Source organism: Candidatus Bathyarchaeia archaeon, assembly GCA_038882715.1.
Lineage (GTDB): Archaea > Thermoproteota > Bathyarchaeia > Bathyarchaeales > DTEX01 > DTEX01.
Window position 1 is genome coordinate 1 of record JAVZNR010000005.1, and the last position, 115,343, is coordinate 115,343.

The following is a 115,343-nucleotide window of genomic DNA, read 5'->3' on the forward strand; positions in this document are numbered from 1 at the left end:
TTTCCTTACGCCTACGGGCTTTAAACCCTTAAGCTTGCCACGGCTGTGAACTCCCCGGCCCGTGTTTCTAGACGGAATGCGCGACCCTGGTCCCCCTCCCTCGTCTTCCGCGTCGCCGCGGTTGACTTTGGGAGGGATCTACCCTTTCAGGCCGCGCACGTTCCTGTAGCCGTCTGGTTTCAGGCTCTTTTCACCCCCCTTCCGGGGTGCTTTTCAGCTTTCCGTCACCGTACTTGTTCGCTATCGGTCTTGGGACGTGTTTAGCCTTGGAAGTTGATGACTCCCTGATTCCCGCACCCAAACCGGGGTACGGTACTCTGGGTCACCGGCCCCATAGCTCCTCTCGGCTTACGCCTACGGGGCTATCACCCTCTGCGGCGGGCCGTTCCAGGCCACTTCGGCTTCGCCGAGGAGAAGCGTTGGCCGGGCCCACAACACCACATCCCCCACGGGTTTCCCCGCAGGGTTTGGTTTGGGCTCTCCCCCTTTCGGTCGCCCCTACTTAGGGGATCCCTGTTGGTTTCTCTTCCTCCCCCTACTAAGATGTTTCCGTTCGGGGGGTTCCCGCTTCCCCTCCCCGAAGGGAGGTGGAAGCACCGTAAGAGCCGAAAGACCCTTACGGTGGGAGGTCCCATTCAGGAATCCCCGGATCGAAGGCTGCATGCGCCTCCCCGGGGCTTATCGCAGCTTGCCGCGCCCTTCTTCGGCGCCCAAGCCGAGCCATCCACCAGACGGCGTCGGCGTGTCGGGCCTACTCGGATTCAGCGTCTGTTTGACGTTGGGCCTATGCGTGGTGCTCATTGTGAGAGTGAATGGGGTTTCACTCCCACTTTCACCCTTCCCCCCTCAACTCGATATTGAGGGGGTGCACGTTTTCTGTTTTCAGCAAAAACTTTTGATAGTATTTTCCCGATATAAACTTTGCTGTTACCCCTATATAAAGCTAGTTGCCTTGTTCATGCCATATTTCGTTTTGAATAAACCTTAATATTTTCCTTGTCACTTTAAATTTTGCGGAGACTTTTATATGGGTCATGCGCTTTTATCTGCGCGGGCAATCGTCCTGCTCTTCCTGTTAAATCCCTATATCGCTCCATATGCTTCGCTCCTTCATGTAGGCTTGAAGTACTCCCAAGGCACTGAATACCTTAGATATAGTTTCATTATTGATGAGGAAGGAGGGGCGCTTGTCAGAATAATGTTTCACAGTAGTAGGGCGAGCGGATCCTTCTGGATCTTTGTACCAAGGTTCTCTGAATGGTTGAATTATACGACTAAAGGGAGAGTTTTCAGGTGGACGCTTGAAGACCCAGAGAAGTATACTGGTTCCCAATACTACTTTTACAAAGTATTAGAGTTCCAGTTTATATCTGACGGTAGCGAGTTTGAGATTGTGGTTGAATACAATTTTTCTCTGGCCGCCATGGTGGTTGAAACCGAATCAACACATGGTATCTTCTATTCGCCGCAGATAGGTTTTAAAGGCGGAGGCGAATTCGAGGCCGCAGTTATTTTTCCACCGAAATTTAGGGCTGACTTAAATGAGGCTTTGGCGGTAGGGGGAAGCCTTTATAGGCCGGATAAAGCGCTGTCCAATTCAAGCTTTGTCCTCTTTAGAGGGATACCGGCGACCGAAAATCTCCTACGTATACAGATAGGCTTCAGGGCCATTGATAAGGAGCCTAGCTCAATTATCCTTGAGAGCGGGGTCTTTAGGTTTAACACTGTTAAGCGCTATGAGCCTTACGCTTGGAAGATTTTAAACCTATATAATTTGACGTATAATATGCTTATCAACTTATTTAACACGACGCTTGGTCAGTATTCGCCTTCAGGGGAGAATAAGGGTGTAACCATAAGATTCTTTGTTCCCGACTTCGACTCCCTTATGTCGATTGGAGGTTATGTGCCGTTTTCAGGCAAGGATTTAGGCGACATATATGTGAACCTTATGTTTACAAGGTATATTGAGGGTTACTTGGAGGTTATAGCGCTCCACGAGCTCATCCACCACTTTCTCTGGAAGGCAGGAATATCGCCTCAGAACCTACTATGGTTCCATGAGGGGATGGCGCAATACGTTAGCTTAGAAGTAGCTGGAAAACTAGGTTATGAGGGCGCGAAAATGATTAAGGATGAGATCGAAGACAACATTAAGAATATTGTGTTAACATACAATGATTTAAGTTTCCTCCTCGATTGGACGCCTACACATGCGCCAAGAGATTTAAATACACTTTATACGGCGGCATACTACGTTGTTAACAGATTAGCTGCAGAATATGGTGGCCTAGATTACTACGCTAGGTTCTTTAAGATTTTAAGCGGTAAAACCCTTAGGGATAATGTGGCGCTCTGCTACTACTTAAGCGTAGCTGCAAACGAAAGCGTAGCTGATAAGCTTAACTCATTTGGCTTTAACATACCGGATCTTTACGCATATTGGCCGCTCATAAGTGAGGTAGAAGAAGCCATAAAGAAGATTGATTCAAGCAACGTTTTTCTGAAGCCGTTTAGGGATCTCGCCAACCTGATCTATAGGGTTGGGGTTAGCGGCGAAAGAATATTTGTCGAGTGGAGACACTTTATTCTGCTTGCAGCTCTACTGACAGCCTACTTTGCTCCATTGCTGGCGTTACTTGCATACTCCAGCCTGATATTTACGGCATTAATTATTCTTCTTAAGGTGAAGGGAGTTTTAAGCGACAGAGCCTCTAAGGCCTCCTAGCACCCCATCCATTCTTCTCCCAGCTTCCTCAGCAACCCTTTCAAACAGGTTGGCTCCATGAGAGTCCATAGCTATTATTAGCGGGCCAAAGTTTTCAACCTCAAGAAACCAGACGGCTTCGGGCATGCCTAAATCCATCCATAAAACATCTCTAACCCTCTTAACGTATTTCGCCGCTAAAACGGCTACTCCACCGGTAAACATCGCGTAGGCTGCGCCGTGCTCCATCATGGCTCTTTTAGTCTTCTCCCCCATCCCACCTTTACCAATTATCAGCCTAACTTTAAGTTTTTCAATGACCTCGTGTTCAAATGCCTCCATACGCACACTGGTTGTCGGCCCAGCCGCCAATATAACCCACTCGCCATCAACTTTCTTAGCTAAGGGGCCGCAGTGAAAGAGCGCTAAACCTTCAAGGTTGAAAGGAAGCTCTTTAGACTCCATCAAATACTGATGAATTCTTTTATGCGCTGCGTCACGCGCCGTAACCAGAGTCCCAGTAATGTAGACTATATCACCAACATGTAGCCTACGAATATCGCTCTCTGAAAGCGGGGTCATCAAATTGAAGGTCATGCGCGCACGCTCCTACACGTTATTGTTGATGAGAATAGTCGTTAGTTATTGAATGTTTATCTCTATAGCGGCACCCTGCTTTATTAATGCCCTAGCATTTTCCTCTGGAAGCGTAGCTATGTCTTCGGGTTTAAACGGACCATATATCTTCATGTCGACCCCAACTATTTGAGGGATTTCCTTAACTATGCGGACAGTGAGGAAGCCTTTAGTCTCCCTACGATTAATTTTTCTCGGCTTCCGCCCCTGCATTATGTCGTCCAGCAGGCTCCTATACGCCTCCGAATGCGCAGATAGATTACTGTAGAAGCTTTCTTCCTCCTCAGTTAACGCCGTTAGCGGCACTATCTCGCCGCTGATGACCAACTGTAGAATCTTGTCATGTCTCATGCGGATTAACTCGCCAATCATCTTCCTGACGTTTTCTTCCTCCTTCTGCAGGAGTTTACCCCTCAAGCTCTCTTCATCCATCATACGTCTTTCTTCACGGATTCTTCTCATGTAGTCGGCTAGACGCGCATAGAAGTCTTTCGGCAAGCTTTGCAGACCGATATTCTCCCTTTCCCTTCTCCAAAACTCGAGGAGCTCGTCATACATGTTAATCAATCACTCTAGCGGCATTCTTACATAAAAGGAAGATGGCTGCTGAGAGAGGCAGCTTAACCTTTTGCTTTTCAAAGGGGCCGAAGACCTCATCTCCCAGCCTAAAGGCGGGGGCCTCATCAACATATATTTCAACCTTATCCTCGCTCCTGAACGCTAAAGCCTCTTTAAGCGGATCAAAATCCTCAATCCTACTTACCGGGAATGAGATTTTAAGTAGGCCGGTCTTTCCATGCAATGTTCCGGGTAGGCGTATAAGTCTATGGACGTCAACCGTGACGACAGTATCAACCTTAGCGGACTGGAATGCGATGCTGTGATGAATGATTTTACGCCAACCCTCCAAACCCAAACCCTCAACTATATTCCATGGGCCATTCACCTTCCAGCTCTCTAGAATCTCATCCCTGTTAGCTAAAATTCTCTCAATGGTTCTTTTCTTCAACCTGAGCCTCTTTAAATCCACGTCTACGGCTGTTAAAAGAAACTCATATAGGCCTCTTGCCATGCGCCCGCGCCAGCCGATGTCGTCTAGGCTCGGGCCGATTATGAAGCTTGTCTTCCCATCTCTGACCTCCTCAAGCCCGTGAAAAGCCGCGTCTATGCCGGTTCCGGTCACATAGTCAACTATCTCTTTTCTGGCATTTGAATCAAGGTTTAGGATATCTTCGCTATCAACCTGAACATGGTAGCCCCTATGTCCACTAAAAGAACACTTTACCTCCTTATCTGAGAAGCCTAAATCATCCATCAATATATCTATCAGCTTTATTGTTTCGCTCCTCGCGGTCTCTAAACACGCTTCACAAGGCCAAGTTTTCTCATCGAAGCTTTCATTGCCGCAGTTGGGGCATTTTTCCGGTGTTTTTCCCTTGCCCTTTAAACCGCATCCCTTACATGTCCAAGTATCATGTTTTTTGTCACATTTAGTTGGTATGTGGTCAGCGTCTATATCGAAGAACAAGTCCGAGCCAAGCCACCCCTTCTCATCCATTTTAGCCTCCGGAACACTATAGTAGGCTGCTGAATAATAAACGTTTGAGGGAACATTTCTTTTAATGAAGTCTTTCAGGTCTTCAGGGTTCATAAACCCTTTATGTCTAACCATAACCCCCTCTTTAAATAACGTGAAACCAAACTCTCGACTCTCGATGGATTTCGGTATCTCAACTCTATCAACATTATTACTGTAAAATGTGGAGAACGCTTCGCGGATAAAAGTTAGGTTATCCATTTTCATCCTTCTTTAACTCATCCATTTTTTCTTTTTCCCTAATTCTGAGAGCCCTTGTTTTCCTAAGATAATAGGTTAACGGATGCTTAACTCTTCTACATAAGTCATCCGCGCCTAAACATAGCCCATGGGTGCGTAGCGTATCACATTTAGGTGGAGTGTACTTCGTTCTTGAGCCCCTTTCACCAGCAATATGCTCGATTTGATATCGAGCTATCCTCTCATTGAAATCAGATAATTTCCGAAATAGATCGATTATAGCGTCAGGGCCCATCCCTATATTTAAGAGAAAGGATGTTAAAGCAAACCGCCCAACATGGGATACATGCCGCCCAGCTTTAACCGCCCCATAAAGCTCCCTCATACATGGTGGGAAAGCATCATCTACAACATCCGATGGAACTGGTTCGAGAGGAGCCTCCTTCATCCTTTCGGAGCAAAGCTGCCTAAGTCTTTCTACACGCTCTAAGATCTCCTCGGGAACCTTTAAGCCTACGCTGAGATTTATCTTGGACTCAATATAGCGTCTAATCTCCTCTTGAAGTAGGCGCGCAACATCCTGCTTAGACAAATATACCTCTCCGTTATAAACCAGCCTATTCACTAGTTTCCATTCCTTCTCGTGGAAGGATGCCGCGTTCTTTAGATATTCTATGAAGTGTATGGCGAAGTCGAATTTTGTGAAGTTTACTTGTCTACTTAATGCCCTTATCCTCCAACCAAATTTACTGGCTATTTCAATAATCTTCTCTTCTTTTTCAGTCCTAAGGATCTCGTAGGCTCTTCTAGCTTCGGCTAAAGCATACCGCCTCTTAACGTAGTCGTTGGCTAAAGCCGCCACCAAAACTATTGCGACTGGAAAAGAGAGCACCTCTACATCTTCGCTATATGCATGCGGGTCATAGCCTACTTCAGGCGGGTTAGTCGTTAAGGCTTCAATTATTCTCTTCTCAGCCCTCTCAAGCACAGGCCTATAATCAGGGTTCATGAGATGCTCTATCCTAAAATCCAGCTTTTTTACCTCATTAGCAGCCTCGGGTGTAAATGGGTACTTAGCTAAATCGTTTAGCGTAAGTATTATTTCTCCCTCCATGCTCTCCCGGAGCCGCTAAGCCGCTATTTTCTAGGGGCGCTATGCCTGCGAACGCTGCTTCACGTTATTCAACTTCCACCCTTGGCGCCAGCAGATATACCAGTTTACCATCATAACGTTGCCTAAAATCTAAACGTAACGGCATATCTGTTGAAAACTCAAGTGTAACGATGTCAGATGTGTCTGAAGCTGCTTTAACGATATCTGTCAGGTAGCTTAGGCTGAATGTTGCCCTCGAAGGCTCTTTAGCCTCTATAGATATCAGCGTATCATCGCCCTTCTTTATCTCTATTTCGGCTCCAGCGACGTCGCCTTTAGCATTCATTATGAACCTTTCGCCATCAGTCTCTATTCTAACGCTGTCGCTGACCAGTTCAACATCCTTCAGAGTATCATAGAAGTCGCTGGCTGTAAGGGTTACCTTTGCATTAAACGTCAATCTTGGTTCTGGAACTTCTTCCTCGCTTGTCTCCAACACCGGCAGTGAAAACGTGCGGGTGTATCTCCCCCTTACTCTAACGAGAAACTGTCCAGCCTCTTCATTCAAAGAGAGTTCAATAATATCGTCTTTGCCAGCTCTCCTAAGCAGCTTCTTAAGCTCATTGAGGTTAACACATACCTTAGAGTCTTCTGTAGCCTCATACTCGTCGAAGCTAGTTCTCTTCATCTCAAAGTCAACCATTGCTACACGGGAGGGATCCATAGCCCTAAGCCTTATGCCATCCGGGCTTATCGTAAAAGTTGCCTCATCTATGATCGTAGATAACGCGTCTAAAACGCTTCGGAATGTTTTCGTATCTGAAATCCTAATCCTGAACAATAGGGCAACCTCCGCGCGGCACCAGCGATCGCCTTATCACCTTAAATTATTTCGCACCCGCTTATAACCTTATTATCCGGCTAAACCCAAATGAAAATAGGGGAAAACTATGTTCAAGATTCTTCAAGTAAACAAAACTGCTTAAAATGTCCAAAAATGAATCGTGGGAAATTTATTCATAGCATGTAAACTTTACGTTATATTCGACTTTTTCACTCCTTGAGATTACACCGCCAATAGGATTACATGTTTTAATAAACGTGCCTCATACATAAAATTTCACACATCTATCTTAACTTAAAGATCAAATTATGCCAATTTAGAGAATAATTTTTGGACTAGGAATACTCTCTAAACGTGTAGCCGCATCTAGTGCATCTAAAGAACTGAGTTGATGACTCATCAGCGCCTCTAGTTTGAACTTGCCAAACATATGCTAGATTATTTCCGCATTTGGGGCATTCAACAGTGATTACTGGAAGAGTTTTCAGTTTTTGCTCCTTCTCCCCGATCACAACAATATTGTCTTCTGGCTTAATTTCAGTGATCCTTCTAGATAGAGAAAAGATCGGAGCCTCTACTTGCCGTTCATAGCCGCACTTCTGACATGAGAGGAAAGTTTCCTTTGAATCCTTCTTTCGCTTAATAATTAGCCTAGTTCCGCAGTTTGGGCAGAATTCTATCAAGGTTTCCCTCCACGCTGCCTTTTATCCTCAGTTCTCTTTTAAGAAAGAGAAAAGATGCTTTTAAACTTTCCCCTTATAAGTATTTTAAGCCTAACAGAATTAAAACATAGGCAAGGTGTGAATATTTGCCAACAATATCTTTAACGGTGGGCCCTCTATACACGAATTGCTACATAGTTTTTTGTGAGAAAACGCATGAAGCACTCATAATAGATCCAGGCTTCACCGAGGAAGAGTGGCATAAGGTTCTCAGCAAGATTAGGGAGAACGGTCTGCGCATTAAATATATAGTTAACACTCACGGGCACGTAGACCACATCAGCGGAAACTCCAAGATCAAGGAGGCTACAGGAGCCATCCTAGCGACGCATTTCAGAGATATCGACATGTTAATTGACCCAGCGAAAAACCTGTCACTGATGCTAGGATTACACGTGGTTTCTCCCCTACCAGACATAATTCTTCGGGGCGGAGAGGAGATCAAGGTCGGGCATATAAAATTTAGAGTTCTTCATACTCCGGGACATACGCCCGGAAGCATATCGCTTCACTGTAAAGATTTGGAGGCCATATTTACAGGGGATGCTTTATTCGCCGGATCTATAGGTAGGACTGATTTTCCGGGCTCTTCACATAGAGATCTCATGTACTCGATAAAGAAGAAGATTTTGGTTCTGCCGGACGAAACAGTGGTGTATCCCGGCCACGGTGGGAGCACAAGCGTCGGCATAGAGCGAAGATTCAATCTCTTTCTATTATAGGAGGCCGCGCGGATTAAGGATGTTGTTTGGATCAAACACCCTTTTTATGCTTCTTAGGATCTCAAGATGCTTCTCACTTAGAACCATGCGCAGGTTTTCAAGCCTTATTTTTCCGAGACCATGCTCACCAGTTATCGTACCGCCCAAGCGCACAGCTTTCTCGTAAATTTCATTCTTTATCTTCTTCACCATATCCTCGCTTTCTATCCCCTCTTTCATTATGTGCACGTGAAGGTTCCCGTCACCAGCATGACCGTAGGCTGGTAAATACACACCGTACTTCGAGCTTATCGCATCGACCTCGTTCATTAGCTCCTCTAGGCAGCTCGGCGGAACAGTTACGTCCAGAATATCTATCATGTTCGGCTTAAGAGCCGTATAGATATTGCTTCTCACCTTTAGAATCCTATTCTGCTCTTCAGGAGTCTCGGCAAGCAATATATCTAGGGCATTGTTAGCCTCGCATATCAGCGATATTTCCTCGCAAGCCCTTAAAACCTCCTCTTGACTCATCCCATCCAGAATAATTATTAGTTGAGCAAAGCCTTTTTGAACAGGCCAGCTCTCATTCAAATGCTTAGCGGCCTCCAGTATCTCGTTTATTTGGATGTACTCTATTGCTAAAGGCATAACGCCCGACCTCAATATCGCCGGAACAGTTTTTAATGCGTCTGAACGCTTATCGAAGGGGATAACCAACGTGACCATGGATCTGCTTTTCGGAAAAAGCCTTATCACAGCCTTCGTTATAACGCAGAGCGTTCCCTCGCTTCCAATAATCAGCTGCATTAAGTCATAGCCAACATTATTCTTCAGAATCTTACCACCCAATGATAAGATCTCGCCTGTTGGAAGAACGACCCCCAAGCCCCTAATATAATTTCTCATGACGCCATACTTTATGGCTCTAGCCCCGCCAGCATTAGTCGCTATCAGCCCACCGATCTGGGCGCCTTCGTCACCCGGATGAGGAGGGAAAAATAGGCCGGCTTCTTCCGCAGCCTTAATTAAATCGCCTAGCGTTGCTCCGGCTTCGGCGACAGCCATAAGGTTATCTCTATCTACTTCAATTCTACTCATGCGCTCAAGCGAAAGTATTATGCCCGGCTCGGTTGGAACAGATCCTCCGACCAGCCCAGTTCTTCCACCAACAGGGAAGACCGGGATTTTTCTATCGTTGGCAATTTTAAGGATTAACGAAACCTCTTTTGTTGAGGAAGGTTTAACGAGGATCAGGTTTTCAGCCGGTTTAGGTCTAATTGGTTCAGGGGTTTCATCCCTCAAGTAGCTCTCCATGAGATCTCTTTGGGTTATAACCCATCTCTCGCCAACTATCCCCTTTAAATCCTCAACAACAGCGTTTAAAAAATTGGAGGACATCATTTAATCAACCCTTTCACCCTTTTAATCTCATTAATTAATGGGTAAATTATCTCATATAAATCTCCTATCACATAGTAGTCTGAGACGCTTATTATCGGCGCGGACGGATCCTTGTTAACTGCGATGATCAGGTCTGAATCCCTCATGCCGAACAAATGTTGAGGAGCGCCTGATATCCCGAGGGCTATGTAAACTTTAGGCTTGACAACGTTTCCGCTAAATCCAACCTGATGCTCCCTACCTATCCACCCATCGTCGACGAGAGGTCTACTTGAACCTAAGGCACCGCCCAGAAGCGTAGCTAACTCCTGTAGGATCTTAAAGTCTTCCGGGCTTCTTAACCCCCTGCCGGCGGCTACAATAACATCTGCTTCAGGAATGTTTACGCCCCTAATCTCGACTTTATCTAAAATCTCTATTCCCGTTTTCTCCGGAACATCGGCTTCCCTAACTATTATTTCACCCCTCCTACTTGGATCCCTATTTAAGGGCTTCATAACCCTGTATCTGACGGTTGCCATCTGAGGTTTAGTTCTAGTTTTTATCTGCGCCATAATATTGCCGCTGAAAGCAGGTCTAATCTGCAGAAGGTTCCCATCCTCATCAAGATCCAGATCAACGCAGTCAGCGGTTAAACCGGTTCTTAAAGCCGCTGCAACTCTAGGCGCAAGGCTCCTACCAATCCTAGTAGCGCCTATCAGGAATATGTCGGGTTTCACCTCACTAACAATCTTAACGATATTATGCTTGTATTTAACAACATCGAATTCTCTGAGGGAGGGATGGTCAATAAGGTAAACCTTATCTGCACCATAATAAATCAACTCTTTCGCCTCGTTTACAAGGCCGTATCCTAGGAGAACCGCGCAGAGAGAATTTTTGAGCCTATCCGCGAGCTCCCTACCTTTACCGAGCAGCTCATATGTTACGTTATGTATCCTGCCATCTTCCTGCTCGGCAAAAACTAGGACGCTGCATTCATCAGACATATTTAACCCCACTACAGAATCTTGTTTTCCATGAGAATCTGAACGACCTTTTTGGCCACTTCATTAGGCGGCCCGGATATCATTTGGCCGCGCCTCTTTTCGGCTGTTGGAGTAAAGACTCTGATTACGCGTGTGGGCGAACCGTCAAACCCGAAATACTGTGGATCAGCGACTTCAGTTAAATCCTCGTATCTCCAAATTGTTACTGGCACCCGCATCGCCTTTAACTTATCCCTTAAACTCGGCAAGCGTGGAGCGTTCACATCCTTTGTCACCGTTATTAGAGCCGGCAAACTAAGCCTAATGATATAGTGGCTTCGCTCCATCCTAGCCTTAACAACAATGTTATGCTCATCCACATGCTGAATCTCCTCAACAAACGCAGCGTGAGGAACATTAAGAAACTCGGCGACCTCAGGTCCAACCTGAGCTGTATCCCCGTCAACCGTTTTCTCACCGCAAATAACTAGGTGAAAGGAGCCGATCTTCCTTATCGCCGCCGCGAGGGTGTAGGCGGTTGCCAGAGTATCGGCGCCAGCAAACCTCTCGTCCGACAACAGTATCGCCCTATCAGCCCCTCTCGCAAGCGCATCCCTAAGCATCTCCTCAGCCTTCATTGGGCCCATGCTTATCGCGGTCACTAAGCCCCCAAGCTTCTCTTTTATCTGTACTGCGGCCTCAAGAGCGTTTAAATCGAAGGGGTTTGTTGTGGCTCCGGCTGAACTCCTATCGAGGCGTCCCTTCTCAGGGTCGAATCGAACCTTCTCGATTTCAGGAACCTGCTTCATGAGAACTATTATATTCAAATAAACACGTCTCCTAGGGCAGGTTTCCTCCTAATATGCTCTCGCCACATATACGATTCTCTTCGCATCGCGCCCACATATTACGCATGGCTTATCAGGCTTCTCTTCGACATCGATTCTATGGCCCCTTATCTCTCCGCCAGAAACCTCCCTTATTTTCTCGGCGCACTCTACGCTCTCACACCAGCAGACCCTCGCAATCTTCCTGCCCAATTTGACTATCTCGCTGAGCAAGGATTGATCATCGGCATCGATAATGAACTCTTTAAGAGTTGAACTGCTCCTTTCTTCCAGCTCCCTCGTTATCTCGGTAAAGAGGCTTCTTATAGCTGAGACAGCGTCCTCAAGGGCGACAACAGATCTCTTTAAGTCAACCCTTTTAACGAGTGTAACTTTCCTCTCTTTCTGATCTCTAGGCCCAACCTCAACTCTAACTGGTACGCCGAACTTCTCCCAATAATAGTATTTCTCTCCGGGGGTCTTATCTTCAGATACATCTAAGTGAACCCTTATGCCGCCTGACTTAATCACCTCGTAGACTTCTTTCGCATAGGCGTCTACTTCACGCGCAGTCCCTTTATACAGGATTGGAACTACAACTACCTGTATCGGCGCAATATCTGGCGGAAGAATGAGACCGTGATCATCGCTGTGCTGAGCTATTATGGCGGCTACAACGCGGCTTAAACCGAAGCCGTAGCATGTCTGAAAAACATTTTTATGTACGCCATCGACATCCTCATACGTTATCTCGAATGCTTTAGCAAAGTTCTCGCCGAGATTATGTACAGTACCTATCTGGTTTACTCTACCATCAGGGTTCCAAGCATCAAACGCTATAGAGTAAACTGCGCCGGCAAACTTGTCGAAGTCCGGCCTCTTTAAGACAAGATAGCTTAAACCTAAGCGCTTAAAGACATAGTTGTAGATCTCTATCGCCTCCATAACCTGCTTCTCAGCCTCCTCCCATGATTTATGCGCTGTGTGAGCCTCGTTCCAGAGGAACTCCCTCATTCTCAGTAGGGGCCTAGTGGCCTTGGTTTCATATCTGTAGACTGCGACGCTCTGGTAAACCTTGAGGGGCAGATCGGCGTGAGATCTGATCCATAAAGCGAACATAGGATACATGGCTGTCTCAGAAGTTGGTCTTAAAAGAAGCCTTTTATCGAGCTCCCTATCACCCGCATGTGTAACCCAGAAAACCTCTGAACTAAAGCCTTTAATATGCTCAGACTCCTTAGCAAAGGCGTCTTCAGGAATGACGATTGGGAAAAGCATTGGAACATGTCCTGTCTCATCGAGCTTCCTTTCAAGAATCTCAATTATATTTTTAATTATTTTGAAGCCCCACGCTTTGTACACGGCGAAGCCTTTGACCGGATACCTATTGTCAAGTATGTCGGCGTTGAAAAGTATTTCATCAAACCATTCGCTGAAGTTTTCAAACTTCTTCATAGACTCATTCCATCTTAAGATAGCACTCGCGATTATAAATTTTATTGTGTCTCTAGGTAGATTTTTAGGCTTCCTCATAAAAATAGATTAATTGAGGAGGAAGGAGCTGAGAAAAATGAGCCACGAGTATGAAGAGATGCTGAATGAAGCGTATAAGCAGCTTCCATCGGAGGTCTTCAAGCGTGAAAGGCTTGAGGTGCCGAGAGCCTCCTCCGCAACGTTTGGTTCAAGGACTTTTCTAAACAACTTCAGGGAAATATGCGATACTTTAAATAGGGATCCGGTACACGTCTTAAGATACTTGTCGAAGGAGATGGCGACCTCAGGCGCGATCGAGGGCTCAAGAGCCGTCTTCCAAGGAAGATTTGAAAACGAGGACTTTGATAGGCTTATTAGGCGCTACATGGAGGAGTTCGTCATATGCCCGATTTGCAAGAGGCCTGATACAAAAATTATTAAGGAAAAGAGGTTTAATTTTTTGGTGTGCGAAGCTTGCGGGGCCAAGTCGCCGGTTAGACGCATATAAGCGCATATAACTTGAAGAGAAGGAAGGGATATTGGAAGTATATGTCAAAATTACTAAGTGGGGGAGGCACACTCTCCTAGCGGTATGCGACACGGATATACTTGGGAAGACGTTCAGGAAGGGCGGCATAGTCTTCGAGGTTAAAGAGGAGTTTTACAACGGCTATAAGACGACCGTGGAGAATGCTCTAGAATTAATTGAGAAGTCAACGATAGTTAACCTATGCGGACGAAACATAGTTGAAAAAGCGATTGAGAGGGGTTTCGTCCACCCAGAGGCAGTATTTGAGATATGCGGTGTCCTACATGCACAAATAATGAAGATGATATAGAGGGAAGAGAAAATGAGGGTTGAGGAGAAGCGAATAATCGCATTACTAATCATACTCTTAGGGTTAACAATGCTCGCGGCGGGAATAATAACGAACCAGATAGAATACCTCCTAGACTTTATCAGAAAAATTTTTGAGCCATCAATTGCTGGCGCACCATAAAATATGATCAGAAAAATTATTATCCTAGAGAAATCAGAAAATAATTTTTGTGTGAAACTCAGGCTACATGAGCCGGGGTGGCCGAGCGGCTAGGCGGCGGGCTGCAGACCCGCTGACATGGGTTCGAATCCCGTCCCCGGCTCCAATAACATTATAAATAGTGATACTTGCCCAAGAAAGCAGCCCTAAGGTTTTTCTTAAGAATATTTCGTATGATTGTTGGCTTTTTGTCCCATTGCGAGTTACGAATAGACTTTGACGCTGAGGATAGAATGCTTGGAGGGAAACTGTAGAGAACTGACCCCGATAAAGCCGTAATCGAGAATAAAAATCCTTTAATTATGCCTTCTACGCAATATGTTGGGTTCGCCTATTCTGTATGCTTTTGGGTGGTTAAGTATCAGTTTTGAGATGTAGGAAGTCTGATTTAAAGACAGAAACAAGAATAGAGACAAAAATAGCGGCTGTAAGAAAATAGAATGGGAAAACAGGGCTGGAAATGTTCTCCTTAGTGAATAGCGTGGTGTTTACTGCGTTTGTGGATGCGTGGTATAGTGATACGGTAAACAAGCTACCATGCGTGGAGTTGTAAATCCAAGTGTAGGAGATCGAGTATAGGGACGTGAAGATGGCGAACCAGAGGAAATTAGGGTAGTTGACAGCCATCATGCTGTCTTTAACCGCGAAGTGTGGCCAGTGCCACGCCGCCCAAAATACTCCGATAATTAGGCTTGAAATAACAGCGTTATGTTTCTTCTGCAGTGCTGGTAAAGCGTAGCCTCTCCACCCTATTTCCTCCCACATATTCATCAGGAAGCTCGTAATTAGAATCAGCGGAAACTCGGCCAGCTTCGTAAAGTCTAGAATACATGTTTCTCCAGCTATGGACCATAACAGGATTGAAGAGGCTGCGAGAACCAGGGGAATGAAAACCGCCGCCGAAAACCATATCTTTGAAAAGCCCCTACGACCGAACTGGCCGAACAAATATTTTGTTCCTCTTCTCCCAGATTCAAGTTCTGCCACTATTAACGCGGCGATCGTTGGGGAGAAACCGCCGAAGATCACGAAAACAAAAACTAAATCAGATGGAAACATACCATATGAGGCTAAAATCCATGGGGCATAGGTTAAGCTGCCGATTAATAGAACTAAGCTGAAATAATAAACGATAAGCTTATCCAAAATGGCCGGCACCACTGGTTTTTAGTTTTAGGAAATCCTTTTTCTCTCGAACCATTCTTTTTGTCCCGAAGACCGCTAGGATAATCATGGCGACGGCTACTATTAGAACTAGGTAATATAATGGCCCAGTTCGCGTTTCAAAAACCGGGAACACAACGTATGTTGATAGGTTCACCATCGTATGGAATAGTAGGGTGGCGAAAACGCTGCCGCCAGTATTGTTGTAGATCCAAGTGAATAATACCGACATGAAAGCCATGGTGATAATTGAGCCTAGAAGCATTCCGATAGCAGCCTCATACTGAGGGCCCGGAGGCTGAGCCATGAAGTTTAAGGGTAGATGCCAGAAAGCCCAGATTACTCCAAGCATTACGCTTGAGACGAGAGCCGAGCGATGTCTTTGAAGACGGGGGAGCGCATAACCTCTCCAGCCGAACTCTTCCTGAAGAGGCCCTCCGAGAAAAAATATGTAAACAAGGTTCCATGGAACCAGCCAAGGCTGAGATAGCGCCGTCAATTCAGGTATGGCTCCTTCGCTTAACCATGCTAGAAAGAGGGAGAAGCCCGCGATAGCGGGCATTAACAGGAAAATCGGAGCGTACCATATTTTGTCAATTCTAGGATCAAAACCCTTCTTAAATAATTCTTTAACGCCCACCTTTCCCTCATTCATGAAAGTAAGTAAAAACGCGGCTACAAATGGACCAAACGGCGCTACATAAAGGTTTAAACCCCAAATTTGCAATAACCAGAAGAACCAAGACCAGGCAAAGGCTATCAGAAAAAACAGCAGCAAACTATTACTTTCATAGCTACGCTGATTCAACTAAATAACCTCCACGATATTTTTCAGTCTTTTCTCCAACAGCGCTTCATGTAAATCGCTAAGCCTATATATTGCATAAGAATCGTGGTTTTCTCAGCAGTATATCCCATATATGTTTTCCAGTCTCCTTAGCGTTAAATTTAAGCCCACCAACAAGCAAAGAAAGCGGTCTTAATGCTCACTTTACAAGCTAGTGAAGCTCATCTTGAATGTTACTGATTAGATTAATAAGGATTTTGCTCCCTGCAAACGTAAGATGCAACCAAGCTTCCAGGCTTATGCAGATAGCCTCTATTTTCAGCTTTAAGCTGAGAGATTATTTTACCCACTTGCCTGCAAGGGTTACCCTTCAACAAAGGAGAAAAACTCCGGGAAAAATCACAAACAACAAATGATGCTTTGAGCATCTAGAGAGGGGGAAAGGGTGGGCTCGTAATCACAAATTTTAATTTAATACTCCAATTTATCTCCAGCCTTTAGTTGGAGGAAATCTCTTAACTTGTTAGCCTACGTATCATTTTTCCCTCTGAATCAAATACCTCGATTGCTAGGGCTATAGGTCTCCACGCGTGCGTAGCGCAGCTTAGACACGGGTCGAAAGCGCGGATCACCGCCTCAACTCTATTCAGTAGGCCTTCGCTTAATCTACCTCCGCTTACATATTTCTTTGCCACCTGCGTTATAGCCATGTTGTATGCGAGGTTATTATGCTCAGTCGCGATTACGAGATTAGCCCACTCTATTAAGCCGTGCCTGTTAACCTTATAGTGATGTATAAGCGTGCCCCTAGGGGCCTCAGCGACCCCAACACCCTCGTACCTATTGACGGAGGCCCTAGCCCAAATATTATCGGAATATGCTTCTGGATCCTCTAAGATTTCCCTAACCTTCTCTATGCAGAACAGTATCTCAATTAACCGCGCGTAATGATATAGCATGGTGTTTTGGACAACGCCGTTTTTACCCCACTTCTTAAATTCTTTCAGTTCCTCGTCTGCTAGTGGTGTGCCACATCGTGAAACAATATTAAGTCTCGCCAGCGGCCCAACCCTATAGACTCCCTTCGGGTAGCCCAGCGGCTTATAGTATGGGAACTTCATATACGACCAGGGTTCAACAGCCTCCCCAATATACTCACAATATCTTTTTGGGTCAAGATGATCGCTAATTATTTGCCCTTTATCATCAACGATTCTTATTAGTCCATCGTAATGTTCCAATTCGCCTTTCCGCGTCACTAACCCCATATAATATGTTGGGAAGTCTCCAAAGCCCTTGATCTCGTCGCTCATCTTTTCTAAAATCTCTCTAAATCTGGATAGATTTTCGAGAGTTATTTTTAGGGCGTCATCATATTCGCTCATGATTCTCTCCGACTTATCCTTTGAGAGCGGCGCCGCAACGCCTCCCGGAACAATCCAGTCGCTTGAATGTATCCTTTTGCCAGCCAAATACTCAATTATCTTTTGCCCAAAGGCTCTGAGCTTTATTCCCTGCTTAGCTATCTCCGGATACCTTTCCATCAATCCGAAAATATTTCTTTTTGATGGCTCAGAATCCATGCCTAAAAGGAAATCCGGCGAAGAGAGGAAAAAGAAGCTCAGCGCATGCGACTGGATTATCTGCCCCATATGCATTAAGCGCCTTAGAAGCTCAGCGGCTCTAGGTATGCTTACAGCCAATATATCGTCGCATGCCTTCACGGACGCTAGAAGATGGCTTACAGGGCATATCCCGCATGTCCTAGACATTATGCTCGGCATCTCATAGAAGGGACGCCCCTCGCAGAATTTTTCGAAGCCGCGGAAATCCGTTACGTGCAGTCTAGCCTCTCTAACGCTTCCATCGTCGGATAGGTGGATTGTCACCTTAGCGTGTCCTTCGATCCTAGTGACTGGCTTTATCTCAATCAGATTGCTTCTTTCCTCAACCATATTTTGCTTTACCCTCCATATTCGGCGCTCTACCCGCCAATATTTCGGTTAGAACATAGTTTATGAGGTCTGCTGATGGCGGGCATCCCGGAATAAAATAATCGACCTTAACAACTTCATTCAATGGGCATGCGCGCTTTAGCAATTTTGGGACATCGTTTGGGGTCAGCGGGTTAACATCAGTTAATTCTATGTAAGCTCTGCGGATAATCTCTTCGGAGCCATTATCCAAGGTATTTCTTAATGCGGTCACGTTTCCGGTTACCGCGCAGTCACCTATGGCGATAAGTATTTTTGTGTGTTCCCTAACAGTCTTGAGTAAGTGTAGCTGCTCCTCGTTTCCAACAGCTCCCTCAACAATAGTCACATCAACGTTCTCTGGGAAATCCTTAACATCCATAAGCGGGCTGTAAACAAGATTTATCTTTTCAGCAAGATCTATTAGGCGCTCATCTTGATCTAGAAATGACATATGGCACCCTGAGCAGCCGCTAAGCCAGACCGTTGCGAAATTAACTTTATTGATTCGGCTCATCTATCTCCGCCTCCTTGAGATTATGAATTGGGCTATATCCTTGTCCTTCGTTTCCGAGATGGGTTTGTCCCTCACGTATATTGCTCCAACAGGGCATACTCTAGCACACTTACGACACGATGTGCATGATCTAGACGAGCCCCAATCCTCATCCATATCCACAATTATCTGCGAGTCTTTACCCCTAGCTTTTATGTCTAAGACATGGACGCCCTCAATCTCATCGCATACTCTAACGCAGCGGGTGCATAAAATGCACCTATTATTGTCTATAACTAGAAAGTCATGCGTCAAATCTATTTTTTGCCTAGTCCACTCGCGATCGAACCTCAAGTGATCGACGCCAAACTCTTTCGCCAAATCCTGCAATTCACAATTACCATTAGCGACGCAGACGGCGCATACATGAGGCTTCTCTGAAAGCAGAAGCTCTACCGTCATCTTCCTATATTTCCTCAGCCTCTCAGAGTCTGTAATGACCTCCATACCGTTGCTGACAGGGGTTGTGCAGGATGGGAAGAGTTTAGGCGAACCCTTAATTTCAACTATGCATAGGCGGCAACTACCATAATTACTTAACCCATCTAGATAGCATAACGTTGGAATTCTTATCCCAGCCCTCTTAGCAGCTTCAAGAATTGTTTCTCCCTCGTAGGCAGTAACCTCAACACCATTGATCTTCAATTTAACTGTTCCAGCACCACTCATCTCATGGAGCCTCCTTCATAGATACTTGGGACCTAAAACATTTTCCAGCCGGACACCTCTTATCAAATATATGGGTAATGTATTCATCCCTAAAATAGCGTAAGGTTGTTAAGACCGGGTTCGGGGCTGTTTGTCCTAAACCGCATAGGCTCACATCCCTCACATACTCGCCCAGCTCGCTCAATATATCTAGGTCCTCTAGGCGCCCCTCGCCCTTCATAATCCTCTCCAGAATATTCCTCATTTTCAGCAATCCAACCCTACAGGGAACACATTTACCACACGATTCATCAACGCAGAAGTCCGTGAAGAACCATGCTGTATCAACCATACATGACTCATCATCGATCACGACTATGCCGCCAGAACCCATTATAGCCCCAGCTTTAGTCAAAGACTCATAATCAATCGAAAGATCAAGCAAGCTTTCAGGCAAGCATCCGCCTGACGGCCCACCGACCAGAACAGCCTTAAATCTCCGCCCAGACGGAACCCCACCACCTATCTCGAAAACAACCTCTCTAAGGGTTATTCCCATCGGGACCTCAATAAGCCCCGGGTTGTTCACTTTACCGGTAAGCGAGAAGCATTTTGTGCCAGTACATTTTGGTGTTCCAATCTTAGCAAACCAGCTTCCACCGTTAAGTATTATGAGCGGAACGTTCGCCAGGGTCTCAACATTCTGTATGAGTGTTGGCTTACCCCACAATCCCGATGTCGCTGGGTACGGTGGACGCGGTCTAGGCATTGCTCTGCGCCCTTCAATAGACGCAAGTATACCGGTCTCCTCACCGGCAACGAATGCGCCTGCACCCAACCTTAACTCAATATCGAAGCTGAACTGCGTTTCAAGAATATTCTTTCCCATAAGATTCATTGACCTGGCTTGTTTTAAGGCTTCCCTTAAAGTCTGAACCGCTAGCGGATATTCGGCTCTAACATAAATGTAGCCTTTTTCGGCGCCTACAGCATAGGCGGCTATGGCCATACCCTCAATTATAGCATGGGGATCCGCCTCAGCCAATGTTCTGTTAGCGAATACTCCCGGGTCGCCCTCATCCAGGTTCGCTACAACATATTTCGGAGTATTTTTCTCTCTAGCCACGAAATTCCATTTCTGCCCGGTTGGAAAACCCGCGCCTCCGCGCCCCCTTAATCCGCTTGCAATAACCTCATCTATCACTTCCTTTGGTGTCATCTTTGTCAGGCACTTTATAAGCGCGGAGTATCCGCCAGCCGCTATATAATCCTCTATTTTAAGCGGGTCTATTTTACCAGCGTTCCTTAGAACAAGCCTAAGCTGCTTCTTAAAGAAGGCCTCATTCGCATAAAGCAGCTCTTTAACAGGTTTCCCGGAAACTATGTGGCTTTTCACTATTTCCCTAGCATTCTCCGGCGTAACATTCTGATATAGGTAGCCGCCGGGCTCAATTAAAACTACTGGGCCGACTGAGCATGTTCCCACGCATCCGGTTCTTGAAACCCTGCATTCGCCCTGAAGCCCAAACTCTTTAATAGCTTCCTCAAACGCTTTAAGAACTTGTAGGGCGCCGAATGGTAGGCATCCGCTGGAGCAGCAGACGTTTATCCTATACCTATAAGACCTCTGTCTCTCGGCTTCCTCTCTAGCGATTCTCAAAATATCCTCTGGCTTCAAAACCACTTATCCCCCAAGAACTTTTCTTATTTTATCCAAAACAACCTCTTTAGTTGCTCTTCCAACAACTTCGTTATCAATAGTTATATTTGGGGCCATGGCGCATGCGCCAATGCAACGCGTAACAAAAAGTGAGAGCCGTCCATCCGGACTTGAACCGCCGCGCTTAATATTAAATTCTCTCTCAATTGCCGTTATTATCTCTTCAACACCCTTCACGTAGCATGCTGTCCCCATGCACGCTGAGATAACATGCTCACCGGGCTTCCTAAACTTGAATAAGTGATAAAATGATGCTACGCCATAAACATGGCTCGGCGGCAGGTTCAGGCGCTCAGCTATATATGTTAGAAGAGGTTTATCGAAGTATCCATAAAGCTCATGTGCCGCATGCAGAACTTCAAGAAGGGCGCTTTTCTGATAGTTATGCTCTTTTATAATTCTTTCAAGCATTTGTAAGCGCCTATCTTCCTTTAACAAAGGGTTTACCGCCCCGAATAATTGTTTTCTAAACGCTTTCTCTTTCTTAAATGAGGTATGACGGGGAGTATTTAAGGGTTTACTCATTAAGATTACTTTAAAATTGATTTAAGTGCTAGGATTCAGTAGATCATGGAACGTGAGGTTTAACGGCAACCTTAACTTGACCATCCGGGCTTATGGCGATTAAACCTATAGGTAAATTTATAACGCTCAAAATTTTCTCCAGTTTCCTTAAATATGGATAATCTTCTGGAACCGCGATATACGTCGGTACAAACCCGTTTTCAACGCAATGAACTATACATTGACCCAGATTTCTATAACAATCAGATAACTCAAAACCACATCTGGTCATTACACAGTACGCCATCCTATACCCTATGCTATATCCGTCCTCAATCTCGTAGACTTCAATTCTATCCTCCTCAGAGCGAACAATGCTTGTTGGGAACAATGAGGACAACCATTTAGATAAAACCTCAGAGACATTTTCACTAACCATGCCGTTTCTCCCTCAAATACGATTTCTAGGAACTTTAACATTTAATTTATTTTCACGCGCTTATATAATACTTACTTCAAGATTTTGGAGCCCCGCGTACAGAAAGCAAAATTATGGAAGAAGCTATGATGAAAACCGCTAAAAATATAGTTATCTGTGATAAGATAGCGAGGATAAATACTCCATATAAACTGGAAACCAGTTTCATTATGACGCTTAAAGAAATGAAGCCTAAACATAAGCCAAATGTTAATTTAAAGCTAGCCTCCTTTACTCGTCTGGTCGCTGAAGAGCCGATCTGCACACCGATCGAGGAACCGACAAAGATTAGAATTGCCAATATAAAATCAACGTTCCCCTTGAGCGTATGAGTTAAAGACGCGTACGCGCAGCTCACCAGTACTCCGAAAATGCATGTTCCAGCGGCAACCGACGGCTTACAGCCAACTATATAGATTAGCAGCGGAACCAGTATAAAACCTCCACCAGCGCCTAGAAAACCAGCTGATAAACCGCCAATAAAGCCGATCGCTGCCACCATCCATACTGATATTGGCTTTGCATCAGGCTGCGACGTCGTGATCAGCGGCGGGATTTTAAGCTTATGAATCCTAAACCATAAAGGCTTCTTTTCGGGACTCTTTTCCCGACCAGGGTTTAAGCCCTCATAAACCATGTATGTGGAGATTAGAATTAAAATTAGGATATAAGCCAGACTCACCGCGAAATTCATGAACTGCGTGTTGATCCTCTTAAGTTGCTCAATTGATTGCGCCCCAATTTCTGTTCCGAGAACTGAGGAAAGAGCAATAATTAAGCCTATTTTCACCTCCACGTTGCCTAAGCGCTTATGCCTTAACGATGCAACAATAGATGACATAAATATCTCGGTAACGCTTGTCCCGACAGCCGTGCTGGCTGGAAAACCTAGGCTAATTAGAAACGGTGTGAGAATGAAGCCGCCGCCGAAACCGAAGAAACCGGATAGAATCCCTACGAGAAAGCCCATAGCGATTAAGCAGAGACTTACACCTACATTTAAATCCAGTACCAACATTTTCTCCTGCTATAAAGAGCTTCAAAATAATAAAAATAAAGATTAGGGGAAATAGCCGGATAATGTAAAGTTTCTCCGGCTTTTCTTTTACTCGCGCAGCCTACCCTCTAGCTTATTTACCCACTTATTATATTCTCTGGCGCCCAATAAATCGTTCAATTCCTCCTCAAGAATCACGGAGTTCTTGGGTTTGATTTCAAGAATCCAGCCCTTGCCATACGGGTCTTCGTTTATTAGATGTGGTTCGTTCTTTAAGTCCTCGTTAACCTTAACTATTTTGCCGCTAACTGGCGCATAGATATCGAACATGAACATCCATGTTTCAACGACACCTATCGGCTCCATTTTATTAACCTCTTTTCCAGCCGGCTCAGTCATAACGTGGGCTATGCCTTTCAAGTGCCTAGCAGCGTAATCAGATAGCCCGACGCGTATATTTCCTTCAGGAGTTATTTGAGCCCATGTATGCTTCGGAGTGTATAGCAACTGTTCTTTAATGGTCGCTAGGACCTCCTTTCTTTTCTCCGCTGGGACCCCTCTGGTGCGCATTATTTCTTCAAGGCGTAATCTTATAGCCTCTGAAACGAACTCCGATATACTTCTATACTTTCCAGTTTTAACGGCCTTTTCAACCTCATCTATTAATTCTTGCCTTATACTCACGGTCTTCCATTTTGGCATATACTACGCCTCCACTACACTTGAGTGATATATAATGCAAGCGAAAGATATATATTTAATGCAAATAAAATAATGATTGGTAAATATCGTATATTCCGGGTGAGCTGGGTTGGAGAGTAGAAAGCTACAGAAGGTTGGCCGCTCAACAATAACAGTTTCGCTTCCAAATAAATGGATAAAGGAGAATAACATTAAACCCGGCGATTTAGTCTTCATTTTGCCGGAGAAAGATGGAGCATTGAGGATAGTTCCAAGCCAGTCCATGCGCCAAGAAGAAGTTGAGGAAGAATACGTGATTAACGCTGATGCCTGCGATGAGCATGGTATGCTTGAGAGGATAATCGTTGGCGGCTATATTCTTGGGCGAAACGTCATCAGAATCGTATCACCAAACCGTATAGAGAAAGAACACATAGATGAAGTCCGGAGGATCGTACGTAAGCTTATTGGCTTAGGCATACTTGAGGAAACATCGAACAGCGTATTGCTGCAGTGCTCATTAGACCCAACGAGATTTAAGATAGACATGTTGGCTAGAAGATTAACCCTTGTTGTTTCGACAATACTTTCTGAGGCTATGCAAGCGCTCTTAGAGAATAATGAGGCTTTAGCTAAGGAGGCTATTGAGCGTGAAGAAGAAGCTGACACAATTTACTACTTGGCTACTCGTTTACTTCTCTATGTGCAGAGAAAACCTGCTTTAGCCGAGCAAATGGGTATAACGGATATAATTCTTATACCGGCTTTACGCTTAATATTCCAGTCTTTAGAGTTAATAGGCGATTACTCTGAGGATATAGCGAAAAAGGTGCTGGCCCTCAAAACATATAGAAATAGGATAAGCGAAGACATGATAAAGAAGATTTATGAGTTGGGTGAGGCGGTTCAGACTGTTTTCCAGAGGGCTATTGACTGCATCTTTACGGGCGATATTAAGCTCGCTAACAGCGTGCTTGAGATGAAAAGATCTCTTAAAGATGGAGCTGAGAGACTGATGCATGAGCTGCCAGAGATACCATACTTGAGGGCCATAGTTTCAGGTTTAGCCAATATAGCGAACGTCGGAGGGATAAGCGCCGATATAGCGATAAATAAGGCGTTGCTGGAGCACAGTAAGCATATTGAGGGCATAGTTGAGATAGTCAAGCATGTTTTAGTGCAACCTAAACCATCAAGATTTGAGTTAAGATAGACGCTGGCACATGCCCTCTTATGCATGGTTACTCATCCAAGCAATTAAGACATGCGTAGATAACCTTAAACTCACAGCTGAAGGCTCTTAAAACATGCATGTTCTTCTTATGCGTTAAACTTAACTTAGAAAAGGAAAAATATATGCAGTAAATAAAGTATTAATTGAGGGAAACAATTTATGGGCAATAGTTTTGAGGAGGCGTTATCGAATATAAACGTTTTCTGCTCAGTTTTGGTTAAAAAGATAATTGAGGATGAAGAACCGCAAATAAAGCCCGAACCTATCGAAAGTATGTTAAAGAAAAAGTATACAGTTGAGGTTTACGGAGACTGTGATAAATGGGAGGAACCCCTAGTAGATGTTTTTGAAGATGAAAAACAAGTGAAGATCCTCATGCGCTTCTCATTCGGAGGACAGGAAATCGAGTTTCATCCCTGTGAAGATTACGTGGAGATATGGGTTAATAAGGGCCAAAGGTTTAAGCTTCCAATAGATCCTCCAAACATGAATAAAACAACTGTAAAACGTAATAACCAAGTATTAGAAATAACAGTACAAAAGTGATTTTGGCACCTCATAATCCTTTAGATTAATCAGCGTCTTGTTCTCGCCATACAGAGCTGAGTTCGTATATCTCTAGAAGCTTAACCTTGGTTTTTCCGCCTCTACTGTAAGCTTCCAGCAACCTATCAGAACTATCGAAGATGGCTCCAACCGAAAGTATTATTGCCCCATCATTGCCGAATACCTCTATGGATGTTTTGTCCACAAGAACCTGTAGTCGAATCTTCCCGTCATTAGGCTTGAGGGGTGCGCTCCTATTTAGACAAGTAATTCTTTCTGACATAACATTATACGTAACCGGTATCCCTCGTATAATAAGACCGAACTCCGATCCGGCCTCAATTTGGAATTCTACTCGTACGTCAAGAAGGTCGCTGCTCAATCCTTTTGTCAAATCCATTCTACCTGAAAGATAAAAGTTCTCTTTAACTAGTCTTCTACCATGTAGTTTCTGAATCTCTTTAACTGGTTCTCCAAATAAGCGTAGCCCACCCCTTGTTTTATGGAGCGTAAGCGCGCACGGAAAGGTCATTTGTTGACTGAAAGGCATGTTTGGCGCCCCATTTTTAATCTTTAACCATGCTATTTGGAGCCTCCGCCCATCTTCAGGCGGTATATCGTTCCAAGTTTGGGCGGCGTAGCTGTCTCCCCAAGATAGTCTCTGCGGCTCTGTCTCTCGCTCAAATTTCTCTCCATTAAATGAGCCTAAAACATATCGTCCATCAGCAACCCAGAAGACCCATTTACTGCTCCATCGATCTCCATTGATTGGCAGTTCAAACATGTCGGGGCATTCGCTGGCTTCAGGGATAGTTATTCTGCATAGTTCCTCCCATTCCTTAAGGTTCGGTGAAGAAAATAGTCCATAATCGTTTTTGTCTAGGTAAAGCACCATTACCCATTGTTGAGATGGTTCATGCCAAAACACTTTCGGATCACGATTCTGCCCAACAATATTAGGCAACACAGGGTTCTTCTCATATTTTGTCCATGTTCTGCCCGAATCATTGCTATATGCTATAGATATCGTAAAGGGCTTCCCTCTAGACAGAGGCGAGGTATCTCCGGCTGACGTGTAGATAAGCACTAGGGGAGGCTTGTCGCATGTTTGGAAGCCTGCCGTATTCTTCCAGTCTACTACAGCTGAGCCAGACCATATTGTTCCCATCTCATCGGGTTCGAGAGCTTCGCCCAGCTCTTTCCAGTGAAGTAGATCTGTGGCAACGGCATGTCCCCAATGCATATCACCCCATTTACATCCATACGGGTTATGCTGATAGAAAAGATGGTACTCCCCTCCATAATACACGAGCCCATTAGGATCGTTAATCCATCCGCGACGGGACGTGAAGTGAAATTGGGGGCGATATGGCTCCCTATATAGGTTTGGGTATAATCTGTTATCTAAATGGTCACTTTGAATTATATGATCCGCGGTATTATATGGAAAGTTTGAATCCTCGATCTCAACCACAATTCTTCTACCTCTATAAATGCTGACATCCGAGAACACCCAGAACACCCAGAAATCAGGCTCTTTATAAGCGAACTTCATCTCAAACTCTCGCACCACTTTATTCATATAGAGCAATCTCAGCCTTAGCGGCTGGGCGCCCACCTTAACTGGTAAATGCAGGTATCTGCCCGAAATAGTGATTTCGAATTGTGCCTTCAACTTAATCCCCAGAACTTTATGTTTTTCAATGCATTAATACAGACATAGTTTTAGAGACAGTTAAGGCTTTCTTCATTACCCAAGACTCAAGAAGTTTTCATAATCTGTCATCTTTACCTCAGCAAAGGATTAATCTTCGTCTTAACGATTATCTTCTGTTTGGTGCTGTGCATGGATGTTTTTGAGGCTATTCAGAAGAGGCGTTCGGTTAGAGCCTATGAACCGATGCCTATCCCTAGGGAAATGTTGAAGAAGATTTTAGAGGCAGCTAGGCTTGCGCCCTCCGCAGGGAATATTCAGCCTTGGCACTTTATAGTTGTGACCGATGCCGAGAAAAGAAGACGGCTTGCCGAAGCGCCTTTCGCGGGCTTTCTAAAGGAGGCGCCTGTCGTCATCGTTGGCTGTGGAAACCAGAGGGCTTCTCCAAAATGGTTTATGGTTGACGTCGCTATAGCTATGCAAAACATGGTTTTGGCTGCGACAGCCGAGGGGCTTGGAACATGCTGGGTTGGCAGCTTTAATGAGGATAAGGTTAGAGATCTGCTCAAAATACCAAGCGATTACCGGGTGGTTGCATTACTTGCCCTAGGATACCCGCGTAACAAACTTGACATTCAGGGTGGGATGATCCACTTAATTAGAAGACGTAAAAGCTTAGAAGATATAGTTGGCTTTGAGGAGTTTGGCGGAAAATTTTTAAGTAAATGAAACTATCAAATCTCCATATGGAATTTTAAATATAAGATTATAAATATGGACTATTAATTCATAAAATTTACTTAAAGCAGCCTAAATTATGAGTATTTTGAGGAGCATTATGAGAGAGTATGATATTTTAGAGGTGGAAAAACTTTTGGGCGTCAGTGCTGCGTGTTCTACTGTTGAGGTCTTTCGTGACGTTTCTAAGAGAATTCTCTGCTTTAGTCTCGGAGAATCCGCTAGTGAAGCAGTGTTATTCTTTCTACATAAAGGTTTAGGTCGCGACCCATTCAATGCTTTCTGGGAAGATCCCAAAGCCGTCTATTGCGAGATGGAGCGGATCTTCGGCGTAGGCGCTAGGGTTCTAATCAATATTCTGGTGGCGGGGATCAATAGGGAATATGGTTTAAACATGAGCCCAGAACACTTCCTAGAGATTATACGTGATGGCGACCAGATGGCGATAGAAGAAGTGCGCTCTTTTATGAGAAAAATAGCTGAAGCGCATAAATATAGAAGTGCGTAAAGTGAATGTTGAAGGCGCCGGTTGCGCCGGTAAAGCTCAAAGCGGCATAAGCGGCTTAGATGATCTTATAAATGGAGGTTTCCCCAAAGGCAGCCTAATAGTTTTAGCTGGGAACCCCGGCACAGGCAAAACAATATTCTCAGCTAGATTCCTTTACCATGGCGCAGTTAATTGTGAAGAGAAGGGCATATACGTTAGCTTTGCGGAGAACCGAGAAAATTTCCTTAAGAACATGCTCAGTTTAGGCCTAGATTTTGAGAAGCTGGAAAAAGAAGGCAAATTCCGCTTCCTAGACATGCTGACCGTTAGAGGAGAAGCTGTCCAAACAGTTCTAGAGACTATGTTTAAAGAGGCGAGTAACATCGGAGCTAAGCGCCTAGTATTAGACTCCTTTTCAGCGTTGGCTCAAGCATTTAAGGAGACCCATGAAGCCAGAATTATTCTACATACGATTTTAAGTAAGATTACTAGGCTCATGGGTTGCACAACAATACTGATAGTGGAGACCCCGCATGGGGAAGAGAGGATTGGTTTAGGCATAGAGGAGTTTGTCGCCGACGGCATAATCCTGCTCAGGAGAACTAGGCTAGATGGAAGGCTCCTAAGGGATCTAGAATTACTTAAGATGAGGGGAACACCAATAGCTGAAACTCAGGCAGTCTTCACGCTTAAAGACGGCTTCAAAGTTTTCCCACCATTCAAACCCAAGCCAATTAAGAAATCATCCAGATTTCAGCCTCAGCCAGATACAGAAGAATACTTCTCAACAGGCTCACCAGACCTAGACGAGATGCTTGGAGGGGGCTACCTAAAGGGCTCGACGGTCTTGATCGATATAGGTGAGCAGATCTCAACGCTGCAATACCACTTAATTGCTGCCGTAACAGCCTGCAACTTCATTACTCAGGGTAGAGGCGTAATCATTGTTCCATCTAGGGGTGTAGACACCAGCCTCATATTTGAAAGGGTTGAGGAGTATGGCTTAACAATAGATGAGGTGAACAGGCTCCTAAGAATATGCGTCAAAGAATACCCCGGATTTAAGTCCAAACCATATCTTATAGCATTTGGAGGCAAGAGCATTGATGAGGATTATGCAAAATATATGAAGGGTGAACAGGAGCTAATAGAGAGCACCAGCCAGCCAATACTGCATGTTATTGGCGTGGACACTCTAATAGATGATTATGGGGTTAGAGAGACTATTTCAGCCATTAGAACCTACGCTACGCGAGTAAGGGAGACTGATGGTCTAGGCATAGTGCTGCTTAAGCCCGGCTACCCGAGGCTGGCTAAGATACTCTCAGCGACAGCGGACATACACTTAAAGATCACACGGGAGCATGGAGCCGTCCTAGTCCACGGCGTAAAGCCCAGAACAAACATACACGTGCTAGAAATGGACACTTCAATGGGCTATGCTATGCCAAGACTCACACAAATAACTTAGTAAGAGGGGATAAAGATAATTTAGACAATAGCCCGATTCGCTTTTCGCGGGATCTTCCGCCTCTAGATGATAGGTAGATGAAACTCTCAAAAAGGAACATTAAACGCGAATACTTAAACTCAAAAATTATAGGGAAAATAGATAGAAGGAAGATGTAGAGGTCTACTTAAGTTTATATTTTCCGTCAGGCGTCTTCTCAACCTTCCCCTCCTTAATTAACCTTGTTAACTGCCCCTTAACTATACCAGGCTTCGACCTGGTGGCTTTAACAAGATCCTCAACGGTCTTTACGCCGGACTTTAGTTCCTCAACTATTTTGTTTTTAACGCTCAACCAATCACCACCCCCTTCTCATAATGTTTTTATGAATCAAATAAATAAATGTTTTACGCTGAAAATGTGAAACCGCCGTTTTACTGTTCTTTCCAATTCACTGTAAAGCTTATATATTTCATTTTATTAGGGCTTAAATTTGCCTTTAAACCTTGTGAGTTAAATAATCTACTCCACCGTCCGAAAGAATTCGGGCGGCGGCTTTTCTCGCAGCCCAGCACTGGAAAGCGACCGCTACTGGATATGATGCTGGGTGCCGATGGGCGCATTCGATCTTCACCGCTAGAGCCGTTATGCTTCCGCCAAGACCCATTGGCCCTATGCCAGTCATATTTACGGTTTCAAGAAGCTCTTTCTCAAGACTCGCTATCCTCTCGTCTTCGGGCTTTTCATCCAATGGTTTAAGTAGAGCCTTTTTAGCAAGGCTCATGGCTATATCCGCCCCACCGCCTAAACCAACACCTATAATTGTCGGCGGGCACGGAAGCCCACCGGCTTTTATGACGCTCTTCACAATAAACTTTTTTAATCCATCTAAACCTTCGCTTGGATTCATCATCTTTAATGCGCAAGCATTCTCTGACCCCCCTCCCTTAAGTAACACCGTGATTTCAAGGCAGTCTCCCTCGAAAATCTCCCAGCATAAATATGGAAGATACCTTCCAGTATTATCCCCCGAATTCACATTTGAAAGAAAATCCACAGCGTTTGGTCTAAGCGGTATGCTTAAAGTTGCTTTTCTCACAGCGCTGCGCAAAGCCTTTTCAACCTTACCTAAACCCCTAAATCTCGAACCCGCCTTCAAGTAAAACGAGATCGTTCCAGTATCCTGGCAGACAGGTATATTTTCTCTCTCAGCCAAACGTATATTCTCAAGAATATTTTGAAGGTGTAGTCTTCCAAGAGGGCTCTTCTCCTCGTGATAAGCTTTCTGGAGAGCCTCCTTAACGTCATCCGGCAATCTTATGGCCGCGAGCTCCAAAAGCTTTAGAGCCACCTCCTCAATTAATGAGCAGCTAACCATAGCTGTTCACCATAAACCCTTAATCTCCTAATTTAAATACCTCTTTCCCACAAAATATAATTGAAGAAGAATGTATGAGAGCGAATTAGAGAGAAAACGGTATCTAACTATTGAGGAGATTCCAGGCGTAACTCCATCGTTGGCTGAGAAACTGCGTGAGTTAGGCTTCAACACAGTTGAGTCTCTAGCCATGGCAACAATACGCGAACTTGAGCAAGCTGGCATAAGCGATAAAAAGGCTTTTGAAATAATTAATGCGGCGCGCTCCTCCATAACGCTGTCATTTATACGCGCAGACGAGATCCTTAAAAGACGGCAAAATGTGCTCCGATTAACGACAGGGAGCAAAAAGCTAGACGAGCTGTTAGGAGGGGGACTTGAAACCCAAACAATAACAGAGTTTTACGGCGAATATGGATCTGGAAAAAGTCAGATTGCTCATCAGGCTTGCGTTAATGTTCAACTGCCTCCGGAGAAAGGAGGGTTAGATGGAGGAGCCCTATACATAGATACTGAGAATACTTTTAGGCCTGAGCGAATAGTTCAGATGGCTAAGTTTAGAGGATTAGATCCCCAGAAGGTTGTTAAGAACATTATTTGGGCTGAAGCGTATACGTCTGACCACCAGATGTTTCTGCTCGAGAACGCCGATAAAATAATAAAAGAGAACAATATACGCTTGATAGTCGTTGATTCTTTAACAGCGCATTTTAGAAGCGAATATATTGGCCGGGAAAACTTGGCTTTGAGACAGCAGAAGCTGAATCAGCATATGCATAAGCTTATTAGGCTGGCGAGAGCTTTTAACGCAGTTGCTTTAGTAACCAACCAAGTTATGTCAAGTCCTGAAGCCTTCTTCTCCGAAGGGATAAGACCTATAGGTGGGCACATAGTTGCTCACACAAGCCACACAAGAGTTTTCTTAAGGAAGAGCTCCAAAGGCCCTGTAAGAATAGCGCGCCTAGTCTCAAGCCCGCATCTTCCAGAAGGCGAATGCCTATTTAAAATAACTGAGAATGGTATAGAAGATGTCGCTGAAGAAGACAGGTTTAGCTGGGAATAAAACACCTATTCCATATCAGTCTCTAAATATCATATTTGACCTTATAGTTAATAGGAAGATAACCGAGGCTGAAAAAACTCTACAGGAGATAGAGGTGAATTTTAGGGATAATATTAAAGGCGAATTTGACGCCGGCTTTATTCAGGCGCTTAAAGGCATTATATTAATGTATAAGTCGAATGATCAAAACACATTTTTAAATAACCTTAATCTGAGCGATGCGGATGCTCTGAAAAGGTATCATAGTGAGTTTTTGGAGAACTCCATGGATTATCTTCACTCTGATTATGATAGGGGATATTTCTCAGCATTATCAGAGTTTATGCTTTTTGCGCTTAGAAAACTGAGGTTGAAAGAAAAATAATCGTGTCTAGTGAGAATACATTATGGTGTATAGAAGAACCCAAAAGAAGATCCACGAGGCAATATATATGCCTATACCAGTTTTAGTGATATCTGATAGTTTATTGACTTTCGCGATAAATATCTGCCTTAATATTTTATCGCTCACAAGATAAGTTGCTACGCATAGCATTATTCCACTAAATATGTTGTTTACTCTTAGAAGCACACATAAAGCTCCCACTAAAGCTCCAAGGGCAACCTTAATCCAATAGATAACGTTTAAAGGCTCCATTCAACATCTACCTTCTGGTGATTATTTGAAGGAGCAGATGAATAGCTTCGATATAGCAGCCGTAGCTGCGGAGCTCAACAAGATCATCAAGGGCTCCCGAATCGCTAAGATTTACCAGATAAATAATAAAATCTTACTATTAAATCTTCGTAACCCGAAAGGCGAGCTTCTTCAGCTTTTGGTTGAAGCTGGTAGAAGAATTCATTTAACTTCATATGATTTAGAGAAGCCTAAGAAGCCGCCGGGCTTCTGCATGGCTTTAAGAAAATATTTAGAGAACGGCATAATTAAGGAGGTTGCGCAATATGATTTCGAAAGGATAATTGAGGTTTTCATTGAGTGCGGTGGCCAGAACTATCGTCTTATAGTCGAACTATTTGATAAAGGAAACATCATACTTGTCGACCCAGAAAACAAAGTTTTGCACGCCTTGACTTATCGGAGGATGAAGGATAGAAGTATTCTGAGGGGTGAAACATTCAAGTATCCTCCCAGAAGAGGTATAAGCCCTAAAGATCTAAACCTAAAGGATCTTAACAAAATTAAGGAGCTTGGTCAGCTAGAGGTTGTTAAAGGGTTAACAAGAATTCTGGATATAGGTGGATTTTATGCCGAAGAGGTTCTCCTCATGGCGGGAGTCGATAAAAACAAGACATGCTCCCTGCTTGACGAGACCGACTTAAACGCTATTTTCCACAGCGTGAAAGGTCTGATGACTCGTATTGAGCGGGGAGACTATGAGCCATGCATATTTATCGGCAGAGAGGGTGATCTGATTGATGTTGCGCCATTCCCACTAAAAAAGTATTCTGATCTACATGTTCAGAAGGTTGAAACCTTCAATAAAGCCCTTGATGAATATTACGCGGAGTTTTCAGTTAAGTTAAAAGCTAAGCAGGCGGAGGATGCTGCTAGGCAGGAAATAGTTAAATTGGAGAAAATACTTGAGGGCCAAAAAAGGAATTTACAGGAGTTAAAGGATAAAGCCGAAACCTATCGCCGAATCGGAGACACGATATACAGCCATCTCTACGAGGTTGACGCCTTGTTAAACAGGGTTATGGCTGAAAAAAGGATGGGCAGGAGATGGGAAGAAATAGAGAGGATCCTACTAGAAGAAAAACAGAACTTTATTTCGCCTTCAATTTACTTTGTTTCTCTGAAGCCTGAAACTTTAACTCTTCAAATGTTGGTAGACGGGCAGATGTTCGATTTAAATCTTAAAATGTCGGCGCAGCAGAACGCTGCAAGATATTATGATATGGCGAAGGAGGCTGAAAGCAAGATTATTGGCTTAGAGGAAGCTATTAAACAGACCGTGGCAAAGATTGAGGAAGCTAAAGTTAAAGCCGTTAAGAGAATTGAAGAAGCCTTAAAGCCTCCACCGCTTAAGAGGAAGAGAGAATGGTTCGAGAAGTTCCGCTGGTTCTTTTCTTCTGAAGGCTTCCTCGTTATAGGTGGGAGGGACGCGGCGACAAACGAGGTTTTGATCCGAAAATATATGGAGGATTACGACGTAGTTTTTCACGCGGATATAGCTGGCTCACCATTCACTCTCATTAAAACCCAAGGCAAAACGCCCACAGAAATAACGATCAATGAGGCGGCTCAATTCACAGCTTCCTATTCGCGGGCGTGGAGGGAGCAGATCAGCGCCATAGACGTTTATTGGGTTAAGCCTGAACAGGTTAGTAAAAGTCCGCCTTCGGGAGAATATCTTCCAAGAGGCTCCTTCATGATTTATGGATCTAGAAACTACGTTAGGAATGTTCCGCTTGAGGTGTCTATAGGTGTTAAAGATGACGATGGATTAAAGGTTATTGGCGGGCCGACCAGCGCCATAGCTAAGCAGACAAACCTTTATGTGAAAATTCTCCCCGGCAGTGTGCCAAGCGGGAAACTTGCTAATGAGGTTAGGCGGATGCTGGCGGATATGGCTCCTCATGAAAAGCGTGAAGAGATACTGAAGATTCCATTGGAGGAGATCCAAGCCTTCATACCGTCAGGTATGGGAAGGATAGTTAGTAATAGATGAGTAAAGGATTTATCTTTTGTGAAAGTTAAGTATCCTAGTTGGAGGGACCATAAAGTGGATTTCTATGATGTGATTAGGACTCGTAGAAGCATAAGATCCTATAAACCCGATCCAATACCAGATGATGTTTTAATGAAGGTTTTAGATTCCGCTAGAATAGCTCCTTCCGGCTCAAACCGTCAGCCATGGAAGTTTATAGTTGTAAAAGATGAAGAGATTAAGAAGAAGGTGGCGGCCGCCTGTAGCGGACAGATGTTTATAGCTGAAGCCCCGGTCGTCATCGTGGCTTGTGGACGCAACATCCATTACAATAGAGGTGGATATATGGGCGACCTCAGCATGCTCGTCGATGTCTCCATAGCCTTCACCCATCTAATTTTAGCGGCGAGAGCAGAGGGTTTGGGAACATGCTGGATTGGAGCGTTCAATAACGATGAGTTGAAAAGAATCTTAAATGTGCCTGAAGAATGGAACATTGTAGCGGTAACTCCAATAGGCTATCCGAAAGACGAGAGCTTTAGAGAGCCGGATTCGAGAAAACCGCTCCCGGAAATAGTTTCCGTAGATAGGTTTCAAGAGTAAAAAGGGCCTATCTAAGGCCTCTTTAGTAGTTTTAGAAACTTTTATTTTCCAATAACAATATAGAATTCCTCTATGAAAGCAGATAGAGAAGTTTTTATTGTTCCTGAGCCAAAGCGCTTGAAGTTCACTGGAAAATGGTTCGCCTTCAACGGGTTCTCAAGTTTCCCAAGCTTCCTTAAAGCCGAGTTCGCTGTCCCTGAGGGCGATTGGGTCATCTCTACAGTTGAGGGAGTAGATGAGGAGAGCAAACTAAAGATTGAGGAGGGAAAGGTCACCATATGTGGTGCCCAAAACATATGCTACGCAACGCTCATACAATTAATCATTCAGGGAAAGGGCTATTTACCTGAAATTGAGGCAGAAGAGTCTTTCAAGTTTAAGTTTAGGGGTTATCATCTGGACATAGCTAGGGGAGGGGTTCCAAAAGTTGAAACATTTAAGAGGATACTGCGCCTTCTATTCTTGCTCAAATACAACTACTTCGCCATATATTTTGAAGATTTATTTCCATGGAGAAGCTACCCGCAAATAGGCGCACATAGAGGTAGGCTAACTGAAGAGGAATTGAAGGAGATCATAGATTACGGCGACAAACTGGGCATAGAGGTTTTCCCATCGCTTGAACTTTCCGGCCATATGGAAAACATTCTTTCGTTACCTGAATTCCGAAAATTTAGTGAATGGCATAATCCTGGAGAAGGCTGCTTAGACCTAAGCAATGATGAGGCCAGGGAATTCGCCTATAGGCTTCTCGAGGAAGCTATCGATTATTTCCCATCAGCCAGATACATCCATGTGGGCGGAGACGAAACATGGGCTCTTGGAAGAGGAAGAAGCCTTAATAGAACATGGGTCTTCGAGGGGCCGCGGCTATATGAAGTACACCATAAAGAAATGATTAGTAGGGTTTTGAGGAGAGGTAAAGAGCCGGTTTTATGGGGCGACATGATCTCAGGCATGTATCTCAGAGAAGAAGCGGAGAAGTGGAGTGAAATCCTGAAGAGCGACATATGGGGGAAATCACTTATAGCCAACTGGGATTATAGTCCAAGTTCAATAGAATATTTTAAAAACAAGATAAAGATCTTTAAGGACCGAAATCTGAGGCAGATAGTTTGCCCCGGTCTCTCTAATTGGAACAGATACTATCCGAACTTTGATTCAGCCATAGAAAACTTAAGAAACTTTCTCTTGGCGGCGGCGGAAGAGAATATAGAAGGCTTCCTAGTGACAGCTTGGGGCGATGATAGAGAGGAATGTTTATTCTCGCTTCTAGATCCGCTAATCTTAGCTGCGATGGAGCTCGCCGAGGGGCATGGAAACTGGGAGAGAAAATGGCTTGCAATCAGTGGCGAGAACGATGAAATCCTTAGATCCAGAATCCTTTTTGGAAAAAGAGAATTTTCAGACGTCATAAAACACGTCATATTTAGAGACTATTGGTATAGGAGGCTTCCAGAAGATGAGCAAAAGAGGATCCTTGCGGAATGGAAGAAGATGCTTGAGGAGATTAAGGGCATTCGGCTGCCTAAAGACTTAGGTTTCATAAGAGAACTGCTGGCTCTCGGGATAAAAATTCTTGAAGGAGAAGCAAAGGTCTCAGACTTCATCACTTTATCAAATATTTACGTGAGCCTGTGGCTAGAGGAGAGGAAGCCTGAAGGATTAGAGAGGATTGTTGAAAGGTTTTGGGGTATGGCTGGCAAACTGGATGCTGGTCTTCCATAGCATGGTCATCTGGGCAGCATAGTCCGGGCATGCGTCAGCGGGCTTGGAAGGGATAAACCCTTGGTTGACGTTTGGCTCCCTTACGGCGCAACAGAAGTATGCGTTAGGGTTCCCGCCGAGAATCTACGCAGCATCGTTAGGGCGCAGGAGAAAGATGGCTTAGAAAAATTGGAGGAAGAGGTGGAGAGAGCCCTCAGAAACCCTATTGGATCCAAGAGATTATCAGGCATTGTTAAGCCTGGCGACAAGGTGGCGCTGGTCTTAAATATGCCGGATTTATCGTTGTCTAAGTTAACGGTCTCTTCAATAATGGGTGAACTCTCCCAATCTGGGCTGAAAAGCGACGATTTAACAGTTATTCTCGCCTACAATCCTTTTACCCCGAAAGAACCCAGCGTGCTCGGTCAGATCAGGGATGAGTTCTCCGCCCTCGGGGTAGAGGTTAAGGTGCATGATCATTACGCGAGCGATAGCGTTTACGTTGGGGAGGCAGAAGGTGAAATAAAAGCTTACTTGAACAGGGACTTCGCTGAATCATCCATTAAAATAATTGGGAGCGTTTTCGAACCCAACCCCTACACACTTTATAATTATGGTGGATGCGGGGTCGCCTTGGGGTTATCTAACATGGAAACTGTTGAGGATATTTTGGCGCCAGCCCTCATCGCTGAGGATGCTGGGGAAACAATATTTAGAAGGATTGCTGGTTTTTCACGGGCAATAAGTGTTGACTTCAGTATAGAGGTTGTTAGAAATGTGAGGGGGGACGCTGTTGGCTTCTTTGCAGGGAATTTTGAGGAAACAACACTTGAATGCATTAAGCTCGTTGACTCGCTCTTTAAGGTTCAAGTAGAAGAGCTAGCCGATATAACTGTTGTTAGCCCGGGGGGTTTACGGTTTGACAGAAGCATTTTTAGCGCTTGTGGTTGCCTAGAAAATGCTCTTAAAGTCACCAAGAGAAATGGTGTTATCATACTTGTTGCTGAATGCTCCGAGGGATATGGAGATGCTGAAATACAGAAGATAATAGAGAAGTTGAGAGATGACGTGGAATCCTTGGAGAAGGATTTGAGAAAAAAGTTTAGTGTGAGCGGTTTTATAGCTTATCGGTTTATGAGGGCTTTAAGGAAGGCTAATGTACTAATGGTTTCAGCTATACCGGATCACTATGCTAATAAAGTGCCGAGGCTAAAAATATTTAGAGTGGCGAATGAAGCCCTAAAGCATGCTTCAAATAAGTTTGAGAGAAAACTCAATGTTTCAGTTATCTTACATGGAAACCTGGTTATTCCTGTTGTGAAAGAAATGGAACCTAAACCGGCTTAGAAGGAGAAACAATTTTTAGATGGTAATTTAACTAATTGATTTTGCTAATTGAGGTGAAGAACACGTACACGATAAGGAAATTTAGGCTAGAAGACTTAGATCAAGTGATGTATATAAATCGGACTTGCCTTCCGGAAAATTATTCAACTCACTTCTTTATCGACTTATATAAGAGTTTTCCAGAAACCTTCATAGTTGCGGAGAAAGACGATCAGGTTGTCGGCTACATAATGTGCCGCATCGAAAGCGGTTTTTCCGGTTTCGGCTTAGCTAAGAAAGGACACATTATATCGATAGCTGTTTTACCGGAACATAGGCGGAAAGGGATTGGCGAAACCCTACTCAAAGAAGCCCTTCAATCAATGATGAACTATTATGGCATAAAGGAATGCTATTTGGAGGTTCGGGTCAGCAATACGCCGGCAATAAACCTATATAAGAAGGTTGGCTTTAAGATTGAGAAAGTTATTAGAGGATACTATGCCGATGGGGAAAACGCCTATTTAATGCGTATAAAAATGCCTTGAAGTAAAGTTAGAGGTCTTGACGATGAGGGGAGCGCGCATATCTAAAGACCAGGTTGAACATATAGCTGAGCTCGCGCATATAGAGTTAACCGAGGAAGAAAAGAATCTTTTCACCGAGCAATTTAACAGGATTCTTGAGTTTTTTGAAAAAATTGATAGTGTTGATACTAAGGGTATACCGCCCACCTACCACGTTTTTGACTTAGTAAACGTTTTTCGCAAGGATGAGGCTGAGGAACCATTACCTAAAGAAAGCGTTTTAAAGAATGCTCCGAGAAGGGAAGAAAACTTCTTTAAATCGCCTAGAATCATTTAGGCTCTTTAAGCGGAGAGTGGCTTCCTACGAGACTGCGTGAGCTATTAGCAATAGATGTTGTTGAGCGAATAAAAAGGCAGGAGACCACGGCAGAAGAATACGTCAACTCAATAGCTGAGAGGATCTCAGAAGTCGACAGCAAAATAAATGCCTTCATATCGGTCACAATCAATGAGGCATTAGAGAAAGCCAAAGATATTGATAAAAGGATAAGTAGAGGAGAGAAGATTGGCAAGCTAGCTGGCGTAACCATAGCGGTAAAGGACAACATATGCACGCTCGGGGTCCGAACAACATGCGCCTCACGAATGCTTGAGAATTTTGTGCCGCCTTACGATGCCACCGTTGTTGAGAGGCTTAAACGTGAAGACGCCATAATAATCGGCAAGACGAACATGGATGAGTTCGCGATGGGCTCAACCACAGAAACCAGCTACTTTGGGCCCACTAGAAACCCTTGGGATTTAACTAAGGTTCCGGGCGGTTCTTCCGGTGGGAGCGCGGCAGCCCTAATATCCGATGAGGCCACATTGGCCTTAGGTTCTGATACCGGTGGCTCAATAAGATGCCCCGCCAGCTACTGCTCAGTTATAGGGCTAAAACCCACGTACGGTTTAGTAAGCCGCTATGGGCTGATAGCCTACGCCAATAGTTTAGAGCAGATAGGCCCGCTGGCGAAAAACACCCTTGACTGCGCGCTGCTTCTATCAGTGATAGGCGGATACGATCCGAGAGACAGCACGTCGCTGAACGTTCCCTTAGAGCAGTATCTCAGCAATATTACGGATGATGTAAGGGGCTTAAAACTTGGATTAATCAAAGAGTTTTTCGGCGAAGGGGTTGAAGACTCCGTGAAAAAACATGTGTGGAGATCCATCCATCTGCTTGAGGATTTAGGCACCGTATATGAGGAGCTCTCTTTGCCAAGCTTAGAGTACGCGTTGGCCTCCTACTATATTATCGCTATGTCTGAGGCGAGCTCTAACCTAGCTAGATTTGATGGATTAAGATATGGATTTAGGGTTGAACATGACGATGCTGACTGGTCTAAGATTTATGCTAAGAATAGAAGTATGGGGTTCGGGGCTGAAGTTAAGAGGCGAATAATGCTTGGAACCTACGCTTTATCGGCGGGCTATTACGAGCAATACTATCTTAAGGCGCTTAAAATTAGAACCATAATCCGAAGGGAGTTTGAAGCAGCCCTCAAAAAATTTGATGCGTTAATCGGGCCAACGATGCCGCTGCCACCGTTCAACATAGGTGAGAAAATACAGGATCCATTAACTTTATACATGTGTGATGTGCTAACTGTTCCAGCTAACTTAACGGGTTATCCAGCCATATCTATACCATGTGGGTTTGAAGGTAATTTGCCTATAGGTTTACAGGTTATTAGCAGGCCGCTCCGCGAAGAGACGCTCCTAAAAATTTCTTTTGCTCTTGAAAGAAACGCTGGCGTCGTTGGGAAAAGACCTATATTATAAAAGGTTTTATTACTTCCTTAACCATAACCGAATTTGGAGGGTTAATCCTTGAATCATAGAGAGAGGTTTCTCCGAACATTTGAGTTTAAGGATGTTGATAGAGCTCCGGATTACGAGTTTGGTTACTGGACTGAAACAATCGACAGATGGCATAAGGAGGGACTGCCCGTAGAAAAGAAGACCAACAGGGATATAGAGCTTTACTTAGGGCTTGAGGGATGGGACTGCATTGAGATGCTACCCGTTAGAACCGGCCTATGGCCAACGCTTCCGGAAAGGATAATAAAAGAAGAGAAGGATAGGGCCATAGTTGACGATGGTATGGGTGGCATATATATTAAGACCACCGCCTCTTCCTCTGTCCCACATTACATTCGCCATCCACTGAAAAATAGAGATGACTGGGAAAAGCTGAGACCTTTCTTTGACCCTGATACACCCGGCCGCTTCCCATTAAATTGGGATGAGGTTGTTGAGAGCTATAGGGAGCGGGATTACCCGTTAGGTATTAATGTTGGGAGCCTCTACGGTTGGCTGAGGAACTGGATGGGCGTTGAGAGAATATCAATAGCATTTTATAGAGACCCAGATTGGGTCGCTGAGATGATGGATACCCTCGTTAATCTATGGATCAAGATAATCCGCAGGGCCCTTAGGGATGTTAAAGTCGACTTCGCAACATGGTGGGAGGACATGTGCTATAGCCGCGGACCCCTACTCTCAGTTAAGCATTTTGAGGAGTTTATGGTTCCAAGGTATAGAAAGGTTACTGAGGTTCTAAAAGAGTATGGTGTTCACGTAAATATTCTTGATTCCGATGGCGACATAAGTCTGCTTGTGCCAGGATGGCTTAAAGCGGGTATAAATTGCATGTTTCCGCTTGAAGCCCGTTACACCGATGTTTATAGGCTTAGAGAGGAACATGGTGATAAGCTCCTCCTCATGGGTGGCGTAAATAAGTTCGCTTTAATGAGCGGCGAAAAAGGAATAGAGAAAGAGCTTGAGAGGCTCACGCCCCTACTTAAGGAGGGCGGATATATACCAACAGTCGACCACAGAGTTCCGCCAGAAGTCTCCTACCAAACCTACTTGGTCTATCTTAAGAAGAAGCGCGATTGGATTGGCAGAAGGGACATTTAGCTAATCATTCATTTTCCCCTAGAGGTTGACAGCGTGAATAGGTCGGCGAGACCAATCATCGGAGTAACCATTGGAGACCCAGCGGGCATAGGTCCTGAAATCTCTGTAAAGGCTTCGCTTGAACCCAGTGTGCTCAAAGTATGTAAACCCGTTCTTATAGGCGACATGTCTATACTAAAAGGGGTTAGTGAACGTTTAGGGCTAAATATTGATTTTAGAATTATAGATTCCCCGAGAGAGGCTAGAGGCGAAAGAGGCTTAATCGATCTTGTTAATCTTAGTAACGTAGATCTGAGGAATCTGCCTATTGGAGAAGCCTCCGCGGTATCGGGGCGAGCTTCAATACAGTATATCGAGAAAGCGGTGGAATACGCTTTAAGGCGAGAAGTTTCCGCGATATCTACTGCGCCAATAAATAAAAAGGCTATAAATATGGCGGGCAGCAAGCATGTCGGGCACACAGAGATCCTAGCGGCTTTATGCGGAGTTGAAGAACCCTTGACAATGTTTTGGGTTAAGGGTATGCGTATCTTTTTTCTAACTAGGCATGTGCCGTTAATTGAGGCTGTGAAGGCGGTTAAAAAGGAGAAGATAATCGGCATGACTTTGAAAATTAAGGAGGCACTTCATCAGCTTGGAGTAGACAACCCGAAGATAGCTGTGGCCGCGTTAAATCCTCATGCTGGCGACGAGGGCTTAATCGGCAGCGAGGAAATCAGGGAGATAGCTCCGGCGGTAAAGGATCTTCAAAGCATGGGTTTAAATGTTGTCGGCCCGGTTCCAGCCGACAGCGTCTTTCATCAGGCGCTAGAACGAAAATATGACGCTGTATTATCGCTTTACCATGATCAGGGGCATATTGCTGCAAAGACCCTAGATTTTTATGGCACAGTTGCTGTAACTCTTGGTCTCCCGTTTATAAGAACGTCGGTAGATCACGGGACAGCGTATGATATTGCTTGGAAAGGGTTAGCGAGCCACAAGAGCTTAGTTGAAGCCATAAAATTGGCTGCAAAACTCTCAAAAATCTATTCTCCAGATGTAAGGTAAGATAAATGCGAAAAGTTATATTCGACACGAATTTCCTTTTTCTCCCAATCCAATTTAAGATAGATATTTTCAGCGAAGTCGAAGGTTTAATTGGACGATTTGAACCAATAGTTCTCTCAGTAACAATAGAGGAGCTTAAAAAGTTGTCAGCTAAGGGCTCTGAAAAAATTCAGAGACAAGCCTTACTCGCCATGGAAATAGCTAAGAAATGCAAAATTATACAGGTTGATGTTAAACCCGAAGAGAAATATGATGATGTATTGCTGCGAATCGCAAAAGAGAAAAATTGTATGGTTGCGACGAACGATAGGATCCTTAGAAGAAAACTGAGGGAAAATAATATAGCAACTATTTTTCTTAGGCAAGGCTCTTTTTTACAAATTAATGGATATGTTTGAACTTCATTTAATCCTACTTAAATAAATTATGGTGACATTTTAAAGTTCTTCTCAGAGCAAAGTTTTAATATCGCTTCTAAATTTCCTTCTTTTGTCCCTGGAGGGATGGTTTGAAACTTGAAATTATTAATGCTAAAATAAGCCCTCTAAGGGACGAGGAGATCAAAGAAATCGTTAATATCGAACGCCACCCGCTGGTTAAAAAGTGGCTTGTTGAGTATGCCGATGAGGAGCTTGAAAAGGAGATTGAAGAGTATAAGAGATTCTTTAGCGATCTTCAGGGCAATAACAGAGTTGACGTTTTAGTCGCAAAGATTAACGGGTGTGTAGCTGGCTTCTTAGCTTTATGGCGTATGGATGATGATGGACAGATTGCAAGTATAGGCATAAGTGTTCACCCGGATTACTGGGGTAAGGGGATAGCGACAAACCTAGTGAGGGAATCTATAAGACTTGCTAAAGAAAGAGGTATTAGAAGACTTATCATAGAGACGCTTGAGGAGAACAGTGCTATGAGACATGTGGCTGAAAAACTAGGGTTTAAGCTTGAGGAAGTGAGGAAAAGAAAGATCTTCAAGGATGGCGATTATCACAATGAAGTCGTTTATTCGCTGCATCTCTAATAATGTCAAAAAATGTCGATAGAAAACTTTAAATAACTGTCCTATAATGCATACATTACTCTTTGTAGCACCAAAGCGTGCTACAGCGAGCGCGCGAAATAGAAAATGGGAGAGAACTGGAAAAATATTCTTAAAAAGAGTATAACTAGACCAGAGCAGATTCTAGAGAAATTTAACGTTGACATTAGGCCAATTAAGGCAGTCGCTGAGCGGTACCCAATGTTTGTGTCAAAATACTATTTTGATCTTATAGAATATGTTGACGACCCAATATGGAGGCAGTGCATACCAAGCCCGCTTGAACTTCAGGATCCCTATGGACAAGAGGATCCATTAAATGAGGAGGGAGATAGCCCCGTACCGGGTCTAGTGCACAGATATCCGGATAGGGTACTGATGTGCGTATCCAACAGCTGCGCAACATACTGTAGGTTCTGCACTAGGAAAAGGAAGGTTGGTAAACCCTCCATAAGTTTCTCGGATGAAATCTACCTGGCGCAGATCAAATATATCCGTGAAAATCCAAGCATTAGAGATGTGCTTCTCTCTGGCGGAGACCCGTTCATGTTGCCTGACGAAAAAATAGACTTCTTATTGAAGAAGCTTAGGGCAATACCTCACATCGAGATACTGAGAATAGGTACAAGGGTTCCATGCACATTACCCCAAAGGATAACCCCAAGACTATGCAGGATCCTCAAAAGATACCATCCATTATATGTGAACGTTCACTTTGAGCATCCAAATGAGATAACTGAAGAGAGCGAGCGCGCATGCGGAATGTTAGCTGACGCCGGAATACCCCTCGGGAATCAATCTGTCCTTTTAAAGGGTGTTAATGATGACCCTGAAGTCATGAAGAGCCTAGTCCAAAAGCTGCTTAAGATCCGCGTTAGACCATACTACCTATTCCAAATGGATCTTGTTAAGGGAACATATCATTTTAGAACGAGGGTTGAAGTTGGCCTTAAAATACTTGAAAGCCTGGTTGGATGGACGTCTGGACTAGCCATACCGCGCTTCGTTATAGATGCGCCTGGCGGAGGAGGAAAAATCCCACTTCAGCCAAACTATATTCTCTCAATGGATGATGAGAAAGTAGTTTTGAGAAATTATGAAGGAAAAATATTTGTTTACCCGCAAGTGCCGGTGGAAAGCGAGAATAATGGGGTTCTGTTTAGATCAAAGTCTACAAGCGCCAGTGCTGTAATACCATGAAATATCATGGAGCGGCTGGCTGATTCATATGGTTCTAAGGGTTGGCTTAACATATAACCTCAGGAAGAAAGTTGCCGAACACGAGGGTTTACCGGAAGACTATTATGTGGAGTTCGATGATGAGAGCACTGTTAACGCTATAGCGTCGGCTTTAGCCTCAGGCGGATGCAAGGTTATAAAGATTGAAGCCGACGAGAACGCCTACGCAAAGCTGCGCAGATGTAAGCCGGACATAGTTTTTAATATTGCTGAGGGTCTGCGCGGCGAAAGCCGCGAGTCCCATATACCGGTCATACTGGAGATGCTTGGCATACCCTACACCGGCTCTGGGCCGGCGACTTTAGCCATATGCTTAGATAAAGCCATGACGCATAGAGTTTTAAGCGCATATGGAGTACCATCACCGAGGTTCCAAGTTTTTAAGCAGACTGATGAGGAACTTGAAGGTAGCCTAAACTTTCCATTAGTTGTTAAACCTCTGCTTGAAGGCTCAAGTAAGGGAATTAGAAACAGTTCTCTTGTTAAAGATGAGGAAAGCCTTAGGAGACAGGTTTCATGGGTTATAGAAACCTATCATCAGCCAGCTATTGTTGAAGAGTATATGCCGGGCAGAGAGTTTACCGTCGGATTAATAGGAAACGAGGAGCCCTTCGTTTTACCAATAGTTGAAATACAGCTCGGTAAGCTGCCAAAGGAGGCGAGCCCAATATATTCTTATGAGGCTAAATGGGTTTGGGATACGCCCGAGAACCCTCTAGATATATTTAGGTGCCCAGCCGAGGTTCCTCCGGAACTTAACGAAGAAATAAGAGAGATAGCCATTAAGACTTTTAAGATATTAAACTGTAGGGATATATGCCGTATAGACATGAGGTTAGATGCGGAAGGGACGCCGAGAGTTTTAGAGGTTAATCCGCTGCCCGGTTTGATACCGGATCCGGACGCCCATTCATGCCTGCCTGAGGCGGCTAGAGCAGCCGGCTTCACGTATGAACAATTAATCTGCACGATTCTCTGGCAAGCCTTAAAGAGATATGGGCTTCAAGATCTCTTCAAAAATAAGCATTTAGTGAAGATCCCATGATATACCTTCATATTGGCGGGAGACTTTTACCAGCCCTCTCGAGGGCGAAGCCAAGTATCTTTTTAATGAAAACCTCAAAAGGTATTCCGGCAGCCCTTAAGGATCTGGTGAAACCAGCTTCAGGAGAAATGTCGGGATTTGGGTTAACCTCAAGAACATATGGGGTCTCCGTTTTACTTTCGAGGCGTATATCGACCCGTGCATAATCCCTGCATCCCAACGCTTTGTATGCTTTTAATGCAGCGTTCTCCACCCTACTTTTAGCCTCACCCTTTAATTCTGCCGGGCAAACAGGCCTAGTTTTAGTGTACTCTTCGCTTTCCTTGAGCCATTTAGCCGCGTAGTCAACTATTTTCGGCTCATCCCTGAAATCAAAGATTATTTCCGATATCGGCAGAACAATAGGGTTCTCATTGCCTAATATTGATACGTTAAACTCTCTCCCGCTAACGTATTCTTCGACAAGCGCTGGCTGCCTATATAAATTAACGATGTATTCTATCTGCCTCCTAAGCTCCGCATGATCTCTAACGAAGCTACGCCGTGATATCCCTATGCTAGCGTCTTCTCTCAGCGGCTTAACTATCAGCGGAAAACTTAAACCCTCTAAATCTTCGAGGGCGGCCTCATATCCGGCTGCTATACAATAGTTTGGAGTCGATACGCCACATGCCTTTAAGATAGCTTTGGCCAGACCCTTATTTTGGCATAATCCAAGCGTTAGTGGCGATGATCCAGTATATGGTATCCTTAAGATTTCAAGTATTGACGGAATATGCATTTCAAAGCTGCTATCCCCCATAAAACCCTCGCAAAGATTTATGACCACATCCGGCTTGTAAGACTTAAGAGCCTTAACAACGTCCTCCACATCGTCTTTAATGGGAAAGAGATGATAGTGAACATCAAGTTTCTTAAGGGCTTCCTGAACAGCATTTACTTGATCTAAGACTTCTTCTTCAGCCAAATAATCTATTTCTTCGCCTCTCAGCGGCTTCACAGGCGAGTTAAACATTATACCGACTTTAAGAGCCAAACTCTGCACTCCCATACGCTTGCCGATTTTTCCTATCCCTTGGAATAACATACGCACTTATATTTTCTTACGATCCTAGGGGAGAAGTTTATTAAGGCGTCGTTTTTCAATGTTTGCTTACAGGGTATGATGGAAGAGAAACTAAAATCCGCATTTAAAGGGAACATTAGAGTGCTGATGGTTAGGGATCTCGCTCTCACAGTTATAGCTGGATTAAGCGGTGGACTTGACATACTATTTGTCAAAGAGGTTCTCGGAGCCGATGCAATAGTTTTAAGTACACTAGCATCAATTTGGTCAATAGTCTTTCTAGCCTTCATACTGTTTGGCGGCTGGATATCTGACCAATACAGCCGCAAGAAAATGTTAATCGCCGGCATGGCTCTAACCCTGCCGAACCCGTTAATCTACGCTTTTGCACCAGACTGGCAGATAACTGTTATAGCGAACTTTCTCGGGGCTGTTGGCACAGCGCTCGTTGCGCCAGCCTATGTAGCGCTTTTATTCTCTTCTTCCGAGCAGAAGAGCAGAAGCCGAACGATAGCCGTGATGAACACGGTTAACAATATTGCCAACGTATTTATTCCACCAATAGGCGCATCATTAATCCAGACGTTAGGTGGCGGAAAACTGGATTGGCTCAGAAACATCTTCCTCGCCCAATTCTTCCTCACATTAATCGTCCTATTTTACACAGCCCGCAACCTCGAAGACAAACCACCATCTATTAGGAAAACATCAAAAAGGCTTACTGAAGCCGTCAAAGATATTTTTGGGCAAATAAGTAGAGTATATAGGGTTTCAAAGGAGAGAAAAGCCACGGTGTGGCTTTTCTTAGCTTTAACCGGGCCTTGGGCTTGGGAGGCTGTCGCTCCCTTCTGGATAATATACGCTGCTGAGGTATGCGGGTCGCCGATAATAGTTTTAGGTCTCTTACCATCGGTTTATAGCCTAACAGCGGCCATACTGATGATTCCGCTGGCTGAAATTTCGGATAAAAAGGGGAGAAAAACGGTAATATTGTTCACGCGCCCATTTTTATACATATGCTTAGCTCTACTGCTCGCCGGCGGAACATTTAAAGGGCTGGGTATAATACCATTTGTTCCGCTCGCTGCATGGATATTTAGAGCGATAGGTGATGCCTCCGGCCCCTCCTGGACAGCTGTCTCAACGGAAGTTATACCAGAGGAGCTTCAGAGCGAATGGGAGGCTACAAGAGACTTCTTATGGAGGAGTATGGCTATACCAGCCGTTTTGGTCGGAGGACTGCTATGGAACATTGATCCTCGACTGCCGTTCCTAATGGCCCTCATCGTTGATGGCCTAATAAGATTCCCAACACTAATATATGAAATCCCAGAGACCCTAATAGTTCACGGCCATCACCATCCAATAGGTCCACACATAATCCTTTACGGATTGCCCGGCGCCGGAAAAACATCTATTGCCCGATTGGTGCAGAGAGAGCTGTCTTTAGAAATAATTGACGAAAGAATCCTTGAGGAAGAGATGAAGGAGCCGGATAATCACTTAATTCCACTGCCCTTCATGGACAAGGGTTCTGACGAGAAAGAAATCGAAGAGAAATTAAACTTTGTGCTCTCTAGAGTCAATAGAGCCGCAATTATAGAAGGGGAGCCAGCGCTATTTGCTGCGAAAAGCGAGGATAGGGGTCTGATAGTTTTGCTGGTTGCGCCTAAGGATGAGAGGGTTAAAAGGGAGATGAGGAAGCATGGTGGACCAGACTTTGTAGTGCTCAAAAAGATCGAGGATGAGGATCGAAGATTCCTAAAGTTAACGCGCCATCTTTTTGGCGCAGATATATCGAAACTTCCTCCGTTTGATATAGCGATAAACACTGAGAGGATTCCCCCAGAAAAAATTTTGAAGATTATTAAGGTTCTCTACGGCAACAATGATGGTGAGAACATGACTACTGGAGGCCAAAAAGCAAATTGAGATTTCTCAAATGATGAAATTGAGGTGATTTTTGAGTAAACATTTTTAACCTACTATTATCTCCTCATAAATGCTGAGAAGGTGTCTGAATGGTTTTTTACGTGGTTTACAGCGTTCTAAAGGAAAACAGAAGTAGGAGCTTAATACCTAGGCGTCTTAAGGCTTTAGGCTGCAAGCACATATGCGGGTCTTTCTGGGAGGTGAATGAACGAAAAATAGATGAGGTCTTAAAAGTTGTGGGTGAGAACCAACCAATACTTTTGAGGCGAACTAGGGATATCAGGAAGCCATCGTATGATGATGAAGGAAACCTTATTGACTTTGGGAGCCTCATAGTCTTAGTCTACAACCCCGACTGTAATGGAAATTCTAAGATCAAATGGTTGTTAGCTAAGACGCCATATATCAGATTGTGCCGATCGGTTTACGCTTTCCCTCAAAATAGCGGCCGGTATGAAAAGAAAGGGGGAATGCCTGGAATAAGCGATCTTTTAATGCTGGTTAAGGAACATAGTGGGGATACTGCAATATTTTCTAGAATCATAATTGTGAATAGTAGTGAGGTAATGAACACTTTGATTGAAAGAGTTAGGTTAAGAGTTTTGAAGAAAACAGAAAAGATACTTAATGGTTATAGGGATCTTATAGACGCATTTTACACGGGGCAGCTGGAGAAAAAACATTTCATCGAAAAGGAAAAAAAGCTTTATAATGAGTTTAAGCATTTAAGGAGATTGATCCTTTTTTACGAAAAATGGCTTAAAATAGATTTCGCAAGGGAAACGATGAAAATTTATTCTGTGATGAGGAAAACGAGGCTATTAAGGGAAAATTAAAAAAAGGATGTTTGGTTTTATACAATATTTCTCTCGGAGAAAAAATAAAGGTGTTTTTGAGGGAAAATTAAGTTTTTAGAAACTGTTGTTTGTTGCTGACGGGTGGCTGGGGATTTACCACTCCTCTTCCTCTTCTTCCTCCCATTCTTCCTCTTCTTCCCACTCTTCTTCTCCCCAGTCCTCCCATTCCTCTTCCTCTTCTTCCTCCTCTTCCTCTTCTCTTGGCGGACTCTTTCTTCTCGACATTCTTGGTCACCACTCTTTGAAAGCTATTAAATTAGAGGGAATCAAATAAACCTTTACCAAAAACTGGAGAAAAAATAGTTAAAAGAAAACAATGAAAATAACCCAATAATGCGCCCCTTAACGAAAAATTTTAGATTTTTATTTTCCTTTGTTTGAAAAAGTGTTTAAAATTCATTTTATATGGAAACAAGGTGCAAATATTTGGCATTCTCTATTATTCTGGGATTCTTCATAGACAAAGATGAGCATAATTAAGAGCTTATCGGTTACCCTCCTACTTTAGAACCTTTCCAGTCTCAATGAACCATAAATATAGGTCTAGCTCTCCTAGGCTTAATCCAACAATCTTAGCCAACTCAGCCAATTTTTTCTCAATCTCAATGTATCTGCGTCTCGTCATAGTTTTCGTCTCTTCTATAAGCCCATATCTAGACAGAAGGTTAATTATATGGAAGTCTATTATCGCAACGTTCATGAAGCCGATATTTCTGAGGAAATGGCTCGCCTCTTTGTAGCCAAGTCCCTTGATATTTTTGACAAGCCACTCTCTCAGCGCTTTCTCATCCCTTGAAGAGCTTAAAACTCTCTCTATTTCCGGGATCATTTTTCTTGCTTCAACAATGTATCTGGCTCTTGAATCGGGGTAACGGTGACCTAGGGCCTTGAGTTTTTCCGCTAAATCTGCTTCAGATAAGCTCAAAAAACCATCATTGATCTCCGCCTGAATCTTCATGGTTTTCTCCGCATTAAAGTGCGCTGTCAATATGCAGAAGCAGAGTTCCTTAAAGATCTCGGCGGAAGTTTTCACCCTGTTCTTCTTAAACTCCTCCACTCTAGACTTAATTAATTCTCTAACCCCGCTGTTCTTAAGGGCGCTAATAAGGTTCACTAAGCTGCTTAAGCCATTTGCGGGGCTTACGCGACTAATCTCACGAGTTTTCAATAATTTCTTCCTCACCCGCTAAAACTTGTAGAGTTTCAGAAAATGAGAGCGGTCTATAATCTAACTATAAACATTAACTGTTCTATCAGCTCCTTATATCTGTTCCTTATAGTTACCTCGGTGACTTTTGCTATCTCAGCTATTTCTCTCTGCGTTCGCTTCTCACCTATCAGCACAGAAGCTATGTAGCTTGCTGCGGCAGCTATGCCCGTTGGCCCTCTACCAGACGTCAGCTTGAGTTCAGAGGCGACTGAAAGAACCTTGTTTGCAATCTCCTCAACTTTTCCCTGCATCGTAAGTTGATTAGAAAACTTAGATATGTAGTGGCTTGCCTTAAGTGGTGGAATAGTTAAGTTCAGCTCTTTAACGAGAAAGCGGTAGCATCTCCCAACTTCCCTTCTACTTATGTTTGCGGCGCCTGCTATTTCATCTAAGGTTCTCGGGAGACCGCATTGTCTACAGGCGATGTATACGGCGGCAGCGCTTATTCCTTGAATTGATCTTCCACGTATTAGGTGCTCTCTAACCGCCTTTCTGTATATTATGGAACTTGTCTCAAAAATGCTCTTCGGCAGAGAGAGAACATTTGCGATCTTCGTGATCTCCGAGAGAGCGAAAGCAAGATTTCTCTCGATAGCATCTGAGACCCTTATTCTTCTCTGCCACTTCCTCAACCTATACATTTGTGCTCTTTGATTCACATCGAATCTCTTGCCGAAAACATCTCTATCATGCCAGTCAATCACCGTAGATAAACCTTTATCATGGATGGTAAACGTTACCGGTGCGCCAACCCTAGCCCTCTTATTTCGCTGCTCATTATCAAAAGCTCGCCATTCAGGGCCTTGATCAGCTATCTTCATGTCCACTACATAGCCGCATTCCATGCAAACTACTTCGGCTGCCTCGTAATCGCGCATTAATTTTGAACTACCGCACTCCGGGCAGCGCTGAATATCTCTTAGAATCGGGGGAAGGGATGGGTTTTCATCGCTATCGCTCATCTTCACCGCTTCCTCTCCGATTCTTTAGGTAGAATGTAGATTGGAGAATTAACAATCTTCTTTGCTTCCTGATCTCTAACCCTGATCTCAATGTAGGGTGATTTCACTGGGCCAAAAATGTCTGAAACAACTCCAATCGGCCTCTTCTTGATGTCGAAAATCGTTGCACCGATTTTTGGAGGGCTTTCGACTTTAGCTATAGCCCTGTTACCAAGATATATATGTAAAACTTGGCCAATCTTTTTCAAGCTATGCATCACCTAAAAGTAATGAATAAAAAAATGAACTCAACCAATTATTTAAGTGTTTCTTAAACGGCTACTTAAAGTACTTCATAAGCTCAAGGGCTATTCTCCTAATAACCTGCGATTTATTTTCCCCACCCTTTTTCACAGTTATACAGCCCGTTTTAATCCATGGGAGTCTAGGATAAACCGTTTCCTGAGAGATTTCATAGCTTAAGCCTAAATCTTTAACCGCTCTCTCAAGCATCGAAATACTTGGCGAGGGAACGCAGAGATTTTTCGGTAAGCGTCTACCCTCACGTCTAGTTTTTGTGGAGTCAAAGTATACTGGCCATAAAACTATCGAGTCTCTTCTCCGCATATTTAAAATGTTCATTTATCAGCATAAAAATAAATCTGTTATGATGCTTTTTTCTCAACCAATATAGCGTTTAGAACACCATTCTGCCCAGGCCTTGAAGTTATCTTCGCTGTTCCTATAGGGGTCTCCACTAAACAGCCCCTTGTTATGACGCCCCTTCTATCGTAATCAACGTTTGCCGGGTTTCTTATAACCCTTATGATCTCAACCCTTTTTGTCTCACCGGTTTCTGGGTCGGAAACGTTCACCCATTTGGTGCTAACTAACCTAACCTTTATATTTCCTCCCCTTCTACGGCTCACTCTAACTCTATGTTCGCCTAAAATGGTTTCAGTCGGAAACGACCCTCTCTCATACTTTCGTTTCTCTCTATATGGTTTCCTTTTTCCACCCGTAGGTTTCCTTTTATGTAGATCTCCGTGCCAAACAGACATTTATGCTCCCTTCATCCATTAAGTCTTTAAGAAAAATCTTAGAGTAATATAAGTTTAACGGCTTAGGAAAACCTATAAATGAATTCCTCAACATACCCCATTAATTTATCTAAGTCTATTTCTGGCTTAGGGATCTCTATCTCACCGCCCTCCTCCAGTACGCCAACATATATCTCATGCGGCTTTATACCGCTAGAGGAACACTTAGCACATATGGCAGCCCCCAAGCCAGTCGCCTCTGGAAAAGTGGCCTTTAAAACCCTGTTCTCAGGGAAGAGAGCTGAAAGAATGCTTAAGTAGACGTTGTTTTTCGCGAAGCCTCCTTGAACCACGATGTCGACTTTTCTCTTTTCCGTTATCAGGTTTATCGCCACATATGATTCTATTGCGAGGTACAGGTTTAGTAGGTGGTAAGCCTCATTAGCGCTTCTATTAAACGAGTCCCCTATTATTCTCGCCTTGGAACGCTGAAACTGCCCTGACCCCTCAACTAAGCCGGGCGCTATGAAATCTTCTTTCCTAGTCAAAATCCTATTTAAAACATTTTTGTCAAAGCCTATGTTATCGGGATTTACGGAGAACTTTTCTTTTATGATCGCAGTATAGTAATCGTATTCAAAACCTCCCTTAAATCTGGAGGCTCTTACCGGTCTACCGTAAGGATCTATATAGTATACTACGTCCCTGTATAGGTCGTCGCTCTTTGGATCGAATCTTTCTCCGGGGCACATGAAGACGCACCATGTTCCAGTAGATGCTAACAAAAATTCCCTGCCTCTAGTAAGATATGACAACAGGCAAGCGTTCGAATCATGTATTCCCGGACTTACGGTCATTTTTTGTCCGCCGATGTAGGTCTCTCCTAACGAGTCCCAAACATCGACCATTTTCGGCGATCTTTCATCGAACATTAAGCCTTCGGCAACATTGCTCCACCCACTTTTCCTTATATCGTAAAGGTAGGTGTGGCAGCCTACGCTCGTAATCTCGCTCGCTTTAAAGCCTGAAAGCATGTAGGTGAGGAACTGCGGTAGGAAAAGTATCTCATCTATTTCATTAAATGCTTCTCTAAAGCATTCCCTTATCCAATATATCTGTATCCCAGCGTTTAGGAGCTGCCCGTAGGGCGGGGTTCCAGTTGCCATATAAAGATCAAGTGGGCTACCAAATTCGCTATAAAATTTCTCCCTAACGCTTTTAGCAATCTCATGGTTATAAGATATCACGGGCAGCTTTAATGCTCCGTTGCTTAGGTTCGCTATTGTAGCCCCGAAGGTCGCTACTGATAACGCCTCAATTCTCCAATTCTTAGTAGCGTATAGGAGCCTATCCCTCATCCAGGAGACTATGGATTCAGCATCATCGCAGAGAATTCCATTAACCTTCACTTCATCTATTCTAGTTGTCTCGGAATAGATAGGCTTTAAATCTTCTGAGAATACTATGAATTTCTTATTTGATTTCCCTATATCAAAAGTTCCTATAGCCTTATACATAGGGGTGTCACAAGAATAAAATGCTACATGGCAAGAAATAATTTTTGCCCGTCACTTGGCATTGCTTTCGCCAGCCGATTTTTCAATCTCAGACATTTCTCTCCGCTCATCTTCACCAAGGGAGAGCGGTAACGTTTCTTCGCCATGCCTCTTAAAAATCCGCTCAAGTTGACGCTTCATAACATGTATGTTGCGGCTTAAGCCAAAATAATCGGCAAAATACTCTGTTGTTCTTAGAATGGAATCCTTGCCATCTTTCTCACGCGTAATTAGACCCAGCTCGATAAGCTCCTTAATATGCTGATAGGCATGTTTTCCCCTCACTTCAATCACCTGCTTCTGAGTTATAGGCTGCTTATAGGCTATGTAGGAGAGGGTTCTGAGCGGCCCAACTGTTAAGAGCGGCCTTACAGCTAGCCGCTTAACTCTATCAGAATAGTTGCTTTTAAGTTGCATGACAAACCTATGATCCTCGAGCTCGAGCACCTCCAGCGCCGTGTTACGCCGTTTATACTCCTCCACAAGCATCTTGGCAATCTTATGAACCTTTTTCTCGGAGTGGGAGCCTATAATGCTGCATAAAGTTTTGAGATCTAATGGTCTACCAGCCACGTATAATGCTGCCTCGATAATCCTCATCTTCTCCTCAACGTCTTTCCTGCTTTTTCCTCTTTCCTTTCTTTGAACTTGCCGCATTGATGTTGAGGATAAATTAGCTGTCAAAGCCGTCATCCATTACCCCCTCACCATTAAACGTTACATATATTTCGCCAAACTCTTCATGCTGCCATAACGTAACTATACCCCTCTGAGCCATGAACAAAAGTATTATAAAAACCCTTATCGCCTCATTCTTATCCGACCCATGTATAATCTTCGAAAACGTTACGATCTCCCCTCTCTCTAGGAGAAAACGGATTTTCTGAGATACTTCTTCAATTTTACTTTCAATCTCCATTAAATATGCACTTATAGTTGGGATTATTTCAGGCGGCGGAAGTATCGGCTTTTGAGCCACCTTAATTGATAGGAGACTCTCGCTCTGCAACGCTTCATTGAGAGCTTCAAGCAGGTTTTGTATCGTCGTAGTGGTAAGCTCGTAGCGTAATGGAAGCGTTAGTGGCGGAGGTATAAAATCGATGGCCGGCTTCGGGGACGGTGGAGGTTGAGGTTCCTCAAATTTCAACAATAAGCTAGATTTAAGAAGATATATTGAGGCTGACGAGTCTAGGGCGACACCGGAGGCTCTAAAATCTATGATCGCCCTTTGCTCCATCTCCTTAAGAAACGTAAGCAGAAGGAACGCTATGTCTATGCTCCATGGATTGATTTTCTGTAACCGTTGAAAATCAAACAATATGTCCCACGGCGGCTGAAGATAGAATGGTCTATTACCGGGTTTATCCACTCTAGGCAACCCCCTTAAATGTCATTGAGACAACGTGAGAAACCCCGTTTTGCCCATAGACCCCATACACTTTGTCGGCCTTACTGATCATTTCAGGCTTTAACGTTATAACTATGAACTGCAACTGCATTTTAGATGCCTCCTCAGCCAATAGTTCGCCTAGCCTCTCAACATGGAAGGCATCGAGGTGAGCATCTATTTCATCGAAGAGATAGAAGGATGCTGGTGAAAACTCCTGTAGGGCAAATAGAAAGGCGACCGCCGAGACAGATCTCTCTCCACTGCTAGCACCGCTTACAAGTATCGTATGCTTATTTGGAAATTGAACCACCATATCGACCCCACCGGCAAATGGATTATCTGGGTTCTCAAGCTTTAAGGAAGCCGCTCCTCCACCAGTCAACCTAGAAAAGTAGCTGTTCAACCGCTCATTTATCTTATTAAACGCCTCCATGAAGATCTTCATCTTTTTCTGCTCTATCTCCTCAATGAACTTTAAGATCGCTAATTTTTCTCTTTCAAGATCATTTAACCTCATAGACAGCTCCTTATATCGCGAAATCTGCTCCACATACTGGGTTTCAGCCAACTGATTAACAGCCCCTATACGTTCAACTTCGTTCAACATAGACTCCATCTGAAAGGCAATATCCTCATCACCATATCCTGAAAGATCAACTAATTCTACATCTTCGCACCCTAGCGTCTTTAATCGTTCTCTAAGTTGATCGACCCGCAAGTTTGCGGCCTGCAACTTCATCTCTAGATCATTAAGGATCTTGATCCCGTTTTCATACTCTTTTTCAAGAACCGCTAGCTCACTGTCTAAAGCATCTATCTCTGACATAAAGCTTTTAATTCTCTCTCTGAAACCGGAAATCTCTTCGGAGAGATTTTTCTCCAAATCTTCGAGCTCCCTAATTCTCCTACGGGTCTCAGCATCCTTTTTGACTGCTTCTTCAATCTCCTTCTCTAAACTGATGATTCGCGTTGAAACATCGTCTATTTGGGTAGCTAAATTCCCCAAGTTTCTCTTTAAAACAGAATCTACCTTCGACCTCTCTATCGATATTTCCGACTCTATTTTACTGTATTTATGTTTTAAAGCAACTATTTCATTGGCTATAGATTCACGTCTGGCATTTGCATCACGTATTTTGAGTAAATCTACTTCGCTCCTTAAGCGTTCAAGGTTTTCGCTTAAAGATTTCTCCTTCTCGTTTATCTCGCTGATTTTAGCTTCAAGCGAGCTTAAACGGACTTTATCTTCCTCTATTCTACTCAGTATGCTCTCTACGCTCTCTTCTACACGCTTAATCTGTACTTCAGATTGAGATACGCTTTTTCTAACCCTCTCGACCTCTCCCTCAAGCTTGATTAGAGATTCAGAAAGGCTCGCGATGTCTCCCTTAATTTTTGATATCTCGCTCTCCAATTCCGAAACTATATTCTCCCTATTCTCCAAATAGGTTCTAAGAGTTTTGACAGCCTGCTCCAAGTTTTTTAGGGCTTTTTCGCTTGGTATAAAAGAGGATATGTCAACTGGAGCCCTGTAAAAGCCGCTTTCGACGCCCCCGCCAGATTCGTAGAGGTCGCCGTTTAACGTGACCGCTCTGAAACCATCTTTTGAAGCCTTTATGGCGGCGTCTTCGCTTAGAGCTAATAATGTGTCGCCCAGAACAAAGTTTATAGCAGGCTCATAAATTTTCTCGCATTTAACGAAAGATAAGATCGAACCGCTAGCTCCATCAATACTGTCCGATTTAATTGTATTCTTATTCGCTGACAAACTATTTAACGGTATTATTTTCACTCTTCCAAGCTTCATGCGTTTTAATGTCTCTATGCATGTGAAGGCGACATTTAAATCATCAACTACGAGCGAGTCAAGCCAACCTGAAGCGGCGGCTTCAACAGCCTTCTCATATCCCTTCTCAATTTTTATCAGTTTCTTAAGCCTGCCATGTATGCCGCTTATAACGCCTAGAGCGCCCAGCTCCTCAAGGCTCTTTAGCGCAATTTCCTCCGAATCAATTTTGCTTATAAGGTCTTTACGCGCCTCAAACTCTATCAGCGCCTCCTTAGCTAATCCTGCAATCTTCCCGGCATTCTCCATTTCCCTTTCAATGAGCTCTTTTTGCTTAATACGTCTATCTAAAGCAGCCTGAAGTTTTTTCATTTGCTCTCTCTGATCGTTTAACACGCCCTCTAGATTCGCCAGCAGTTCGCAAAGCTTATTGTAAGACTCTTTTATTTCGTCTCTTTTAGATTTCAGGTCTTCAAGCCTTTGCATATAGATGCCCGATCTGGATTGAACCCTTCCGTATTCGCTCTCAACTTTCACTTTATCTTCACGGATTTGACTCAGCTGTCTCTCCGTGTCGCTGACCTGCTTAGATTTCTCTTCAAATATTAGCTTAATTTTAGACAGATCTTCTGAAAGCGAATCGAGAAGGGTTTGCTTTTCCGCTATCTCTTTATTAACTTGACTCAAAATCTCGGATAACCGCTTTATTTTCTCCTCGGACAGATAGATTTCCTTTTTTGTTTCCTCATACTGTTGTTGGAGATTTTCCCTGACGCTCCTTAATTTCTCGATTTCGGTTTTCCCACTATTAATCCTCACATTTAATTCATTAAGATTGGTTTTCAGGCCCTTGATCTCCATTTGAATCTCAATAATTTGCCCCCGCTTCTTCTCAATCTCATCAAAGCCAAGTTTCCGCATCTCGGCCTCTAGATCTCGGCGTTTAAGGCGAAGATTTTCTCTACGCTCCAATATCCTACTATTCTTCTCCTTTATCTCCGAGATCTCCCTCGAAATTTTTCCCGCCTCATCTTCAAGTCTTCTTATTTCTCTAGAAACTTTCATCGCCTCTAAACGGGCAATCTCGCGCTTAAGGAAATTGTAGCGTAAAAGGTTGTTTCGCTCCCTCTCTAAATCCTCAATCCTCTTCTGTATCTCGCTTATTTGTCCTAGAGCCGTCTTTATGGCTGTTTCAGCCTCCTTAAGCTTACTTTCAGCCTCCGCTTTCTCAGCGTCGTACTGCGCTATTCCAAGCATATCCTCAATAATTTTCCTTCTTTCAAGCGTTGATATTTCAGCCATACGCGTTAAGGTTCCCTGTAGGACGATGTTGTGCCCATAGGGGCTTATGCCAGCTACTGAAAGAATCTCTAACATGTGGTTTCTTGGGACTCTTCTGCCGTTTACCCTATATACGCTTTCACCGTTCTTGTCAATTTCACGGGATAGCGTGACGGTTGTCGTCTCAACGGGTAGTCGTCCATCAGAATTGTCAAATTGTATTGTTACTTTCGCCTCACTCTTCCTTATGCTAGATTTTTCTCCACCATTAAATATGAGGTTTGAAAAGTTCTCCGCCCTTAACCTCTTGGCGCTTAGCTCGCCTAAACAGAAAAGGATTGCGTCAATTATATTTGTCTTGCCGCTGCCGTTCGGTCCAGTTATTGCAATAAATCCCTTATCAAATGTTAATGTGGTTTTCTGGGCAAACGTTTTGAAACCGTTTATTTCGATGCGCTTGATGTACGGCATCTCCTCGCTGTTCTCCTAGAGCCGCATCATCTCTATATGTGGGCATACTATCAGTAATTCAATAAGCGTTATCATAATGCCATGATGCTTTCACTTTCCCTTTGATTCACGAATCTTTTCTGAGACCCGCCTAACGAAATCTCTTAATTCATTTTCTCCCCCATGCACAAGCACATATCCGTCTTCCTCAACCCTAATCTTTAAGCTGAGGTCGCTGGCTATGCTCTCAAGAGTCTCGAGCGTGGTTTCATCGGTTATCTTAACTCTAATCCATTTTTCATCCCTCGGAAAGCCTGGATGAAATCTTATTTGCACTCTTTCTTCGCTCTCCTCGCTCTCTAGGCTGCATAACCTCTTTAAAACCTCTTCAACATATTCTTCACCAAACTTATCTCTTGCAGCCGAAAGAACATAAGCCTCAACATTGCTTAAACATTCTTCAAGGCGAGATATATTCTCGGGCCGCGATCTATCAACTTTAAGAATCTCTAAAATAACTTTTGCGGATCGTAAATCATTAATCACGTTGGGCGGCACCATTCCGCCCCCTCTGAGGAGATCCGTAGTTACATCCGATAAAATCCTCCAACGAGCCTTCCAACTCATCGCTAAAACCCCACAGAACCAAATAAGATTGATACCATTATAAATGCATCGCTAGAAAAAGCACCATATTTCACAATATTTGGAGACTTTACAGAGCGAAATCTAGATTCAAGCAACATAACATCCCCTTTCATTTAATCCGGGGATGCGTAAATATTTATTTCTAACATGCTAATCTATATGAACATAAATGTTTGTCCTAAAAGATGTCTAAACTTAAGGTAGCGGAAACTGCCTCTGCGCTCTTAAAAAGCATTTAAGGCGGTGTATGACATATGCTTAACTCCAGCAAATTTAAGCAGGTAATGGTGCTTAGAGCCGATTTGAAGATGAGTCCAGGTAAAGCCGCCGCTCAAGCAAGCCACGCGGCTGTCTCGTCTTCCGAGGAAGCTAGAAAAAGCCATCCATCATGGTGGAGAGAATGGATTGAAAGTGGGCAATGTAAGATTGTACTGAAAGTTAATTCGGAGTCGGAACTGTTAAGCTTAAAGAGGAAAGCTGAGGAACTGGGTCTCCCAACAGCCCTAATCTCAGACATGGGTTTAACCGAGCTTGAGCCCGGCACGATAACGGCTTTAGGCATAGGTCCGGCTCCATCCGACTTAATCGATAAGGTTACGGGAAGCTTGCCGCTTTACTGAGGATCTAGCGATGCTTAAAGTGCCGGATATAGAAAAGGGTATTGGAATAGAGGTTTACGCTTCAAAAACGCAAGGTATAGGCGGGGTTATTAAGAGTTCACCGGAGGATTTTATTGTTGAAGAGATCTTGATAGACGGGTCTAAAGCGTCCGTTAGCCCGGAGGCTAACCTTGGGTCTTTCGCAGATCATGGACGGCACCTCATATGCGTTTTAATTAAAAGAGGCTGGGATACGCTTCTAGCAGTAGAGGAAATCTCAAAGTTGATAGGCGTTGATTCAAGCAGAGTAGGATTCGCCGGAATAAAGGACGCCAATGCGCTGACAGCCCAGTACATAAGCATAGGAGGAATGCCTCACAGCAAACTGGCCAGCATAAAAATTAAAGATGTTATTGTTAAGCCTCTAGGTTACTCTGACGAGGAGATTTCACCTAGAAAACTGTTCGGAAACATGTTCACGGTGAGAGTCAAGTCTATAAAGCTTAGAGAGAAGACAATTCAAAGCAGGATTAAAAAAATCTGCGGCGAATTAGATGATTTCGGCGGCATACCAAACTTTTTTGGGCATCAACGATTTGGAACAATTAGGCCGATAACTCATCTGGTTGGCAAAAGCGTACTTAAAGGTGATTTTGAAGGGGCTGTAATGATTTTCCTCTCTTACGTGAGCCCTTTTGAAGGCGCCAAGGCTAGGGAGGCTAGAAGGGATCTTCGTGAAAGCATGGATTTTAAAGCAGCGCTTAAGAGGTTCCCTAAAACCTTGGTGTATGAGAGAATAATCCTTAAACATCTTTTAAATGTTCCACGCGACTATTTAGGTGCTCTCTATAAGCTTCCGTTAAACTTTCGAAAGCTCTTCATACAGTCCTATCAATCTTATCTGTTTAACAGATTTTTAAGCGAGAGGATAAAGCGCGGGATGCCTTTAAGGGAGGCGCTTGTCGGCGATTACGCCGTAAAATTGAACAGTTTAGGGTTGCCTGAAAAGATCTTCGTTGAGGTTAAAGATAGTAATGTGGCGTATGTAAACGAGGAGATCAAAATGGGGCGAATGGCACTAGCGTTACCGCTTCTCGGATCAAAACAGCCTATGTCAAAAGGTTTACAGGGAGAAATTGAGGCTGAGATACTGGAGGAAGAGGGGTTATCTAGGGATGATTTTCAAAGAGCTAAGGCTCTTAAGGTTAATATTTTCGGCGGCTTAAGGGTAGCCCTAGAAAAAGTTATTGATCTGGGAACAAGAATTGTCTCGGAGAAAAAAGGGTCTTCGGTAAACTCTCCTGAATTTAAATTCATTCTTCACAAGGGGGCTTATGCAACTATACTTTTAAGGGAGTTTATGAAACCGAAGACTGATGAGCAGTTGGTTAAGAGCGGGTTTTAGCATGGTTTATGTATAATTTTCCATTAATTTGTATGAAAATCTGAGAAATCCTTTTATAATTGTGTGAGAAACCAGACCTTAACGTAAAGGTGACCCGGGCATGCTGCCCGCTTTAGAAGGACCTGAAAACAATAGATTGAGGGCTTTAACAGTAATAATCGTCTTGCTGATAATAGGATTTTTCGTCGCAGGTTACTTCGGCTACACTATGGGTTATAGAAGCGCCCTAGAGGAGATCAGTGGGCTGAAAAATCAAATCAGGGATCTTAAGACGGATCTCGAAACCCTGCGGTCCTCCTTAAACGCTGCGGTCCAAAGCATCCCTCAATACAGCGCCCTATTAAGCGAAAACGTTTCTCTTTCGCAGATTTACGAGCAGGTTAAAAACTCAGTCGTCATGATTAGGGGGTTAATACGGCAATACAGCCTTTTCGGCTACTATTATGAGCGGGTTCAGGGGTCCGGTTTCATCTATAACTTTACTGGTAGAATGGTTGTGATCACAAATTATCATGTGATTAGAAACGCCATGAATATAACTGTAACCTTCGCTAATGGGAATAGTTACGCTGCCAGCGTGCTCGGCTACGATCCATACGCTGACCTAGCAGTATTAGAGGCAGATGCGCCGGAAGAAGAATATTATCCGTTAGAAATAGTTAGCTCGTCAACCCTTAAAGTCGGCGACATAGTTTTAGCTGTTGGTAACCCGTATGGTTTAGCCGGATCTATGAGCGTGGGGATAGTTAGCGCTCTAGGCAGAACAATAAATGTTGAGATAGCTGGCGGCTATCCGATAGCTAACGTTATCCAGACGACTGTTCCGCTCAACCCCGGCAATTCAGGCGGCCCGCTTCTAAACATTAGGGGGCAAGTAGTGGGAATAACGACGGCAATAGTAAGCGGCTCCCAAGGCGTCAGCTTCGCCATACCATCCAACACTATACTACGAGAAATAAAGTTCCTAGTTGAGGAAGGATCGTATAATAGGCATCCGTGGCTCGGAGCCTCCGGAGTAGATATGACATACGAGATTGCAAAAGCTATGGGCACTAACGTAACTTATGGTTGGCTGATAACGCAGGTTATCAGCGGAAGCCCAGCTGATAAAGCTGGGCTTAGAGGCGGAACCAGAGTGGCTTATATAGCTGGCGAACGCGTGGTTATTGGCGGAGATATAATAATCGCGATAAACAACGTGAAGATCACCGGCATAGACGATCTATCGTCTTACTTAGAGGAAAACACGGCGCCAGGCCAAATAGTTAACATGACTATAATTAGAGGTAATGAGAAAATGATTCTTAAAGTGGAGTTGGGTTCAAGACCGCTAGGCTGAAGAACCTAGAGCTGCTTTATGGAGTTAACCTAAATCGGTCTCTTGGAAACAGGACTACCTCCCTAATGTTTCTTACGCCGGTTAGCATCATTACTAAGCGCTCAAGCCCTATCGCCCAGCCGGCGTGCGGAGGCATACCGTAATCAAAAACCTGAAGATGATACTTGAAGGACTCAGGGTTCAAGTTCTGCTCCTTTAGCCGCTTAATTAAGAGGTCTTTGTTGTGTATGCGTGTTCCACCGGAGGCTATTTCAATCCAATGCCACATTAAGTCGAAGCCCTCACTTATCTCGGGCTTATCATCTCTAGGCTTTATGTAAAATGGTTTAAGGCTTGTCGGCCAATCAACTATAAAGTAGAAGTATGGGTGCAACTTACCTAGAGTTCTATAAGCGACAGTTGGTATATCTTCACCCCAACTTATCTTTATCCCGTTTTCCCTTAACTCGTTAATGACTTCATCGTACGTTAGCCGCTTAAACGGAATACTTGGAGCTTCGATTTTATGCTTGAGTATTTCAAGCTCCCTTTGACATCTTTCATCGACTGTTCTGCACACATGTTGCAGGAGCCGTTCAGCTACTTCCATAACATCCTCGGCCGTTGCAAAAGCCTCCTCAATATCAACCGAAATGAACTCCGTTAGGTGCCGCCTAGTATGGGATTTCTCAGCTCTGAACGTTGGGCCTATTTCATAAACCTTCTCAAAATCTATTACGAGCTGCTCCTTATATAGCTGGGGGCTCTGAGCTAGGAAAGCTTCACGTTCAAAATACGCTACTGGGAAGAGATTTGCTCCTCCCTCGGTTGCGGTTGCAATTATCTTGGGCGTATGTATCTCGATGAAACCGTTTTTAGAGAAGAACTCTCTTATGGCTTCCAGCGCCACATGGCGTATTCGAAATATTGCTTGAGCCTCATCCCTTACAAGATCTAGGATTCTGGCATCAAGCCTAACATCTATGTCGGCTGGAGTTTTACCTGTAATGTCTAATGGAAGCGGCTGCTTCGCGGTGCTAAGGACGATTATGCTTTTAGGCACAACTTCGATTCCCCTAGGCGCCTTATCCATCCTTCTAACTATTCCTCTAACGCTTACGCAGTCTTGGCGCTGTAGCTCATCTATCTGCTCAATTATTTGCCTGTCAACCTCGTCTCTTGGAACAGTTATCTGTATTGTTCCCTCTTTATCTCTCAATAGTAGGAATTTTATTCCGCCTAAATCTCTAATCTCTTTTATCCAGCCAGTTAAAGTAACCTCTTTTCCATCGAGGTCGGGCGTTACTTCCATCGTGTAATGTGTTCTCTTCCAACCACGTGCTGCAATATTATAGCTCATGGTTTGCGCCCACCTAATCTGAAAATTCAACTCTAAGCGTTATCCCCTTAACTTTCCTCGCGATCTCCTTCATGGCATTAATGTTTAGCGAACCCCTCTTTTTGTCTTTCCCTTTAAGGATAACTCTTGTCTCAATTGAGCCGTCTGGAAGCCAAATCTTATTTATCGCTAGGACGGTTAAAGGAGCAAAAAGATCCTCAATAAACTTTCTCTCACTAGAATTATATTCTAACACTCGGACGCTTTTACCGGTTTTACTCTCTAAAAACTTGATGATCTTTCCACCATAACTTAATATCTTATTCATATCTCCTCTTCTAACCAGTATCGCAAGAATGTTGTCGGCTTCAATTGACCCGCGAAAATATACATCCTGAAGCAACGGATATTCATCTTCGATAGATACAAGTAAACGCGCGATCTCTAAATCCCGTTGGGTTACCTCTCCCCTCTCAATCTTTGCCCTGCATTTTTGACATAGTATTCCGCTTCTCAAGCAGAATTGACATAGTTCAGTTTTCACCTTCCTCTGATCCCTCCAAAAATAAAGGAGGGGCGGCGGAGCATAGTTTGGCAGAGGATTAGCGCACCAGCGTTATCTCTATTATGCTAACGTTCGCCGGAGCATTTCCACCGCTGGATTGAACTTGCTCAGTTCCTATACTGATGTTTCCTACCTTTACGTCTGGCAGAAATCTACGTCTAATAATTTCGACAACGTCCACCGCTCTGCTTATTGCCCGTCCCCTAGCTTTAATGCTTACTTCTTTTGCTCCGCCGTGAAATAATGTCAGGCAAGCTAAGACGTAGTTCATCACTGGTTTTCGTCCCACAAGTACTGAGTTGCTTTCAGGCAAGTTTACCGCCTCACTCCTTAATCGATTCATGCACTATTGTGACTTAATCAAATAAATATCTTACGGTACGTTGGATAAAAGTTAAGGAAAAACAATGAAGTTTTTAAAGAATAGTTAAGATATGCCAAGCATTATGTCCAGCGATGACTTCGAATCCAAGGCGGCTTTTAATGGGTGACCTGGATATGGGCTTACCTCAACGATTAGAAAACCATTGTAGCCTACTTCTCTTAGAGCCTCTATAACGCTCTGCCATTGAATGTTTCCCTCGAAGATAGGTCTGAACTGCATCGTGGAGAACTGGAAGTCCTTAACATGAACGCAGACGATTAAGTCTCCCAGATGCTTTATCCATTGTTCAGGGAAACCGAGAAAAGCAGCGTTTCCAACATCAAAGTAGACTTTCACGTTTGGATGATTAATCTCCTCAATAAATTTACGGAACTCAAGCGGACTATAGAGAAACCTGTTCCATACATTCTCAACGCCAATGATGACTTCGTGATCTTCAGCCGATTGCGCAGCCTCAAGAATACTCTCCCTAGATAGCCTCCACATATCTTGATAAGATACTTCCCTTGTAGCGACGGCTGGAACCACTAGAAACACTCTCGCATCGATCTCTGAAGCGACTTCACACCCCTGCTTAATTATCTCTACGCCTCTCTTCCTCACGTTTGGATCTGGGCTGGCGAGATTATATTTCCAGAAGAGAGCTGTGCAGAGACTCGGCAGATCTAAGCCGAGAGACTTAGCCTCATCCACTATTGCTCTTCTCTCTTTCCTGCCCATTTTAAGCATTTCTTCATCAAGATTCAACTCCACGCCCTCGTAGCCAATATCCTTTGAAAGCCTCAAAATCTCCGCGATTTTAAGGTTTTGCGGATAAATCCAGGCATTTACACCTCTCTTCATTTTCCACACCTTAAAATTTGCTTAGTCTGCTATAATGGTAGTGTAACTGGCTTTCCGGTTTCCGCAGACTTTAAAGCTGCCAAGGTGAACTCAAGGGTTTTTGCGCCTTCCCCTATTGGGGTTCTCGTCTCTCTGTCCTCCAGTACTGCTCTAATCAAATCTTTAGCTTCGAGAAGATACGTGTCTCTTTCTTCTGAAACAGTTGTAACTTTTGTCGGAGGCTTTGTGGAGTACAGCGTTAACGTGTTTATATCCCTTGATTCAAGAGTATAATTTCTGGTCGCTATCCACCATTTAAACCACCATTGCGCGTTTGCGCCCCACGTCGTTGCGGTGATAGCGCCGAGCGCACCAGACTTAAACTTGAACGCTGTGCTGCTCACATCCTCAATAGTCATCTCTGGGACATCAGTCCAAAATTTTCGGTTCATTAGCCCATAAACCACTTCAACGTCGCCGCAAATATATCTGAATGCGTCAAAGAGGTGGGTTGACTGTTCAACCAGCTGCCCGCCGCTCTTGCTCTTATCTATCCACCAGTCCTTTCTAATGAAGTGGCACCAGTACATGCCTAACGCGAGCCCTACTTCACCAGCCTCACCGGAGCTCACAAGCCTTTTTGCCTCTTCAATAGCGTACCCAAACCTGCAGTTATATCCGACTTGGCTTTTAACATCATTCTTCTCAATGGATCTCACCATCTCTTTCGCAGTTTTCATGTCTAGGGCTATGGGCTTCTCAATGAACACATGTATGCCTTTCTCGGCGGCTACTATGACCTCATCTGTGTGAGCGAATGGAGGCAAGCAAATATACACGATGCCCAGCTTCTCTTTATTCAGCATTTCATGCCAATCGCTATACCATCTTCCGCCATACTTGTCGGCCATAGCCTTCGCTCTTTCCTCGGTTATGTCGGCGAACGCCACCATGCGAACTTCCTCTAGGGTCTTAAGCCGCTCTGCATGCGTTATCGCAATCCCGCCGCATCCAATAAAACCAACATTAATTTTTTCCATACATGACCCCCAAACACTCTTTTTAAATCCTTAATATTGCTACCATTTAAGAGGATTTGGAAAAACTTATAAGATGATTTCTCTAATATGAAAAGCCAAAAAATCATTGGGGGCCTCACCAAAAAGCTTGAACAATAAAGAAGAAAGGCAGGTTCCCGAAGGAATTAAAGTTTTGCTCACATCAATTCTCCGAGAAAATGAAAAAGTTATTTGCAGTGTTGCCGGAGACCTCGATGAAGAGGGAAATTTTGGCGAAAGGTGGCTGTTTCTAACGACGAGAAGGGTTATCGTCGTGAGCTTGGCTACGAAAAGGGTGGTTGAGTTTCAGTTAAATGACATACGGTCATGTTTCGTTAAAGACTATTTAGGTAATTCAGAGATATTTTTTGAGACATCAAATGGATTAAAAAGCGTGATGCGCTTTTCCCGAGACTGCTTAGAGAGCTTCTATAATGTGGCTAAACTTATAGATAAGATCGCTAGGAAGGATATATCTCCGGAAGAAGTGAACCCAGAAATTCTCGAAGAATTTCTGCCTAAAAAGAGCAGCGTTAAGAAAACCCAAGCCTTCATCTGGCTCATGAGCTTCTTAAAACCCTATGCTCACTACGTTATCTTAGCGGTGATATTATCGCTTTCTATAACCGCTCTGAATCTCACGCCACCGTATCTAATGAAGCTGTTGCTCGATGAAGTGTTTGCAAAGAGAAATCTAAGCATGTTGATCTATATTGTAGCAGCATTTATCTCAATTTATGCACTTAACGCGGCTTTAGGCGCGGCTCAAAACTATACTCTCTCATATCTGGGCCAAAAACTAATTTATAATATCCGCGTAAAAGTTTACGAGCATATTCAAAGGCTCTCGCTTGGCTTTTACGATAGGATGAGCTCTGGACGCATCATGACCAGAGTTACTGACGATGTTGGGCGCGTACAATGGTTTCTCACTTGGGGGACGCAGACCTTGATTACAAGCACCCTGCAGATTATAGGGATAGGGATAATAATTTTCTCCATGAATATATATCTGGCTATCTTCGCGTTGCTGCCTATACCGATAATCGTGGTCGGCGTACCACTGTTTAGAAAGAGGGCGCATAGAGCGTACCACAAGGTCTGGCGCAGATGGGCTGATGTCAGCTCGTTGCTGTGGGACACTATTCCCGGAATAGTTGTGGTTAAATCGTTTACACAAGAGAAATTTGAGATAAAGCGATTAGTGGAGAGGCTGGGCAATCTAGTCATCGCAAACCTTAAAGTTACTCTTCTTCACATAAAGTTCTTTCCACTACTAGGATTCGCTATTTCGTCTGGAACCGCGATAGTCTGGTGGATTGGCGGACAAGAGGTGTTAAGGGAAAATATATCGCTCGGCTCACTTGTGGCGTTTGTAAGCTACATGGGCATGTTTTATGGGCCGGTGCAGACAATAAGCAACCTGTTTGAGCCTTTACAATCCTCATTAACATCCAGTGAAAGGATTTTGGAGATAATGCAGATAGAGCCTGAAATCAAGGACGCGCCAGATGCAGTAGAATTTCAGTTTAAGGGTTCAATAATGTTTAGAAACGTTAGCTTCGGATACAATCCCTATATTCCAGTATTAAGCAACATAAACCTGGAGATAAAGCCTGGGGAGAAGATTGGCATAGTTGGGCCGAGCGGGTCTGGTAAAACAACGCTCACTAAGCTGCTACTTAGATTCTATGATCCGACTGAAGGATCCATATATATCGATGGGGTGGATTTGAGGAAGATAAAGCTCCAGTGCTTAAGGTCTCAGATAGGTCTCGTTCTTCAGGATCCATTGCTGTTCTATGGATCAATAGCCTACAATATTGCTTATGGAAAACAGGATGCTGCGCCAGAGGAGATAATAGCGGCTGCGAAGGCGGCTAATGTTCATGAGTTCGCCATGAACCAGCCATTAGCATACGATACGAACGTTGGCGATAGGGGTTGGAGACTTTCTGGTGGAGAGAGACAGCGTGTCTCCATAGCGAGGGCAATAATAACTGAGCCAAAAATACTTATATTAGATGAGGCAACCTCATCAGTAGACACGTTAACCGAGAAAAAGATTCAAGAAGCTATGGAAAACCTTGCTAAGGGGCGAACAACGATTATAATCGCCCATAGGCTTTCAACATTACAGAACGTTGACAGAATAGTTGTCATGGATAAAGGGAGAATAGTTGAGGTTGGAGCACATGAAGAACTAATGAAGGCTGGAGGGCTTTACAGTCAGCTCTATAAGGCTCAGTTCGCCGAGGAAACCGCGATAAGCGCTTTACAGAGGTGATCTTAATGCCACTATCCGACTTCCTGAAAAACCTCAATATTCTCGATCCTAAGAAAGTGAAAGTTTTTCTCGAGGAGGAAAATACGCTTAAGCTGGTCGTTGATGGAAAGGTTTTCTCAGGGCTTATGCCGGCTAGACCGTTTCCGATAACTCATCCTGAATTCATAATATTTAGAGACAGCTATGGGGTCGATGTCTGCATGATTAAAGATTATAGGGATCTCGATGAAATCTCTAGGAGAAATCTTCAGGCAATCTTAAATAAAATATATTTTATTCCTAAAATCCTGAGAATCAAGAGGATTGAAACTAGCGGAGACGAATTCTTATGGGAGGTTTTAACCGATAAAGGCCCAAAAATGTTCAGGACGAGGGGTCGTATGAGCGTGATGCAGATTGAGAGACGGGTTGTCATAACTGATGTAAACGACAACGTCTATGAAATAGAAGATCTCTATAAGCTGGATCCGCATAGCATGAGCGAGATCGAGTCAACGATATAACATTGCAAGCAACTTCCCAGATTCGTGTTATTTGCTATAATCGTTGTTATTCAGCTTATTCTTTGAGGTTTTGGGAAAAGACTCGTTTATCCTGCTATTAGCGATGATCGCGGCTTCTTCAAGTATCTTCTCAGCCTCAATGCTTTCAGCGCTAAAATTCAGACTCTCTAGGGCGCTTCTACCCACCTCAATAGTCATTTCATCTAATATCTTCTCGACTTGAGCGAGCTCTGAGCTAATTTCAGGGGTGACGCTCGATATTTTTTCACGGGTCTCACCGATCACCTTCCTAGCTAAAGATATCGCTGACATAAAATTACCGTACTCGTAGAGAGTTCGGAGCCTTAACGCGGTCTTATCGAGAGATATCTTTGAATCTATGAGTAGGCTTTTATGCCTTCTTATCTCTGAGAGTTCGTTAGCAAGCATTTTGGCTCTAGATTCATCGTGGCGTTCATATGCCCAAACTATTTTTTCCGACATATCTTTCTCTCGTCTACTGTAGCGCTCAATATGCTCATCAATCTTATTTATCTGCAATTCAATACGTTTTATGGCCTTTTCAAATCTATCTTTTAGTGGAGGAACCGGTCGGAGAGCGCCTTTTAAGCCTTTAGATCCTTCCTCCCAGTCGCTAGAGAAGCTCAATGACAATCTTCCACCATCCCGGATTGAGTGATAAGGGGGGAAGCGATAAGGCTTTCTAATATGTGGAGATATATTTTTAAGCAACAACATTTATATTCAATATCCCCATAATTAAGTATCAGCGTTTGATTTTACTAAGCGATTGGGGAGGAGTAGCAATGGCTATCGAAAGGGTGTTGACCGGAATACCCGGATTTGATGAGATACTTAACGGTGGAATACCTAAGCGGAACGTAGTCCTTCTAGCCGGCGGCCCCGGAACCGGGAAATCCATATTCGGCTACCAATACTTATATAATGGGCTGGTTAAAAAAGAGCCGGGCGTGTTCGTCGCCCTTGAGGAACACCCTGTCCAAGTTAGGCTCTCCATGGCTCAGTTTGGCTGGGATGTTTCTTCATATGAGGATAAGGGTTTATTCGCCCTGGTTGATGCTTTCACCGCGGGGATAGGTGAGGCAGCTAAAAGAGAAAAATATGTTGTTAAGGTTCCCGATGACTTTCAGATGCTTATAGATGCGCTTAGAGCAGCCATCAGGGATGTTGGCGCTGAAAGAGTTGTCGTGGACTCGGTCACAACGCTCTACATAACTAAGCCCGCCTTAGCGAGGAGCATGGTTCTACAGCTCAAAAAGGTTTTATCCGGGTTAGGGTGCACGTCAATTCTTGTCTCGCAGGTGAGCGTTACCGAAAGAGGATTTGGAGGCCCAGGTGTTGAGCACGCTGCCGACGGGATAGTTAGGCTTGATCTAGATGAGATTAACGGTGAGCTTAAGCGCAGCATTATTGTCTGGAAGATGCGTGGCACATCTCACTCTATGAAAAGGCACTCTTTTGAAATAACTGACAGAGGCATAGTTATTAAGCCTAAAGAAGTAATTATATTATCTCGTGGGAGGATGAGCGAATATGAGTGAAATACCTCTTTCACCGATAGGTAGGGAGCAGATCCATAAACTGGAAGCCATACTGCTAATAAACAGCATATTTAGACCGGATGTTCTTGAAGAGCTAAAGAAGTCAGAGGAAAGGATAACTTGGGTTGATAGCCTCGCGGTTGCGGCAGCGGCTTTAGCTAGGGAAAAAGCAAAGATGACGGTGTCCCAGATAGCGGATGAGCTCGGTAGAACCGAGGCAACTATAAGAAACCACTTACAGGGGAAGACTAGAGCGGGTCAGATAGTTAGAGAAACATATGAGAAGATTTCTAGGGAGAACGTAACTGTAATGTTGCCGGAGTTTATATCTACTGAAGAGATTAAACGCTTGAGGTCTGAATTAGAGGAGGAGCGTAAGAGAAGGCTGGAAGCGGAGAACATTCTTAAAGAGATTCAAGCGTTGTTAGCTCAGATGCTCGATCGAGTAAGTAGAGCCATAGCCTAAATCTTCTTTGAGCGTTAAGCATTTAATACGTGATGACATAGAGGATTAATGATGGATATTTTCGATATTTTCAAACTTAGAAGAAGTATCCGTGCTTTCACCAGCGAGGAGGTTAGCGACGAGGAGATTGAAAAGATTCTTGAGGCCGCTAGGTGGGCTCCTTCAGCTGGAAATATTCAACCGTGGGAATTTATTGTAATCAAGAGACCCGACATTAAAAGAGAGATCGCTAGAGCGGCTTTAAACCAAACTTTCATAGAAGAGGCCCCCATAGTTATAGTCGTGTGTGCGGATGAAGCTAAATCCAGCAGAGTTTATGGAAGCCGGGGAGCGACATTGTACTGCATACAGGATACTGCCGCAGCCATAGAAAACATGCTTCTAGCAGTATGCGCGCTAGGCCTAGGAGCATGCTGGGTCGGCGCATTCTATGAAGAAGAAGTTAGGCGGATTTTAAAGATACCTAGAGGTTTAAGGCCGGTTGCAATAGTGCCCATAGGGCACCCGGCTGAGAAACCCCGTCCACCCAACAAAAGACCATTAAAAGAGATAGTTCACCATGAGACATTTTAGGCTATTAAGCCCTATACCCTCTTTATATTACAGAAGGCTTTAGCGGCTTCTAGGATCTCATCAGCTTGCTCCTCCGTTAGGAGGTATCCATGCAAATATTTTCCTTTAGCTCTCAATCCGCTTAACACGGTCTCCTTGATTAACAGAGGTGGATCAAACCTATACAGCTCGCTGAAAACTATCGCCCCCCTCCAACCCATCTTTTCACATTCGCGTCTTTCCTCATCGCTAAGATCTTCCTTCTTCACAAACCCTTTCACTACACCATATCCTATGAGCGAGTCTCCTCCCTCAAAACGCTTAGCGAAAAATATTAGATTCCCCTTTTCCCAGCGCCTAGGAACGCCGGGATAATACTTCTTTATCGTGAAAACCTGCTCAACCCACTCATCTCTGGTTATGCGCAAAATATAGTTCTTGGATAAACCGCCATGTTCTGTGTTCAAGACGAAGCACGCAGCCTGATCTCTAAAAATACTATTTATATCTGATCTGATGAAGATAAAAGCGTTTGTTTTATCCGCTATCTCAGTTGACTACTTCACTATTCCGTAGCCAATTAATCTCCATCTACCCATTATTTTCCGGCTTATCGCAACTCTTGATTTCTCTTCACTGCAAACTGGCCGTGTAAGCTTAAGTTCCACAGTGCCGCCCTTTATGTGCGTAACATTTCCAGTTGTAATGGCTGTTCCAACATCAAGTAGAAGCGTCTCTCCAACAGTTATCTGCTTCACCTCAGTCTGCTCCCGCGCCCCAATAACTCGTTCAAAAAGATGCGCCTCTATGGTTAAATCATACCTTGTAGGCGGAAGCAAGCCCGGTTTACCAACAACATTTCCCGATAATTTATCAGCCTTAGTTAGAGACGGGTCGAGAAGCGTGCCTACACCGACAAGGCCGCCGCAAACAGCCTCCTCAACCCTTCTCCCTCCAGCGTGAAGGCTCGTTATGCGGGTGAGCAACGACTCATATACGCCCCTAGAAGAGCTAATTCCAGGCCTTATTTCAATCTCTTCCCCAACTCTAAACTTGCCTTGAAGTATTGATCCACCTATAACGCCTCCAACGAGGCTCTCGACGGGAGTTCCGGGCTTATTAACGTCGAATGATCGGACGGCGTACATGTATGGGGGTTTTGCCGGATCGCGTGGAGGGGTTGGAATATATTTTTCTATAGCGTACAGTAGCAGGTCTATGTTAACTGAGTGAAGCGCTGAAACGGGTATTATCGGCGCACCCTCAGCCACTGTTCCCTTCGTGAACTCAACTATCTCCTTATAGCTTTCGAGAGCCCGCTTCTTATCGACGAGATCTATTTTCGTCTGCGCGATAACAATCTTATTGACCCCAATTATCTCTATTGCGGCCAAATGCTCACGGGTCTGGGGCTGAGGACACGGCTCATCGGCCGCTATAACCAGTATAACGCCGTCCATAACCGCGGCTCCTGAAAGCATGGTCGCCATCAAAGCCTCATGGCCAGGCGAATCCACAAAGCTTAACGCTCTAACAAACTCGGTCTTTGCTCCGCATCTTGGGCAAATCTCGCTGGTGGAATAGTTATGCGGGGCTTCACATACCGGACACTTATAAACCGGGGCATCAGCGTAACCGAGCTTTATAGTTATGCCTCTTTTCAACTCTTCACTGTGTCTTGAAGCCCAAACCCCGGTGATGGCTTCAACAAGCGTGGTTTTTCCATGATCTACATGACCTATTGTACCAATATTTACTTCTGGTTGGCGTGGAAGACCGTTACCTTTAACCATACTCACCAACAGTAGAGGAGAGAGCTCAGAGCAATATAAATAAATCGGAAAAGGCAACTCCGTCAAAATCTTCTTTAAAAGAAGGTTTATAGGAAACGTTTGTCTCCTTAAAATTGTGACGGTGATTTAAGAATGGCTACTTGCAGTAGATGCGGCTTTAAGTTACCTGAAGGCGCAGCCTTCTGCCCGAACTGTGGAGCGCCCGTTGAAAGGGTTGAAGAAGCGGCTCCATCAGACTCGATAGCCGGTCTTTTAAGGCTCGGCTTAATGGGGTCCTTTCTCTCTCTAGCGATTTCGGTTCTCGCCGGACCTGTAAACCTATATTTTGTGCCACCTTTTCTATCAGCCTTAGCAGTCATATACTTCTCTAGGTTAAATAGGCTTAAAGATGCGGTCATAGTTGCTATGGCGATTTATCTTTTCACCGATGCGATTATCACAGGTCTATTTCTAGGCACGATCTATGCATCTAACCAAACATTGGCAGAATATTACAATGGTTATATGCCGACAATAATAGATGTACTGATGTACACGATTTCGCCGATAATGGCCATAATTGCCGGATACGTTGGCTTCAAAATATCGCCTAGAAAAAAGGAGGAAGCCTACTTCAAAGGTGGCGGGGTTGAGCCAACTCTAACCTATAGTTTGGGGAGAGGGCTCAAAAAACTTAAATATGTTTTCCTAGGCTCTTATAAAGTTGATAAATGTTAGCGTGGCGAACAACTGATGAATGTACCAAAGGAGATAAGAACCTATTGCCCAAAATGCAATAAACATACTGTACACTCCGTCTCCATATATAAGGACGGTAGGCGCAGAGCTCTCGCCAAAGGAGAACGCGCCCATGAAAGGGAGAGAAAAGGTTACGGTGGACAAAAGTATCCCATACTTAGGCGGAAAGCTAAGACGACAAAGAAACAGGCGCTAAAGCTCAGATGTAAGGACTGCGGATACACTTTCCAAAGAGAAGGCATACGCCTAAAGAAGCTCGAGATACAGTAACAATGCGGTAGGTTAATCTCGACTGAGGGAGGCGGCTTCAAATGAGACTTTGGGAAAAGATCATTCCAAGACCGAGAAGTAGTTTTATACAGGTTAAATGTGCCGAATGCGGAAATGAACAGACTATTTTTAGCCATGTGTCTTCCATTGTACGCTGTAATATTTGCGGAGCTATTCTCGCGGAACCAACTGGCGGAAAGGCAAACGTTAAAGGCGAGATAGTGGCTAAATTTGGTTAGCGGGTGTTGATGAAACATATGCCTATGCCTACATCTAAAGCTGAAGAGTGGCCAGAGGTCGGCGAGCTCGTAATATCAACTGTTAAGGAGATAACGGATTACGGGGCATATGTTACGCTAGATGAGTATGGAAAAGAGGGCTTTCTCCACATTTCTGAGATATCGTCTGGGTGGATAAGAAATATCCGCGATTATGTTCGCGAGGGTGAAAAAGTAGTCTTAAAAGTTTTAAGGGTTGATCCGTTTAGAAACCAGATAGATTTATCGCTTAGAAGAGTTACTCAGCGTGAGAAGAGAGAGAAAATTCTGCTTTGGAAGAGAAGCAGAAAAGCTGAAAGCTTGCTTAGGAGTGCGGCTCAAAGGCTTGGGATGCCTTTAGAGAAATTATATGATGTCATTTCCGAACCGTTTAGGAAAAACTTCAGCGATATTTACGATGGCTTAGAGGCAGCTGCCAGAGAAGGCGAAGCTGTCTTGATAAAAGCCGGCTTGCCTAAAGAGGTCGCTGAGGCTCTCACAAGCATAGCTAAAGAAAAGATTAAAGTGACGACTGTTAAGGTTAGAGGCATATTGAACTTAACCTGCACAAAGCCCGACGGCGTCCTAAGGATAAAAGATGCCCTGTTAAAGGCTAAGGAGGCTGGGTCTACAAGTAGATCCAGCGTCAACATATATGTGGCAGCTCCACCCAAATATTACGTGGAGGTCATGGCTAAAGATTATAAGGAGGCGAACGCTATTTTAAAGAAGGTGGCGGACACAGCGATAAACATTATAACGAGCCTTGGAGGACAAGGATCCTTTACAGCTGAAGGTGGACAAAAGTAGTGGTTTGGCTGATGAGAAAATGTGTAAAATGCGGAAGATACACGCTTAAAAGGGACCTTTGCCCATATTGTCATGGAGAAGTGCGCGTTCCGCACCCAGCTAAGTTTTCCCCGGACGATAAGTATGCCATATATAAAGGCATGTTGAGGAGCGTATCGACAGGTGAAGAAAACCACGATAATAGAGAAGGAAGAAGTTGAATTAAGGAGCCCGGTTCTTATAGAGGGGCTTCCGGGCCTAGGAATGGTTGGCAAAATAGCCGTTAAATATCTAATAAAACAGCTGAAAGCTAGAAAATTCGCTGAGATGTATTCCCCCCATTTCGCCTATTATGCTCTGGTAGACAGTAAAGGGGTTGTAAGCTTACTTAAAAACGAGTTTTATTATTGGAAGAATGAGTCTGGCGAGAATGATTTGATACTTTTAACAGGGGACAGCCAGGCGCAGACGGTTGAAGGACAATATGAGGTTGCTGATGCAATTCTAGAATTCGCGAGAAAAAAGAATACGAAGTTGATCATAACTGTCGGAGGGTATAGGAAAGATGTCACGGGCACACCTCAGGTGTTTGCTTCAGCCACAAGCCCAGAGGTTTTTAAAAAAGCGTTGGACGCGGGTTCTCTCTGTAGTCCTTCAGGAAGCCCAATTGTAGGTGCGGCTGGATTATTGCTTGGTCTAGCGAAGTTTAAATGTATTGATGGTGTATGCCTATTAGGTGAGACTCCGGGATATATACCGGATCCGAGGGCTGCGAAAAGCGTTTTAACAGTTATTATGAGGATGCTTGACTTAAAGCTTGATTTAACAGATCTAGATAAGGAGATTCATAGGATTGCGCAGGTCGAGGAAGAGATGAGGAGAATCGAGGAGCAGCGTAGAGCCGCTGAAAGAGAGATGTTGAGAGAAGAGAAAGAGAGAGTATCTTATATCGGGTAGGGCAAATCTAGATTTCAGCCTCTATATAATGAAATCTTTTTGCCTAACCATGTATTTTTGAAGAATCCGCCTGTAATCTTCGAGGTCGCTTATTGTATGGTTTATCACGCTCACATACAGGTTTATAGCGTCATATATCTCCTTTTCAGAATCCGCCTCAAGAATATCGCCTTCGATCTGCTCAGCTATTAGCTGCGTCAACTCATTTCGTCTAGAGACCAGCTTAAAAGGCTCTAAAATCCTCCTTTTAAGCTCGTTAACCTCAGGTTTAGGTAAGTCTCCTCTAACCACCCGCTCCACAATATCCTCTATGGTATCCTCGTCTGAAAGCGGTACACTTTTCCTAGATGCAACATCCCCCTTAGGTGTCAAAAATATAACTAAAGGAATGCTTTTGACGCTATAGATTTCAGCGATATCTTCATTTTCAGGGTCCTCAACATTAATTAAACGAATACGTATGTTAGGCCTTTTTCTCTGAAGCTTTTTCACTATTGGGATGAGCTTTCTTCTGCTCTCGTAGAGATCCGAGTAAAAATACATTATTTCAATTTTTTCTTTTTTCACGTCACCCATTTTTATGAGGACACCTTTAATTGCCCAGTCATATAGTGATGGCTTTTGGTTTATTGCTCGTTTTTAAACCTCTGCAAATAAAATATTGGGGGTGTTAGAGCTTACAGGGAGTGTTGTACTAGAATTTTTGCGTTTAAGCCTTCTTAGTTATCTCTTTAATTACTCCGGCAGCGATAGTTGTACCCATGTCTCTTATAGCGAACCTTCCCAGCGGTGGAAACTCTGTGTAGACCTCCAAGCATACTGGTCTAACTGGCTCAAATCTGACGAGGGCGGCATCTCCAGTTTTAAGGAAAGCTGGTTTCTCCTCAACGGTTTGCCCAGTCCTCGGGTCGATTTTCCTTATGAGCTCAGCGAACCTAACCGCGATCTGCGCTGTGTGAACATGCATTACAGGCGTGTAACCAGCGGCTATAGCGGTTGGATGATAAATAACTATTATTTGACCTATGAACTCCTTGGCTACTGTCGGCGGGTTTTCAGGATGCCCGCAGACATCCCCTCTTCTTATATCCGTCTTCGCTAAGCCTCTAACGTTGAAGCCTATGTTATCTCCCGGCTCAGCTTTCGGTATTCTAACATGATGCGTCTCTATAGATTTAACCTCACCTATCTTGCCAGACGGCATAAAGATGACTTTATCTCCCTCTTTTAATACGCCTGTTTCAACGCGTCCAACTGGCACTGTTCCAACACCGGTTATTGAGTATACGTCCTGTATAGGTATCCTCAATGGCTTCTCGATTGGTTTAGGCGGCACCTCAAATAGGTCTAGCGCCTCGTACAGCGTTGGGCCAGTGTACCACGGCATATTCGGACTCGGCTTAACTAGGTTATCTCCAAACCATCCAGATACCGGGATAAACGGTATCTTAGCAACGTTGTAACCAACTAGCCTTAGCATTCTGCCAACCTCATTCTTAATTTCCTCGTAGCGCTCCTTGCTCCAGTTAACTGTTATGTCATCCATCTTGTTTATGAGGACGATTATCTGCCTAACGCCCAGAGTAAAAGCCAAGAAGGCATGTTCTCTAGTCTGGCCTCCAGGCCCTATGCCAGCCTCAAACTCGCCCTTTTTAGCTGAGACGACCAGTATCGCTGCATCCGCTTGGCTTGCACCCGTTATCATGTTCTTGACGAAGTCTCTGTGCCCAGGCGCATCTATAATTGTGAAGAAGTATTTCGGCGTCTCAAACTTTAGGTATCGTAGATCTATTGTTAAGCCTCTTTCTCGCTCCTCCTTAAGGTTGTCCAGTATCCACGCGAACTTAAATGACTCTTTACCGAGCTTTTTCGCCTCCTCCTCGTAGGTTTTAACGGTTCTCTCATCGACCACGCCAGCTAGATATAGGAAGTGGCCCATAGTTGTTGATTTTCCATGGTCGACGTGCCCAATTATTATCAGGTTCAGATGTGGTTTCTCGGGTCTGCTCATTCTTCATCCTCCACATATATTGCTTAAGATTTAACTTGATTAAAAATCAATCATTCAATTATTTTAAGTTTACTTTTATCATAAGGATTTTATTAAAACCACATCTCTTAATACGGCGCCCTCCATGGATCATTCTTTTTCCTCCGACATGTAGAGAAACGGGTTAGTTATATCGTCTTTCCAATCAATATATTTAATGGCGATATGCCTCTCCGGTTTTATCGCGGGTTTAGGCTTTCCAATAACTTCAAACCTGAACAGTGAGGATTTATACCAGCATATCCCCGGGTTTTTGCTGACAGGGAACTTTAATCTTACAGTAAACATCTCATAGTTTGCAGTCTCGTAAACTGTTCCATACTTTGAGAAATCTCTAATTATGTCGGTTATTACACTGTTCATTTTTAGAAGCATAAACTCAACAGCCTTCCATTTCTTCAGCGAAGCCTCAGCGGTTGATAACCCAACATATCCAACTCCGCCCTCCTTTAAGCAAGCAATTCCTCTGGAGATAAAAGCCTTAAGTCCGCTTAAGGTTTCTAGGGGTTCTGAGGAGAAGACGTCGAAAGCGCCAATGAGCTCTTTTGGCAGAGGATTTGAGACATCATAATGCTGAAACTCTATATCTAACCCATTGTTCTCACGTAATCTCTCTATGTACTCACCGAGCCTCTTATCTATATCTAAGACAAGTATTCTAGATGGTAAACCCGTTAAGGATAATGCCACACTTAATAGGTCGTCATCGCCTATAAGCACAAAAGATTTTCCGTCTAGATCCCCATAATAATGCATTAAAGCCAGCCTGTAGATTACATCCTGCTCGCACATATAGCCCTGAAAGAAGTTTGCGTCCGGCATAGGTCTATCTTTAACAATTCGAATATATTCCTCCAGAATCTCCCTGAACTTTTCGTCGAGAATTACCCTTTTTCCCTCACATTTACAGCATATTTTGCTCTTGAATTCTAAAGCGCTCTTGTTAACTAGTTTTGAACCCTCCTCCGTAAGATGAATTTTTCCATCTTCTTTAACGCCTATTAACCCGTCATTAAAGAGGTTATTTATAGCTGCCACAAACTCTTTTACAGTATACTGATTTGCGTCAAGCAGCTCCCATAGACTCTTTTCAGACTCTGAGAGAACTCTAAGTATCTGAGATTCTATTTTTCTCATAGAAATCCCTTCTCAAAATCTTTTTCTCAACGTGAGATGGCTTAAGCTCTTCGATCAATAAGCTGAACGCTTTAAGCGCGGGCTCATCGGATCCGCACGTGAAGATGTCAAGGGCAACATAACCACATTCGGGCCACGTATGGATGCTTAAATGGGACTCGCTTAAAATATATGCGGCGGAAACACCATGAGGCTCAAACTGATGAAAAATTGAAGAAACAGCGTGAAGCCTGGATCTAGAAACAACACTATCTAGAATAACGCGTAGATCTTCTACTCTCGCTATCTTCCTGGGATCCACTCCCAGGAAGTCGGCGATTATGTGGATGCCCAATTTGAACATCCACCGTCTTTTTCTGATGTCTTATTAGCAGAGCTGTTCTCCGCCGACCACGCATACAGTATTGCAAGCCCCTTACTTTCAAAAATTAAGAGCTTAATCTTTTATAAATATTTCGGGCAAGGGATTTGTTGGGCTGGGCTATAAAGCCGAAAAAATGAGACTTTAAATTAAACTAACATAAAAATTTGTTATTTTTCTAAACCTGAAACTGTAAGTATCGGTTTTCCTCGGACCCTTCTGCGCCAAAGCCAAATACTATTGTAGTTGAGCCTATTTTGCTGACGACTTCTCTTATCTCGCGCATTAGCACCATACTACTTGTATCAACGTAAATGTTTTCATGGTTTGCCGCAAGATTCGTTATAGAGTCTTTCTGAAGATTGGCGAGAATAATTATATGGGGAAGAAAAGCAAATAAACAATTGAAATACTGTCTTAAAGATGTGGGTGAGGATCGATATTGCCGGTTTTTCTTGAAGACTTTGCTCGACTAGTTAATGATAGGAAGGATTATTTAAGAGAGAGGATTTTGAGGGGTAAATTTAATCCATTAGAAGAGGACTTTAGAAAGCACATGATTAACCATTGGGCGCCTCTAGAAGATTTAAATTCCTTCTTCGTCAATCTTAAAGACCTTAACGTTATGGCTGTTGATTCAAGCGTTTATACGAATCTTCTCTCCAGCGGCGGCCTGCTTTACATTATCAGAAGCATGTCAATGCAGCGCGATATCGCCGCCGCTAAGAGAATTGATATCGACGTAATATTCAGCAAAGATAAAATATCTAATGTCTATGAACTTATTGCCGCTAAAACGGAACTGTTGGAGTTTGAGGTGGCGCTTGAGGCTATAAAGAATGGTTTTGATGGAGATGCAATATTAATCGATGGATCATTATATGGCAGGGCCTCTCATATACCGCTAGAGCCTAGGGTTGAGGAGGAACGCGACCTCTTGCTACGCTATTTTAAAGTTTACAAGAGTCTCCTAGACCTATGCCGTGAATCAAATATCCTTTTAATGGGGGTTAGCAAGGAGAGCAGGTCAACCTTTTATCGCGATTATCTGCTTCACCTAATCTTCAATGAAAGGCTTAACGCATTAAGCATCAATACGGAGGACAAGAGGCTGCTTAGAGAGATATTTTTCCAGATACTTGATTCGGAGAGAGTTGCCCTAGAGAGATTTTATGGGCTTAAGAAAAAATATGGCGGCGACTTAAATCCCGTTGAAATGATTTTATGGGAATTAGCTTCCTCTAGACCTGACTACCAGCTGATAATGAGCTGCGTTTCATCAATTGGATACGCTTATCCGATGCTTCTGGGTCCAACCATCAGGATGGCGAAGCGTCTAAAAGAGTATCAGAAGGATCCTGAAGGATACGTTAAGAAGTATTTTCCGAGACTGTCGATGGAGAGGGGTGAGAGATTCATCCAATGGGCTTCTGAGGTTTTAAGGGATATATCGGAGCTTCCGAGCTTCGTCTCCTTCTACCTTCTACTAGATTGGAGGGATTCCCCTATCCGCATCGATATTCCGTTCTATGATAAAATGCTGTTTGAGGTTGATTGGCCTGAACCCATTGAGTTCAACGTTGAAGACGTTCTAAAAATTATGGTTACTGGCTACTGCGGGTTAAACGCGTACAATATCTGGCTTAAAAATGTGGATGAGAAGGTTAGGCTTAAGAGGAAAGTTGTAGACGAGATTTATCTTCCGTTTTTAGAGAAAGTTTTTGGAGAGAAGATAATTCGGGGTAGGGGGTATAGGCGTGTCAAATACCCTTAAGGAAATCGGCATAATTGTCGGCGAAGCCAGCTCAAGCGAATTCTACTTTAGCTCAAAGCCGGAGGAGATGCCTTCAAGATGGGAATATGTCGTCGTCTTCTCACTAGAAGATATCGGCGGCGCTCTGAAAGAGATACCCGTGATAGCTCAGGTTCAGGGAATAGTATCTGCGAGCCAAGCTTTAACGAGGGATCTCGACTTCGACATAACTAAGAAGATCGTGGAGGCCGGCATCGCCGATAGAAAGGTTTGGTGTAAGGCCAGAATACTCGGATATTTAAGCGATAACGGCGAAGTGCTCCAGCCGAGAAAGGCCGTTATGCCTGGAAAACCAGTTTACGTAGCTTCACGGGATCTGTTAGAGAAATTCTACTCGTTTCCAAGCGACGAAGCAATCCATGTTGGTTACCTCATTACTAGGAGCGATGTGCCAATATTCCTGTCTCTGAGAGGATTCAGGAGGCATCTTGCGATAATAGCTCAGACCGGGGCCGGGAAGAGCTATTTGGCTGGCGTCCTCGCGGAGGAGCTGCTTAGGAAGGGGGCTACTATCGTTATGCTGGATCCGCACGCGGATTACGTTTTTCTCTCTAAGACGGTTGAGGGAGGCAGGTATGAGCTATCTGACAATATTGTCGTTTTTAGAAACCCGGCGAGCACTGGAAGATACTCAGATACTGACGTTGGTAGGGTTGAGCCTTACGAGGTTTGTTTTTCAGACCTCGATCTAGATGAAATATGTTTGATTGCGAGGATAAGTGAACGCTATGTGAACATTAGGAATAGCCTCGAAAAGGCTATAGTGAACGTGAGGAGAAAGAAAACGATTTTCTCGCCTAAAGATGTTTTAGAGGAGCTACAGCAGGCGGATACTTGGGCCGCCGACGAAAAGGAGAGGGCTGCGGCCCGCGCGGCTCAAAAATACGTTAAACGTATAATTGGCATGAAGGTTTTTACAAACGTCTCCACTTCCATTGATAAAATGCTGAAGCCGATGCAGCTCTCTGTAGTTGATCTCTCAGGTCTTGAGGATGAGGTCTCCGATTACATAACATTTAGGATCCTATCTGAGATTTACGAGAAGGTGGCCGGCGGCGAATTCAAGTACCCTGTCTTCATTTTCATCGAGGAATCTCACCGATTTATTCCCCCTGAAGGAAAGACTTACTCAAGCACAACCATAAGGAAGATTGCCGCAGAGGGGCGAAAATTCGGAGTATTTTTAATCCTCATCACCCAGCGCCCATCGAGGATTCACTCTGATGCTTTAAGCCAATGCAACAGCCAGATAATTATGCGCATCACCAACCCCGAAGACCAGAAGGCGGTTTCAATAAGCTCTGAGCGTATGAGCCGCGATCTACTGGAGGATCTTCCAGGGCTTAATGTTGGGGAAGCGGTTATCGTCGGGGAGATAACGAAGGCACCCGTTATGATTAAAGTTAAGAGGCGGCGCACTCGTGAGGGTGGAGCGGACATTGATATTGTTGGAAAGCTTAAAGAAGCCTTCTCCGTAGCAAATAAGGGCGAAGTCGAATTAGAAACTGAGAAATTAAGGGATGAACTAAAAGATTTTTATTGTTAGAGTGATGGCTGATGGTTAGAATAGCTCATATTGCAGACACACACCTAAGCTTTCGCCAATATAATCTCGATGAACGGGAACGCGACCTCTATGATGTTATGGATGAGATAGCTGAGAGGATCCTAGAGGAGCGAGCAGACATTATTATTCACAGCGGAGACCTTTTCGACTCACCTAGACCACCCGCCCAAGCGTACTATGCTTTCAAAAGTTTTCTTGCGAAAACTAGTGGCAGAGCTAGGTTCTTCTCAGTTTTGGGGGATCATGATACGCCTAAACGCCGCGGTATGCCTCCACAAAAACTGTTTGACGATAAAATCCATGTTCTAGGGCTTACGGGCGGCAGCCATCAAGTGTTGCAGGTAAATGGGCGAGATATTTTAGTTGCCGGCGTATCGCACATAAGCCGCCGGTACAGAGAGATGCTTACTGAAGAGTTAAAGAAGCTGGATGCTGTAGCCGCAAATTATCCGATAAGCGTGATAGCTTTGCATCAGGCCATCGACAGGTTCTTTCCATTTGAGGATGCTTCAGAGTTAAGGCTTGACGATTTGCCGAGGAACTTTAAATACTATGCTATGGGGCACCTGCATAATAGGATGCGGGCTTCTTTCGGGAGAGGCGAACTCGCCTACCCAGGCTCAACCGAGATAATGAGAAGCGATGAAATAAGCGATTGGGAGAGGCGTGGGAAAGGCTTCTACATCATAGACCTAGATGGTGGCGACTTAGATATTAGGGAAGTCAACCTTGAAAGGATACGGCCGCAGCTAGAGTTTAAAATAAAATATGATGCTTTCGAACTTGAGCTTAAAAGGCTTATAGACTCACTTAAGGTTTATTCTGGTAGGAAGCCTCCAATAGCGCACGTAATTGTCGAGGGGAAGGAGATTGACCGCCAAAAGGTTCAACAATCCTTGAATAAAGCCTTAATGGGTAAGGTTTTGTATTTTCGCTCCAGAGTTATCGAGGAGCCTGAAAGGGATCTCGTTGATCTGAAGCCCGGCGATATTAACATAGGTTTGCTTTTAAGAGAGTATCTGAGGGATGAGAAGGTGGCCGAGTTTGGTTACGAGTTATTCAAGGTTTTAAAGGATGGGGATGTTGAAGAGGCGAAGAGAATTGCGGATGAATACTTTAAGAGGATGATGAAGATTGATTTTGAGAAGAGTGCATCTTGAAAATTTCATTTCACATAGAAACAGCGAATTAGAGTTTGATTACGGGATCAATATTATCGTAGGCCCAAATGGAGCTGGGAAAACGTCGATTCTGGATGCCATAAGCTTCGCGCTCTTCAACATACATGGTAGGGGAAAAAACGAGAATCTGATTCATAGGGACGCTGAGAGGTCAAGGGTTTTTGTAGAGTTTAGTGAGGGTGGAGTAAACTACGCTGTGGAGTGGGATATTGATCGAAAGAGAAGGCAGACGAAAGGCGTGTTATTGAAGGTTGAGGATGGCAGAAAGCTGGTTATAGCTAGGGGCGGCGGACGGACAATAATTTCGGAGATAGAGAAAATTACTGGCTTAGATGAGCATCTCTTTCTCCAATCAGTTTATGTTCAACAGGGGGAGATTGAGAGGCTGGTTACTGAAACGCCATCTAATCGGAAGCAGATGATTTCAAGGCTTCTTGGGATAGAGGATCTGGAAAAAGCCTATCAATACATGAGAGAGCTGATCGGCGACTATCAGAGCGTCGCCTCATACTTGGATGGCGAGTTAAAGAGAAAGCCTGAAGTTGAAGGTCGCATAAAAGTCCTAAAATCAGAGATAGACGCTTTAGAACACTCCCTTAGATCCGAATCCTCAAAGTTGAGAGATGTTGAGGAGAAGATTAATGTTCTCGAAGGGGGGCTGAAAGACTTTGATCGGAAAAAGGAAATATTTGTTAAGCTGAATTCGGAAGCTGCGGTTTTAGAGGCCAGCATCACAAATTTAACTAGAAGTTTAAGGCAGAAGGAGGTGGATTTAAAGGAGGCTGAGGCTGCTTCTGCAAGAGTCGAAGAGTTGAAAGAGGCTATTTCAAGGCTGCCGATAATGGAAAAGTATTGTAAGCTGCTCCAAGCGTTAGGCGAGAAGGAGAGGGAAATGGATCTCGAGCACCAGAGGCTTAAGCGCGTAGAGGAATTGAAGAGCATACTTGCACGTAATGAGAGAGCCTATGAGAGCTACTTGGCGAAGAGCGCGGCTCTCAGCCAAAAAATGGCGGAGAGAAAGATCTACGAGGGATCTAGGGAGGGACTTATGCGGTTGAAAAAACTCTATGAGGAGACTTTAGAGGAGAGGAATAGGAAGTCTGGAGCTTTAACGCGTCTGCTTAACGAGTATTCGCTTATCTTAGGCGAGAAAGCCACTATCGAGAACATTCATCTTCTCCTTGACAAAAGAAGGGGCGAATTTAGCGCTTTGAAGTCTGAATTAGAGAAGCAAGCGAGCATTATAAGGGAGAAGATTGGGAGCATTAGAAGTAGAATTGAGGATCTTGAGTCTAAGATATCTAAGATATCCGAGGCCGATGTCTGCCCAATCTGCGGGAGGGCTTTAACCCCTGAGCATAAGCTGAAGCTTAAGGAGGAGTTTGAGAAGATAAAGCAAGATAGCTATAGGGATATGATTTCGCTCCAACATGATCTAAAAAATGTTGAATCAAAGAAGAGGGAATGCGAGAAAAACTTAGAAAGGATGTCAACGATTGATCCGAAGAGGGTTTCTGAGATCTTAGACGAGATAAAAGAGTTAGATAAGAGGGCGCGGCAATGCTGGTGTGAGATGGAGGCCTTAAGAGGGAAGGTTGAGGTTTTAGACAAATTGGACTCTGAAATAGCGGCGCTTGAAGAGGAAGTTAAGGGTTTAGAGGAGGCTTACAGGGAATACGATGCTGCTAAGCGGGAGCTTAGCAGATGGCCGCGGAAAGAAGATATAGAGACTAATCTTGACAGGATTAATGGGGAGATAGAGGCGATTTCAAACGAGATAGAGGTTTTGTTAAATAGTCTCGGCTATAGGCCGGCGGATCCTGAAAAAGAGCTGGCTGATTTAAGGGTTAAGAAAGCCGAATACGATAGAAATGAGCCTTTAGCGAGAAAGATGAATGCTTTAAGGGCTGAAGTACAGAGTTTAGTAAATGAGATTTCGATTGAAAGCTCGGAGTTAGAGAGAATTAAGGCTTCAATTAAAGAGCTCGCTTACGATGAAAGCCTCCACAGAGCGATGCAGCAGAACTATGAGAAGAAGATTTCCGAAAAAATCGGGCTTGTTGAAAGGATATCCGGTCTAAGAGCCGAGCTAGAGAGAGCGAAGATGGAGAAAGAGAAGTGCGAGGAGGAGATGAAGCGGCTTCTGGAGAAGGAAAGGGAGAAAGCTAAGGTTGAAGAATTCATTAAAATCCTACAAAATATTAGGGATGCTTTCCATAAGGATGGGGTTCAACGATTGATTAGAGCGAGGTCAAGGCCCCTATTAGAAAGGTTCACGAGAGATTTTCTTGAGAAATTTAACTTGGAGATCTCAGACGTCCATATCGACGACGACTATAATATTTCGGTTATTGGTCCTGCCGGCCTCCAAAGCATAGAGCAGATCAGCGGCGGCGAGAGGGTTGCGCTTGCAATATCCCTTAGGCTGGCTATAGCGCGCGTTCTTTCAGATAGGGTTGAAGCCGTCATCATGGATGAGCCGACAATACATTTAGATGAGGAGAGGCGCAGGGATCTGATCAACATTTTAAGCTCATTCTTTAGGGAAGGCGGAAGAATTATCCCGCAGATAATTGTCATAACACATCACCATGAAATCGAGGATGCAGCCGACATAATGTACAGCGTAAGTAAAAGGGAAGGCGTCTCGGTAGTTGAGTTAGAGAAAACACTAAATTAAGTGCCTGGACATGCGATTATTTTGAAAAATAATTTGAAATGTGGTTCTCGCCTTTGAAAAACGGTGAATTTTTACTGTGAGGTTAACGTTTTTCTAGGTGGTTTTATCGCCTTTATTGCCGCAATTTTTGGCGTATAGTAGCTTGCTGCAAGTATTATTCCCCATGTTGCAAATGTGGCGGCTGACATAGCTGTTCCAACGATCGCCATTTCATGCAGCATTACCGGTATATCCGCTGGATTCGCCATAGCTGTCAGGAAAGGTGGCCATGGAACTATTTCGCCATGCCACGCGTGTTCTAAAGCCAGCAGTATTACGCCGCCCCATAATAAGGCGTTGAGAACCCAGACCTTCAGTTTTTCAGATAGGCTTCGCGCTGTCCTCTGCATGATAGATGTTATTATTGCTATCGCCATGGGAATTAGGAAACACGCCATGCTTTTATCCTCCGTAACACAAATTTTATATTTCGTAACACCAATATAAGCCTATTGGAGGAGGAAAACCATGTGGCTCATAATCTTAGCGTTTGCGGCCGCGATCGCTACAGTAATCTGGTACTCTAAGGCTGAGGAAGACAAATATATGCTTAAACTACTCTGCCTAATTCTTTGGGGCGCAACGATAATGATTCTAGTAGACCGCGTAATAGGCTATCTGATGAATGGTGGAGAATTTTTTGAGTTAACGCTAGACGCGGCAGCCCTGGGCTTCACAATGCTGACGGCTGCGCTGATCGTCTGGGGGATATCCCTACTGGTTAAGAATCCGAAGAATGTGCTCCGCGGGAAGGCTGGAAAATAATTTTGGTTTTCGCCGGGCAACAACCACAGCGTTTTTAGTGCTTTTCAGCATTCATGGTCTATTTAGTCTAGGTGTTCTAAAATCTAGATTAAAATAGTTCTCTGATTACAAGTATTTGCAAAGCGTCTCCTTTAAGGTGTGGATAGCGTTGAAATTAAATGTTGGATGGTTTTTTTAGTAGAATCGTAGAATTCTTGCTTGCCCTGATAAACGTTGCCCCATCCCTAACAGTGATCATTAATCCGCTGTTCTTCATAATGTTTCTCCCAGTTGGAGCCTACGCCGTTTTAGCGTGGCCTTGGACCATTCTCAAAGACCTTCCGGATCCGTTTCATCCGGGTGAAAGCCTATACTGGTTGACATACGCTATAAAGATTGATGAGGAAAACGTGCTTCTTCCATCCCTTTTCAGGTGGGGTATAATAGACCTATCTCTCCTAGTAGCTGGCTCAGCGCTTTTCCTGACAGCCTTCATATCTTGGCTGATGAGCCTAAAGAGGGGCGGAGGCTTAATCACCAGCGGAGTCTACGGGGTTGTTAGGCATCCGCAGTACCTGGGGATTATTCTTCTAACGTTTGGGATAACCATCAGAGCGCTTAGACCAGCATCCCTCATAGCGTGGATAGCCCTGCTAGTCGGATATCTGATTCTGGCGAGCCTAGAGGAGAAGCATTTGCTCGAAGTTTATGGTGAAAAATATGGAGAATACTCTAAGCGGACAGCGTTCATGGTGCCCTACATAAAACTTAATGTTCCAGGATGGCTCTCTCCGAGAAAACCCTACAGATACATGCTTCTCGTAGCTGTATGGGTTCTTTTAACAACTGCCATAATAATTGGCATGAGGAATATCGTCTTCGCACTAAGAAGCATATCCATTCTGGCGAAGCATATCTCCGCATAAATTAAGTTTAGCCGATAACTCTAGCCCTTATTAGCATCATCATTATCGGAGGATGCTCTCCAAGCCTTATAGAGCATCACGTATATTTATAGGCGCATCAACTTATGCAATAAAACGCTAAAGCACGCGATGTTTGAGATGAAAAAATTAACAAAGATTTTAATCGTCATAGCGCTGGCTACAGTTATAGTTGCCATGATTATCTATGAGCATCATGTCGGTTCTCGGAAACCAATAGTTGTGTTGGTAACCACAACCAGCACCTATGATTCAGGGCTACTGGACTACTTAATTCCTTTCTTTGAGGAGAAATACGGCATTGAAGTTCGCGTCCTCCCAATGGGCAGCGGCCAAGCCATAGAGGTCGCCAAGAGGGGTGACGCCGACATAGTTTTAGTGCATTCAAGGCAGCTCGAGCTCGAGTTCATGGATAGCGGCTACGGGATCCACAGGGTTGGCGTAATGTATAACGACTTCATAATAATTGGCCCTCTAGAAGACCCCGCAGGGGTAGATGGTTTAGAAAATGCTACTGAAGCCTTCCATAGAATCGCGCTTAAGGGCGCTGAGGGAAAAGCAGTTTTCATATCACGTGCAGATAGATCGGGTACTCACATGCTGGAGCTGAGCATATGGGAGAGACTCAGGGTGGCGCCTTCAAGCAGGACGCAGACATGGTACATGGAGGCTGGAGCCAGCATGGGCGCTGTGCTGCGTATGGCTAACGAGATAGGAGCCTATACGTTGACCGATAGGGCTACATGGCTATCCTTTAAGAAGGAGCTATTGAATTTGAGGGTTCTGGTTCAAGGCGACCTGATGCTTCTAAACCCGTACGCAATAATTCTAGTTAACCCAGAAAAACATCCCCATAGAAATTATAGGGGGGCGCTTATCTTAGCTAAATGGGTGACATCTGAGGAAGGTCAAAACCTAATTGCAAACTTTAAGAAGGAAGGTGAGACGCTGTTTCACCCAATAGCGCGCGACTTCAATAAAGCCAATAAGCTGGGTTTCCCGGATCAAGAGAGGGAGATAGCGTGGTATGACTCCCAAAATCCCTAAAATAAACTCTTATTCATTTTAACCTAGTAAAGCGAATCAAAAATATGGGGCTGGTGGCTATTATGGTTAATGAGGTGTTTTGGGAGGAGGTTCTCAATATAATTTTGCTTTCCCTGAGGGTTTCAGGCATATCAGTCCTGATGGGCGCGCTGATAGGTATACCGGTCGGCGCTATCCTCGGCCTTAAGCAATTTAAGGGTAAACATGCGTTAATGCGCTTCATGGACATTGCATTGAGAAGCGCTATAAACACTTTTATGGGTTTGCCGCCAGTCGTCGTCGGTCTTCTAGTTTATCTTCTATTGACTGCGTCTGGGCCGTTTGGGTGGCTTGGATTACTATATACGCCGATAGCGATGATAATAACGCAGCTAATAGAGGTTGTTCCCATAATTGTTGGGTTAACCATGTCGGCTGTCGCTAACGTCGAGAGACCTATTAGGGAGAGAGCCTTATCGCTCGGCGCATCTGAAGCTCAGGCGGTATGGCTTATTTTAAGGGAGGCTCGCATGGGGGTCTTAACCTCAATTATAACGGCTTTCGGCGCAGCGATATCGGAGGTTGGCGGCATAATTATCACTGGAGGAAACATCAGGTGGTGGACGCGGACGCTGACGACGGCCATTGTTGTTGAGACAGAGCTAGGCAACTTTACTATGGCGCTTACCCTCGGCGCGATCCTGCTATCCATAGCGTTCATAATAAATTTGGCATTAACGATGATTCAGCTTAAAGGAGAGAGGCGATAGTTGGCGACGGTTGAAGTAGAGCATCTGTTCAAAGAGTATTCTGGAAGGCAAGTTTTGAAAGATTTAAATTTCACCGTCGATGACGGAGAATTCTTCATTCTCGTGGGGCCTAACGGCGCTGGGAAAACAACTCTTCTCAGGATTCTTGATCTGCTTGAGGAGCCTACGAGCGGCAGGGTTTTCTTTAAAGGTCAACCTGTAGATTACTCGTCGAAAAATAGGGTTGCTATACGCAGAAGAATAGGTATGGTTTTTCAGCAAACAGTTCTCTTTAACACGAGCGTCTACGAGAATGTGGCTTACCCGCTGAAAATTAGAGGCTTAAGTGAACACGACGTTAGGCGGAGAGTTAGGGAGGCGCTTAAATTGGTTCAGATGGATGGGCTTGAAAGCAAAAACGCTTTAGGTTTGTCAGGTGGGGAGGCTCAGAGAGTGGCTATAGCCCAAGCGTTGGTGATAGAGCCTGAGCTCCTCCTTCTAGATGAACCTACAGCGAATCTCGATCCGAGAAACATCTCGATAATTGAGGAGATACTATCCTACGTTAATAGGGAAAAGCGGGCAACAATAATCATGACGACGCATAACATGCTCCAAGCGGAAAATCTGGCGCAGAGAGTAGCATTCCTGAATGAAGGAAGGATAGAGGCTATAGGAACATTTCAGGAAGTCTTCAGTAAGCCGTCAAAGCGCATTAGGAGCTTCACTAGATTAGAGAACATCTTTTATGGTTTTTCGAAGATAACTGATGATGGAACATCCATTATAGATGTTGGCGACGGCTTACGGATTGAAGCCGTAGCTAGAAAGACCGGGAATGTAGTGTTGCATGTGCCCCCCGAAGACATTATTCTGTCAACTCATCCCATAATTTCAAGCGCAAGAAACATGTTTGAAGGCAGAGTTACACAAATATCCGATGTAGATTATGCGGTAAAGCTGAAAGTTAATGTTGGAGCGAAAAGCTTCGTGGTTCAAATAACCAAGCGATCATTTAATGAAATGAAACTCAGCATAGGCGCAAAGGTATACATAGCGTTTAAAGCCTCGTCGGTTCAAGTCACTTAAGAACCTAAAAGACGGAAAAACCGAATTTTTGATTTGAAATGTTATTTTGATTGAACATCAGATAAAAGTCTTAATGATTCATCTATAAGCCTCTCTCCGGTGCCCTTTTCAACTATACATATTGGAAAAGTTGCCTCGTATCCGCCCTCTTCATAGTCTCTCTCAGTTGGGATGTAGCCAAAGTAGCCGTTACAGTATCCGGCTACGAGCGTATTTTTGAAGGGAGAACCCTCTTTTATCTTCAACCCTATTTCTACGAGTACTTCGCTTGGAAGCATCACGATGGCTGTGCTGTCAGATAACGCTAGAACAGTTATTGGGAGGTCTAAGTATTCAATATCTTTAAACCTCTCTAAAACGCGAATTTTAGCCTCAACCATGTAACGCTGATATGCGCTTGAAGATTCTTTAGATCTCTCTAGAGCCTCAAGCTCCCGCCTAGCATCCTCAATCGTTAAAGGTTTCCAAATCCTAGCCTTAACAATAGATTTCTTCACTCTCAAGATGGGTTTCTCAGGCGCGGATATCTCAGCGGTCTTAACGGCTTCACACGCAAGGGTGCGCCCCATCCACTCCACGTCTTCAAAAGTCCCAATGCTCCTATCATACACCCTCGTTAAATCCGTCTTATATGTGAGCGGATTTATGTCACCACATGTGCCGTTTAGGAATATGGGGAAGCCTCCTGTGAGAATTTTCACGTAGTGGTTTAAGGCGCCGGGGTAGTCGGCACTTATCTGAAGATTATTACGTCCCATAACAACGGCGTGGCACGTAAAGTTGACTAGCAATGCTTTATAGGCTGAGCCGTGTTTGAAGGAAACCACGTGAATTTTAGGGTCTATTAAGCCAGACTCCGGTTTTCTCCTGTTTACGGTAATGCCGTTTACTGAGCCTATACCAGAGTAGAGTTGAGCTTCTTCGGCTCTTCTGCCAGCCATATAAGCAGTTCCAGCAGCTATTCTAGCGAAGTATCTGCTAAGCTCGTAATCGAGCTCCGGGCCAGCGTGAGTATGAGTGGCAGCTATCGTAACTCTATCCTCATCCATGTTTAACATTTTAGATGTTAGGTTCCGAAAATGTTCTAAGAGTTCAGAATTTATTCCAATAACGTCTAAGACAATTATTGCGAAAACTTCATTCCCATCTTCAAAATATAGAGCGCGGCACATGAGATCATCGTGAACACCTTCAGACGGCTGAACTCTAGATGCGTAACCTGAGAGGTGAACGCCAACTGGGGGAGTAATAATAGATGATGCGCATCCAATCTTCATTTAAAACGCCCAATGAACAAATACTTCATTAAAATATTTATCTCTTCTGAGAAGGGGGCTTAGCGAAAAGTTTCATTTATGCTATAAACTTGTATATTAATGAATTAAGTTTAAGTGTGGGGTGATGGCGCCTGGGGAGGTTTAAGGTCGCTATAACAGATTCAGGTTATGAGTCGCATGAGATTGAGGAGGCTGTTCTATCTAGGGTAGGCGCTGAGCTCGTTAGGTTTCAGTGTAAAAGCGAGGAGGAAGTCGTCGAGTATTGTAGCGATGCGGATGCGCTGCTGAACACTTATGCTCCGATCACTAGGAGAGTTATTGAAAATCTTCGGAGGGTTAAGGTGATAGTGCGCTACGGTATTGGGGTCGACAATATAGATCTTGAGGCGGCTACCGAGAAGGGCGTATTTGTCGCCAACGTCATATACGATGTCACCGATATCGCTGATCATGCTGTCGGATTGATTCTCTCGCTTCTGAGGAAAATACCGTTAGCGGATCGAAGCGTTAAAGATGGGTTTTGGGATTGGAGGGTTACGCGTCCAATATCGCGCTTAAAGGGGAGGACTGTTGGCATAATAGGTTTTGGCAGGATTGGGAGAAAGGTGGCCCAGAGATTAGGGGGCTTCGAGGTTAAAATAGTATCCTATGACCCCTATGTTCCAGAAAACTTGTTCGCCGAATATCGGGTTGAAAAAGTTGATTTCGAGACGCTAATTAGGGAGTCAGACATAATTACTGTGCATGTCCCTCTAACGAGAGAGACTAGGCATATGATAGGTGAAAAAGAGTTTAGAAGCATGAAGCGAGAGGCGATCATAATTAACACATCTAGGGGAGGCGTCATCGATGAGCAGGCTCTTTATAAAGCCCTGAAGGAGGGCCGGATAGCTGGCGCTGGGCTGGATGTGCTGGAGAAGGAGCCGCCTGAAAAAGATAATCCGCTTCTTAAGCTAGATAACGTGATAATAACACCGCACATGGCTTGGTACTCAAATGAATCCTTAGATGAAATTCGGAGAATGGCGGCTGAAGAGGTTGCTAGGGTTTTAAGCGGGCAAATACCCGTTAACCTAGTAAACAAAGATGTGCTTAAAAAATTGCAGAGTGAAGGGATGAGTAATGTTGGGCGCTTCATTCAGCAACCATCATAAGCATACGATTAATATTTAATGATGTGTAATGTGTAGTGATGGGTGAAGCTGGCTGGTAGAGTTTGAGTCTAAGTCCAGCAGGATTTTAAAGATTACCGCCGATCACATCATTGTCTTTGATGATTTTAGAAACGTTAATTTAAAGGAGAAAGCGGATTTAATCTTCGCCGACCCGCCGTTTGGTATAGAGTTTAAGGGTAATCTCGCCACATATAATAGGGCTCCTGACGCTCTCTCCTACATCGAGGTTCCTAGAGAGGAGTACCCCAAGTTCATTAGGGAGCTTGTCGAATGGTGTTATAAAGCCCTAAAGCCTAATGGAAGCATGTGGCTCCTCTCAGGCTGGAATAACCTTAGACATGTCTTAGACGCCGTCGAAGATACCGGCTTCATCCAATTAAACCACATTATCTGGAAATATCAGTTCGGCGTATTCACTAAAAAGAAGTTTGTCACATCCCATTACCACCTGCTGCTATTGGTTAAAAACGAAGAAGAGTACACGTTCAATAAGCCTGAACACTATCCGGAAGACGTGTGGATAATTAAGAGACCGTATCACCGCGGCGAAGAGACGGCTGGAAACGAGCTTCCAGATCAACTGGTTGAAAGATGCGTCGCAACATCATCTAATCCAGGCGATTTAGTGGTGGATCCGGTCCTCGGCTCCGGAACAACAATGCATGTATGCCTAAAGCTCAACAGGAGATGCTTAGGGATAGAGATAAACCCGCACCTCGAAAAGAGGATAAGGGAAAAGCTAAGAGCGTGGCTTGAGCATACAAGTCGCCCTTAATGCCAACCAGACAAAGCCCTTCTACACTTAAAAAAAGGCCGTTTCCATGGAAAGGTTTAGAACCCGCGCCACTTAAACCTGTTTTTGCACCTCCGTAAGTTGGCGAGATCTCTGAGTTTTTCCGTCATAAGCCGGCTCCCTTTGATCCATAACTTAGAAAAACTTTACAATCTACTATTGAAGTACGCTGTTCCTTCCCTTGTAAGGTTTCCAGGGGATCCGTCTTGATCCGGGTTAAAAAGCAGAGTCAGAGCGGTTCAAAAAGCAAATTTTCTCGGAGCAGTCTATAACAGCGTATGTGAAGATCCTACGAATTAAATGATATTCAGGAAGCGCAAATAGAAGAGTGGACGGAGAACGCGGAATGGTGGACGGGGAGCCCTCTATCACTTTGGGTTCGAATTACTTCCCCACTAGATTTATCTTTTTTCATGGATGGATCTCGCCCCATCATGTTAATCATATACTATCCTTTTGACGCTAATACTTATAGATTGCTGTTTCCTGCCAGAGAAGATTTCTTATAATACTTTTGTTCCTTTTAGCGTTCGACGCCTTTTAGACAAAGCTACAGTTAGCGGTTTTATCAGACCGTGTTTCATTAAATGAAAATTCTAATGACTGCTTTTTAATAAAATTTATAAACTCAAAACAATGTTTTGAGTTATAGACCTCCATCTTCAGGTCATGAAGTGTGGGGGCTATGTTGAGTTTAGACTCGCGTTATTTGGCTCGTGTCAGGCTTGAGGCTATGCGGAGGCATGTTTGGTTTAAGGCGCTTTCCAGTCTTGAGAGGGGCTTGGTGGATTTTGTGATCAGGGTTGTTGATAGGCCTAGGAGCCCAAGGCTGATTGAGAGCCTAGCTAGAATAGTTATTAAGGTTAAGATGGCTATGATGAGCCCATTGAGACGGCTTATGGAGGAGATTGGTAGGCCGCTGGCCAAAAGGATTAGCACTATAGCCCTAAAATGGGGGAACAAGAACGCTGTGGAATGGGCTGAGGATAAAGGCTTCATGAGATACCTCACAATAGTGGACATGAATAATATTCCCGGATTTCGATTAAGCGAATCTCTACTAATGAATCAGCAAACTGCCATATGAGAAGTTTTAAATTTGGGATGTTCTTCAAATTTGTATCGTTTACTGGTGATCCATGTTGAGTAAAGATCAAGCGATAGGCGTGATGCTTCTAATAGCTGGAGTTCTAGGCATAGTTATTTACGGCTGGCTTGTCTTCTTAACAGAATGGTCTATGCTCGTCCTTCAATTAACTGGCTTCATAGCCGTAGCCACGATACTGGCAATATTCTCATGGATAGGCTATACTCTCGCAACAACCCCTCCACCCAAACCAATAGAAGAAATAGAAAAAGAAGTCGAAGAAGAACTTAAGAAGTCTGAGGGAAAAGATCAAAAGGGTAGGTCCTACTCTAAGTGAAGCTATGAACCGCTCTATTAAGGTTTCCGTAGTTATTCCTTCACTTAATGAGAGAGACCATTGGAGAATATATTGAGAAAGTCAAAAATGTTTTTAAACATTATAGTATTGATGGCGAGATAATTGTCTCCGATAATTCTAGCGATGAAACTCCTGAGATTGCTAGGTCTTTGGGGCTAAAGTTGTTACCCCTGATAGGAGGGGTCATGGCTATGCTTACCTATATGGGTTTAAGTATGCTAGTGGCGATATTCTGATTCTGGGGGATGCTGATGGAACATATGACTTCTCTGAAATGCTCAAGCTTTTAGAGCCAATATTGAGAGGTGAAGCCGACTTAGTTGTTGGAAGCCGGTTTAAGGGTAGAATTGAGAAGGGGGCTATGCCCTGGCTTCACAGATATATTGGCAATCCAATTTTAACGTTTATTCTCAATCTACTTTTTAAGGCTGGTGTTAGCGATGCTCATTGTGGTTTCAGGGCTATTTCTAATGCTGCTCCCTTCTCTCCGGTTTCTCTTTTCAAGCGTCTTGGCTGTGGCCGTAATCAGTTTATATATTGTCTTAAGTAAGCTTGCTAACGCTTTAGTTGTTCATGCCGAAGTTTTCAGAGAATGGTTAAATGAGTGGGGTATCAGAAATGTGCATATAATTCCTCATGGAGCCGAAATAAGCGGAAAATATAATGAAATTAAAAAAGAGGATAAGAATGTTATTTTGTGTCTTGGTACAATTGCTCCTAGAAAAGGCATTGAAACATTACTTCAAGCTGTTTTACTGGTAAAGGAAAAATTAAAAGAAAAAAATATTGTGACTATTATTGCTGGTCCAACGCCGTCTGTTTTAGGCGATGGTGAATACTTGGCTAAAATTGCTCAATTATGTAGCAACATGCGGGATATAGTTATGCTTCGCGGATATTTAGCGGATATAGAGGTGGAGAAACTGCTTAAAAGAACCCTATTAATGTGCCTTCCATATCCTGTTTCTATTGCTGCCTCAGGACCACTTATGATAGCTATTGGAAGGGGGATTCCTGTAATCACTAGCTCCACACCCTATTTTATTGAGGTTCTAGGTGAAGATTATCCGTTAATGTTTAAACCGGGCGATGTAGTCTCGCTCGCAAAATTACTTGAAGCTGTTCTTGAAAACGATCTCTTGATCTCAAGAGCGCTCTCTAGAATAAATTCCATAAATTCCAAATGAAGTGGAATTTATGGAACTAAGTGAAATCTCTAGATTAATAAAAAACCAAGGTAGAACGGTTCTTATTGGTGCAACGTATTACGATCAAATAGTCATTAGAGGATTAGCCGGAATTTTTGTTGATTTTGGAGATTGTAACGAAATTTTAGTAGATATCCTAACAAAAACTGAGCTCAAGTATGCGATCATTAAGAGGGGAGCGATGTCGCAAAGAGATATTCTTCGTTTGGTTTCTCTGGGCTTCAAATTTATATATAATGGTTCAGAGATGCTGCTGGCTCATTTAGAAACACAATCATTTAATGATAATTTTGACAACCCGTACTATAAACTCAGGTTTAAAATGAAACATGAATACTCACGAATATGGTTTTTAGTCATAGCGAAGGGCGCAACTATAATAAATGGTACAGTAAAAATAGATAAATCTTCATAAGCAAATGGTAATTCAAGGTGAAATTAAATTCTCCACAGTACTTTATCTTCCTCATTCTGGACGCATAATGCAAAATTATTGTTTAAGGGGAAAGTTAATTGTAACTCCTTTATATGCAGATAATCTTTCAGGCTACTGTATCTTTAATATCCAAAGTCTATATTAAGTCAAAAAATAAATGTTGATCTTCTTCTCGTTGATAATCTAGTGATTTTCTATTAAAATGTTTAAGAGCGCTAAATCTTATTAGACGGGCTTCCCTTTTGGATGGAGTGAATGAAAATATGGATGCCAGATTGCAGGGAATGAGTGTTGCCGCAGTCGTCGTAACCTATAACAGGAAGGAAATATTACGGGAATGTTTGTTAGCATTATTATCTCAAACGAAACGCATAAATGAAATTATTGTTATTGATGGCCCAAGTACAGACGGCACAACGGAGATGGTTAAAGAAGTGGAGGTGCTGGTGGATTTTATGAAGGGATGAAGGTTGCATATAAAAGAGGATATGATTGGATCTGGATGATGGACGATGATGCGATACCTGAGAACGACACATTAGAAAAACTATTATTGGCTGTAGGCGACAGTTCAGATGTAATAGCGCGGCCAGCGCTCACGAATAATCCTAATCAGTTTACTCCTTGGTTTGCAGGTGGAATTTTCTCACGAAGCGTGATATCACGTATAGGGTTGCCGTGGCGAGAACTATTTATTCATTGGGATGACGTGGAGTATGCCATGAGAGCCGAGAAGAACGGTATAAAAATAGTAAATGTTAAAGATACAAAAATTTACCACAAAGATTGGACTTTAAGGGGTCGCTTAAGTAAGAGGGTCTTAGGAAAAACCTTAAGTATTCCATTACACCCGAAGGGAAAGAAATATTATTATATTCAACGAAATAAATTTTATGTATTTATGAGACATAAAAAATGGAAGGAATTGTTTCTCTCTCACTTTTATTTTAGTGAAGGATTTGATTATCTATTTGCTCTTCGGTCAAAAAGAAAAGGTGCTATGCGTACTTAAAGGTACCATAGATTGGTTTTTAGGTAGAACTGGAAAGTCTTGCTGGACGCATAAATCTTAAAGTATTACTCCAGTTTAATATTTGCCTAATCTCGACTCGAAAACGCCAAGATGTATGTGCATTTGTATTATGAGAACTAACAAGGGATTTATGCGTAAAATCTTAATGAAAAGGTGGTTAACTCTAGATTTTGCTACAACGATTAGGTACACCCATATTATCCACTCTATTTTAAGTATTAAGCATAAGCAGGGTTTCTCCATCTTAGATGTTGGTGCTGGCCCAGGATTTTTGGCGGAGGAATTAAGAATGAAAGGGTTTGATATTGTTGTTTCAGATATAAATCCTCAGCAAATGAAAGAGGTAAAGTCTCTACTAAAAGTTGAGTCGATAGTTCTTGATGCAGCACATTTATGTTTTAAGGATAAAGCCTTTGACATAGTTATATCATCAGATGTCTACGAACATTTAGATGAATTTATAGATTGGTATAAGGAACATAATGTGAAATCATTTTCAGATATACGAAAGGTTAAAGATTTGCTTAGTGATAGTTATCGTTATGAAGTCAAACCTTACCAAGGCATTTTAGCTTTATCTCTTTATGCCATGCTTATTAAACTCAAATTACCCTCTGCTTTTAAATTTTTATTTAACAGTCTTTTTTATCTAGTATTTCTCTATCTGGACAAACTACCTCCATTTTACTCCTTTTTATTTACTGTGAATCTGGAATAATTTAGTTGAGGTGAATTTATGTTAGATGTAGTAGTTTTAGGTGGCGGATTAGCTGGTGTTCTTTATGGCTTAGAATTTAAAGTAACACATCCTGCTGTGAACATTGCAATACTAGAGAGACAGGAGATTACCGGCGGTCTGTTGAGAAGCGAGACAATAAGAGACCATGTATTTGATGTTGGTGGGAGCCATATAATCTTCTCAAGAAATAGGGTAGTTTTAGATAGAATGCTTGAGATCCTCAATAGTAGTACTTATGAATTGTTGAGAAAATCCTTCGTAATGATTTCTCATAATCTTATTCCTTATCCTCTTGAAAATAATTTAAATATGCTTCCCCAGGAGGATCGAATTGATGCATTAATATCGTTTCTTGAAGCATGGGATGCAAGAAGGGATCGTATTCCGAAGAATCTAAGTGAGTGGATTTATAGTTTCTTCGGTAAGTGGATTGCTGAAAGATATCTTGTTCCCTACAATTTAAAGATTTGGAAGAGGCCGCTAGAAGAAATTGATGTCGACTGGGTGTATACGCTGGGTAGATTGCCCATCCCTGACTGGAGAGATGTCGTCAGATCAGCTATGGGTCAACCTACTAGGCTATAAAGAGCAGTTTAAATTCTACTATCCCAGGCTTAGACCCCTAACTTTTACTGGTCCTAAGCAGCTTGTTCCAGTTGCGAATAAGCCTATCTCGCAGTATGTTCTTGAGGATCTTGTTTCAGCCGGCGTCAAGGATATAGCGATAGTTTTAGGCGAGACCTACCCAGAGCTTGTTAAGGAGCATTATGGTGACGGCTCAAAATTTGGGGCTAAGATAACATATATTTATCAGGGTAAGCCCCTTGGAATAGCCCATGCTGTCGCACTGTGCAGGGAGTTTGCGGGAGAGGACAAATTCATCGTTTATTTGGGCGATAACCTCCTGCAGCATGGGATAAAACCCTACCTAGAGAAGTTTTTGAGTGGAGAGTTAGATGCGATGGTTCTACTGAAGGAGGTGAGGGATCCGATGAGCTTCGGAGTAGCTAAGTTTGACGAGAGGGGTAACCTCATAGGTTTGGTTGAGAAGCCGAAGAAACCCCCAAGCAACTATGCACTTGTAGGAGTATACTTCCTGACACCAGTTTTCTTCGAGGTTGCTAAGGATCTTAAGCCCAGCTGGCGTGGGGAACTAGAGATAACGGATGCATTACAAATGATGATCGACCGTAAGCTTAAGGTGTCATATGAGGTTGTAAGAGGCTGGTGGATTGATACGGGTAAAAAGGACGATATACTTGAAGCAAACGCACTAATACTGGACGAGAGAATAGAGAGAGACATTCAGGGAGAAATAATAAACTCTAGAATCGAGGGCAGAGTAAACATTGAAAAGGGTGCGAAAATAGTTAACAGCGTAGTTAGGGGGCCAACCATAATAGGAGAGAACAGCAAAGTGGAAGGTAGCTTCATAGGCCCCTACACAAGCATAGGTAAAAACGCGCATATTAAAGACAGCTCCATAGAGTACAGCGTAATATTAGACGGTGCCGAGATAACAGGAGTAGAGAGGCTTGAAGAAAGCCTAATAGGAAGAAATACGAAAATCAAAAGAGGTGAAGGGAGAAAAATAATAAAACTTCACGTAGGAGACTACTCAGAAATAAACCTCTAGCATCAATATTACTTTAAACCTTTCTCCATTTCTAAGTTCTTCCTTTTCTTAGAGAGATTAAATTTCCTATAGGCTTCCACGCTATTAGTCTCTTTCCCTTAGTATTTTAAATTCTCTATTGTTAAAGCGATAACCTGACGGCATGATTCTAGCCGTTGCTAGGAAACTTTATGTATCAGGGGTGATACTATGCTCTTTGATTCCAGACCAAAGGAGCGGTTGGAGGAGCTTTTCGATAGTGAGAAGGAGTTGAAATTGCTTGAAAGGGCAGTTAGCACACCGATAACTCTGCTTTTAGGTGTTAGACGAGTTGGCAAAACTTCCCTCTTAAAGGCGTTTTTAAACAGCTTAAGAGTACCATACGTGTACTTGGATCTGAGGGTTTTGGAGAAGAGCGGATATAGCCGGGCGCAGCTCTACCAAGCTCTCTCAAACTCCATATCTAGTTGCACCTTCAGGTGGAAAAAGATGCTGGAATTCTTCAAAGGCATAAAGGGTGCGAGTATTTCAGGCTTTAAAATAGAACTCGACTGGAGAGAACGCTCTCTAACCCTAATATCAATTCTAGATAGATTAAATAATTACGCACTGGAAACCGATGAAGGCTTTATTGTCATCTCATTTGATGAGGCGCAAATGCTGAGATTTCTGGAGGGCGGCAAGGGTAGAATTGACTTTAGAAGAATGCTAGCTTATGCTTACGACAATCTAAGAGACTTAAGGTTTATACTCACCGGTTCTGAGGTTGGGTTATTGCTGAGCTTCCTGAGGCTTGACGATGCTTCAAGCCCGCTTTATGGCAGATACGTTAGCGTTATAAGGGTTGAAAGATTCCCCCGCGAATCATCCATTGAATTCTTAAAACAGGGCTTTAAAGAAGTAAATCTAAGTGTGAGCGACGATATACTTGAGGCCATTGTGGATAAGGTTGACGGCATAGTTGGATGGCTAACCTTCTTCGGCTATATGTGTCTCGAATCCGAAAGCATATCTAAAGAAGTAATAGGGACGGTAACTGAGAAGGCATTAAGGCTTGTTGAAGGCGAACTTGAGGGATTATTTAAAAGATCACGCCAATACAAGCATTTTCTGAAAGCCATATCCATGGGGGCAAATTCATGGAGCAACATAAAAAGGGCTGTTGAAATATGGATTGGAAGAAGCCTAACAAACGCGGAGACAACAAGGTTCTTAAACACGCTAATAAATTTAGGCATCGTGGAGAAAACAAACAGCGAATACAAAATAACAGACCCACTAATAAACGAGTACTGCAAGAAAATATAACTACAAACCAATACTCTCCTAAAAGATAGGTTTTAATGATTAGAAAAATCCATTAAACCATCCATACTTTATGGCTTCTACAGCTATCGGCTCCCTCTCCCAGCATTATACTGAATTCTCCGGGCTTTAGGGCGATAATCCGATAGCCTAGAAAAGGTGTTCAAGTTTTTAGCATCCCCAACCTTCAATAACCTTCATTTTCTCTCAACCCAATCTATTACGTCCTCAGCAAATATTATAGCCTCCCCAGAAACTCTCTTCGCATAATACTCATTAGGCTACCCTTTAACCCAAACATTAGGGTACCTTGTCGGCACATAATACTTATCTAAAGTCTTCAGCGGCTTGAACACCTTATCCTCACGTCCAAGCACTCTCTCAACAGCGTAAGAAGCCCTAAAGACTATACCCCGTATTATGGCATCCCTAAACCTCTAAGTAAAGCTTTCACAACAAACTCAGCGGCCTGCTGAAACTTAAAAACAAGCTAATTATAATCGCCCTTGAGACTCTAGACTCCAAATCCTCTTACTCTAAAGAGAAGTCACCTCACATATTCACCTTTTTATCCTATCATCACCTATAAACTAAGAGCAATCAAAGAGATGAAAGGTATCTCCCTTCTATAAGGAGATAAAGAAGAGTAGGGCTTTAAGAATGCTAGATTCGATTTAAGAAACAAATATATGGGAGATACTAGCAAGCTTCTAATTGAATAGTGTGGGCATCTAATGGAGATTGGTGAGCTTAAATCTAAAATTTTTGCTTTACTAAGGGAAGATGAGGAGTTCCGCTATGCGGTAGCGGGCTTGCTTGGGCTTGATGAAATACTCCGCAGGCTTGATAGGCATGAGACTGAGCTAGCCAAGCTTAGAGAAGACATGAATAAATTGAGGGCTGATATGATTGAGGGCTTTAAGCGCCATGACGAAGAGATTACAAGATTAAGGGAGGATATGATTGCTGGGTTTAAGAGACACGATGAGGAGATTGCCAAAGTTTGGGGCGAAATCGTTAGGCTCAGAGAAGATATGGTTGCAGGTTTTAAGAGACATGATGAGGAGCTCATTAAGCTTAGGGCTGATATGATTGAGGGCTTCAACCTGCTTAGGAGGCATATTGATGCATTAGGCGCTAGATGGGGCATTATAAGCGAGAAGGCGTTTAGGGAGGGGCTTAGGGGAATAATTGAGAAGGAGCTTGGCTTAAGAGTTGAGAAGTGGGTTAAGTGGGATGGTGAAGGCTACGTTTTCGGGCACCCATGCACAATAGATGTAGATGTAGCGGTACACGACGATAGAATTATTCTCATCGAGGTCAAGTCACATGTTAGCCGAGCGGACGCCCACGCCTTCAAGCGCAAGGCCGAATTCTACGAGAAAGCTGAGGGCAGAAGACCCTCTAGACTGATAATTGTGACGCCATACGCTGACGAGGACGCTTTAGAAACAGCCAAACAATTCCAAATAGAAGTTTACATGGGGGTCTAATAAAGCAGTTAACCTAAATTACTATGGCTTAACTAGGTATTTGAGTTTGCTTTTATAGGTTGGGTCTGGGCCGTATTCATCCATAATTTTGTTGGCTGCTTCCTCAAAGCTTAGACCCTTCTTGTAGACGGCTTCTATAAGTTTTAACGTTATCTCATCTGTGTAGTTTAGGTCTACGTATCCGTCCCAGGCTACTATGGCCCTAACACCCCTTTCAAATAATCTATTTATCGCATGCTCTGAATTTGTCCCATTACAGCCCATCAATATTATGATTGAGCCGCTTAACCCGCCCTGGTTCATGTAACCTAGCAGGTCGGCCCTAAGCGTGAAATATGCTTCACCCTCAAATGTTATGCCCTCCCTAACGGCGCCTGTTCTACGCTCCTCATCGAACCTCGCCTCATACTCGGTCTCATTGAACCTCTCGGCGCTGAAGAGGTATAGGAAGCCGTATTTAGGGTCCATTGCGCTGTGAAGCCTAAGAATTAGAAGCCCATAACCGCCGATCCCCCTAAGCAAATCTATAGTAACATTCCCACCCTCATAGATGTCAACCCTTAAGCCAGCCCCCTCCAACAAATCCTTAACGCCCTGAGTAAACGATGGGTTAGGCCTAGTAAACCCTATGCCATCAACGATAGCGGCCCTAAACATATCGACAGAGGGGGATGCGGGAGAACCGCTATCTCTATTGCTGGGGGTCAACCTGGAGCAGAGCAGAGTTATGGCGAGAATCAGGGATAGTATAAGTGCAACCTTCACAATAGTAAGCCATCTCCCACTTATTCCCCTAGCGCCCCTCACACCCAAAGATAACTCCTCAACTCTTAAATTGTTAGATTCTCTAAATAATCTATGACTATGCTATACATATTCCTAATCTTAAAAAATTAAAGAAAGAAGATAAGAGGGTTGAGAGACTAGATTCTCCGTTTATTGTAGACTAATATCCCGGCAGCAGCGGCAGCGGCCGCTATCGCCATGATCGCCATAACTGTTTGGCTTGTCAAGAATAGTTCTGGTGAGGGTGCTTCAGCCACTATTTCTCCGCCGACAGCATAGTACTGTCCAATAACTGTCTGAGGCTGCAATGCAACTAGGAGAACGCTTAAAGAAATTAACAGAGCCGCTATAACAGCATACATCTCTTTTCTCATCACTATCCTCCAGGTGGGCGCGCCCACGCTAAACGAAATTATGAGTAGAGCAGCCCAACTGACAGCTTCCTCCCCATTAATCTTACGTGCCACATAAAAGGAGATCAACGCGAGACCAGTTAAAGCTGCCAAGGGATGTAGTAAATCCATTAGGAGAACAGTGTTTTTCCCTATGGAAGCCCATAACCAGTATACTAACATAAGATAAAGTGGCCTCCCCATTCCTCCATTTGCCAGCGCCTGTATAAGTCCAGCGTCTTCAGCTTCTTCGAGAAAGGATTTATAGAGGATTACGTCCACGCCTACTGGCTTAAAATCTGGGTTGATTGTTGGTAAGTGCGGTAAGACTACTAGGAGTAGATTGAGTAGTAGAGCTAAGATGAGCATAATATGTGATGAGATAGGAATCTAAAATTGTTAATATCAAAATCTATCTTTTAGATCTATGCGCAATCTCCTGATCTTTTTAGCCAATTCAATTCTAGTGTCATGATTACGTATCCTTTCAGTCTTTCTTTCAATTTCATCAATAATTTCCTCTATTTCTTGGATTGATTTACTTGGGTAGGAGTAGATGGAGGAGTAAACCTTAGTCATCAGATAACCCAGCTAAAACTCCAATAGAAGGTCGGAAGATATCTGCTCCCAATCTTTCCAATGCTGCTCAAGGGCCCTCACAAGTGCCTTCTCCACTCTCCTCACATCTTCTATCACTGGATCTTTATAACGTAAACTGGCTGAAGGGTCTTCTCATCGATTGTCTTCGGCACAAGCCCCCATATAACAGCATCTTCAAATAACTAGAAAGAGTTTGTGTCAAATGTGAGTTTCGAGGCATGTAAGATTGAATCTCTTAGGGGAAAGAGAGGGAGAGGCTTCAATGACCATTCTCGATACAAGTGTTGCTGTGGATAGAGCGAGAGTGATATTCCTATGGCAGTATTATGTGAGAGTGATATTCCTTGGGTTTCATTAGGGTTAAATTTGGTGTTTTTAATCCGCTTTCTCCCACAAAGATTACTGAGGTAGAGGGTATAGTTGACATGGGAGCCATATATAGCGTTATACCTGGAAGGAGGCTTGAGGAGTTGGGTGTTAAGCCGATTGAGAGGAGGAGGTTTAGGGCTTTCGGCGGATATGTTGAGAGGGATATAAGCGAGGCTGAATGGAGATTATGGGAAGGAGGAGGACAGTAACCGTTATTATGGGGGAGGATGAAGATCAGGTCATTTTAGGCGTAACAGCCCTAGAATCCTTCGGTTTAGAGGTCGACCCAGTGAGGGGAACGTTGAAAGAGGTGGAGCTCCTACTCCTATAATGGGTTTTTCTTTCCAGTTTCACCTTAGAAGATTAGCCACATTAAAGCAGTTTAGATTGCGTTGATTTGCTCTAAGAGTGTGTTGGCTCTAAACTCCCCTCAAACTCCTTCTTCCCTTTTCTGTTCGTTAGACTCCTCTCTACTTTTAGAGGGAGGGGCGGGAGGGATTGAAAGAGGATTCTGCGAGGCGCGCTTTATATATTTGTCCAGAGGTTTTCTGTTAGTCCTTTTATTGTGAAGCCGCTTTTAAGGAGCTTTTCGGTTACTGGCTGAACATCTTCCCACTCGTCGGGGGTTATCGGCAAAACGCCAACCCTATCTCTAATTTCCCTGAGTACCTGCAGCGCTCTCTCTGAGCCCTCTATGGTTCTCGGTAAGACCAGCCATATGAATGTGATTATTGTTGGCCTAAAGGCTCTACTTATCGATGTCTGGAATTCCATGAATATGCTGAAGCCTAGGTCGTAGGCGCCGAAGAAAGATATTGTTTCGCCCTTAGCCGCCTTGAGGAGCGCTGTAGGCGTCAGCAGTGAAAGCGTGATCTCCCTGAGAATCTGGGCGTAGGTTATTGTTACGCCGCTTGTCCTAGCGAACTCCTCAAGAGCCCTCTTAACCTCATCCCTATCCATCTCATTCGGCTGAAAACCCATACCTCTGAGAATTTGGAGCAGAGGCTTCCTCACGATGAAGCCCAAGTTGAAGGTTTTCTTCGCCCTGTCAAAGAAGCTCTTCCCAACATAAAACATTAAAGGCTCCAAACTAGCACTCACTAATTTTCCTCCAGACCTAATCCAAATATAACGTGCTGAAATCTCTAATTTAAGTTTTGTTATATGAACTTAAGACACGACCAAATCTCATGCTTTCATTAAAGCGAGTAAGGCGGCATAGTGCTCTTAACTTTAAGTTTCACATTTCTAGGCGCGAACCCCTCTTGATGGGGAAAAGCAGCAGAATGATGAATTCATATATAAAGCCGCTGGAAGTATTAAGGGGGCGAAGAACCTTATTGAAGTGGTTAATTAATTATTAAGTTCAATATGATGTCCGTTCTCTTTGATATGGCTTGGAAGGTTTAAATACGTAGACATTGTTTTAAATTGTATACGGAGGTCTATCCTTGTCCGAGGTGGTTTCGGCTAGGCTGCCTAAGGAAATGGTGCGTTTCATAGAAGAGATAGCCAGAGAGGAGAGGGTGGATAAGTCGACCATTCTGGAGAGGGCGTTGGAGCATTACCTGCGTGAGTGGAGGCTTAATAAAGCTGTAGAATTGTATAGGGATGGGTCAGTTACGCTCTCAAGGGCTGCCGAGATTGCTGGTGTCTCAATATGGGAGATGATTGATGTATTGGCGCAGAAGAAGGTCACACTCCAGTATAGCGTTGAGGACTTTGAAGAGGATCTGAAGGCGCTTGAGCGAAGATAAGCCTACCTACGCAGTCTCAAACTCCACACCACTAATCTACCTGGCGAAGGTCGGCAAGCTCGAAATACTTAGATCTGTCTTTGAGAAAATTTTTATCCCCAAGGCCGTTTTCGAGGAGGCAGTGGTCAGGGGGAAGGCTCTTAACATTAGTGATGCGTTCATTATTGAGCGGGCTGTTGGGGCATGGATTGTTAGGGAGCGGGTGAAGCCTGAGATAGACGCCGAATACCGCTTCCTAGACACGAATATAAGGCTCGGCTTAGGGGAGAGGGAGGCAATTAAGCTGTGCAAGCAGCTAAACATAAAATATCTTATAGCGGATGATGGAGAAGCGAGAAGAGTATCAAAGATGCTCAATATAACGCCGATCGGAACATGCGGCATAATAATCAAAGCCTATAAGCGGGGAATAATGACGAGGGACGAGACAATCCAAATCCTAGACGAGCTCCTAAAAGCCGGGTTCAGAATAAGCCCAGAACTATACCGCAGAATCCTCAGCGAGCTAGAACCACGACACTAAATGAGGTCAAGTTTTTAAAATATAAATGTCCATGACACCTGATTAAATATATGGGTAAGTAAGCCCCTTTTTGTTCGTCTTTTATTGGCCGGGAAGCCTTATCTTAAGAAAAGGTAAGACTTTTTAATGAGGGGGAGGATTTGGGGAGGAGATCCTGCGCCCTCGTATTGCTTTTGATCCTGCTTACGTCGCCCCACCTAATCGTAGGGTGCTATGCGTGGGTTCAGATAAGCGGTATTTACTTTTTATAACACTTAATAGTTTTTCTCTAACGAGATCTTTAAACGCTAATCCTACTTTGATAGATACTTAGGGAAATGAAAAATACATAAATATGCATGGTTTGAGGCAGTTTACTTAAATAATCCTCTAAGATATTGGAGGTATTCGGTTTAGACAAGGGACTCCCCAAAGAGATGGCATTAATAAACTAGGTGCTTAACTCACTCCCGCCAGTAATCGGGAGCTGCTAGTAAATTACATAGTAATCGAAATATTCAGTAAAGGAGTATAAAGTACATTCATGGCAATCATGTCTGGCGAAAGTTACGGAGTTCATCTTAACTCTCTCGTACTCCTCATTTTTCAATCTACACCTATTAAGCGAGAGAACAATTCTTCGATATCTAAAATCTCAAGAAACCTCTCTTTCATTACGTAAAGAAGTTGCTTGAAGAGCGATACTGAAGCCAGCGGAATAGGATTAGTCTCAGTAAACAGTAGAGAAAGCGAAGGTTAAATGTTTAAATTTAGTTGATCTTAGTTTAAAGTAGGGATTTAAGCATATGAGGTCTCTTGAAGAGGTAAAAAGGGTCTTATCTGAGCATAAAGATGAATTGAGAGAAAGGTTTAAGGTTAAGGAGATTGGGATCTTTGGCTCTTTTGTTAGGGGTGAGCAGAGGAAGAGGAGCGATATTGATATCCTAATCGAGTTTGAGGAGCCGCCGAGCCTCTTTGAATTCATGGACTTAGAGGATTATTTAAGTAAACTGCTTGGCTTGAAGGTTGACCTTGTTACGAGGGATGCTCTAAAGCCTAGGATTGGAGAACACATTTTAAGAGAAGTTGTCTACCTATGAGGAAAAGGGATTATAGGGATTACCTACAAGACATACTTGACTCAATCAAGGATATCGAGGAATTCACAAGAAACATGGATTTCGAGGATTTTGCAAGAGATAAAAAGACTATAAATGCCGTAATTAGGAGCATTGAGGTTATAGGTGAAGCGGCCAAGCATATACCTAAATCAGTTAGGGACAAGTATCCTTCGATTCCATGGAAGAAGATGGCTGGAATGAGGGACAAATTGATCCACGAATACTTCGGCGTAGACGTCAAAATATTATGGAAAACAATAAAGAAAGATATACCGCCGCTCAAACCACTGATAGAGAACATTCTGGAGAGCTTGGGCTAAAGCCATGAGATACATTATTAGAAGGCAAAATAATTGAGGCATGCTATGGGTTAATGTGAGATTGCCGAATATCGAGGCTAATCTTCTCTCCTTTTGGTTTTCTCAGCGGTCTCTAGTATGCAAATGATGTGAAAAATGTCAGTTCTGTATGCTCGCGTAAGCAAATAACTCCCAATCTCTATAATTGTCTTATATAACGATGCTCAGATGTATTATTGTTGGGTAAGGATGAAGGCGAAGGATCTAGGTAGGGCTGTGAGGCGTTTCTATGAGAGTATGGGTTGCGCGGTCTTCTTTCCCAGTGGTGGCATTCGCGTTGGGAATGGTATGATTGATGGCGAGGTTTATGAGCGCGGAATAAAGATAGCTGTGGAGTTAAAGAGTGATAACGATGATATTCTGCGTGGGCTAGGACAGCTGCTGGAAGCACTAGCGCACGGATATGATGAGGCGCTCTTAGTGACAAGTCAGACTAGGGCTGAGCGCCTAGACATAAAGGTCTTTGAGGTAACCGGGATAGGGCTGGCAGCCGTGAATAGTAGAAGAGAACTGAAGATAATTGTTGAGCCGAAGATAGTTAAGTTTTAGGATAAAAATATTATTTGTTTATTAACAAAATGGTGATTGATCATGTCCGAACCAAGCGATGGGAAGAGCTTGTTAGAGAGGGTTACTGAGGGCTTGCCCGCCGAGCTTAGGGATGCTTATAATAGGGCTCCGAAGCGCGGTCCACCAGCCCATGAGGTGCTTAGGCTTTATTCGGCGTTGCACTTATGGCGTGAGGGGCTGCGAGAGATAAGCTTCGAGAAAGTCGTTGAGTGCTCTAATGGTGAGCCGATATACGTGGACATATTCGTTAAGGATGGAGCGGAGAACGTCTACATTGAATGTGAGCGCTATCCGGTGAAGTCTGAGGTTAAGAAGTGCGCTAGTATAATTAAGGCTAAGGATAACTTCGCTAAGGTTATCGTAGCTATTCAGGACCGCGTAGGCTGGTATGCGAGTTGGATGAGCGGTGCCGCGGATGAAGTCTGGATAGTCTGCAGGAATGGGGATGTCGTGTACCCGGGCAGCTGGGCATCTATGAGGAGGAGGCTCCTCTACACATCGATTCATGAGGCGGCGCTATTATACGCATTGGCATCCTATAGGGAGGCTGAGGAGACCTACGCAAGAGCTAAGTCTAGTGCAGTTGAGGAGGAGGTCTTCTGGAGACCATTGCTGAGCAGGGCTATGGCCGCAGTCCTAGGCGGTGAGAACGACTGGATCCTAAAGGTGCCGGTCAGGGGAGTATGGCTCCAGAGGGCCGAGCAGGCTGAGAGGGACATGCCAAGGTGGAGAGCCGAGGCCCTTAATAAGGTCTTCCAAGTGATTAACACAACCCTCGCACTGGCATCACCATATCAAATAGCTGTTGACGAGAAGGGAACCGCAACAATAACGGTTGACCAAGAGGCCGCGGAGTGGCTTGGCTGGAAGGACTACCCATGCTCACAGAGCAACAGCCACTTCAAGCTCATAGAGAAGACGCTCAACAGGGAACTCAGGATAGTCCAAGAAATCTTAAAGTTTGAGAGGACTGGCAGAGTCGATGAGGAATATAGGATGGAAGTAAATCTAGCAGAGCTAAGCATGCTATCTAAGAAGATGAAAACCATCGACGATGAGATCAATGCCCTCCGTGAGCAGATCAAGCAGCTTGAGCAGGACGGGTAAATCAAGCACGCATATGCGTGTCTCTCTAGCGAGATTAAGCCCCAATTTTTATCACATTCAACCTAATCTTGTGCAGAGTTTTGTCATATTATGACAAATCGCCATTCTATACGGCGCAATCGATACGTCTAAGGCTTAGAAGGCATAGTTAAATATCGTTCTAAGAGTATATTGTTTGGACACGCATTTGCGTGTTACAGAGACTTGCACATATTATTTGGGCATCACTTTAGATGTGGTAAGTTTGTGTGGTCACCGCGTACAATACCAATCTTCTTTGACTTTATTGCCTCTAGGATTGTCTTCAGCTCAGCTATCTCAGCGCTTTGCTCAGCCATCTTCTGCTTCATTGACTCAATCATTTCCGCTGCTTCAACAACCTCCTTGGCGGACATCTCAGCCTTGTAGGCTGTCATCATGCTGAGGGGCAGACCGCATTCGCTGCAGAACCTGCTTGTTTCAGGGATGACTGAGCCGCACCTAGGACACTTAACTGTTTTAACTACGCTTTCCGCCTCAACCTTCTTTATGCCATATATGGAGAGAATCGCCTCCTCAACATCTCTGGTGTCAGAGTGAACATATTTGGCCGGCATCCTCGAGCCGTGGACCCAGCCCGCATAGGACTCCAGCTGGGCTTCTGTCAGAACCTTAGCCATCTTCGTGATCGCCGTGTGCCTGAACAGGTACGGCCAAACCTCCTTCCTTAACCCGGCTTTTTTCACTAAACGCTTTATTATTAGGCGGAAGTGCCTGTAGCTTAATCTTCTGCCTAGATAGTTTCTTGACAGGGAGCACCATAATGGGGCATTTGGGTCGTCTCTAAGCGGATGCTCTTCAAGCCATTTTAAGAGCGGCTTATAGGAAACTACAAGCGGAATCCTCTTGAGCTCGGTCTTACCGACAACGGTTATAAGGCAATATTTATCTTTAAACTCTACGCTGCCAACACTCATGCTTAGCAGCTCGCCCGGTCTCAACGCTCCCTCAAAGAGCGTATAAACCATGGCCCTATCCCTGGCATTCTCAGTAGCTTTTACAAGAGCCTCAAAATCATCTACTGTGAGTAGCGCCTCAGGCTTTACCCTAGAATCATTCGCCCTCTTTTTAGAGACCTTGATCCATGCAACCTCAGGCGGAACAGGCGCACCCCTCTCGCAGCTCCCACACTTGGCGAATTGTATAAGTCTCTTCAAGACAAGCCTCTTATGGCGCTTTGTCTCCTCCCTCCAAGACCTATTACCGTTAATCTTCGCCACCACGCGCTCAACATTGACCCGCGTTGCCTCCCTAACATCAAAGTCTATTAGACGTAGCACGGCGATTAAGTGCGCCGCTTGATTGCTGAGCGCCGCCTCACTAAGCCCAAGACTAGCTAAGTGGTCCAGCAACCTAAGCGCGACATCGCCATTCCCAAGCTCAGCGATAATCCGCCTATAACGCTCAATCCTCCTAGCGAAGTCGTAAATATCCTCCCTCAACCCAAGCCCCATAAAAGAGGAGCCCGCAGAACTTAAAAAGGGAAGGAATGTGGACCCAAAAGACTGGTGGACGGGGAGGGATTTGAACCCTCGACCTCGGCGATGCCAACGCCGCGATCATACCAGGCTGATCTACCCGCCCATCAATCTCAGTATTATTCGTTCATTCTTTTATTT

At 43.9% G+C, this 115,343-nt stretch carries 124 protein-coding genes, 2 tRNA genes, 1 rRNA gene and 2 pseudogenes; 73 read left to right on the forward strand and 56 right to left on the reverse strand.

Annotation, left to right across the window (positions count from 1 at the left end; translation table 11 throughout):
- Positions 1-752: ribosomal RNA gene (locus QXR61_04075) — 23S ribosomal RNA — on the reverse strand; the annotation flags it as partial.
- A gap of 275 nt (positions 753-1,027) precedes the next feature.
- Here QXR61_04075 and QXR61_04080 point away from each other — a divergent pair.
- Entirely contained in the window at positions 1,028-2,728 is a 1,701-nt protein-coding gene (locus QXR61_04080; GenBank protein MEM3757123.1) for a hypothetical protein, read from the forward strand.
- Here the strand turns inward: QXR61_04080 and QXR61_04085 are convergent.
- From QXR61_04085 to QXR61_04110, 6 genes are all read right to left on the reverse strand, one after another.
- Positions 2,699-3,304: a FumA C-terminus/TtdB family hydratase beta subunit gene (locus tag QXR61_04085; protein ID MEM3757124.1), complete on the reverse strand. Its 606-nt coding sequence runs from the start codon at positions 3,302-3,304 to the stop codon at positions 2,699-2,701. The genes QXR61_04080 and QXR61_04085 overlap by 30 nt on opposite strands.
- 45 nt (positions 3,305-3,349) lie before the next feature.
- Positions 3,350-3,901 (reverse strand): hypothetical protein, encoded by a 552-nt coding sequence (locus QXR61_04090; protein MEM3757125.1) that lies wholly within the window; start codon positions 3,899-3,901, stop codon positions 3,350-3,352.
- A gap of 1 nt (position 3,902) precedes the next feature.
- Positions 3,903-5,141 carry a DNA primase small subunit PriS gene (locus tag QXR61_04095; protein MEM3757126.1) on the reverse strand — a complete coding sequence of 413 codons (1,239 nt, stop codon included), beginning with the start codon at positions 5,139-5,141 and terminating at the stop codon, positions 3,903-3,905.
- Entirely contained in the window at positions 5,134-6,234 is a 1,101-nt protein-coding gene (locus QXR61_04100) for a DNA primase large subunit PriL (protein ID MEM3757127.1), read from the reverse strand. Before QXR61_04100 ends, QXR61_04095 begins: the two co-directional genes overlap by 8 nt.
- A gap of 64 nt (positions 6,235-6,298) precedes the next feature.
- Complete coding sequence (gene pcn / locus QXR61_04105; protein MEM3757128.1) at positions 6,299-7,054, reverse strand: proliferating cell nuclear antigen (pcna); 756 nt, start codon at positions 7,052-7,054, stop codon at positions 6,299-6,301.
- 338 nt (positions 7,055-7,392) lie between these two features.
- Positions 7,393-7,740 (reverse strand): transcription factor S, encoded by a 348-nt coding sequence (locus tag QXR61_04110; GenBank protein MEM3757129.1) that lies wholly within the window; start codon positions 7,738-7,740, stop codon positions 7,393-7,395.
- A gap of 125 nt (positions 7,741-7,865) precedes the next feature.
- Here QXR61_04110 and QXR61_04115 point away from each other — a divergent pair, with 125 nt between their 5' ends.
- Complete coding sequence (locus QXR61_04115) at positions 7,866-8,501, forward strand: MBL fold metallo-hydrolase (GenBank protein MEM3757130.1); 636 nt, start codon at positions 7,866-7,868, stop codon at positions 8,499-8,501.
- Here QXR61_04115 and QXR61_04120 read toward each other — a convergent pair.
- The 4 genes from QXR61_04120 to proS are packed head-to-tail and all read right to left on the reverse strand — an operon-like array spanning position 8,496 to position 13,134.
- Positions 8,496-9,884, reverse strand: a complete 1,389-nt coding sequence (locus QXR61_04120; protein ID MEM3757131.1) for an FAD-binding oxidoreductase — start codon at positions 9,882-9,884, stop codon at positions 8,496-8,498. The two genes, QXR61_04115 and QXR61_04120, sit on opposite strands and share 6 nt — an antisense overlap.
- Positions 9,881-10,873: an electron transfer flavoprotein subunit alpha/FixB family protein gene (locus QXR61_04125; protein ID MEM3757132.1), complete on the reverse strand. Its 993-nt coding sequence runs from the start codon at positions 10,871-10,873 to the stop codon at positions 9,881-9,883. The genes QXR61_04120 and QXR61_04125 overlap by 4 nt, the downstream gene beginning before the upstream one ends.
- 11 nt (positions 10,874-10,884) lie before the next feature.
- Entirely contained in the window at positions 10,885-11,679 is a 795-nt protein-coding gene (locus QXR61_04130) for an electron transfer flavoprotein subunit beta/FixA family protein (GenBank protein ID MEM3757133.1), read from the reverse strand.
- A gap of 30 nt (positions 11,680-11,709) precedes the next feature.
- The gene (gene proS, locus QXR61_04135; protein MEM3757134.1) at positions 11,710-13,134 is read right to left on the reverse strand and encodes a proline--tRNA ligase; all 1,425 of its coding nucleotides are present in this window, start codon (positions 13,132-13,134) and stop codon (positions 11,710-11,712) included.
- A gap of 115 nt (positions 13,135-13,249) precedes the next feature.
- On the opposite strand from proS, the gene QXR61_04140 reads away from it, so the two are divergent.
- The 4 genes from QXR61_04140 (at position 13,250) to QXR61_04155 (ending at position 14,298) form a co-directional block, all read left to right on the forward strand.
- Positions 13,250-13,660, forward strand: a complete 411-nt coding sequence (locus QXR61_04140) for a translation initiation factor IF-2 subunit beta (protein MEM3757135.1) — start codon at positions 13,250-13,252, stop codon at positions 13,658-13,660.
- 31 nt (positions 13,661-13,691) lie between these two features.
- Complete coding sequence (locus QXR61_04145) at positions 13,692-13,991, forward strand: DUF424 family protein (GenBank protein MEM3757136.1); 300 nt, start codon at positions 13,692-13,694, stop codon at positions 13,989-13,991.
- A gap of 12 nt (positions 13,992-14,003) precedes the next feature.
- On the forward strand, positions 14,004-14,153 hold the full coding sequence (locus tag QXR61_04150) for a hypothetical protein (protein MEM3757137.1): 150 nt from the start codon (positions 14,004-14,006) through the stop codon (positions 14,151-14,153).
- Positions 14,154-14,224: 71 nt separating this feature from the next.
- Positions 14,225-14,298, forward strand: a tRNA-Cys gene (locus QXR61_04155).
- A 248-nt stretch (positions 14,299-14,546) separates the two neighbouring features.
- Here QXR61_04155 and QXR61_04160 read toward each other — a convergent pair.
- From QXR61_04160 to gcvH, 10 genes are all read right to left on the reverse strand, one after another.
- Positions 14,547-15,338: a type II CAAX endopeptidase family protein gene (locus QXR61_04160; protein MEM3757138.1), complete on the reverse strand. Its 792-nt coding sequence runs from the start codon at positions 15,336-15,338 to the stop codon at positions 14,547-14,549.
- On the reverse strand, positions 15,331-16,164 hold the full coding sequence (locus QXR61_04165) for a type II CAAX endopeptidase family protein (GenBank protein MEM3757139.1): 834 nt from the start codon (positions 16,162-16,164) through the stop codon (positions 15,331-15,333). Before QXR61_04165 ends, QXR61_04160 begins: the two co-directional genes overlap by 8 nt.
- Before the next feature lie 494 nt (positions 16,165-16,658).
- Positions 16,659-18,098 carry a Ni/Fe hydrogenase subunit alpha gene (locus QXR61_04170; protein ID MEM3757140.1) on the reverse strand — a complete coding sequence of 480 codons (1,440 nt, stop codon included), beginning with the start codon at positions 18,096-18,098 and terminating at the stop codon, positions 16,659-16,661.
- On the reverse strand, positions 18,091-18,624 hold the full coding sequence (locus QXR61_04175; GenBank protein MEM3757141.1) for an oxidoreductase: 534 nt from the start codon (positions 18,622-18,624) through the stop codon (positions 18,091-18,093). The genes QXR61_04170 and QXR61_04175 overlap by 8 nt, the downstream gene beginning before the upstream one ends.
- Positions 18,625-18,633: 9 nt before the next feature.
- Positions 18,634-19,341, reverse strand: coding sequence for a bidirectional hydrogenase complex protein HoxU (gene hoxU, locus QXR61_04180; GenBank protein ID MEM3757142.1), 708 nt, complete (start codon positions 19,339-19,341; stop codon positions 18,634-18,636).
- A gap of 1 nt (position 19,342) precedes the next feature.
- Entirely contained in the window at positions 19,343-21,004 is a 1,662-nt protein-coding gene (locus tag QXR61_04185) for a NuoF family protein (GenBank protein ID MEM3757143.1), read from the reverse strand.
- Positions 21,005-21,478 carry an NAD(P)H-dependent oxidoreductase subunit E gene (locus QXR61_04190; GenBank protein ID MEM3757144.1) on the reverse strand — a complete coding sequence of 158 codons (474 nt, stop codon included), beginning with the start codon at positions 21,476-21,478 and terminating at the stop codon, positions 21,005-21,007.
- A gap of 130 nt (positions 21,479-21,608) precedes the next feature.
- Positions 21,609-21,983, reverse strand: coding sequence for a hypothetical protein (locus QXR61_04195; protein MEM3757145.1), 375 nt, complete (start codon positions 21,981-21,983; stop codon positions 21,609-21,611).
- A gap of 76 nt (positions 21,984-22,059) precedes the next feature.
- Positions 22,060-23,040: a sulfite exporter TauE/SafE family protein gene (locus QXR61_04200; GenBank protein ID MEM3757146.1), complete on the reverse strand. Its 981-nt coding sequence runs from the start codon at positions 23,038-23,040 to the stop codon at positions 22,060-22,062.
- A gap of 87 nt (positions 23,041-23,127) precedes the next feature.
- Positions 23,128-23,721, reverse strand: a complete 594-nt coding sequence (gene gcvH, locus QXR61_04205; protein MEM3757147.1) for a glycine cleavage system protein GcvH — start codon at positions 23,719-23,721, stop codon at positions 23,128-23,130.
- Between the two features lie 109 nt (positions 23,722-23,830).
- Between gcvH and QXR61_04210 the strand changes: the two genes are divergently transcribed.
- Positions 23,831-24,913: a phosphate uptake regulator PhoU gene (locus QXR61_04210; GenBank protein MEM3757148.1), complete on the forward strand. Its 1,083-nt coding sequence runs from the start codon at positions 23,831-23,833 to the stop codon at positions 24,911-24,913.
- Between the two features lie 180 nt (positions 24,914-25,093).
- On the forward strand, positions 25,094-25,480 hold the full coding sequence (locus QXR61_04215; GenBank protein MEM3757149.1) for a hypothetical protein: 387 nt from the start codon (positions 25,094-25,096) through the stop codon (positions 25,478-25,480).
- Positions 25,481-25,505: 25 nt separating this feature from the next.
- Here QXR61_04215 and QXR61_04220 read toward each other — a convergent pair whose 3' ends face one another.
- Positions 25,506-27,155 carry a glycoside hydrolase family 32 protein gene (locus QXR61_04220; protein MEM3757150.1) on the reverse strand — a complete coding sequence of 550 codons (1,650 nt, stop codon included), beginning with the start codon at positions 27,153-27,155 and terminating at the stop codon, positions 25,506-25,508.
- A gap of 171 nt (positions 27,156-27,326) precedes the next feature.
- Between QXR61_04220 and QXR61_04225 the strand changes: the two genes are divergently transcribed.
- From QXR61_04225 to QXR61_04235, 3 genes are all read left to right on the forward strand, one after another.
- Positions 27,327-27,863: a nitroreductase family protein gene (locus tag QXR61_04225; GenBank protein MEM3757151.1), complete on the forward strand. Its 537-nt coding sequence runs from the start codon at positions 27,327-27,329 to the stop codon at positions 27,861-27,863.
- Between the two features lie 109 nt (positions 27,864-27,972).
- Positions 27,973-28,380, forward strand: a complete 408-nt coding sequence (locus QXR61_04230) for a hypothetical protein (protein MEM3757152.1) — start codon at positions 27,973-27,975, stop codon at positions 28,378-28,380.
- Between the two features lies 1 nt (position 28,381).
- Entirely contained in the window at positions 28,382-29,830 is a 1,449-nt protein-coding gene (locus tag QXR61_04235; GenBank protein MEM3757153.1) for an ATPase domain-containing protein, read from the forward strand.
- 162 nt (positions 29,831-29,992) lie between these two features.
- Here QXR61_04235 and QXR61_04240 read toward each other — a convergent pair whose 3' ends face one another.
- Entirely contained in the window at positions 29,993-30,163 is a 171-nt protein-coding gene (locus tag QXR61_04240) for a TrmB family transcriptional regulator (protein MEM3757154.1), read from the reverse strand.
- 145 nt (positions 30,164-30,308) lie between these two features.
- Complete coding sequence (locus tag QXR61_04245; protein ID MEM3757155.1) at positions 30,309-31,187, reverse strand: fumarate hydratase; 879 nt, start codon at positions 31,185-31,187, stop codon at positions 30,309-30,311.
- 70 nt (positions 31,188-31,257) lie between these two features.
- Here QXR61_04245 and radA point away from each other — a divergent pair, with 70 nt between their 5' ends.
- Both radA and QXR61_04255 read left to right on the forward strand, forming a co-directional pair.
- Positions 31,258-32,250 (forward strand): DNA repair and recombination protein RadA, encoded by a 993-nt coding sequence (radA, locus tag QXR61_04250; GenBank protein MEM3757156.1) that lies wholly within the window; start codon positions 31,258-31,260, stop codon positions 32,248-32,250.
- Positions 32,216-32,614 carry a hypothetical protein gene (locus QXR61_04255; GenBank protein ID MEM3757157.1) on the forward strand — a complete coding sequence of 133 codons (399 nt, stop codon included), beginning with the start codon at positions 32,216-32,218 and terminating at the stop codon, positions 32,612-32,614. The genes radA and QXR61_04255 overlap by 35 nt, the downstream gene beginning before the upstream one ends.
- Positions 32,615-32,620: 6 nt before the next feature.
- Here the strand turns inward: QXR61_04255 and QXR61_04260 are convergent, their stop codons facing one another.
- The gene (locus QXR61_04260; protein MEM3757158.1) at positions 32,621-32,887 is read right to left on the reverse strand and encodes a hypothetical protein; all 267 of its coding nucleotides are present in this window, start codon (positions 32,885-32,887) and stop codon (positions 32,621-32,623) included.
- A gap of 25 nt (positions 32,888-32,912) precedes the next feature.
- On the opposite strand from QXR61_04260, the gene rqcH reads away from it, so the two are divergent.
- The 13 genes from rqcH (at position 32,913) to QXR61_04325 (ending at position 46,401) form a co-directional block, all read left to right on the forward strand.
- A complete protein-coding gene (rqcH, locus tag QXR61_04265; protein ID MEM3757159.1) occupies positions 32,913-34,922 on the forward strand; it encodes a ribosome rescue protein RqcH in 2,010 nt (669 codons plus the stop codon).
- 54 nt (positions 34,923-34,976) lie between these two features.
- Entirely contained in the window at positions 34,977-35,504 is a 528-nt protein-coding gene (locus QXR61_04270; protein MEM3757160.1) for a nitroreductase family protein, read from the forward strand.
- Between the two features lie 72 nt (positions 35,505-35,576).
- Positions 35,577-37,232, forward strand: coding sequence for a beta-N-acetylhexosaminidase (locus QXR61_04275; protein MEM3757161.1), 1,656 nt, complete (start codon positions 35,577-35,579; stop codon positions 37,230-37,232).
- A gap of 60 nt (positions 37,233-37,292) precedes the next feature.
- The gene (locus QXR61_04280) at positions 37,293-38,558 is read left to right on the forward strand and encodes a lactate racemase domain-containing protein (GenBank protein ID MEM3757162.1); all 1,266 of its coding nucleotides are present in this window, start codon (positions 37,293-37,295) and stop codon (positions 38,556-38,558) included.
- A gap of 35 nt (positions 38,559-38,593) precedes the next feature.
- The gene (gene rimI / locus QXR61_04285) at positions 38,594-39,085 is read left to right on the forward strand and encodes a ribosomal protein S18-alanine N-acetyltransferase (GenBank protein MEM3757163.1); all 492 of its coding nucleotides are present in this window, start codon (positions 38,594-38,596) and stop codon (positions 39,083-39,085) included.
- A gap of 22 nt (positions 39,086-39,107) precedes the next feature.
- Positions 39,108-39,401, forward strand: a complete 294-nt coding sequence (gene gatC, locus QXR61_04290) for an Asp-tRNA(Asn)/Glu-tRNA(Gln) amidotransferase subunit GatC (GenBank protein ID MEM3757164.1) — start codon at positions 39,108-39,110, stop codon at positions 39,399-39,401.
- Positions 39,402-39,433: 32 nt separating this feature from the next.
- The gene (gene gatA / locus QXR61_04295; protein ID MEM3757165.1) at positions 39,434-40,888 is read left to right on the forward strand and encodes an Asp-tRNA(Asn)/Glu-tRNA(Gln) amidotransferase subunit GatA; all 1,455 of its coding nucleotides are present in this window, start codon (positions 39,434-39,436) and stop codon (positions 40,886-40,888) included.
- 48 nt (positions 40,889-40,936) lie between these two features.
- Positions 40,937-42,028, forward strand: a complete 1,092-nt coding sequence (locus tag QXR61_04300; protein ID MEM3757166.1) for a uroporphyrinogen decarboxylase family protein — start codon at positions 40,937-40,939, stop codon at positions 42,026-42,028.
- A gap of 33 nt (positions 42,029-42,061) precedes the next feature.
- On the forward strand, positions 42,062-43,078 hold the full coding sequence (pdxA, locus tag QXR61_04305; protein MEM3757167.1) for a 4-hydroxythreonine-4-phosphate dehydrogenase PdxA: 1,017 nt from the start codon (positions 42,062-42,064) through the stop codon (positions 43,076-43,078).
- 5 nt (positions 43,079-43,083) lie between these two features.
- Complete coding sequence (locus QXR61_04310; protein ID MEM3757168.1) at positions 43,084-43,476, forward strand: 30S processome protein Utp24; 393 nt, start codon at positions 43,084-43,086, stop codon at positions 43,474-43,476.
- A 110-nt stretch (positions 43,477-43,586) separates the two neighbouring features.
- Positions 43,587-44,099, forward strand: a complete 513-nt coding sequence (locus QXR61_04315) for a GNAT family protein (protein MEM3757169.1) — start codon at positions 43,587-43,589, stop codon at positions 44,097-44,099.
- Between the two features lie 105 nt (positions 44,100-44,204).
- Positions 44,205-45,317: a KamA family radical SAM protein gene (locus tag QXR61_04320; GenBank protein ID MEM3757170.1), complete on the forward strand. Its 1,113-nt coding sequence runs from the start codon at positions 44,205-44,207 to the stop codon at positions 45,315-45,317.
- 28 nt (positions 45,318-45,345) lie between these two features.
- The gene (locus QXR61_04325; protein ID MEM3757171.1) at positions 45,346-46,401 is read left to right on the forward strand and encodes an ATP-grasp domain-containing protein; all 1,056 of its coding nucleotides are present in this window, start codon (positions 45,346-45,348) and stop codon (positions 46,399-46,401) included.
- A gap of 7 nt (positions 46,402-46,408) precedes the next feature.
- Here the strand turns inward: QXR61_04325 and QXR61_04330 are convergent, their stop codons facing one another.
- On the reverse strand, positions 46,409-47,437 hold the full coding sequence (locus QXR61_04330) for an ATP-grasp domain-containing protein (protein ID MEM3757172.1): 1,029 nt from the start codon (positions 47,435-47,437) through the stop codon (positions 46,409-46,411).
- 126 nt (positions 47,438-47,563) lie between these two features.
- Here QXR61_04330 and QXR61_04335 point away from each other — a divergent pair, with 126 nt between their 5' ends.
- Both QXR61_04335 and QXR61_04340 read left to right on the forward strand, forming a co-directional pair.
- Entirely contained in the window at positions 47,564-49,399 is a 1,836-nt protein-coding gene (locus QXR61_04335; GenBank protein MEM3757173.1) for an MFS transporter, read from the forward strand.
- 89 nt (positions 49,400-49,488) lie between these two features.
- Entirely contained in the window at positions 49,489-50,235 is a 747-nt protein-coding gene (locus QXR61_04340; GenBank protein ID MEM3757174.1) for a hypothetical protein, read from the forward strand.
- Positions 50,236-50,349: 114 nt separating this feature from the next.
- Here the strand turns inward: QXR61_04340 and QXR61_04345 are convergent, their stop codons facing one another.
- The 11 genes from QXR61_04345 to QXR61_04395 form a co-directional block, all read right to left on the reverse strand.
- Positions 50,350-50,481: a hypothetical protein gene (locus QXR61_04345; GenBank protein MEM3757175.1), complete on the reverse strand. Its 132-nt coding sequence runs from the start codon at positions 50,479-50,481 to the stop codon at positions 50,350-50,352.
- A 274-nt stretch (positions 50,482-50,755) separates the two neighbouring features.
- On the reverse strand, positions 50,756-51,424 hold the full coding sequence (locus QXR61_04350; protein ID MEM3757176.1) for an N-glycosylase/DNA lyase: 669 nt from the start codon (positions 51,422-51,424) through the stop codon (positions 50,756-50,758).
- Between the two features lie 53 nt (positions 51,425-51,477).
- The gene (locus tag QXR61_04355) at positions 51,478-52,428 is read right to left on the reverse strand and encodes a transcription initiation factor IIB (GenBank protein ID MEM3757177.1); all 951 of its coding nucleotides are present in this window, start codon (positions 52,426-52,428) and stop codon (positions 51,478-51,480) included.
- 2 nt (positions 52,429-52,430) lie between these two features.
- A complete protein-coding gene (locus QXR61_04360) occupies positions 52,431-52,676 on the reverse strand; it encodes a Gar1/Naf1 family protein (protein ID MEM3757178.1) in 246 nt (81 codons plus the stop codon).
- A 70-nt stretch (positions 52,677-52,746) separates the two neighbouring features.
- Positions 52,747-53,049 carry a signal recognition particle subunit SRP19/SEC65 family protein gene (locus QXR61_04365; GenBank protein MEM3757179.1) on the reverse strand — a complete coding sequence of 101 codons (303 nt, stop codon included), beginning with the start codon at positions 53,047-53,049 and terminating at the stop codon, positions 52,747-52,749.
- A 23-nt stretch (positions 53,050-53,072) separates the two neighbouring features.
- Positions 53,073-53,468, reverse strand: coding sequence for a 30S ribosomal protein S8e (locus QXR61_04370; protein MEM3757180.1), 396 nt, complete (start codon positions 53,466-53,468; stop codon positions 53,073-53,075).
- Positions 53,469-53,530: 62 nt separating this feature from the next.
- A complete protein-coding gene (locus QXR61_04375) occupies positions 53,531-54,964 on the reverse strand; it encodes an FGGY family carbohydrate kinase (GenBank protein ID MEM3757181.1) in 1,434 nt (477 codons plus the stop codon).
- A gap of 51 nt (positions 54,965-55,015) precedes the next feature.
- The gene (gene scpB, locus QXR61_04380; GenBank protein ID MEM3757182.1) at positions 55,016-55,696 is read right to left on the reverse strand and encodes an SMC-Scp complex subunit ScpB; all 681 of its coding nucleotides are present in this window, start codon (positions 55,694-55,696) and stop codon (positions 55,016-55,018) included.
- The gene (locus tag QXR61_04385; GenBank protein ID MEM3757183.1) at positions 55,677-56,372 is read right to left on the reverse strand and encodes a hypothetical protein; all 696 of its coding nucleotides are present in this window, start codon (positions 56,370-56,372) and stop codon (positions 55,677-55,679) included. Before QXR61_04385 ends, scpB begins: the two co-directional genes overlap by 20 nt.
- A 1-nt stretch (position 56,373) precedes the next feature.
- Positions 56,374-59,931, reverse strand: a complete 3,558-nt coding sequence (gene smc / locus QXR61_04390; protein ID MEM3757184.1) for a chromosome segregation protein SMC — start codon at positions 59,929-59,931, stop codon at positions 56,374-56,376.
- Between the two features lie 90 nt (positions 59,932-60,021).
- Positions 60,022-60,537 (reverse strand): DUF2096 family protein, encoded by a 516-nt coding sequence (locus tag QXR61_04395; protein MEM3757185.1) that lies wholly within the window; start codon positions 60,535-60,537, stop codon positions 60,022-60,024.
- Between the two features lie 275 nt (positions 60,538-60,812).
- Here QXR61_04395 and pth2 point away from each other — a divergent pair, with 275 nt between their 5' ends.
- From pth2 to QXR61_04410, 3 genes are all read left to right on the forward strand, one after another.
- Positions 60,813-61,178, forward strand: coding sequence for a peptidyl-tRNA hydrolase Pth2 (pth2, locus tag QXR61_04400; protein MEM3757186.1), 366 nt, complete (start codon positions 60,813-60,815; stop codon positions 61,176-61,178).
- Between the two features lie 10 nt (positions 61,179-61,188).
- Complete coding sequence (truD, locus tag QXR61_04405; protein MEM3757187.1) at positions 61,189-62,562, forward strand: tRNA pseudouridine(13) synthase TruD; 1,374 nt, start codon at positions 61,189-61,191, stop codon at positions 62,560-62,562.
- Positions 62,563-62,662: 100 nt separating this feature from the next.
- Positions 62,663-63,901, forward strand: coding sequence for a trypsin-like peptidase domain-containing protein (locus tag QXR61_04410; GenBank protein MEM3757188.1), 1,239 nt, complete (start codon positions 62,663-62,665; stop codon positions 63,899-63,901).
- Positions 63,902-63,917: 16 nt separating this feature from the next.
- Here the strand turns inward: QXR61_04410 and aspS are convergent, their stop codons facing one another.
- The 5 genes from aspS to QXR61_04435 all read right to left on the reverse strand — a co-directional run bounded on the left by aspS (position 63,918) and on the right by QXR61_04435 (position 68,031).
- Positions 63,918-65,240 carry an aspartate--tRNA(Asn) ligase gene (gene aspS, locus QXR61_04415; GenBank protein MEM3757189.1) on the reverse strand — a complete coding sequence of 441 codons (1,323 nt, stop codon included), beginning with the start codon at positions 65,238-65,240 and terminating at the stop codon, positions 63,918-63,920.
- A 13-nt stretch (positions 65,241-65,253) separates the two neighbouring features.
- The gene (locus QXR61_04420; protein MEM3757190.1) at positions 65,254-65,763 is read right to left on the reverse strand and encodes a hypothetical protein; all 510 of its coding nucleotides are present in this window, start codon (positions 65,761-65,763) and stop codon (positions 65,254-65,256) included.
- A gap of 58 nt (positions 65,764-65,821) precedes the next feature.
- Positions 65,822-66,127, reverse strand: a complete 306-nt coding sequence (gene albA, locus QXR61_04425; GenBank protein ID MEM3757191.1) for a DNA-binding protein Alba — start codon at positions 66,125-66,127, stop codon at positions 65,822-65,824.
- 84 nt (positions 66,128-66,211) lie between these two features.
- Positions 66,212-67,012 (reverse strand): sugar phosphate isomerase/epimerase family protein, encoded by an 801-nt coding sequence (locus QXR61_04430; protein ID MEM3757192.1) that lies wholly within the window; start codon positions 67,010-67,012, stop codon positions 66,212-66,214.
- 29 nt (positions 67,013-67,041) lie between these two features.
- On the reverse strand, positions 67,042-68,031 hold the full coding sequence (locus QXR61_04435) for a Gfo/Idh/MocA family oxidoreductase (GenBank protein ID MEM3757193.1): 990 nt from the start codon (positions 68,029-68,031) through the stop codon (positions 67,042-67,044).
- A gap of 127 nt (positions 68,032-68,158) precedes the next feature.
- Here QXR61_04435 and QXR61_04440 point away from each other — a divergent pair, with 127 nt between their 5' ends.
- Together QXR61_04440 and QXR61_04445 are read left to right on the forward strand one after the other, a co-directional pair.
- Positions 68,159-70,336, forward strand: a complete 2,178-nt coding sequence (locus tag QXR61_04440) for an ABC transporter transmembrane domain-containing protein (GenBank protein ID MEM3757194.1) — start codon at positions 68,159-68,161, stop codon at positions 70,334-70,336.
- Between the two features lie 5 nt (positions 70,337-70,341).
- Entirely contained in the window at positions 70,342-70,839 is a 498-nt protein-coding gene (locus QXR61_04445; protein MEM3757195.1) for a DUF1854 domain-containing protein, read from the forward strand.
- Between the two features lie 27 nt (positions 70,840-70,866).
- Here the strand turns inward: QXR61_04445 and QXR61_04450 are convergent, their stop codons facing one another.
- Positions 70,867-71,487 (reverse strand): hypothetical protein, encoded by a 621-nt coding sequence (locus QXR61_04450; GenBank protein ID MEM3757196.1) that lies wholly within the window; start codon positions 71,485-71,487, stop codon positions 70,867-70,869.
- A 158-nt stretch (positions 71,488-71,645) separates the two neighbouring features.
- Between QXR61_04450 and QXR61_04455 the strand changes: the two genes are divergently transcribed.
- From QXR61_04455 to QXR61_04465, 3 genes are read left to right on the forward strand one after another with little or no spacing between them, the layout of a single operon-like run.
- Positions 71,646-72,401 carry a KaiC domain-containing protein gene (locus QXR61_04455; GenBank protein MEM3757197.1) on the forward strand — a complete coding sequence of 252 codons (756 nt, stop codon included), beginning with the start codon at positions 71,646-71,648 and terminating at the stop codon, positions 72,399-72,401.
- Positions 72,394-72,867, forward strand: coding sequence for a transcriptional regulator (locus QXR61_04460; GenBank protein ID MEM3757198.1), 474 nt, complete (start codon positions 72,394-72,396; stop codon positions 72,865-72,867). The genes QXR61_04455 and QXR61_04460 overlap by 8 nt, the downstream gene beginning before the upstream one ends.
- Positions 72,868-72,915: 48 nt before the next feature.
- Positions 72,916-73,440 carry a nitroreductase family protein gene (locus tag QXR61_04465; protein ID MEM3757199.1) on the forward strand — a complete coding sequence of 175 codons (525 nt, stop codon included), beginning with the start codon at positions 72,916-72,918 and terminating at the stop codon, positions 73,438-73,440.
- A gap of 11 nt (positions 73,441-73,451) precedes the next feature.
- On the opposite strand, the gene QXR61_04470 is transcribed toward QXR61_04465, so the two are convergent.
- Positions 73,452-73,847 carry a hypothetical protein gene (locus QXR61_04470; protein ID MEM3757200.1) on the reverse strand — a complete coding sequence of 132 codons (396 nt, stop codon included), beginning with the start codon at positions 73,845-73,847 and terminating at the stop codon, positions 73,452-73,454.
- A gap of 129 nt (positions 73,848-73,976) precedes the next feature.
- Positions 73,977-75,212: a translation initiation factor IF-2 subunit gamma gene (locus QXR61_04475; GenBank protein MEM3757201.1), complete on the reverse strand. Its 1,236-nt coding sequence runs from the start codon at positions 75,210-75,212 to the stop codon at positions 73,977-73,979.
- Between the two features lie 132 nt (positions 75,213-75,344).
- On the opposite strand from QXR61_04475, the gene QXR61_04480 reads away from it, so the two are divergent.
- The 6 genes from QXR61_04480 to QXR61_04505 are packed head-to-tail and all read left to right on the forward strand — an operon-like array spanning position 75,345 to position 78,223.
- Entirely contained in the window at positions 75,345-75,929 is a 585-nt protein-coding gene (locus QXR61_04480) for a zinc ribbon domain-containing protein (protein MEM3757202.1), read from the forward strand.
- Positions 75,930-75,944: 15 nt separating this feature from the next.
- Positions 75,945-76,220: a 50S ribosomal protein L44e gene (locus QXR61_04485; GenBank protein MEM3757203.1), complete on the forward strand. Its 276-nt coding sequence runs from the start codon at positions 75,945-75,947 to the stop codon at positions 76,218-76,220.
- Between the two features lie 41 nt (positions 76,221-76,261).
- The gene (locus QXR61_04490) at positions 76,262-76,459 is read left to right on the forward strand and encodes a 30S ribosomal protein S27e (protein MEM3757204.1); all 198 of its coding nucleotides are present in this window, start codon (positions 76,262-76,264) and stop codon (positions 76,457-76,459) included.
- Positions 76,460-76,468: 9 nt separating this feature from the next.
- Positions 76,469-77,287: a translation initiation factor IF-2 subunit alpha gene (locus QXR61_04495; protein MEM3757205.1), complete on the forward strand. Its 819-nt coding sequence runs from the start codon at positions 76,469-76,471 to the stop codon at positions 77,285-77,287.
- Positions 77,287-77,487 carry an RNA-protein complex protein Nop10 gene (locus tag QXR61_04500; GenBank protein ID MEM3757206.1) on the forward strand — a complete coding sequence of 67 codons (201 nt, stop codon included), beginning with the start codon at positions 77,287-77,289 and terminating at the stop codon, positions 77,485-77,487. Before QXR61_04495 ends, QXR61_04500 begins: the two co-directional genes overlap by 1 nt.
- A complete protein-coding gene (locus tag QXR61_04505; GenBank protein MEM3757207.1) occupies positions 77,450-78,223 on the forward strand; it encodes a proteasome assembly chaperone family protein in 774 nt (257 codons plus the stop codon). The genes QXR61_04500 and QXR61_04505 overlap by 38 nt, the downstream gene beginning before the upstream one ends.
- Positions 78,224-78,244: 21 nt before the next feature.
- Here the strand turns inward: QXR61_04505 and QXR61_04510 are convergent, their stop codons facing one another.
- The 4 genes from QXR61_04510 to speD form a co-directional block, all read right to left on the reverse strand.
- Positions 78,245-78,799 carry a thioredoxin family protein gene (locus QXR61_04510; GenBank protein ID MEM3757208.1) on the reverse strand — a complete coding sequence of 185 codons (555 nt, stop codon included), beginning with the start codon at positions 78,797-78,799 and terminating at the stop codon, positions 78,245-78,247.
- A 133-nt stretch (positions 78,800-78,932) separates the two neighbouring features.
- Positions 78,933-80,234, reverse strand: a complete 1,302-nt coding sequence (gene tuf / locus QXR61_04515) for a translation elongation factor EF-1 subunit alpha (GenBank protein MEM3757209.1) — start codon at positions 80,232-80,234, stop codon at positions 78,933-78,935.
- A gap of 129 nt (positions 80,235-80,363) precedes the next feature.
- On the reverse strand, positions 80,364-81,410 hold the full coding sequence (locus QXR61_04520; GenBank protein ID MEM3757210.1) for a bis-aminopropyl spermidine synthase family protein: 1,047 nt from the start codon (positions 81,408-81,410) through the stop codon (positions 80,364-80,366).
- Entirely contained in the window at positions 81,382-81,744 is a 363-nt protein-coding gene (gene speD, locus QXR61_04525; protein MEM3757211.1) for an adenosylmethionine decarboxylase, read from the reverse strand. Before speD ends, QXR61_04520 begins: the two co-directional genes overlap by 29 nt.
- A 469-nt stretch (positions 81,745-82,213) precedes the next feature.
- Between speD and QXR61_04530 the strand changes: the two genes are divergently transcribed.
- Genes QXR61_04530 through QXR61_04545 form a run of 4 tightly spaced genes read left to right on the forward strand, consistent with a single transcriptional unit; the run spans position 82,214 to position 89,012 of the window.
- The gene (locus tag QXR61_04530; GenBank protein ID MEM3757212.1) at positions 82,214-83,545 is read left to right on the forward strand and encodes a DNA double-strand break repair nuclease NurA; all 1,332 of its coding nucleotides are present in this window, start codon (positions 82,214-82,216) and stop codon (positions 83,543-83,545) included.
- On the forward strand, positions 83,529-85,130 hold the full coding sequence (locus tag QXR61_04535) for an ATP-binding protein (protein MEM3757213.1): 1,602 nt from the start codon (positions 83,529-83,531) through the stop codon (positions 85,128-85,130). The genes QXR61_04530 and QXR61_04535 overlap by 17 nt, the downstream gene beginning before the upstream one ends.
- A gap of 11 nt (positions 85,131-85,141) precedes the next feature.
- The gene (locus tag QXR61_04540; protein ID MEM3757214.1) at positions 85,142-86,311 is read left to right on the forward strand and encodes an exonuclease SbcCD subunit D; all 1,170 of its coding nucleotides are present in this window, start codon (positions 85,142-85,144) and stop codon (positions 86,309-86,311) included.
- Positions 86,301-89,012: an AAA family ATPase gene (locus tag QXR61_04545; GenBank protein MEM3757215.1), complete on the forward strand. Its 2,712-nt coding sequence runs from the start codon at positions 86,301-86,303 to the stop codon at positions 89,010-89,012. The genes QXR61_04540 and QXR61_04545 overlap by 11 nt, the downstream gene beginning before the upstream one ends.
- 71 nt (positions 89,013-89,083) lie before the next feature.
- On the opposite strand, the gene QXR61_04550 is transcribed toward QXR61_04545, so the two are convergent.
- Positions 89,084-89,449 (reverse strand): hypothetical protein, encoded by a 366-nt coding sequence (locus tag QXR61_04550; protein ID MEM3757216.1) that lies wholly within the window; start codon positions 89,447-89,449, stop codon positions 89,084-89,086.
- 70 nt (positions 89,450-89,519) lie between these two features.
- Here QXR61_04550 and QXR61_04555 point away from each other — a divergent pair, with 70 nt between their 5' ends.
- From QXR61_04555 to QXR61_04575, 5 genes are all read left to right on the forward strand, one after another.
- Positions 89,520-89,816, forward strand: a complete 297-nt coding sequence (locus QXR61_04555) for a hypothetical protein (protein ID MEM3757217.1) — start codon at positions 89,520-89,522, stop codon at positions 89,814-89,816.
- A gap of 158 nt (positions 89,817-89,974) precedes the next feature.
- Complete coding sequence (locus QXR61_04560; protein ID MEM3757218.1) at positions 89,975-90,721, forward strand: methyltransferase; 747 nt, start codon at positions 89,975-89,977, stop codon at positions 90,719-90,721.
- Between the two features lie 138 nt (positions 90,722-90,859).
- On the forward strand, positions 90,860-91,786 hold the full coding sequence (locus QXR61_04565) for a substrate-binding domain-containing protein (GenBank protein MEM3757219.1): 927 nt from the start codon (positions 90,860-90,862) through the stop codon (positions 91,784-91,786).
- 62 nt (positions 91,787-91,848) lie between these two features.
- Positions 91,849-92,535, forward strand: a complete 687-nt coding sequence (locus QXR61_04570) for an ABC transporter permease (protein MEM3757220.1) — start codon at positions 91,849-91,851, stop codon at positions 92,533-92,535.
- Complete coding sequence (locus tag QXR61_04575; GenBank protein MEM3757221.1) at positions 92,536-93,603, forward strand: ABC transporter ATP-binding protein; 1,068 nt, start codon at positions 92,536-92,538, stop codon at positions 93,601-93,603.
- A gap of 41 nt (positions 93,604-93,644) precedes the next feature.
- Here the strand turns inward: QXR61_04575 and QXR61_04580 are convergent, their stop codons facing one another.
- Entirely contained in the window at positions 93,645-94,880 is a 1,236-nt protein-coding gene (locus QXR61_04580) for a neutral/alkaline non-lysosomal ceramidase N-terminal domain-containing protein (protein MEM3757222.1), read from the reverse strand.
- A 182-nt stretch (positions 94,881-95,062) separates the two neighbouring features.
- On the opposite strand from QXR61_04580, the gene QXR61_04585 reads away from it, so the two are divergent.
- The 14 genes and pseudogenes from QXR61_04585 to QXR61_04650 all read left to right on the forward strand — a co-directional run bounded on the left by QXR61_04585 (position 95,063) and on the right by QXR61_04650 (position 106,122).
- Positions 95,063-96,034, forward strand: a complete 972-nt coding sequence (locus QXR61_04585) for a C-terminal binding protein (GenBank protein MEM3757223.1) — start codon at positions 95,063-95,065, stop codon at positions 96,032-96,034.
- Positions 96,035-96,194: 160 nt separating this feature from the next.
- A complete protein-coding gene (locus QXR61_04590) occupies positions 96,195-96,830 on the forward strand; it encodes a site-specific DNA-methyltransferase (protein MEM3757224.1) in 636 nt (211 codons plus the stop codon).
- Positions 96,831-97,533: 703 nt separating this feature from the next.
- Entirely contained in the window at positions 97,534-97,935 is a 402-nt protein-coding gene (locus QXR61_04595; protein MEM3757225.1) for a hypothetical protein, read from the forward strand.
- A gap of 55 nt (positions 97,936-97,990) precedes the next feature.
- The gene (locus QXR61_04600; GenBank protein MEM3757226.1) at positions 97,991-98,272 is read left to right on the forward strand and encodes a transcriptional regulator; all 282 of its coding nucleotides are present in this window, start codon (positions 97,991-97,993) and stop codon (positions 98,270-98,272) included.
- A 47-nt stretch (positions 98,273-98,319) separates the two neighbouring features.
- Entirely contained in the window at positions 98,320-98,529 is a 210-nt protein-coding gene (locus QXR61_04605) for a hypothetical protein (GenBank protein ID MEM3757227.1), read from the forward strand.
- Positions 98,511-98,843, forward strand: a pseudogene (locus QXR61_04610) (glycosyltransferase family 2 protein). Before QXR61_04605 ends, QXR61_04610 begins: the two are co-directional and overlap by 19 nt.
- A complete protein-coding gene (locus tag QXR61_04615; GenBank protein ID MEM3757228.1) occupies positions 98,734-99,480 on the forward strand; it encodes a glycosyltransferase family 4 protein in 747 nt (248 codons plus the stop codon). Before QXR61_04610 ends, QXR61_04615 begins: the two are co-directional and overlap by 110 nt.
- A gap of 10 nt (positions 99,481-99,490) precedes the next feature.
- On the forward strand, positions 99,491-99,916 hold the full coding sequence (locus QXR61_04620) for a hypothetical protein (protein ID MEM3757229.1): 426 nt from the start codon (positions 99,491-99,493) through the stop codon (positions 99,914-99,916).
- A 305-nt stretch (positions 99,917-100,221) separates the two neighbouring features.
- A pseudogene (locus QXR61_04625) lies at positions 100,222-100,949 on the forward strand (glycosyltransferase family 2 protein).
- A gap of 130 nt (positions 100,950-101,079) precedes the next feature.
- A complete protein-coding gene (locus QXR61_04630) occupies positions 101,080-101,688 on the forward strand; it encodes a class I SAM-dependent methyltransferase (protein MEM3757230.1) in 609 nt (202 codons plus the stop codon).
- Positions 101,689-101,706: 18 nt separating this feature from the next.
- Positions 101,707-102,294 carry an NAD(P)-binding protein gene (locus QXR61_04635; protein MEM3757231.1) on the forward strand — a complete coding sequence of 196 codons (588 nt, stop codon included), beginning with the start codon at positions 101,707-101,709 and terminating at the stop codon, positions 102,292-102,294.
- Positions 102,254-103,345 carry a glucose-1-phosphate thymidylyltransferase gene (locus QXR61_04640; GenBank protein ID MEM3757232.1) on the forward strand — a complete coding sequence of 364 codons (1,092 nt, stop codon included), beginning with the start codon at positions 102,254-102,256 and terminating at the stop codon, positions 103,343-103,345. The genes QXR61_04635 and QXR61_04640 overlap by 41 nt, the downstream gene beginning before the upstream one ends.
- Positions 103,346-103,534: 189 nt before the next feature.
- Positions 103,535-104,632 carry an ATP-binding protein gene (locus QXR61_04645; GenBank protein MEM3757233.1) on the forward strand — a complete coding sequence of 366 codons (1,098 nt, stop codon included), beginning with the start codon at positions 103,535-103,537 and terminating at the stop codon, positions 104,630-104,632.
- 731 nt (positions 104,633-105,363) lie between these two features.
- Positions 105,364-106,122, forward strand: a complete 759-nt coding sequence (locus QXR61_04650; GenBank protein ID MEM3757234.1) for a DUF3782 domain-containing protein — start codon at positions 105,364-105,366, stop codon at positions 106,120-106,122.
- 21 nt (positions 106,123-106,143) lie between these two features.
- Here the strand turns inward: QXR61_04650 and QXR61_04655 are convergent, their stop codons facing one another.
- Positions 106,144-106,935, reverse strand: coding sequence for a hypothetical protein (locus tag QXR61_04655; GenBank protein ID MEM3757235.1), 792 nt, complete (start codon positions 106,933-106,935; stop codon positions 106,144-106,146).
- A gap of 110 nt (positions 106,936-107,045) precedes the next feature.
- The gene (locus tag QXR61_04660; protein MEM3757236.1) at positions 107,046-107,669 is read right to left on the reverse strand and encodes a hypothetical protein; all 624 of its coding nucleotides are present in this window, start codon (positions 107,667-107,669) and stop codon (positions 107,046-107,048) included.
- A gap of 575 nt (positions 107,670-108,244) precedes the next feature.
- On the opposite strand from QXR61_04660, the gene QXR61_04665 reads away from it, so the two are divergent.
- Both QXR61_04665 and QXR61_04670 read left to right on the forward strand, forming a co-directional pair.
- The gene (locus QXR61_04665; GenBank protein MEM3757237.1) at positions 108,245-108,478 is read left to right on the forward strand and encodes a hypothetical protein; all 234 of its coding nucleotides are present in this window, start codon (positions 108,245-108,247) and stop codon (positions 108,476-108,478) included.
- The gene (locus QXR61_04670) at positions 108,457-108,600 is read left to right on the forward strand and encodes a hypothetical protein (GenBank protein MEM3757238.1); all 144 of its coding nucleotides are present in this window, start codon (positions 108,457-108,459) and stop codon (positions 108,598-108,600) included. The genes QXR61_04665 and QXR61_04670 overlap by 22 nt, the downstream gene beginning before the upstream one ends.
- Positions 108,601-108,794: 194 nt before the next feature.
- Here QXR61_04670 and QXR61_04675 read toward each other — a convergent pair whose 3' ends face one another.
- Positions 108,795-109,370, reverse strand: a complete 576-nt coding sequence (locus tag QXR61_04675) for a hypothetical protein (protein MEM3757239.1) — start codon at positions 109,368-109,370, stop codon at positions 108,795-108,797.
- 359 nt (positions 109,371-109,729) lie between these two features.
- Between QXR61_04675 and QXR61_04680 the strand changes: the two genes are divergently transcribed.
- The 6 genes from QXR61_04680 (at position 109,730) to QXR61_04705 (ending at position 113,685) form a co-directional block, all read left to right on the forward strand.
- Positions 109,730-110,026, forward strand: a complete 297-nt coding sequence (locus QXR61_04680; protein ID MEM3757240.1) for a UPF0175 family protein — start codon at positions 109,730-109,732, stop codon at positions 110,024-110,026.
- A complete protein-coding gene (locus tag QXR61_04685) occupies positions 110,013-110,549 on the forward strand; it encodes a DUF3368 domain-containing protein (GenBank protein MEM3757241.1) in 537 nt (178 codons plus the stop codon). The genes QXR61_04680 and QXR61_04685 overlap by 14 nt, the downstream gene beginning before the upstream one ends.
- Positions 110,550-111,334: 785 nt before the next feature.
- Positions 111,335-111,628, forward strand: coding sequence for a nucleotidyltransferase family protein (locus QXR61_04690; GenBank protein MEM3757242.1), 294 nt, complete (start codon positions 111,335-111,337; stop codon positions 111,626-111,628).
- Positions 111,625-111,969, forward strand: coding sequence for a DUF86 domain-containing protein (locus tag QXR61_04695; GenBank protein ID MEM3757243.1), 345 nt, complete (start codon positions 111,625-111,627; stop codon positions 111,967-111,969). The genes QXR61_04690 and QXR61_04695 overlap by 4 nt, the downstream gene beginning before the upstream one ends.
- A gap of 228 nt (positions 111,970-112,197) precedes the next feature.
- On the forward strand, positions 112,198-112,557 hold the full coding sequence (locus tag QXR61_04700) for a hypothetical protein (protein MEM3757244.1): 360 nt from the start codon (positions 112,198-112,200) through the stop codon (positions 112,555-112,557).
- 42 nt (positions 112,558-112,599) lie between these two features.
- A complete protein-coding gene (locus QXR61_04705) occupies positions 112,600-113,685 on the forward strand; it encodes a hypothetical protein (protein MEM3757245.1) in 1,086 nt (361 codons plus the stop codon).
- A 224-nt stretch (positions 113,686-113,909) separates the two neighbouring features.
- On the opposite strand, the gene QXR61_04710 is transcribed toward QXR61_04705, so the two are convergent.
- Both QXR61_04710 and QXR61_04715 read right to left on the reverse strand, forming a co-directional pair.
- Positions 113,910-115,166, reverse strand: a complete 1,257-nt coding sequence (locus tag QXR61_04710; GenBank protein MEM3757246.1) for a site-specific integrase — start codon at positions 115,164-115,166, stop codon at positions 113,910-113,912.
- 64 nt (positions 115,167-115,230) lie between these two features.
- Positions 115,231-115,308, reverse strand: a tRNA-Ala gene (locus tag QXR61_04715).
- Positions 115,309-115,343: the final 35 nt, after the last annotated feature.

Bases quoted from the DNA above. Each gene is read 5' to 3' on its own strand.
- QXR61_04080 (MEM3757123.1), top strand. From the start codon at position 1,028: ATGGGTCATGCGCTTTTATCTGCGCGGGCAATCGTCCTGCTCTTCCTG.
- QXR61_04085 (MEM3757124.1), bottom strand. From the start codon at position 3,304: ATGACCTTCAATTTGATGACCCCGCTTTCAGAGAGCGATATTCGTAGG.
- QXR61_04090 (MEM3757125.1), bottom strand. From the start codon at position 3,901: ATGTATGACGAGCTCCTCGAGTTTTGGAGAAGGGAAAGGGAGAATATC.
- QXR61_04095 (MEM3757126.1), bottom strand. From the start codon at position 5,141: ATGGATAACCTAACTTTTATCCGCGAAGCGTTCTCCACATTTTACAGT.
- QXR61_04100 (MEM3757127.1), bottom strand. From the start codon at position 6,234: ATGGAGGGAGAAATAATACTTACGCTAAACGATTTAGCTAAGTACCCA.
- QXR61_04120 (MEM3757131.1), bottom strand. From the start codon at position 9,884: ATGATGTCCTCCAATTTTTTAAACGCTGTTGTTGAGGATTTAAAGGGG.
- QXR61_04125 (MEM3757132.1), bottom strand. From the start codon at position 10,873: ATGTCTGATGAATGCAGCGTCCTAGTTTTTGCCGAGCAGGAAGATGGC.
- proS (MEM3757134.1), bottom strand. From the start codon at position 13,134: ATGAAGAAGTTTGAAAACTTCAGCGAATGGTTTGATGAAATACTTTTC.
- QXR61_04140 (MEM3757135.1), top strand. From the start codon at position 13,250: ATGAGCCACGAGTATGAAGAGATGCTGAATGAAGCGTATAAGCAGCTT.
- QXR61_04150 (MEM3757137.1), top strand. From the start codon at position 14,004: ATGAGGGTTGAGGAGAAGCGAATAATCGCATTACTAATCATACTCTTA.
- QXR61_04170 (MEM3757140.1), bottom strand. From the start codon at position 18,098: ATGGTTGAGGAAAGAAGCAATCTGATTGAGATAAAGCCAGTCACTAGG.
- hoxU (MEM3757142.1), bottom strand. From the start codon at position 19,341: ATGAGTGGTGCTGGAACAGTTAAATTGAAGATCAATGGTGTTGAGGTT.
- QXR61_04195 (MEM3757145.1), bottom strand. From the start codon at position 21,983: ATGGTTAGTGAAAATGTCTCTGAGGTTTTATCTAAATGGTTGTCCTCA.
- QXR61_04200 (MEM3757146.1), bottom strand. From the start codon at position 23,040: ATGTTGGTACTGGATTTAAATGTAGGTGTAAGTCTCTGCTTAATCGCT.
- gcvH (MEM3757147.1), bottom strand. From the start codon at position 23,721: ATGCCAAAATGGAAGACCGTGAGTATAAGGCAAGAATTAATAGATGAG.
- QXR61_04215 (MEM3757149.1), top strand. From the start codon at position 25,094: ATGGGCAATAGTTTTGAGGAGGCGTTATCGAATATAAACGTTTTCTGC.
- QXR61_04225 (MEM3757151.1), top strand. From the start codon at position 27,327: ATGGATGTTTTTGAGGCTATTCAGAAGAGGCGTTCGGTTAGAGCCTAT.
- QXR61_04230 (MEM3757152.1), top strand. From the start codon at position 27,973: ATGAGAGAGTATGATATTTTAGAGGTGGAAAAACTTTTGGGCGTCAGT.
- QXR61_04245 (MEM3757155.1), bottom strand. From the start codon at position 31,187: ATGGTTAGCTGCTCATTAATTGAGGAGGTGGCTCTAAAGCTTTTGGAG.
- radA (MEM3757156.1), top strand. From the start codon at position 31,258: ATGTATGAGAGCGAATTAGAGAGAAAACGGTATCTAACTATTGAGGAG.
- QXR61_04255 (MEM3757157.1), top strand. From the start codon at position 32,216: ATGTCGCTGAAGAAGACAGGTTTAGCTGGGAATAAAACACCTATTCCA.
- QXR61_04260 (MEM3757158.1), bottom strand. From the start codon at position 32,887: ATGGAGCCTTTAAACGTTATCTATTGGATTAAGGTTGCCCTTGGAGCT.
- QXR61_04275 (MEM3757161.1), top strand. From the start codon at position 35,577: ATGAAAGCAGATAGAGAAGTTTTTATTGTTCCTGAGCCAAAGCGCTTG.
- gatC (MEM3757164.1), top strand. From the start codon at position 39,108: ATGAGGGGAGCGCGCATATCTAAAGACCAGGTTGAACATATAGCTGAG.
- QXR61_04310 (MEM3757168.1), top strand. From the start codon at position 43,084: ATGCGAAAAGTTATATTCGACACGAATTTCCTTTTTCTCCCAATCCAA.
- QXR61_04320 (MEM3757170.1), top strand. From the start codon at position 44,205: ATGGGAGAGAACTGGAAAAATATTCTTAAAAAGAGTATAACTAGACCA.
- QXR61_04325 (MEM3757171.1), top strand. From the start codon at position 45,346: ATGGTTCTAAGGGTTGGCTTAACATATAACCTCAGGAAGAAAGTTGCC.
- QXR61_04335 (MEM3757173.1), top strand. From the start codon at position 47,564: ATGATGGAAGAGAAACTAAAATCCGCATTTAAAGGGAACATTAGAGTG.
- QXR61_04340 (MEM3757174.1), top strand. From the start codon at position 49,489: ATGGTTTTTTACGTGGTTTACAGCGTTCTAAAGGAAAACAGAAGTAGG.
- QXR61_04345 (MEM3757175.1), bottom strand. From the start codon at position 50,481: ATGTCGAGAAGAAAGAGTCCGCCAAGAGAAGAGGAAGAGGAGGAAGAA.
- QXR61_04355 (MEM3757177.1), bottom strand. From the start codon at position 52,428: ATGAGCGATAGCGATGAAAACCCATCCCTTCCCCCGATTCTAAGAGAT.
- QXR61_04365 (MEM3757179.1), bottom strand. From the start codon at position 53,049: ATGAACATTTTAAATATGCGGAGAAGAGACTCGATAGTTTTATGGCCA.
- QXR61_04370 (MEM3757180.1), bottom strand. From the start codon at position 53,468: ATGTCTGTTTGGCACGGAGATCTACATAAAAGGAAACCTACGGGTGGA.
- QXR61_04375 (MEM3757181.1), bottom strand. From the start codon at position 54,964: ATGTATAAGGCTATAGGAACTTTTGATATAGGGAAATCAAATAAGAAA.
- scpB (MEM3757182.1), bottom strand. From the start codon at position 55,696: ATGACGGCTTTGACAGCTAATTTATCCTCAACATCAATGCGGCAAGTT.
- smc (MEM3757184.1), bottom strand. From the start codon at position 59,931: ATGCCGTACATCAAGCGCATCGAAATAAACGGTTTCAAAACGTTTGCC.
- QXR61_04395 (MEM3757185.1), bottom strand. From the start codon at position 60,537: ATGAGTTGGAAGGCTCGTTGGAGGATTTTATCGGATGTAACTACGGAT.
- pth2 (MEM3757186.1), top strand. From the start codon at position 60,813: ATGCTTAACTCCAGCAAATTTAAGCAGGTAATGGTGCTTAGAGCCGAT.
- truD (MEM3757187.1), top strand. From the start codon at position 61,189: ATGCTTAAAGTGCCGGATATAGAAAAGGGTATTGGAATAGAGGTTTAC.
- QXR61_04410 (MEM3757188.1), top strand. From the start codon at position 62,663: ATGCTGCCCGCTTTAGAAGGACCTGAAAACAATAGATTGAGGGCTTTA.
- aspS (MEM3757189.1), bottom strand. From the start codon at position 65,240: ATGAGCTATAATATTGCAGCACGTGGTTGGAAGAGAACACATTACACG.
- albA (MEM3757191.1), bottom strand. From the start codon at position 66,127: ATGAATCGATTAAGGAGTGAGGCGGTAAACTTGCCTGAAAGCAACTCA.
- QXR61_04430 (MEM3757192.1), bottom strand. From the start codon at position 67,012: ATGAAGAGAGGTGTAAATGCCTGGATTTATCCGCAAAACCTTAAAATC.
- QXR61_04435 (MEM3757193.1), bottom strand. From the start codon at position 68,031: ATGGAAAAAATTAATGTTGGTTTTATTGGATGCGGCGGGATTGCGATA.
- QXR61_04445 (MEM3757195.1), top strand. From the start codon at position 70,342: ATGCCACTATCCGACTTCCTGAAAAACCTCAATATTCTCGATCCTAAG.
- QXR61_04455 (MEM3757197.1), top strand. From the start codon at position 71,646: ATGGCTATCGAAAGGGTGTTGACCGGAATACCCGGATTTGATGAGATA.
- QXR61_04460 (MEM3757198.1), top strand. From the start codon at position 72,394: ATGAGTGAAATACCTCTTTCACCGATAGGTAGGGAGCAGATCCATAAA.
- QXR61_04465 (MEM3757199.1), top strand. From the start codon at position 72,916: ATGATGGATATTTTCGATATTTTCAAACTTAGAAGAAGTATCCGTGCT.
- QXR61_04475 (MEM3757201.1), bottom strand. From the start codon at position 75,212: ATGGTTAAAGGTAACGGTCTTCCACGCCAACCAGAAGTAAATATTGGT.
- QXR61_04480 (MEM3757202.1), top strand. From the start codon at position 75,345: ATGGCTACTTGCAGTAGATGCGGCTTTAAGTTACCTGAAGGCGCAGCC.
- QXR61_04485 (MEM3757203.1), top strand. From the start codon at position 75,945: ATGAATGTACCAAAGGAGATAAGAACCTATTGCCCAAAATGCAATAAA.
- QXR61_04490 (MEM3757204.1), top strand. From the start codon at position 76,262: ATGAGACTTTGGGAAAAGATCATTCCAAGACCGAGAAGTAGTTTTATA.
- QXR61_04495 (MEM3757205.1), top strand. From the start codon at position 76,469: ATGAAACATATGCCTATGCCTACATCTAAAGCTGAAGAGTGGCCAGAG.
- QXR61_04510 (MEM3757208.1), bottom strand. From the start codon at position 78,799: ATGGGTGACGTGAAAAAAGAAAAAATTGAAATAATGTATTTTTACTCG.
- tuf (MEM3757209.1), bottom strand. From the start codon at position 80,234: ATGAGCAGACCCGAGAAACCACATCTGAACCTGATAATAATTGGGCAC.
- QXR61_04520 (MEM3757210.1), bottom strand. From the start codon at position 81,410: ATGAGAAAAATAGAATCTCAGATACTTAGAGTTCTCTCAGAGTCTGAA.
- QXR61_04540 (MEM3757214.1), top strand. From the start codon at position 85,142: ATGGTTAGAATAGCTCATATTGCAGACACACACCTAAGCTTTCGCCAA.
- QXR61_04550 (MEM3757216.1), bottom strand. From the start codon at position 89,449: ATGGCGTGTTTCCTAATTCCCATGGCGATAGCAATAATAACATCTATC.
- QXR61_04555 (MEM3757217.1), top strand. From the start codon at position 89,520: ATGTGGCTCATAATCTTAGCGTTTGCGGCCGCGATCGCTACAGTAATC.
- QXR61_04560 (MEM3757218.1), top strand. From the start codon at position 89,975: ATGTTGGATGGTTTTTTTAGTAGAATCGTAGAATTCTTGCTTGCCCTG.
- QXR61_04565 (MEM3757219.1), top strand. From the start codon at position 90,860: ATGAAAAAATTAACAAAGATTTTAATCGTCATAGCGCTGGCTACAGTT.
- QXR61_04570 (MEM3757220.1), top strand. From the start codon at position 91,849: ATGGTTAATGAGGTGTTTTGGGAGGAGGTTCTCAATATAATTTTGCTT.
- QXR61_04580 (MEM3757222.1), bottom strand. From the start codon at position 94,880: ATGAAGATTGGATGCGCATCATCTATTATTACTCCCCCAGTTGGCGTT.
- QXR61_04595 (MEM3757225.1), top strand. From the start codon at position 97,534: ATGTTGAGTTTAGACTCGCGTTATTTGGCTCGTGTCAGGCTTGAGGCT.
- QXR61_04605 (MEM3757227.1), top strand. From the start codon at position 98,320: ATGAGAGAGACCATTGGAGAATATATTGAGAAAGTCAAAAATGTTTTT.
- QXR61_04615 (MEM3757228.1), top strand. From the start codon at position 98,734: ATGCTCATTGTGGTTTCAGGGCTATTTCTAATGCTGCTCCCTTCTCTC.
- QXR61_04620 (MEM3757229.1), top strand. From the start codon at position 99,491: ATGGAACTAAGTGAAATCTCTAGATTAATAAAAAACCAAGGTAGAACG.
- QXR61_04630 (MEM3757230.1), top strand. From the start codon at position 101,080: ATGAGAACTAACAAGGGATTTATGCGTAAAATCTTAATGAAAAGGTGG.
- QXR61_04635 (MEM3757231.1), top strand. From the start codon at position 101,707: ATGTTAGATGTAGTAGTTTTAGGTGGCGGATTAGCTGGTGTTCTTTAT.
- QXR61_04640 (MEM3757232.1), top strand. From the start codon at position 102,254: ATGTCGTCAGATCAGCTATGGGTCAACCTACTAGGCTATAAAGAGCAG.
- QXR61_04645 (MEM3757233.1), top strand. From the start codon at position 103,535: ATGCTCTTTGATTCCAGACCAAAGGAGCGGTTGGAGGAGCTTTTCGAT.
- QXR61_04650 (MEM3757234.1), top strand. From the start codon at position 105,364: ATGGAGATTGGTGAGCTTAAATCTAAAATTTTTGCTTTACTAAGGGAA.
- QXR61_04660 (MEM3757236.1), bottom strand. From the start codon at position 107,669: ATGCTCATCTTAGCTCTACTACTCAATCTACTCCTAGTAGTCTTACCG.
- QXR61_04670 (MEM3757238.1), top strand. From the start codon at position 108,457: ATGGGAAGGAGGAGGACAGTAACCGTTATTATGGGGGAGGATGAAGAT.
- QXR61_04690 (MEM3757242.1), top strand. From the start codon at position 111,335: ATGAGGTCTCTTGAAGAGGTAAAAAGGGTCTTATCTGAGCATAAAGAT.
- QXR61_04695 (MEM3757243.1), top strand. From the start codon at position 111,625: ATGAGGAAAAGGGATTATAGGGATTACCTACAAGACATACTTGACTCA.
- QXR61_04700 (MEM3757244.1), top strand. From the start codon at position 112,198: ATGAAGGCGAAGGATCTAGGTAGGGCTGTGAGGCGTTTCTATGAGAGT.
- QXR61_04705 (MEM3757245.1), top strand. From the start codon at position 112,600: ATGTCCGAACCAAGCGATGGGAAGAGCTTGTTAGAGAGGGTTACTGAG.